Source organism: Dactylosporangium sp. CS-033363, from assembly GCF_050942475.1.
Taxonomy (GTDB): Bacteria; Actinomycetota; Actinomycetes; order Mycobacteriales; family Micromonosporaceae; genus Dactylosporangium.
Genome location: NZ_CP192032.1, coordinates 8,886,256 through 8,998,290 on the forward strand (window position 1 = coordinate 8,886,256; position 112,035 = coordinate 8,998,290).

Annotated in this window: 109 protein-coding genes, 3 tRNA genes and 1 pseudogene (1 of these 113 only partly in view); 62 read left to right on the forward strand and 51 right to left on the reverse strand. The window is 73.1% G+C overall.

Annotated elements, in window-relative coordinates; translation table 11 throughout:
• The 7 genes in view from ACQPZ4_RS40865 to ACQPZ4_RS40895 are tightly spaced (at most 35 nt apart) and all read right to left on the reverse strand, a layout consistent with a single transcriptional unit that may run on beyond the window.
• Positions 1–758 carry the 5' portion of a TAXI family TRAP transporter solute-binding subunit gene (locus ACQPZ4_RS40865; protein ID WP_433048649.1) on the reverse strand. It extends 163 nt beyond the left edge of the window, so 758 of the gene's 921 nt are visible here — the first part of the coding sequence; the start codon lies at positions 756–758; its stop codon lies beyond the left edge, outside the window.
• Complete coding sequence (locus tag ACQPZ4_RS40870) at positions 755–1,366, reverse strand: HAD family hydrolase (protein WP_433048652.1); 612 nt, start codon at positions 1,364–1,366, stop codon at positions 755–757. The genes ACQPZ4_RS40865 and ACQPZ4_RS40870 overlap by 4 nt, the downstream gene beginning before the upstream one ends.
• A gap of 13 nt (positions 1,367–1,379) precedes the next feature.
• Complete coding sequence (locus ACQPZ4_RS40875; RefSeq protein WP_433048655.1) at positions 1,380–2,474, reverse strand: carboxylate-amine ligase; 1,095 nt, start codon at positions 2,472–2,474, stop codon at positions 1,380–1,382.
• On the reverse strand, positions 2,471–3,457 hold the full coding sequence (locus tag ACQPZ4_RS40880) for an aldo/keto reductase (protein WP_433048658.1): 987 nt from the start codon (positions 3,455–3,457) through the stop codon (positions 2,471–2,473). Before ACQPZ4_RS40880 ends, ACQPZ4_RS40875 begins: the two co-directional genes overlap by 4 nt.
• Positions 3,458–3,492: 35 nt before the next feature.
• Positions 3,493–5,274 (reverse strand): bifunctional metallophosphatase/5'-nucleotidase, encoded by a 1,782-nt coding sequence (locus ACQPZ4_RS40885; RefSeq protein WP_433048661.1) that lies wholly within the window; start codon positions 5,272–5,274, stop codon positions 3,493–3,495.
• Between the two features lies 1 nt (position 5,275).
• Positions 5,276–5,914, reverse strand: coding sequence for a TetR/AcrR family transcriptional regulator (locus tag ACQPZ4_RS40890; RefSeq protein WP_433048664.1), 639 nt, complete (start codon positions 5,912–5,914; stop codon positions 5,276–5,278).
• Positions 5,915–5,943: 29 nt separating this feature from the next.
• A complete protein-coding gene (locus ACQPZ4_RS40895; protein WP_433048667.1) occupies positions 5,944–6,567 on the reverse strand; it encodes a TetR/AcrR family transcriptional regulator in 624 nt (207 codons plus the stop codon).
• A gap of 44 nt (positions 6,568–6,611) precedes the next feature.
• On the opposite strand from ACQPZ4_RS40895, the gene ACQPZ4_RS40900 reads away from it, so the two are divergent.
• The 3 genes from ACQPZ4_RS40900 to ACQPZ4_RS40910 are packed head-to-tail and all read left to right on the forward strand — an operon-like array spanning position 6,612 to position 10,202.
• Positions 6,612–7,763 carry an acyl-CoA dehydrogenase family protein gene (locus ACQPZ4_RS40900; protein WP_433048670.1) on the forward strand — a complete coding sequence of 384 codons (1,152 nt, stop codon included), beginning with the start codon at positions 6,612–6,614 and terminating at the stop codon, positions 7,761–7,763.
• 13 nt (positions 7,764–7,776) lie between these two features.
• Positions 7,777–9,126, forward strand: coding sequence for an aldehyde dehydrogenase family protein (locus ACQPZ4_RS40905; protein ID WP_433048672.1), 1,350 nt, complete (start codon positions 7,777–7,779; stop codon positions 9,124–9,126).
• Complete coding sequence (locus ACQPZ4_RS40910; RefSeq protein ID WP_433048675.1) at positions 9,123–10,202, forward strand: Zn-dependent alcohol dehydrogenase; 1,080 nt, start codon at positions 9,123–9,125, stop codon at positions 10,200–10,202. The genes ACQPZ4_RS40905 and ACQPZ4_RS40910 overlap by 4 nt, the downstream gene beginning before the upstream one ends.
• Here the strand turns inward: ACQPZ4_RS40910 and ACQPZ4_RS40915 are convergent.
• From ACQPZ4_RS40915 to ACQPZ4_RS40945, 7 genes are all read right to left on the reverse strand, one after another.
• Positions 10,150–10,986 (reverse strand): alpha/beta fold hydrolase, encoded by an 837-nt coding sequence (locus ACQPZ4_RS40915; protein WP_433048678.1) that lies wholly within the window; start codon positions 10,984–10,986, stop codon positions 10,150–10,152. The two genes, ACQPZ4_RS40910 and ACQPZ4_RS40915, sit on opposite strands and share 53 nt — an antisense overlap.
• The gene (locus ACQPZ4_RS40920; RefSeq protein WP_433048681.1) at positions 10,983–12,431 is read right to left on the reverse strand and encodes a flavin-containing monooxygenase; all 1,449 of its coding nucleotides are present in this window, start codon (positions 12,429–12,431) and stop codon (positions 10,983–10,985) included. Before ACQPZ4_RS40920 ends, ACQPZ4_RS40915 begins: the two co-directional genes overlap by 4 nt.
• A gap of 105 nt (positions 12,432–12,536) precedes the next feature.
• On the reverse strand, positions 12,537–13,625 hold the full coding sequence (locus ACQPZ4_RS40925; protein ID WP_433048684.1) for a hypothetical protein: 1,089 nt from the start codon (positions 13,623–13,625) through the stop codon (positions 12,537–12,539).
• Positions 13,626–13,647: 22 nt separating this feature from the next.
• Positions 13,648–14,547, reverse strand: a complete 900-nt coding sequence (locus tag ACQPZ4_RS40930) for a hypothetical protein (RefSeq protein ID WP_433048687.1) — start codon at positions 14,545–14,547, stop codon at positions 13,648–13,650.
• Positions 14,548–14,602: 55 nt separating this feature from the next.
• Positions 14,603–15,199: a hypothetical protein gene (locus ACQPZ4_RS40935; RefSeq protein ID WP_433048690.1), complete on the reverse strand. Its 597-nt coding sequence runs from the start codon at positions 15,197–15,199 to the stop codon at positions 14,603–14,605.
• 10 nt (positions 15,200–15,209) lie between these two features.
• Positions 15,210–15,683, reverse strand: a complete 474-nt coding sequence (locus ACQPZ4_RS40940) for a hypothetical protein (protein ID WP_433048693.1) — start codon at positions 15,681–15,683, stop codon at positions 15,210–15,212.
• Positions 15,684–15,894: 211 nt separating this feature from the next.
• Entirely contained in the window at positions 15,895–17,007 is a 1,113-nt protein-coding gene (locus tag ACQPZ4_RS40945; RefSeq protein ID WP_433048696.1) for a damage-control phosphatase ARMT1 family protein, read from the reverse strand.
• A gap of 29 nt (positions 17,008–17,036) precedes the next feature.
• Here ACQPZ4_RS40945 and ACQPZ4_RS40950 point away from each other — a divergent pair, with 29 nt between their 5' ends.
• Entirely contained in the window at positions 17,037–17,369 is a 333-nt protein-coding gene (locus ACQPZ4_RS40950; RefSeq protein WP_433048699.1) for a YkvA family protein, read from the forward strand.
• A gap of 18 nt (positions 17,370–17,387) precedes the next feature.
• On the opposite strand, the gene ACQPZ4_RS40955 is transcribed toward ACQPZ4_RS40950, so the two are convergent.
• Positions 17,388–18,242 carry a TlpA family protein disulfide reductase gene (locus tag ACQPZ4_RS40955; protein ID WP_433048701.1) on the reverse strand — a complete coding sequence of 285 codons (855 nt, stop codon included), beginning with the start codon at positions 18,240–18,242 and terminating at the stop codon, positions 17,388–17,390.
• Positions 18,243–18,280: 38 nt separating this feature from the next.
• Between ACQPZ4_RS40955 and ACQPZ4_RS40960 the strand changes: the two genes are divergently transcribed.
• Entirely contained in the window at positions 18,281–19,711 is a 1,431-nt protein-coding gene (locus tag ACQPZ4_RS40960; RefSeq protein WP_433048704.1) for a beta-N-acetylhexosaminidase, read from the forward strand.
• On the opposite strand, the gene ACQPZ4_RS40965 is transcribed toward ACQPZ4_RS40960, so the two are convergent.
• The gene (locus ACQPZ4_RS40965) at positions 19,708–20,748 is read right to left on the reverse strand and encodes a TRM11 family SAM-dependent methyltransferase (RefSeq protein WP_433048707.1); all 1,041 of its coding nucleotides are present in this window, start codon (positions 20,746–20,748) and stop codon (positions 19,708–19,710) included. The two genes, ACQPZ4_RS40960 and ACQPZ4_RS40965, sit on opposite strands and share 4 nt — an antisense overlap.
• Positions 20,749–20,823: 75 nt before the next feature.
• Here ACQPZ4_RS40965 and ACQPZ4_RS40970 point away from each other — a divergent pair.
• Both ACQPZ4_RS40970 and ACQPZ4_RS40975 read left to right on the forward strand, forming a co-directional pair.
• Positions 20,824–20,895, forward strand: a tRNA-Val gene (locus ACQPZ4_RS40970).
• Positions 20,896–21,029: 134 nt separating this feature from the next.
• Positions 21,030–21,155 (forward strand): hypothetical protein, encoded by a 126-nt coding sequence (locus ACQPZ4_RS40975; RefSeq protein ID WP_433048710.1) that lies wholly within the window; start codon positions 21,030–21,032, stop codon positions 21,153–21,155.
• Here the strand turns inward: ACQPZ4_RS40975 and ACQPZ4_RS40980 are convergent, their stop codons facing one another.
• From ACQPZ4_RS40980 to ACQPZ4_RS40990, 3 genes are all read right to left on the reverse strand, one after another.
• Positions 21,156–23,177, reverse strand: coding sequence for an acyltransferase family protein (locus ACQPZ4_RS40980; RefSeq protein ID WP_433048713.1), 2,022 nt, complete (start codon positions 23,175–23,177; stop codon positions 21,156–21,158).
• A gap of 88 nt (positions 23,178–23,265) precedes the next feature.
• Positions 23,266–24,156, reverse strand: coding sequence for an NAD(P)-dependent oxidoreductase (locus ACQPZ4_RS40985; protein WP_433048716.1), 891 nt, complete (start codon positions 24,154–24,156; stop codon positions 23,266–23,268).
• Positions 24,157–24,219: 63 nt separating this feature from the next.
• A complete protein-coding gene (locus ACQPZ4_RS40990; RefSeq protein ID WP_433048719.1) occupies positions 24,220–25,434 on the reverse strand; it encodes a mandelate racemase/muconate lactonizing enzyme family protein in 1,215 nt (404 codons plus the stop codon).
• An 85-nt stretch (positions 25,435–25,519) separates the two neighbouring features.
• Between ACQPZ4_RS40990 and ACQPZ4_RS40995 the strand changes: the two genes are divergently transcribed.
• On the forward strand, positions 25,520–27,742 hold the full coding sequence (locus tag ACQPZ4_RS40995; RefSeq protein ID WP_433048722.1) for an exo-alpha-sialidase: 2,223 nt from the start codon (positions 25,520–25,522) through the stop codon (positions 27,740–27,742).
• Here the strand turns inward: ACQPZ4_RS40995 and ACQPZ4_RS41000 are convergent.
• Positions 27,715–28,281, reverse strand: a complete 567-nt coding sequence (locus tag ACQPZ4_RS41000; RefSeq protein ID WP_433048725.1) for an alcohol dehydrogenase catalytic domain-containing protein — start codon at positions 28,279–28,281, stop codon at positions 27,715–27,717. The two genes, ACQPZ4_RS40995 and ACQPZ4_RS41000, sit on opposite strands and share 28 nt — an antisense overlap.
• A 49-nt stretch (positions 28,282–28,330) precedes the next feature.
• Between ACQPZ4_RS41000 and ACQPZ4_RS41005 the strand changes: the two genes are divergently transcribed.
• Together ACQPZ4_RS41005 and ACQPZ4_RS41010 are read left to right on the forward strand one after the other, a co-directional pair.
• Positions 28,331–28,846: a TetR/AcrR family transcriptional regulator gene (locus ACQPZ4_RS41005; protein ID WP_433048728.1), complete on the forward strand. Its 516-nt coding sequence runs from the start codon at positions 28,331–28,333 to the stop codon at positions 28,844–28,846.
• Entirely contained in the window at positions 28,846–29,205 is a 360-nt protein-coding gene (locus tag ACQPZ4_RS41010; protein WP_433048731.1) for a GntR family transcriptional regulator, read from the forward strand. The genes ACQPZ4_RS41005 and ACQPZ4_RS41010 overlap by 1 nt, the downstream gene beginning before the upstream one ends.
• Here ACQPZ4_RS41010 and ACQPZ4_RS41015 read toward each other — a convergent pair.
• Positions 29,202–30,101: a hypothetical protein gene (locus ACQPZ4_RS41015; protein WP_433048734.1), complete on the reverse strand. Its 900-nt coding sequence runs from the start codon at positions 30,099–30,101 to the stop codon at positions 29,202–29,204. The genes ACQPZ4_RS41010 and ACQPZ4_RS41015 overlap by 4 nt on opposite strands.
• Positions 30,102–30,208: 107 nt before the next feature.
• On the opposite strand from ACQPZ4_RS41015, the gene ACQPZ4_RS41020 reads away from it, so the two are divergent.
• The 4 genes and pseudogenes from ACQPZ4_RS41020 to ACQPZ4_RS41035 form a co-directional block, all read left to right on the forward strand.
• Complete coding sequence (locus ACQPZ4_RS41020) at positions 30,209–31,279, forward strand: GGDEF domain-containing protein (RefSeq protein WP_433048737.1); 1,071 nt, start codon at positions 30,209–30,211, stop codon at positions 31,277–31,279.
• A 42-nt stretch (positions 31,280–31,321) separates the two neighbouring features.
• The gene (locus ACQPZ4_RS41025) at positions 31,322–32,380 is read left to right on the forward strand and encodes a hypothetical protein (RefSeq protein WP_433048740.1); all 1,059 of its coding nucleotides are present in this window, start codon (positions 31,322–31,324) and stop codon (positions 32,378–32,380) included.
• Positions 32,381–32,538: 158 nt separating this feature from the next.
• Positions 32,539–34,311: a hypothetical protein gene (locus ACQPZ4_RS41030; protein ID WP_433048743.1), complete on the forward strand. Its 1,773-nt coding sequence runs from the start codon at positions 32,539–32,541 to the stop codon at positions 34,309–34,311.
• 157 nt (positions 34,312–34,468) lie between these two features.
• Positions 34,469–35,512: pseudogene (locus ACQPZ4_RS41035) on the forward strand (MFS transporter); the annotation flags it as partial.
• On the opposite strand, the gene ACQPZ4_RS41040 reads toward ACQPZ4_RS41035, so the two are convergent.
• Positions 35,503–36,156: a TetR/AcrR family transcriptional regulator C-terminal domain-containing protein gene (locus ACQPZ4_RS41040; RefSeq protein ID WP_433048745.1), complete on the reverse strand. Its 654-nt coding sequence runs from the start codon at positions 36,154–36,156 to the stop codon at positions 35,503–35,505. The pseudogene ACQPZ4_RS41035 and the gene ACQPZ4_RS41040 sit on opposite strands and share 10 nt — an antisense overlap.
• Before the next feature lie 71 nt (positions 36,157–36,227).
• Here ACQPZ4_RS41040 and ACQPZ4_RS41045 point away from each other — a divergent pair, with 71 nt between their 5' ends.
• Positions 36,228–37,139: an ATP-binding cassette domain-containing protein gene (locus ACQPZ4_RS41045; protein WP_433048748.1), complete on the forward strand. Its 912-nt coding sequence runs from the start codon at positions 36,228–36,230 to the stop codon at positions 37,137–37,139.
• Positions 37,136–37,924: an ABC transporter permease gene (locus tag ACQPZ4_RS41050; RefSeq protein WP_433048751.1), complete on the forward strand. Its 789-nt coding sequence runs from the start codon at positions 37,136–37,138 to the stop codon at positions 37,922–37,924. Before ACQPZ4_RS41045 ends, ACQPZ4_RS41050 begins: the two co-directional genes overlap by 4 nt.
• Here the strand turns inward: ACQPZ4_RS41050 and ACQPZ4_RS41055 are convergent.
• From ACQPZ4_RS41055 to ACQPZ4_RS41065, 3 genes are all read right to left on the reverse strand, one after another.
• Positions 37,921–38,871: a hypothetical protein gene (locus ACQPZ4_RS41055; protein ID WP_433048754.1), complete on the reverse strand. Its 951-nt coding sequence runs from the start codon at positions 38,869–38,871 to the stop codon at positions 37,921–37,923. The two genes, ACQPZ4_RS41050 and ACQPZ4_RS41055, sit on opposite strands and share 4 nt — an antisense overlap.
• Before the next feature lie 39 nt (positions 38,872–38,910).
• Complete coding sequence (locus ACQPZ4_RS41060) at positions 38,911–40,245, reverse strand: chitosanase (protein ID WP_433048757.1); 1,335 nt, start codon at positions 40,243–40,245, stop codon at positions 38,911–38,913.
• 124 nt (positions 40,246–40,369) lie between these two features.
• Positions 40,370–40,966, reverse strand: coding sequence for a TetR/AcrR family transcriptional regulator (locus tag ACQPZ4_RS41065; RefSeq protein ID WP_433048760.1), 597 nt, complete (start codon positions 40,964–40,966; stop codon positions 40,370–40,372).
• 121 nt (positions 40,967–41,087) lie between these two features.
• On the opposite strand from ACQPZ4_RS41065, the gene ACQPZ4_RS41070 reads away from it, so the two are divergent.
• The 5 genes from ACQPZ4_RS41070 (at position 41,088) to ACQPZ4_RS41090 (ending at position 45,721) form a co-directional block, all read left to right on the forward strand.
• A complete protein-coding gene (locus ACQPZ4_RS41070) occupies positions 41,088–42,209 on the forward strand; it encodes an FAD-dependent oxidoreductase (RefSeq protein WP_433048763.1) in 1,122 nt (373 codons plus the stop codon).
• A gap of 10 nt (positions 42,210–42,219) precedes the next feature.
• Complete coding sequence (locus ACQPZ4_RS41075) at positions 42,220–43,383, forward strand: DUF2786 domain-containing protein (protein ID WP_433048766.1); 1,164 nt, start codon at positions 42,220–42,222, stop codon at positions 43,381–43,383.
• Positions 43,384–43,430: 47 nt separating this feature from the next.
• On the forward strand, positions 43,431–43,919 hold the full coding sequence (locus ACQPZ4_RS41080) for a hypothetical protein (protein WP_433048769.1): 489 nt from the start codon (positions 43,431–43,433) through the stop codon (positions 43,917–43,919).
• 320 nt (positions 43,920–44,239) lie between these two features.
• Entirely contained in the window at positions 44,240–45,265 is a 1,026-nt protein-coding gene (locus ACQPZ4_RS41085; RefSeq protein WP_433048772.1) for a hypothetical protein, read from the forward strand.
• Between the two features lie 39 nt (positions 45,266–45,304).
• On the forward strand, positions 45,305–45,721 hold the full coding sequence (locus tag ACQPZ4_RS41090) for a hypothetical protein (RefSeq protein ID WP_433048775.1): 417 nt from the start codon (positions 45,305–45,307) through the stop codon (positions 45,719–45,721).
• A 1,434-nt stretch (positions 45,722–47,155) separates the two neighbouring features.
• Here ACQPZ4_RS41090 and ACQPZ4_RS41095 read toward each other — a convergent pair.
• Complete coding sequence (locus ACQPZ4_RS41095) at positions 47,156–50,356, reverse strand: hypothetical protein (protein WP_433048778.1); 3,201 nt, start codon at positions 50,354–50,356, stop codon at positions 47,156–47,158.
• A gap of 57 nt (positions 50,357–50,413) precedes the next feature.
• The gene (locus tag ACQPZ4_RS41100; protein WP_433048781.1) at positions 50,414–53,032 is read right to left on the reverse strand and encodes a CHAT domain-containing protein; all 2,619 of its coding nucleotides are present in this window, start codon (positions 53,030–53,032) and stop codon (positions 50,414–50,416) included.
• 96 nt (positions 53,033–53,128) lie between these two features.
• Between ACQPZ4_RS41100 and ACQPZ4_RS41105 the strand changes: the two genes are divergently transcribed.
• From ACQPZ4_RS41105 to ACQPZ4_RS41150, 10 genes are all read left to right on the forward strand, one after another.
• The gene (locus ACQPZ4_RS41105; protein ID WP_433048784.1) at positions 53,129–54,301 is read left to right on the forward strand and encodes a S8/S53 family peptidase; all 1,173 of its coding nucleotides are present in this window, start codon (positions 53,129–53,131) and stop codon (positions 54,299–54,301) included.
• An 88-nt stretch (positions 54,302–54,389) separates the two neighbouring features.
• Positions 54,390–55,934, forward strand: coding sequence for a Na+/H+ antiporter (locus ACQPZ4_RS41110; RefSeq protein ID WP_433048787.1), 1,545 nt, complete (start codon positions 54,390–54,392; stop codon positions 55,932–55,934).
• Positions 55,935–56,014: 80 nt separating this feature from the next.
• Positions 56,015–57,694 carry a serine/threonine-protein kinase gene (locus tag ACQPZ4_RS41115; protein WP_433048790.1) on the forward strand — a complete coding sequence of 560 codons (1,680 nt, stop codon included), beginning with the start codon at positions 56,015–56,017 and terminating at the stop codon, positions 57,692–57,694.
• A gap of 124 nt (positions 57,695–57,818) precedes the next feature.
• Positions 57,819–58,304, forward strand: coding sequence for a hypothetical protein (locus ACQPZ4_RS41120; protein ID WP_433048793.1), 486 nt, complete (start codon positions 57,819–57,821; stop codon positions 58,302–58,304).
• On the forward strand, positions 58,301–58,945 hold the full coding sequence (locus ACQPZ4_RS41125; RefSeq protein WP_433048796.1) for a hypothetical protein: 645 nt from the start codon (positions 58,301–58,303) through the stop codon (positions 58,943–58,945). Before ACQPZ4_RS41120 ends, ACQPZ4_RS41125 begins: the two co-directional genes overlap by 4 nt.
• A 65-nt stretch (positions 58,946–59,010) precedes the next feature.
• Positions 59,011–60,057, forward strand: a complete 1,047-nt coding sequence (locus tag ACQPZ4_RS41130; protein ID WP_433048799.1) for a hypothetical protein — start codon at positions 59,011–59,013, stop codon at positions 60,055–60,057.
• A gap of 14 nt (positions 60,058–60,071) precedes the next feature.
• Entirely contained in the window at positions 60,072–60,848 is a 777-nt protein-coding gene (locus tag ACQPZ4_RS41135; protein ID WP_433048802.1) for an ABC transporter permease, read from the forward strand.
• Positions 60,849–60,873: 25 nt separating this feature from the next.
• Positions 60,874–61,638, forward strand: a complete 765-nt coding sequence (locus ACQPZ4_RS41140) for an ABC transporter permease (RefSeq protein ID WP_433048806.1) — start codon at positions 60,874–60,876, stop codon at positions 61,636–61,638.
• A complete protein-coding gene (locus tag ACQPZ4_RS41145) occupies positions 61,635–62,537 on the forward strand; it encodes an ABC transporter ATP-binding protein (RefSeq protein WP_433048809.1) in 903 nt (300 codons plus the stop codon). The genes ACQPZ4_RS41140 and ACQPZ4_RS41145 overlap by 4 nt, the downstream gene beginning before the upstream one ends.
• 22 nt (positions 62,538–62,559) lie before the next feature.
• Positions 62,560–63,189: a maleylpyruvate isomerase N-terminal domain-containing protein gene (locus ACQPZ4_RS41150; RefSeq protein WP_433066896.1), complete on the forward strand. Its 630-nt coding sequence runs from the start codon at positions 62,560–62,562 to the stop codon at positions 63,187–63,189.
• On the opposite strand, the gene ACQPZ4_RS41155 is transcribed toward ACQPZ4_RS41150, so the two are convergent.
• The gene (locus ACQPZ4_RS41155) at positions 63,186–63,590 is read right to left on the reverse strand and encodes a VOC family protein (protein ID WP_433048811.1); all 405 of its coding nucleotides are present in this window, start codon (positions 63,588–63,590) and stop codon (positions 63,186–63,188) included. The two genes, ACQPZ4_RS41150 and ACQPZ4_RS41155, sit on opposite strands and share 4 nt — an antisense overlap.
• 19 nt (positions 63,591–63,609) lie before the next feature.
• Positions 63,610–64,596: a helix-turn-helix domain-containing protein gene (locus ACQPZ4_RS41160; protein ID WP_433048814.1), complete on the reverse strand. Its 987-nt coding sequence runs from the start codon at positions 64,594–64,596 to the stop codon at positions 63,610–63,612.
• Positions 64,597–64,668: 72 nt separating this feature from the next.
• Between ACQPZ4_RS41160 and ACQPZ4_RS41165 the strand changes: the two genes are divergently transcribed.
• Positions 64,669–65,082 carry a rhodanese-like domain-containing protein gene (locus tag ACQPZ4_RS41165; RefSeq protein ID WP_433048817.1) on the forward strand — a complete coding sequence of 138 codons (414 nt, stop codon included), beginning with the start codon at positions 64,669–64,671 and terminating at the stop codon, positions 65,080–65,082.
• A gap of 3 nt (positions 65,083–65,085) precedes the next feature.
• Here ACQPZ4_RS41165 and ACQPZ4_RS41170 read toward each other — a convergent pair whose 3' ends face one another.
• A complete protein-coding gene (locus ACQPZ4_RS41170) occupies positions 65,086–66,030 on the reverse strand; it encodes a zinc-binding dehydrogenase (protein ID WP_433048820.1) in 945 nt (314 codons plus the stop codon).
• Between the two features lie 54 nt (positions 66,031–66,084).
• On the opposite strand from ACQPZ4_RS41170, the gene ACQPZ4_RS41175 reads away from it, so the two are divergent.
• Genes ACQPZ4_RS41175 through ACQPZ4_RS41190 form a run of 4 tightly spaced genes read left to right on the forward strand, consistent with a single transcriptional unit; the run spans position 66,085 to position 70,244 of the window.
• Positions 66,085–66,570: a (2Fe-2S)-binding protein gene (locus ACQPZ4_RS41175; protein WP_433048823.1), complete on the forward strand. Its 486-nt coding sequence runs from the start codon at positions 66,085–66,087 to the stop codon at positions 66,568–66,570.
• On the forward strand, positions 66,567–67,553 hold the full coding sequence (locus tag ACQPZ4_RS41180) for an FAD binding domain-containing protein (protein ID WP_433048826.1): 987 nt from the start codon (positions 66,567–66,569) through the stop codon (positions 67,551–67,553). Before ACQPZ4_RS41175 ends, ACQPZ4_RS41180 begins: the two co-directional genes overlap by 4 nt.
• The gene (locus ACQPZ4_RS41185) at positions 67,550–69,679 is read left to right on the forward strand and encodes a xanthine dehydrogenase family protein molybdopterin-binding subunit (RefSeq protein ID WP_433048829.1); all 2,130 of its coding nucleotides are present in this window, start codon (positions 67,550–67,552) and stop codon (positions 69,677–69,679) included. The genes ACQPZ4_RS41180 and ACQPZ4_RS41185 overlap by 4 nt, the downstream gene beginning before the upstream one ends.
• 4 nt (positions 69,680–69,683) lie before the next feature.
• Positions 69,684–70,244 (forward strand): TIGR03086 family metal-binding protein, encoded by a 561-nt coding sequence (locus ACQPZ4_RS41190; protein WP_433048832.1) that lies wholly within the window; start codon positions 69,684–69,686, stop codon positions 70,242–70,244.
• On the opposite strand, the gene ACQPZ4_RS41195 is transcribed toward ACQPZ4_RS41190, so the two are convergent.
• Positions 70,218–71,105: a Dyp-type peroxidase gene (locus ACQPZ4_RS41195; RefSeq protein ID WP_433048835.1), complete on the reverse strand. Its 888-nt coding sequence runs from the start codon at positions 71,103–71,105 to the stop codon at positions 70,218–70,220. The two genes, ACQPZ4_RS41190 and ACQPZ4_RS41195, sit on opposite strands and share 27 nt — an antisense overlap.
• A 104-nt stretch (positions 71,106–71,209) precedes the next feature.
• On the opposite strand from ACQPZ4_RS41195, the gene ACQPZ4_RS41200 reads away from it, so the two are divergent.
• From ACQPZ4_RS41200 to ACQPZ4_RS41220, 5 genes are all read left to right on the forward strand, one after another.
• The gene (locus ACQPZ4_RS41200) at positions 71,210–72,082 is read left to right on the forward strand and encodes an ABC transporter ATP-binding protein (protein ID WP_433048838.1); all 873 of its coding nucleotides are present in this window, start codon (positions 71,210–71,212) and stop codon (positions 72,080–72,082) included.
• A 1-nt stretch (position 72,083) separates the two neighbouring features.
• Positions 72,084–72,821: an ABC transporter permease gene (locus ACQPZ4_RS41205; RefSeq protein ID WP_433048841.1), complete on the forward strand. Its 738-nt coding sequence runs from the start codon at positions 72,084–72,086 to the stop codon at positions 72,819–72,821.
• Between the two features lie 46 nt (positions 72,822–72,867).
• Positions 72,868–73,926, forward strand: a complete 1,059-nt coding sequence (locus ACQPZ4_RS41210; protein ID WP_433048844.1) for a sensor histidine kinase — start codon at positions 72,868–72,870, stop codon at positions 73,924–73,926.
• Between the two features lie 64 nt (positions 73,927–73,990).
• A complete protein-coding gene (locus ACQPZ4_RS41215) occupies positions 73,991–74,599 on the forward strand; it encodes a response regulator transcription factor (protein WP_433048847.1) in 609 nt (202 codons plus the stop codon).
• Positions 74,600–74,717: 118 nt separating this feature from the next.
• Entirely contained in the window at positions 74,718–75,158 is a 441-nt protein-coding gene (locus tag ACQPZ4_RS41220) for an Hsp20/alpha crystallin family protein (protein WP_433048850.1), read from the forward strand.
• A 488-nt stretch (positions 75,159–75,646) separates the two neighbouring features.
• Here the strand turns inward: ACQPZ4_RS41220 and ACQPZ4_RS41225 are convergent, their stop codons facing one another.
• On the reverse strand, positions 75,647–76,003 hold the full coding sequence (locus ACQPZ4_RS41225) for a histone-like nucleoid-structuring protein Lsr2 (protein ID WP_433048853.1): 357 nt from the start codon (positions 76,001–76,003) through the stop codon (positions 75,647–75,649).
• Positions 76,004–76,382: 379 nt separating this feature from the next.
• Complete coding sequence (locus ACQPZ4_RS41230; RefSeq protein ID WP_433048856.1) at positions 76,383–76,805, reverse strand: TIGR02611 family protein; 423 nt, start codon at positions 76,803–76,805, stop codon at positions 76,383–76,385.
• 489 nt (positions 76,806–77,294) lie between these two features.
• On the opposite strand from ACQPZ4_RS41230, the gene ACQPZ4_RS41235 reads away from it, so the two are divergent.
• Positions 77,295–77,726 (forward strand): SsgA family sporulation/cell division regulator, encoded by a 432-nt coding sequence (locus tag ACQPZ4_RS41235; protein WP_344503366.1) that lies wholly within the window; start codon positions 77,295–77,297, stop codon positions 77,724–77,726.
• 197 nt (positions 77,727–77,923) lie between these two features.
• Here the strand turns inward: ACQPZ4_RS41235 and ACQPZ4_RS41240 are convergent, their stop codons facing one another.
• Positions 77,924–78,187 carry a DUF4873 domain-containing protein gene (locus ACQPZ4_RS41240; protein ID WP_433048859.1) on the reverse strand — a complete coding sequence of 88 codons (264 nt, stop codon included), beginning with the start codon at positions 78,185–78,187 and terminating at the stop codon, positions 77,924–77,926.
• A gap of 48 nt (positions 78,188–78,235) precedes the next feature.
• On the opposite strand from ACQPZ4_RS41240, the gene ACQPZ4_RS41245 reads away from it, so the two are divergent.
• Entirely contained in the window at positions 78,236–79,114 is an 879-nt protein-coding gene (locus tag ACQPZ4_RS41245; protein ID WP_433048862.1) for an AurF N-oxygenase family protein, read from the forward strand.
• A 200-nt stretch (positions 79,115–79,314) separates the two neighbouring features.
• On the opposite strand, the gene ACQPZ4_RS41250 is transcribed toward ACQPZ4_RS41245, so the two are convergent.
• From ACQPZ4_RS41250 to ACQPZ4_RS41265, 4 genes are all read right to left on the reverse strand, one after another.
• Positions 79,315–79,968, reverse strand: coding sequence for a class F sortase (locus ACQPZ4_RS41250; RefSeq protein WP_433048865.1), 654 nt, complete (start codon positions 79,966–79,968; stop codon positions 79,315–79,317).
• 75 nt (positions 79,969–80,043) lie between these two features.
• Positions 80,044–80,907 carry a DUF4397 domain-containing protein gene (locus ACQPZ4_RS41255; protein WP_433048868.1) on the reverse strand — a complete coding sequence of 288 codons (864 nt, stop codon included), beginning with the start codon at positions 80,905–80,907 and terminating at the stop codon, positions 80,044–80,046.
• Positions 80,908–81,180: 273 nt separating this feature from the next.
• The gene (locus ACQPZ4_RS41260) at positions 81,181–82,206 is read right to left on the reverse strand and encodes a CAP domain-containing protein (RefSeq protein ID WP_433048871.1); all 1,026 of its coding nucleotides are present in this window, start codon (positions 82,204–82,206) and stop codon (positions 81,181–81,183) included.
• Between the two features lie 106 nt (positions 82,207–82,312).
• The gene (locus ACQPZ4_RS41265) at positions 82,313–82,924 is read right to left on the reverse strand and encodes a TetR/AcrR family transcriptional regulator (RefSeq protein WP_433048874.1); all 612 of its coding nucleotides are present in this window, start codon (positions 82,922–82,924) and stop codon (positions 82,313–82,315) included.
• A gap of 51 nt (positions 82,925–82,975) precedes the next feature.
• On the opposite strand from ACQPZ4_RS41265, the gene ACQPZ4_RS41270 reads away from it, so the two are divergent.
• A complete protein-coding gene (locus tag ACQPZ4_RS41270) occupies positions 82,976–83,644 on the forward strand; it encodes a pentapeptide repeat-containing protein (RefSeq protein ID WP_433048877.1) in 669 nt (222 codons plus the stop codon).
• A gap of 18 nt (positions 83,645–83,662) precedes the next feature.
• Here the strand turns inward: ACQPZ4_RS41270 and ACQPZ4_RS41275 are convergent, their stop codons facing one another.
• The gene (locus ACQPZ4_RS41275) at positions 83,663–84,145 is read right to left on the reverse strand and encodes an STAS domain-containing protein (RefSeq protein WP_433048880.1); all 483 of its coding nucleotides are present in this window, start codon (positions 84,143–84,145) and stop codon (positions 83,663–83,665) included.
• A 69-nt stretch (positions 84,146–84,214) separates the two neighbouring features.
• A complete protein-coding gene (locus tag ACQPZ4_RS41280) occupies positions 84,215–84,781 on the reverse strand; it encodes an O-methyltransferase (protein ID WP_433048883.1) in 567 nt (188 codons plus the stop codon).
• A gap of 51 nt (positions 84,782–84,832) precedes the next feature.
• On the opposite strand from ACQPZ4_RS41280, the gene ACQPZ4_RS41285 reads away from it, so the two are divergent.
• Entirely contained in the window at positions 84,833–85,540 is a 708-nt protein-coding gene (locus ACQPZ4_RS41285) for a DUF4097 family beta strand repeat-containing protein (protein ID WP_433048885.1), read from the forward strand.
• On the opposite strand, the gene ACQPZ4_RS41290 is transcribed toward ACQPZ4_RS41285, so the two are convergent.
• The 6 genes from ACQPZ4_RS41290 to ACQPZ4_RS41315 all read right to left on the reverse strand — a co-directional run bounded on the left by ACQPZ4_RS41290 (position 85,537) and on the right by ACQPZ4_RS41315 (position 93,599).
• On the reverse strand, positions 85,537–86,751 hold the full coding sequence (locus ACQPZ4_RS41290; RefSeq protein WP_433048888.1) for a serine hydrolase domain-containing protein: 1,215 nt from the start codon (positions 86,749–86,751) through the stop codon (positions 85,537–85,539). The genes ACQPZ4_RS41285 and ACQPZ4_RS41290 overlap by 4 nt on opposite strands.
• A gap of 16 nt (positions 86,752–86,767) precedes the next feature.
• Entirely contained in the window at positions 86,768–87,343 is a 576-nt protein-coding gene (locus ACQPZ4_RS41295) for an ATP-dependent Clp protease proteolytic subunit (protein WP_433048891.1), read from the reverse strand.
• Positions 87,344–87,415: 72 nt separating this feature from the next.
• Positions 87,416–89,281, reverse strand: coding sequence for an AMP-binding protein (locus ACQPZ4_RS41300; RefSeq protein WP_433048894.1), 1,866 nt, complete (start codon positions 89,279–89,281; stop codon positions 87,416–87,418).
• Positions 89,282–89,381: 100 nt separating this feature from the next.
• The gene (locus ACQPZ4_RS41305; protein WP_433048897.1) at positions 89,382–89,660 is read right to left on the reverse strand and encodes a DUF6295 family protein; all 279 of its coding nucleotides are present in this window, start codon (positions 89,658–89,660) and stop codon (positions 89,382–89,384) included.
• A gap of 6 nt (positions 89,661–89,666) precedes the next feature.
• Positions 89,667–90,401, reverse strand: coding sequence for a dienelactone hydrolase family protein (locus ACQPZ4_RS41310; RefSeq protein ID WP_433048900.1), 735 nt, complete (start codon positions 90,399–90,401; stop codon positions 89,667–89,669).
• A gap of 405 nt (positions 90,402–90,806) precedes the next feature.
• Positions 90,807–93,599, reverse strand: coding sequence for an ATP-binding cassette domain-containing protein (locus ACQPZ4_RS41315; protein ID WP_433048903.1), 2,793 nt, complete (start codon positions 93,597–93,599; stop codon positions 90,807–90,809).
• A 119-nt stretch (positions 93,600–93,718) separates the two neighbouring features.
• Here ACQPZ4_RS41315 and ACQPZ4_RS41320 point away from each other — a divergent pair, with 119 nt between their 5' ends.
• The 14 genes from ACQPZ4_RS41320 (at position 93,719) to ACQPZ4_RS41385 (ending at position 105,494) form a co-directional block, all read left to right on the forward strand.
• A complete protein-coding gene (locus tag ACQPZ4_RS41320) occupies positions 93,719–94,879 on the forward strand; it encodes a S8 family peptidase (protein ID WP_433048906.1) in 1,161 nt (386 codons plus the stop codon).
• A 97-nt stretch (positions 94,880–94,976) separates the two neighbouring features.
• Entirely contained in the window at positions 94,977–95,570 is a 594-nt protein-coding gene (locus tag ACQPZ4_RS41325; RefSeq protein ID WP_433048909.1) for an RNA polymerase sigma factor, read from the forward strand.
• Between the two features lie 28 nt (positions 95,571–95,598).
• Complete coding sequence (locus ACQPZ4_RS41330; RefSeq protein WP_433048912.1) at positions 95,599–96,060, forward strand: hypothetical protein; 462 nt, start codon at positions 95,599–95,601, stop codon at positions 96,058–96,060.
• 66 nt (positions 96,061–96,126) lie between these two features.
• The gene (locus tag ACQPZ4_RS41335) at positions 96,127–96,534 is read left to right on the forward strand and encodes a VOC family protein (protein WP_433048915.1); all 408 of its coding nucleotides are present in this window, start codon (positions 96,127–96,129) and stop codon (positions 96,532–96,534) included.
• Positions 96,525–96,597: transfer RNA gene (locus tag ACQPZ4_RS41340), tRNA-Asp, on the forward strand. Before ACQPZ4_RS41335 ends, ACQPZ4_RS41340 begins: the two co-directional genes overlap by 10 nt.
• Before the next feature lie 31 nt (positions 96,598–96,628).
• Positions 96,629–96,703, forward strand: a tRNA-Met gene (locus ACQPZ4_RS41345).
• Positions 96,704–96,726: 23 nt separating this feature from the next.
• On the forward strand, positions 96,727–98,106 hold the full coding sequence (locus tag ACQPZ4_RS41350; protein ID WP_433048918.1) for an SDR family NAD(P)-dependent oxidoreductase: 1,380 nt from the start codon (positions 96,727–96,729) through the stop codon (positions 98,104–98,106).
• 68 nt (positions 98,107–98,174) lie between these two features.
• A complete protein-coding gene (locus ACQPZ4_RS41355; protein ID WP_433048921.1) occupies positions 98,175–99,224 on the forward strand; it encodes a gala protein in 1,050 nt (349 codons plus the stop codon).
• Entirely contained in the window at positions 99,221–100,648 is a 1,428-nt protein-coding gene (locus ACQPZ4_RS41360; protein ID WP_433048924.1) for an ankyrin repeat domain-containing protein, read from the forward strand. The genes ACQPZ4_RS41355 and ACQPZ4_RS41360 overlap by 4 nt, the downstream gene beginning before the upstream one ends.
• A complete protein-coding gene (locus ACQPZ4_RS41365) occupies positions 100,645–101,826 on the forward strand; it encodes an AAA family ATPase (RefSeq protein WP_433048927.1) in 1,182 nt (393 codons plus the stop codon). Before ACQPZ4_RS41360 ends, ACQPZ4_RS41365 begins: the two co-directional genes overlap by 4 nt.
• On the forward strand, positions 101,823–102,998 hold the full coding sequence (locus ACQPZ4_RS41370; RefSeq protein WP_433048930.1) for a vWA domain-containing protein: 1,176 nt from the start codon (positions 101,823–101,825) through the stop codon (positions 102,996–102,998). Before ACQPZ4_RS41365 ends, ACQPZ4_RS41370 begins: the two co-directional genes overlap by 4 nt.
• Positions 102,999–103,048: 50 nt before the next feature.
• Complete coding sequence (locus ACQPZ4_RS41375) at positions 103,049–103,729, forward strand: YqeB family protein (protein ID WP_433048933.1); 681 nt, start codon at positions 103,049–103,051, stop codon at positions 103,727–103,729.
• The gene (locus ACQPZ4_RS41380; RefSeq protein ID WP_433048936.1) at positions 103,726–104,850 is read left to right on the forward strand and encodes a sensor histidine kinase; all 1,125 of its coding nucleotides are present in this window, start codon (positions 103,726–103,728) and stop codon (positions 104,848–104,850) included. The genes ACQPZ4_RS41375 and ACQPZ4_RS41380 overlap by 4 nt, the downstream gene beginning before the upstream one ends.
• On the forward strand, positions 104,829–105,494 hold the full coding sequence (locus tag ACQPZ4_RS41385) for a response regulator (RefSeq protein WP_433048939.1): 666 nt from the start codon (positions 104,829–104,831) through the stop codon (positions 105,492–105,494). The genes ACQPZ4_RS41380 and ACQPZ4_RS41385 overlap by 22 nt, the downstream gene beginning before the upstream one ends.
• Here the strand turns inward: ACQPZ4_RS41385 and ACQPZ4_RS41390 are convergent.
• Positions 105,480–106,199 carry a TetR/AcrR family transcriptional regulator gene (locus tag ACQPZ4_RS41390; RefSeq protein ID WP_433048941.1) on the reverse strand — a complete coding sequence of 240 codons (720 nt, stop codon included), beginning with the start codon at positions 106,197–106,199 and terminating at the stop codon, positions 105,480–105,482. The genes ACQPZ4_RS41385 and ACQPZ4_RS41390 overlap by 15 nt on opposite strands.
• Positions 106,200–106,207: 8 nt before the next feature.
• Positions 106,208–107,128: an SDR family oxidoreductase gene (locus tag ACQPZ4_RS41395; RefSeq protein WP_433048943.1), complete on the reverse strand. Its 921-nt coding sequence runs from the start codon at positions 107,126–107,128 to the stop codon at positions 106,208–106,210.
• 85 nt (positions 107,129–107,213) lie between these two features.
• Here ACQPZ4_RS41395 and ACQPZ4_RS41400 point away from each other — a divergent pair, with 85 nt between their 5' ends.
• Together ACQPZ4_RS41400 and ACQPZ4_RS41405 are read left to right on the forward strand one after the other, a co-directional pair.
• On the forward strand, positions 107,214–107,861 hold the full coding sequence (locus tag ACQPZ4_RS41400; protein ID WP_433048945.1) for a TetR/AcrR family transcriptional regulator: 648 nt from the start codon (positions 107,214–107,216) through the stop codon (positions 107,859–107,861).
• Between the two features lie 22 nt (positions 107,862–107,883).
• On the forward strand, positions 107,884–108,807 hold the full coding sequence (locus tag ACQPZ4_RS41405) for a proteasome assembly chaperone family protein (RefSeq protein ID WP_433048948.1): 924 nt from the start codon (positions 107,884–107,886) through the stop codon (positions 108,805–108,807).
• A 4-nt stretch (positions 108,808–108,811) separates the two neighbouring features.
• On the opposite strand, the gene ACQPZ4_RS41410 is transcribed toward ACQPZ4_RS41405, so the two are convergent.
• Entirely contained in the window at positions 108,812–109,642 is an 831-nt protein-coding gene (locus ACQPZ4_RS41410) for a phosphoribosylaminoimidazolesuccinocarboxamide synthase (RefSeq protein WP_433048951.1), read from the reverse strand.
• A gap of 101 nt (positions 109,643–109,743) precedes the next feature.
• Here ACQPZ4_RS41410 and ACQPZ4_RS41415 point away from each other — a divergent pair, with 101 nt between their 5' ends.
• Entirely contained in the window at positions 109,744–110,346 is a 603-nt protein-coding gene (locus tag ACQPZ4_RS41415) for a cysteine hydrolase (protein ID WP_433048954.1), read from the forward strand.
• Here ACQPZ4_RS41415 and ACQPZ4_RS41420 read toward each other — a convergent pair.
• Positions 110,343–111,083, reverse strand: a complete 741-nt coding sequence (locus ACQPZ4_RS41420; protein ID WP_433048957.1) for an ABC transporter permease — start codon at positions 111,081–111,083, stop codon at positions 110,343–110,345. The genes ACQPZ4_RS41415 and ACQPZ4_RS41420 overlap by 4 nt on opposite strands.
• Position 111,084: 1 nt before the next feature.
• Positions 111,085–111,984 carry an ABC transporter ATP-binding protein gene (locus ACQPZ4_RS41425; protein ID WP_433048960.1) on the reverse strand — a complete coding sequence of 300 codons (900 nt, stop codon included), beginning with the start codon at positions 111,982–111,984 and terminating at the stop codon, positions 111,085–111,087.
• Positions 111,985–112,035 lie beyond the last annotated feature (51 nt).

Here is a 112,035-nt window from a genome sequence, read left to right on the forward strand (position 1 = left end):
TCGCTCATCGACATGCGCACGACGAGGTAGTTGGCGATGCCGATCGCCACCGTGGCCGTGATGCCCGTGTACGTCGAGGCCGGCACCACCCGTTCCGCGTAGTAGTCGCCGTAGCGGGCGCGCAGCAGCTGGACCGACTCCTCCAGGGGGAGCAGCCGGATCGGGTACTCGCGGGCCAGGTCGGCGATGGCCGCGACCGGGAGGCCGCCGGAGAAGAAGAACGCCTCGATCGCGCCGTCGCGCAGGGCTTTCACCGAGTCGTCGAGGCCGAGCTGGACGCGGTCGATGGTGACCGCGGAGACCTCCAGGACGCGGTCGGCCGTCACCGCGGTGCCGGAGCCCACGCCGCCGACGGAGACCCGGCGGCCGTGCAGGTCGCGCAGGTGGGCGATGCCGCCGGCGGCCGCGACGACGACGTGGATGTGGTCGTCGTAGAGGCGGGCCAGGGCGGCGAGCTGCTTGCCCTCGCTGCCGGCGGCGATGTCGGCCTGGGTGAAGGCCACGTCGGCGGTACCGTCGAGCACGTTCTGCACGTTGATCTGCGAGGCGGCCGTGGTCAGGACGCTGGCGTGGACGTTCGGGAGGTACCGCTTGCACAGCTCGGCGATCGCGGTGCCGTAGCGGTAGTAGACGGCACCCGGGCTGCCGGTGGCGATGCGCAGGTCGCCGGTCGCCTCGGCGCCGTCCGACTCGCACGCGGCCAGCAGCGGCGCCGCGAACGGTACCGCCGCCAGCCCCAGCAGCGCCCGGCGTCTCACGCCGGGAGCCCCAGGAGCGGCCGGAGCGTGCGGATCGTCTCGGCCGCGCCCTTGTGGTGCAGGGTGAACATGCCCAGGGCCCGGGCGGGCTTGAGGTTGCCGGGCAGGTCGTCGACGTAGACGCAGTCGGCGGGCGGCAGGCCGACCGCCTCGGCGCCCAGCGCGTAGATCTCGGGGGCGGGCTTGCGCACGCCGACCTCGCCGGAGATGACGACGCCGTCGAAGAGCTCGGCGAGCAGGGCCCGGTCGTACCGGTCCACGCCCCACGAGTTCGAGATGAGCCCGGTGCGGATGCCGGCGGCGCGCGCGGCCCGCACGAAGTCGAGCATCGCCACGTCGTCGCCGGCCTCGCCCATGAGCCGCGGGACGAGGCCCTCGGCGGCGATGCCCGGGCCGAGCAGGGCCGCGAACCCGGCCTCGAACCCGGCCTCGGGCAGGGTGCCGTCCTCCAGGCCGGCCAGCAGCTCCCGGGCCCGGGGATCGGTGCGGAACAGCTCCCGGACGGTCCCGGGCGGCAGCCCCTCCCGCGCGCAGAACGCGTCGAAGGACGCGAACACGTCGGTGGTGAGCACGCCGCCCCAGTCCACCAGCAGACCCCTGTGCGTCATGCCCCGAGGGTAGTCACCCCTTGGCCGTCTCGGCGGCCAGGGCGAGGGCCACCTCGCGGTGCGACTCCTGCTTGCGCTGCCGGTGGGCCGAGGTGCCGCGGGCGCGCAGGGCGGCCAGCAGGTCCAGCGCGGTGTCCCACTCGTCGCGGGCCTCCAGCGCCGGGCGGACGTGGTGCATGAGCGCGTCGATGCGCACGCCGGCCGGGACCGCGCTGCGCGTCGACGGGTCCACGAGGTGCCCGCCGAGCCCGGACCGGGCGGCCCGCCAGGTGGCCGCGCGCAGCAGCACCTGGGGCGCCTCGGGCAGCGGCCGGCCCGCCGCGTCCTCCTCGGCCGCGATCGTGACCAGGCCGCGGGCCAGCGAGGCGAGCAGGATCACGTCGTCGAGGTCGGGGCAGGAGTCGGCCACCCGGACCTCGACGGTCGGGTAGCGGGCCGAGGGGCGGGCGTCGAAGTACACCATCCCGGCGTCGCTGATCACGCCGCTCTCCACGAGCGTCTCCACCACCCGGTCGTACTGCGCGGCCGAGTCCAGGTCCGGCGGCGGCCCGACGGTGGGCCAGCGCGAGGTGACGATGGTGCGGTAGGACGCGTAGCCGGTGTCCTGGCCGGCGAAGTACGGCGAGGACACGCTCAGCGCCAGCAGCGTCGGCAGCCACTCCCGGATCCGCCGGGTGATCCGCACGGCCAGGTCCTTGTCGGGCACCCCGACCTGCACCTGGCACGCGGCGACCTGCTGCTCGTCGACGAGCTGGCGATACTCCTGGGCCATCCGCTCGTACCGCTCGTTCGGGTACACCCGGCTGGGCGTGCTCCCGGAACCGGGCACGGTCCCGGCCGCGACGATGGCCAGCCCGTGGTGCCCGGCCGCGTCGACCAGCGAGCGGCGCTTCTCCAGCAGGTCGGCCCGCAGCGCGGTCAGGTCCGTCTGCACCGCGCTCGCGGTCTCCACCATCGAGCGGTGCAGCTCCGGCTCGGCGTCGGCGCGGCGCAGGACCCGGCGGGCGGCCGGCTCCAGGTTGCCGGTGTCGCCGTTGACGACGTGGAACTCCTCCTCCACGCCGATGGTGTCTCCGACACCGACCCCGGTGGTGTCCCCGTCGCTCACCACCGCTCGTGCACCGACTTCCGCACCAGCTCGTCGTAGACCTCGGCCACCGCGGCGTGGGTCTGCTCCGGCAGCGGCGCGAGCGCGGCCGCCTCGGCGTTGCCGCGGGCCTGCGCGCCGTTGCGGGCGCCGGGGATGACGACGGAGACGGCCGGGTGGTCGATGATCCAGCGCAGCGCGAACTGGCTCATCGTGGCGCCCGCGGGCTTGAGCGCGGCGAGCCGGCGCACCGCGGCGAGGCCGGTGCCGTAGTCGACGCCGGAGAACGTCTCGCCCTGGTCGAACGCCTCGCCGTGCCGGTTGTAGGTCCGGTGGTCGTCGGCGCCGAAGGTGGTGTGCTCGTCGTACCGCCCCGAGAGCAGCCCGCTGGCCAGCGGGACCCGGGCGATGATGCCGACCCCGGCCTTCTCGGCCGCCGGCAGCACCTCGTCGAGCGGCTTGAGCCGCAGCATGTTGAAGATGATCTGCACGCTGGCCACGTTGGGCCGGGCGATCGCGGCGAGGGCCTCGGCGGCGGTTTCGACGCTCACGCCGTACGAGCGGAACCGTCCTTCCTCGACCATCTCGTCGAGGGAGTCGAAGACGGCGTCGGAGTGGTAGACGGGGGTCGGCGGGCAGTGCAGCTGGACCAGGTCGAGGGTGTCGACGCCGAGGTTCTCCCGCGAGCGGTCGTTCCAGGCGCGGAAGTTGCCGGGGTTGTAGTTGGCCGGCTCCTGCGGCACCCGCCGGCCCATCTTGGTGGCCACGGTGACCGTGCGGCCCGCGGGCAGCGAGCGGACGAACTGCCCGACGATGCGCTCGCTGCGCCCGTCGCCGTAGACGTCGGCGGTGTCGATGAAGGTGACGCCGGCCTCGTGCGCGGCGGCCAGGGTCGCGAGCGCGTCGTCCTCGTCGACCTGGCCCCAGTCGGCGCCGAGCTGCCACGCGCCGAGTCCGACCACGCCGACGGGGACGCCGGTGCGCCCCAAAGTCCTCTCCTGCATGAGGAACAGCCTAAGGCGCACCGGATCAAGCCGCCCTACGGGAACACGGGAGTCCCCTCGCGAACCAGCCTCCAGTTGAGGCTGAAGAAGTCCGCGGGGTCGATCGCGCCCTTGGCCTGGGCCCAGTCGATGAGCAGCTGGCGGATCTCCTGCTGCGCGTTGTACACCTGCGTCTTGACGATCCCGGGGAAGTTCCCGCCGCCGGAGCGCCGGTAGTTGTTCACCGCGACGACGAACTGCTCGGCGGCGCCGACCGGGGTGTCGGTGCCGGGGTGCACGAGCCGCGTGATGCGCTGCCCGACCGGCTTCGAGATGTCGATGTCGTACTCCACGCCGGACATCGTGTCGTAGTTGTAGTCCGGCACGGCGGGGTCGGAGATGCTCGCCGGGTCGGCGGGCGCGCCCGGGGCGAGGGTGACGAAGTACTTCGCCGAGTACTCCAGGTAGGCGCGCACCTCGGCCCCGCTGAGCACGACCGCCTCGAGGGTGTTGTCGTAGATGTACAGGCCGGCGACGTCCTTGATCTTCACCTGGCCGGCCGGGAACAGCGCGGTCCGCGAGAACGGCGCGGCGATCGACAGCACCGGCAGCGCCGCGTACTGCCCACCGGCCAGGGCCGCGGCCACGGTGTCGGTCTGGACCTTGTTGATGTAGTCCAGGATCGGCGTGTCCCTGTACCGCGACTCGGCCGCCGACAGCTCCTGGGTCGACGTCGCCACCGCCTGGTTGACGTAGGCGACGGTCGTGTTGTGCTGCTCCTTCACCGCCGCCAGGACGACCGGGTCGGCCGCGTACGCGTTGGTGTTGATCGTGGTCGCCGCCTTGGTGGTGATCTGCCAGCAGCCCCGCTCGCGGGTGAGCGTGAAGTCCATCCGGGTGACCCGCTGGCCCCACTTCGACGGCTCCGACAGCAGCACCTGCGCGCCGGTGGCGGTGTTGGTGACGAACCGCTGCGGGATGTCGTTGTGGGCATGGCCGAACAGGATCGCGTCAATGCCCGGCACCTGCGCCGCGATCAGCGCCGACGGGTTCTCGTTGGGCAGTTCGGGGCCGTAGCTGGAGGTGCCGCTGTCGCCGCCGTGGGCGCTGATCAGCACGATGTCGGCCCCGCGGCGGCGCATCTCCGGCACGTACTTCGCGGCCGTCGCGACCATGTCCTCGAAGCGCAGCTTGCCCTCGACGTTGGCCCGGTCCCAGATGGCCACGCCGGGGTTGGTCAGGCCGAGGATGCCGACGCGCAGGTTCGGCGCGCCGCGGCCCAGGTCGACCTTCTTGATGACGTACGGCGTGAACGCCGGTCGCCCGCTCCTGGCGTTCACCGCGTTCGCGGCCAGGGCCGGGAAGCCGAGCTGGCGGATCCACAGGTCGAGCAGCGGCAGGCCGTAGTTGAACTCGTGGTTGCCCAGGGTCACCGCGTCGTACCGGATGACGTTCATCGCCCGGGCCATCGGGTGCCGCTCGTGGGTGGTGGTGATCGGCTCCTGCTTGGCGTAGTACGTCGCGAGCGGGGTGCCCTGGATGGTGTCGCCGGCGTCGAGCACGAGCGTCGCCTTGCCGCGGCGCTCGGCCCGGATGCCGTTGACGACGGTCGCCACCTTGGCCAGACCGACATCGTTGTGGGCGCTGTCGTCGTACTCCGCGTCGCGGTAGTAGTCCCAGTTGTAGACGTTCCCGTGGGTGTCGGAGGTGCCCAGCAGGGTCAGGTCCCAGGTCTTCGGCTGGTTCGGGTGCGCCTGCGCCGCCGAGCCGGCGACGAACGGCGCCGCCGCCGCGGCCGCCGCGGCCGCGAGGACCCCGCGCCGGGTGAGGTTGGTCATGTCACGCCTTCCATGGTGGTCGGTCCGCCTCGTGGGCGTCCCGAGCACCATAGTCCCCGATCAATGACCGGATGCCGGACAGATAGACCTCCTTGTCGACCCGCCCGGCCAGCACGCGTTGGATGACGTAGCCCTGGACGAGCCCGACCATGGCGGCGGCCACCGAGACCGGGTCGGTCTCCGGCGCGAGCATCCCGGCGTCGCGCACGCGCGTGACGAGGGCGGTGGCGCGGTCGCGGATGCTGCCGTAGATGTGCCCGACGAGGTCGGCGAACGCGGGGTCGTAGGCGGCCTCGCCCCAGACCTGCACCGCGATGCGGACCGGCCCGTCCGCCTCCAGGTTGCGGTCGACCTGGCCGATCAGCTGCTCGAACACCTCGGCCATGGCCGGCGGCGGCTCCTGCGCGAGCAGCTGCTCCAGGGTGGTGAGGATGCTGCCGACTTTTTCCTCGGCGATCGCGTGGATGAGTTCGGCCTTACTGTTGAAGTACCGGTAGAACGCCCCGACGCTGAGCCCGGCCTCCTTGATCACGTCCTGCATCGACGTCTGGTGGAACCCGTTGCGCAGGAAGCAGCGGGCGGCGGCCGCGAGGATCTGCTCGCGGCGGGCGGCGAGGTGGGCTTCCGAGACGCGGGGCATGCTCCGATAATAAAGCGAACGCTCGCTTTTTAAAACGCCTCGAACTTGCGCTCCAGCCCGTCCACGAGCGCGTTCAGGCCGAGCTCGAAGGCGCCGTCGTCGACCTCGGCGTGCCGCCCGGCCAGCCGGTGGGCGTCGCGCAGGTGCGGATAGTCGGCCGCGTACAGCGACGGGTCGTCCACGAACCCGAGCGCGAACGAGCCCAGGGCGGAGCCGGCCACGAAGTACCGCATGGCCGCCCCGATCCGGGTCGCCTGGGCCGGCGGCCAGCCCGCGTCGACCAGCGCCCCGTAGACCGCGTCGGCCAGCCGCAGCGACGCCGGGCGCCGGGCCGGGCCGCGGGCCAGGAACGGCACGACGTTCGGGTGCGCGCGGAACGCCGCCCGGTAGGCGCGGGCCCAGGACCGCAGCGCGGCCGGCCACGGGTCGCGGCCGAGCATCGACAGGTCGACACCAGCCACGATGGCGTCGCCGATCGCGTCGACGATCTCCTCCTTGGTGGAGAAGTGGTTGTACAGCGACGGCGCCTGCACGCCCAGCTCGCGGGCCAGGCGCCGGGTCGACAGGGCGTCGAGCCCCTCCGCGTCCACGATCGCGGTGGCGACCTCGACGATGCGGTCGCGGTTCAGCAGTGGCGTTCGGGGACGGACCATGAGTACGATCCTAGAAACTAACAGCGTTAGTTAAGGAATCAGGTATGGATCTGACCCTCAGCGACGAGCAGCTGGCCGTCCGGCGCATGGCCGCCGAGTTCACGGATCGCGAGATCGCGCCGCACGCGGCCGCCTGGGACCGGGCCGAGCAGGTCGACCTCCAGATCGTCAAGAAGATGGCCGGCCTGGGGATGTTCGGCATCACGATCCCCGAGGAGTACGGCGGCAGCGGCGGCGACCACCTGACCTACTGCCTGCTGCTGGAGGAGCTCGGCCGCGGCGACTCCTCGGTGCGCGGCATCGTCTCGGTCTCCCTCGGCCTGGTCGCCAAGACCATCAACACCTATGGCACCGAGGCGCAGAAGACCGAGTGGCTCCCCCGGCTGTGCTCGGGCGCCGACCTGGCCTGCTTCGCGCTGACCGAGCCCGACACCGGCTCCGACGCGGGCAACCTGGCCACCCGGGCCACCCCGGTGGACGGCGGCTGGCGGCTCGACGGGGCCAAGATGTTCATCACCAACGGCACCTGGGCCACGGTCGCCCTGGTCTTCGCGCGCACCGGCGGCCCCGGCCCCAAGGGCGTCTCGGCGTTCCTGGTCCCGCTGCCGGCCGAGGGCCTGCAGGTCACCGAGATCCACGGCAAGCTCGGCCTGCGCGGCCAGGCCACCGCGATGCTGAGCTTCGACGACGTCTTCGTCGGCCAGGACGCCATGCTGGGCGCCGAGGGCGAGGGCTTCAAGATCGCCATGGCCGCGCTGGCCAAGGGGCGGATGTCGCTCGCCGCCGGCTGCGTCGGGATCATCCAGGGCTGCCTGGACGCGGCGACCGGCTACGCGACCCAGCGCGAGCAGTTCGGCAGGAAGATCGCGGGCTTCCAGCTCGTGCAGCAGCTGCTGGCCGACATCTCGGTCGAGGCGGACGCGGCCCGGCTGCTGGTCTGGCGGGTCGCCGACCTGATCGACCGCGGGCAGCCGTTCGCGACCGAGTCCTCCACCGCGAAGCTCTTCGCCAGCGAGGCCGCGGTCCGCGCGGCCAACGCCGCGCTGCAGGTCTTCGGCGGCTACGGATACATCGACGAATACCCCGTTGGGAAGTACCTGCGCGACGCTCGGGTCACTACCGTGTACGAGGGCACCAGCCAGATCCAGAAGCTCATCATCGGCCGCGCTCTCACCGGTGTGAGCGCGTTCGCGTAAGGGGACGGAACTCGTGATCGACGTCGTCAATCCCGCCACCGAACAGGTCATCGGCTCGGTCGCGCCCGGCTCTCCCGACACCGTGTCGGGCGCCGTCGCGGCCGCCCGGGCCGCCCAGCCCGCCTGGGCCGCCCTCCCCCGCGCCGAGCGGGCCGACCATCTCCAGGCCCTGCTGCACGCCCTGACCGGCGCCGCGGCCGAGCTGGCCGAGCTGATCAGCGCCGAGATGGGCGCGCCGCTGCCGATCGCCCGCAAGGTCCAGGTCGGGCTGCCGCTGGCCACCCTCGGCTCGATGATCAGCCTGCTGAACAAGGCCGAGGAGCCCGAGCGGATCGGCAATTCCGAGGTGTACCGCGAACCGCTCGGCGTCGTCGGCGCGATCACGCCCTGGAACTATCCGCTGCACCAGACGATGGCCAAGGTCGCACCCGCGCTGGCGGCCGGCAACACCGTGGTGCACAAGCCGAGCGAGGTCGCCCCGCTCTCGGCCAACCGCCTCGCCGAGCTCGTGCGCGCGGCGGGCATCCCGGACGGCGTGTACAACGTGGTCCACGGCTACGGCGACCCGACGGGCGCGGCCCTGGCCGGGCACCCGGGCATCGACCTGATCTCGTTCACCGGCTCCACCGCGGCCGGCCGCGCGGTCGCCGCGCTCGCCGCCGCCAACGTGACCCGGGTGGCGCTGGAGCTCGGCGGCAAGTCGGCCAACGTGATCCTGCCCGACGCCGATCTCGCCGCCGCGGTGAAGGTCGGCCTCGGCAACTGCTACCTCAACTCCGGCCAGACCTGCACGGCGTGGACCCGGATGCTCGTGCCCGACAGCTTGTACGACGAGGCGGTCGAGCTCGCGGTGGCGGCCGCGGCCAAGTACACCGTCGGCGACCCGTCCGACCCGGCCACCCGCCTGGGCCCGCTCGCCTCGGCCGCCCAGCGCGACCGGGTGCTCGGCTACATCGAGCGAGGCAAGCACGACGGCGCGACCGTGGCCTTCGGCGGCGGCGAGGTGCCGTCGGTCGGCTACTACGTGGCACCCGTGGTCTTCGCCGACGTCGACCCCGGATCGGCCATCGCCCAGGAGGAGATCTTCGGGCCGGTGCTCTCCATCATCCGGTACCGCGACGAGGACGACGCCGTGCGCATCGCCAACGGCACCAGGTACGGCCTCGCCGGCGCCGTCTGGTCGGCCGACCGGGACCGGGCCGTGGCGTTCGCGCGGCGGATGCGCACCGGCCAGGTCGACATCAACGGCGGCGCCTTCAACCCGCAGGCCCCGTTCGGCGGCATCGGCCACTCGGGCTACGGGCGGGAGCTCGGGGTGCACGGGTACGAGGAGTTCACGGCCGTGAAGTCGGTGCAGCTGTGACCCTCGCCGCCGTCATGCGCGCGCTCGACGGCCCGCTCGCCGTCGAGGAGATCGAGCTCAACCCGACCGGCCCGGGCCAGGTGCGGGTGCGCCTGGCCGCGGCCGGGGTCTGCCACTCGGACCTGTCGCTGGCCAACGGCACGCTGCGCCAGCCGCTGCCCGCCGTGCTGGGCCACGAGGGCGCCGGCGTCGTCGTGGAGGTCGGCGCTGGGGTCACCGGCATCGCGCCCGGCGACCACGTGGTGCTGAACTGGTCGCCGCCGTGCCGGTCCTGCTGGTACTGCGAGCACGGCGAGCCCTACCTGTGCCTGCACGGCGACGACGCGGCCCGGGTCCCGTTCGCCACCAGCGGCGACGAGCCCGTCTACGCGGGGCTCGGCACCGGCGCCTTCGCGGCCGAGACGGTCGTCGGCGCGCACGCCTGCATCCCGGTCCCGGCCGACATCCCGCTCGCCGAGGCCGCGCTGCTCGGCTGCGCGGTGCTCACCGGCGTCGGCGCGGTCACCAACGCGGCGAAGGTCCAGCCCGGACAGTCGGTCGCGGTGATCGGGCTCGGCGGGGTCGGGCTGGCCGCGATCCAGGGCGCCCGGCTGGCCGGCGCGTCGGCGATCGTCGCGGTCGACCCGTCGCCGACCAAGGAGGAGCTGGCGCTGTCGCTGGGCGCCACGCACTTCATGGCCCCCGGCAACAAGCTGGCCCGGGAGATCCGCGGGCTGACCGGCGGGATCGGCGCCGACCACGCGATCGAGTGCGTGGGCCGCGGCGAGACGATCCGCTCCGCGTGGTCGGTGACCCGGCGCGGCGGCACCGCGACCGTGGTCGGGCTCGGCTCGGCGATGGATCCGGTGCAGTTCAACGCGCTCGAGGTGGCGTTCTTCGCCCGGACGATCGTCGGCTGCATGTACGGCAGCACCGATCCGGCCGTGGACGTGCCGATCCTGCTGGAGCACTACCGGGCCGGGCGGCTCAACCTCGCGGCGCTGGTCACCGACGAGGTTTCGCTGTCCGGGGTCGGCGAGGCGTTCAGCCGGATGCGGGACGGTCGGGGCGCGCGGACGCTGGTTCGCTTCGCCTGATCGTCTCTTCGCTTCGCTTGATCGTGTCGAGGATGACCCGGGCCACGAGGTCCGGGTCATCGCTCATCGGCACGTGGCCACAACGCCGCAACGCCTCGAAGTGCGCGCCTGGCAGGACTTCGTGCGCCTTTTTCGCCTGTACCGGCAGCAGAATCCGATCCCGGTCGCCCCACGCGATGGTGACCGGGACCGCGCCCGGGTCGCCCGAGAACGTGTAGGCCGCCCCGTGCCGGGCGACGGCCGCGAAGCCCCGCCCGCCGCGCAGCGCCAGGGTGTCGGCCAGGGCGCGCTCCGGGGTCAGCACCGCCGGGTCGACGACCAGCGTCCCGAACGAGAACCGGCGGCCGAACGCGGTGCGGTAGAACACCCGCAGGACCGGCGCCGGGGTGAACGCCCCGAACCGCAGGCTGCGCAGCACCCGCAGCGCCCGGCGCACCTGGTCCGGGGTGGCGAACCCGGCCGGGGACAGCGCGGTCGCCGAGCGGGCCAGCCCGGCCGCGGCCAGTTCGAGGGCGATCGCGCCGCCGAGGCTGTTGCCGGCCACGTGCGGGCGGTCCAGGCCGAGCTCGGCGAAGAACTCGCCCAGCGCCGCGACCGCGGTCGGCATGCCGAGGTTCACCGCGGGCGCGGGCGTGCGGCCGAAGCCGGGCAGGTCCAGCGCGATCACGTCGTGGTGCCGGGCCAGGGGCTCGATGACCGGCTCCCAGGCCCGCCAGTGGTGGCCGATGCCGTGGATCAGCACGAGCGGCTCGCCCTGCCCGCGCCGTACATAGTGGACGGTCACGCGCGCACCTCCCGGTAGGACCGCGGGTCGAAGCGGCGCATCCGGCGGCGGTAGCCCCACGTCGAGCCGGGATAGAGGGTCGAGTTGCGGCCGGTGGCGTCGATGTACCAGCTGCGGCACCCGGTCGCCCACACGGTCCCGGCCATGCGGCGGTCGACCCGCGCCACGAACCGCGCCTGCGCCTCGGGCTTCGGCTCCACCGCCCGGATGCCCTTGCGCTCCAGCGTGTCGAGGGCGTCGAGGAGGTACGAGAGCTGCGCCTCGATCATCAGCACGACCGAGTTGTGGCCGAGGCCGGTGTTCGGGCCGAGCAGCAGGAACAGGTTGGGGAAGCCGGCCACGGTGGTGCCCCGGAACGCCTGCGGGCTGCCCTGCCAGTGCTCGGCCAGGCTGCGCCCGTCGCGGCCCCGGATCCGCTCGGCGATCGGCAGGTCGGTGACCCGGAAGCCGGTGCCGAAGACGATGACGTCGGCCGGGTGCTCGGTGCCGTCCCGGGTGACCACGGCGTGCGGGCGGACCTCGGCGATCGCGTCGGTGACGACCTCGACGTTGTCGCGGGTGAGGGCCGGGTAGTAGTCGTCGGACTTGAGGACCCGCTTGCAGCCCATCCGGTAGGCGGGGGTGAGCTTCGCCCGCAGCCCCGGATCGCGCACGGCCTTGCGCAGGTTGGCCAGGGCCGCCCGCTGCGCGAGCCGCATGAGCGCGGGTCGCAGGAAGACCAGGACGGTCGCCTCGATCTGCCAGTACACGAGGGACCGCATGGCCCTCTGCGCGCCCGGGATCCGCTTGTACAGCCTGTGCTCCCACCCCCGCAGCGGGCGCTCGCGGCGCGGCATGACCCACGCCGGGGTGCGCTGGAAGAGCGTCACGTGCTCGGCCACGGGCTGGATCGCGGGGACGATCTGCACCGCGGAGGCGCCCGTGCCGATGACCGCCACCCGGCGCCCCTGGATCGGTGCCTCGTGGTTCCAGCGGGCGGAGTGGAACGCCTCGCCGCGGAACGTCTCCATTCCCGGCAGCTTGGGGACGACCGGCTCGTTCAGCGGCCCGCCGGCGCCGATGAGGACGTCCGCGGTCCAGGTTTTTTTTGTCGTCGCGATGCGCCAATGCTGTTCCGTGGCGTCCCAGTCGGCGCTCAGCACGTCGGTGCCGAACTCGATCTTCTCGCGGACGCCGAACCGGTCCGCGCACCGCTCCAGATACGCCCAGATCTCGGCCTGCGGGGAGTACGTGCTCGTCCACTCGGGGTTGAGGGCGAAGGAGTAGGAGTACACCTGGGAGGGCACGTCACACGCGCAGCCGGGATAGCTGTTGTCCCGCCAGGTGCCGCCGAGCTGGCCGGCCCGCTCGAACACCACGAAGTCGTCCCGGCCCCGCTGCTTGAGCCGGATGGCCGCGCCCAGGCCGCCGAAGCCGGCACCGATGATCGCGATCCGCGTGTGCATGTCGGCGGCCCCCTTGGTACTGGCTGGTACCACCGGACGTTACCACTGGGTAATGCGCAACAAAAGAGCCCGCCCCGGCGCGGGGCGGGCTCTTCGGTGTCTCGCTCACATGCCGAGCAGGCGGTCCAGGTAGTCCCGGTAGCCGCGCACGGCCGCGCGCAGGCGCTCGGTGTCGTCGCCCGGCTCGTTCTGCCAGTTGGCCAGCTCGGCCCGCTGGGCCTGCAGGGCGTTGGTGATGGTGTCGACGGCCTCGCCGACCAGGGTGTCGGCCTCGCCGGCGACCGCGCGGGGGTCGTCGATGAAGCGCAGCTGCAGCTCGCGCCAGCGGTCGCGCAGACCGTCGACGGCGCCGTCGGCCCAGACCGCCCCGATGGCCGTGACGTCCACGGACCCGGGCGTCGAGTCGGTGGTCGCCGGCGCTTCGTCTTCGGTGCTGTCGCCGGTGCTGTCGTCGACGGCCACGACGTTCGTCTCGTCGACGTCCGTGTCGTCGGCGACGTTCGTGTCATCGGCGACGTTGGTGTCGTCGACGGCGTACGTGTCGTCAACCGCGTTGGTGTCGTCGACGGAGGTCTCGTCGACGCGGGTGTCCGCGTCGAGGTTGGTCGACCCGGCGCGCAGTTCGGTGGCGTGCTCGGCCGCCCACTGCCGGTCCTCCTGGTCCTCCTCGGAGGCGACCTCTTCCTCGGCCGCATCGTCGTCGAGCCGCGCGTCTTCCTCGGCCGCGTCCTCGTCGAGCCGCGCGTCCTCGTCGGCCCGCGCGTCCTCGTCGGTCACCACGCGCTCGCCGGACTCGGCGTCGCGGACCTCGTTCTCCCGCACCGCGTTGTCGTACGCCGCGTCGACCTCGTCCTGCTCGAACGCCCGGGTCTCGCCGTCGTGGTCCTCGCGGTCCTCGGCCAGCGCGTCCTCGCGGTCGTCGTCGGCCAAGGCGTCCTCGCGGTCCTCGCGGTCCTCCTCGGCCAGCGCGTCCTCGCGGTCCACGACCTCGACGTCGTCGCGGTCGGCCACGTCGGCGTCGGCCGAGCCCGAGGCGTAGGTGGAGGCCGGGTAGCTCTCCGCCGCGCGCTCCTCGCCGGTGTCCTGCTCGTCGCGGGGGGCGTGCGCGGTGCCCACCGCCACGTCGTCGTCGTTGTCGTGGTCGCCGAAGCGCTGGCCGGGAACGTACCCCTCGTGCTGCTCCTGCTGCGTCATCGCAGACTGTCCTTCCCCGGCCCTACGACCGGCTGCGGGTGTTGTGCGGCGCGTCGCCGCCGGTGCGCTGGGCGGGTACGCCGTCGACCGCATCGTCGTCGGCCTGGTGGAGTTCGGCGTCGTGGCGGGCGGCCGGGTCGTCGAACCCGGTCACGTGCTCGGCGTCGTGCTCGGCCGCCGCGGCCGCGGCCTCGGCGTGGTCGGTCTCGTCGACCCGCTCGGCCCGGCGCGCGTCCGCGCGGTCGGCGGCCACGGTGTCGACGGGCTCGGTCACGGTGCCGACCGGCGCGGCCACTGCGGCGGGCTCCGCCACCACGGCGGGCTCGGCCACGTCAGCGGGCTCGGCCACGACGGCGTCGGCCGGCGCCGTGTTGGCGCGGCCGGTCGGGGTGACGTCGGTGCCGAGCAGCTCGGAGAAGAGCGTGCGGTAGTGGACCACGGCCTGGCGCAGCTGCTCCGTGGTGGCCTCGCCACGGTCGGAGAGCTGCGAGATCTCGTGGGCGTCGCGGTAGTGCCCGACGGTCCGGGCGTGCTCGACCGACAGGTGGGAGAGGTGCTCCTCGTAGTCGCCGGTGGGGTACCCGCGCTCGGTGACCAGCTCGGTCACCAGCGCGTCGGCGTCGCGGACGGCGCCGGCCGGGTCGTCCAGGAAGCGCGCCTGGATCTCCTCCCACTTGCCGGTGTATCGGGCCCGGGACTCCGGGGACAGGTCCTTGATCTGGAGCTCGGCGTGGCGGCGCTCGCGTTCACGCAGTTCACGCTCGGCGGCGAGGCGGCTGTCCCCCTCGGCCACGGCCCGGTCGTACTCGGGGCCGAACCGGTTCTGCAGGGCCCGCCGCCGGGTGACGAACCAGATGCCGTAGCCGAGCGCGGCGATCACGATCAAGACGATGACCGTAATCAATACTTGGGTGGCTGTCATGGCGGTCCTCCTTCAATGGAGGTATTCCCGCCTGACGCCCCGACTCAAACGAAGTTCACGCACCCACGAGATGGTTGAGGAAATCGCGGTAGCCGTGCACGGCCGCCCGCAGCTGCTCGGTGTCGTCCCGGCCGGACGCCCGCCAGCTGCTGAGCTGGTCCTTGCGCGCGTTGAGCGAGGCGGTCACCCCGGCCAGCGCGTCGTCGATCAGGCGCTCGGCCTCGCCGGCCGCCGTCTGCGGATCGTCGACGAAGCGCAGCTGCAGCTCCTGCCACCGGGTCCGCACCTCGTAGGCGTGCGCCTCGCTGGTGAGCGGGGCGGTGACGGCGTAGCCCCCGCCGTAGGGCACCGAGGACATCGGCGCGGCCGCCGGGACCGCCGCCGCCGGTGCGGGCGCGGCCGGTGCGGCCATGCCCATCGTGCCGGGCGCCTGTGGCGCGCCCATGGTGCCCGCCATCGGGACCGTGCCCGCCGTCGCCGCCGTCGTGGGCGGGCGGGGCTGGGCGACGGGCGCGGGGGTGCCGGCCGGAATGGTGCCGGCGCCGGCCTCCTCCAGCTCCTCGTCCTCCTCCTTGCCGCCGCGCAGCAGGATCCAGCCGCCCACCGCCAGGGCGAGCACCACCAGGCCGATCGTGATCGTCGTGGAGTTCACGGGGTACCCCCTAGAGTCCGAGGATGCGGTCGAGGAACTCGCGGTAGTCGCGCAGCGAGGCGCGCAGGTTCTCGGTGTCCAGCCCGCGGGCGGCCCGCTGCTGGTGCAGCTGGGTGCGCCGCTGGTCGAGCGACGCGTTCAGCGAAGTGACCGCCTCCTGCACGAGCCGCTCCGCCTCCCCCGCCACCAGGTGCGGATCGTCGATGAACCGCAGCTGGAGCTCCTGCCACCGCGACCGCAGCCGCTGCCGGTCGCCCTCGTTCCACAGCGCCGCCAGGGTGGCCGAGGCCGAATTGCCGACCGGCCGGTACGCCGAGCCGTTGACCGGCGCCGAGCTGCCGACGGGAGCCGGACCGCCGCCCACCGGCGCGGAGCCCACCGCGGGTGCCGCCGAGACGCTGTCGGGCGCGGCCGGGAAGGTCTCCGGCTCGGGCGGGACGTCCTCATCGACCTGGGGCGCCAGTTCGTCGCCTTCAGGTTGCATGCGCGCGTTCCTCTCCATCGGGAGGTGGCGCGATACCCCGGTACACCCGGACAAAAGCCACGGACGGGATGACCTATCGGGCTAGGCCCACGTGACCGCCGCCACGCTTGCGGCCGTTCGCAAGCCGACCGCAAGTGCTCGCCAAGTCAGGGGCGGCAGAGTGCTGAGCATGACGAACTCCTGCAAGTCCTGGGCCGGCCCGACCTTCTCCTCAACCGCGAACCTGGACAAGGGCAAAAGCGCCGCTGGTGCGCCATGACGCGGGCAGCCGCCCCTCGACCCCGGCGGCCAGTCCGGTCACCACGTCCGACTTCAGCGTACGCAGCGCCGCGACGGGCCCCGGGAAGTATCCGCTGACCTCCGCGAAGGGCGTGGTCACCGGCCACAGCCGATCCCCCACCAGGCGGCGGTAGTTGAGATCCCCCTTGAGGATCGTCAACTCCGCCTCCGCGAACCGAGCAGCAAGCTCCGCCGGCGCGTCGTGGAAGGTGAGCGGGGCGCAGTAGAAGCTCTGGGTGTACAGCCGCAGCCGTTCGCTCTTCAAGGCTTGTCTGAGTCGAGTGCCAACTTCGCTTCCGGCCGGGAAGCGCCCCAGCTCGTCGAGCACATCGGCCGTCATCGCGTCGGAGACGAAGTAGGGCGCCGGCTTGACGTGCAGCTCAACGGTGCCGGCGCGGCCGGTCCGCAGCAGAAAATCGATGAGCACCAGGTCCGGCAGCAGCTCCCGCCCCGCGTTGTCGGCGACCACGATCACCGTGCCGCCCCGGGCGAGCTCCCACAGCCGCGCGCTATCGTCGACGAGCAGCTCATCGACCTTGTCGTGGTGCGTCGCGACCAGCCCGAACCCGAGATCGGCCCGGTTGCCCCACACCGCCGCCCTGACGAGCCCGTCCGCCTGCCGCGCCTCGGGCAGCTGCTGCAGCGCGTCGAGCTCGGCGAGCTCCGCCGCGCCCGGCAGGTCGGCCCGCTTCTGCGGCCCGAACGGATCGATCCCCTGCCACGCCCCGGGCCCGTAGTAGTCCACGGCCTCGAGCAGCCGCCGATAGAAGAAGTTCTCGGCGAACAGAAACGGGACGTCGACCCAGCTCGCCCGCCCGATCATCCCGTCGCCCCACCCGGCCCACAACTCCCCGTCATGCGCCCCGGCTCGCAAAGGCTGGATGACATCCTCCTGCAAGAGCCTTCCAAGCCGCTCTCGTACCGCCGGTGCGTACGGATACCCCGCCAGCACCCGCTCCACGATCTTCGGATGCCGCTCCCTGATCACCGAATAGGGAAACGAACGCGGATCACTGCACACGATCACGGGCGGCTCGACGGGCATGGGGGCAGTATCACCCGTAAACTCGAACCATGTCGGACGAGTGGTTCTACGCCCTCTTCGTGATCGGCGGCCTCATCCTGGTGGGCCTGCTGATCGCGGCCATCGTCCTGGCCATCCGCGTCTGGAAGACCGGAAAGTACCTCCAGGCCATGGGCGTCGGCGGCAAATGGGTCCTGTGGGGCGCCATCATCTACACGATCTTCCCCATCGACCTGCTCCCCGACCCCATCTACCTGGACGACGTGGGCGTCCTGGGCGGCGCACTCATTTACCTGTCCCGCCTGGCGATGAAGGCGCGGCAGAACCGGCAGATCCCCCAGCAGCCGGGGCAGCCGAGCCAGTCCCCGCAGCGCACGCGCTGAGGGCCTGGCCGACCACCGTCACCTGGTTCGCGCCTTGCTCGCTCCGGCCGCCGCCGGCTCCGTGGCGGCTTGGCTCGTTCCGGCCGCGGCCGGCTCCGTGGCGGCCGGGCTTCCTCCGGCTTCCGCCCGTTCCGCGGCGGCCGGGCTCGCTCCGGCTGTCGCCCGTTCCGCGGTGGCCGGGGTCTCTCCGGCTTCCGCCCGTTCCGCGGCGGCCGGGCTCGCTCCGGCTGTCGCCCGTTCCGCGGTGGCCGGGGTCTCTCCGGCTTCCGCCGGCTCCGCGGTGGCCGGGCTTCCTCCGGCTTCCGCCTGTTCCGCGGCGAGTGTGCGGACGGCGGATTCGAGCTCGTCGCGGCCGATCTTCCGGCGGGCGACCATGGCCACCTTGCCGGTCCGGTCCACGATGACGGTGTTCGGCAGCGTGCGGGGCGAGATCGCCGGGAAGGCGAGCGGGATCTCGCCGGATGGGTCGAACACGTTCGGGTACGTCACGCCGTAGGTGGCGACGAACCGCCGGGCCGCGTCCCGGTCGTCGTTGACGTTCACGCCGAGGACGCGCACGCCGAGGGTCCCGGTGGCGACGGCGACGGCCTGCAGGTCCGCGGCCTCGTCGTTGCAGGGCGGGCACCAGGACGCCCAGAAGTTGACCACCACGATGGAGCCGCGCCAGTCGGCGAGGCGGAACGCGCTGTCGTCGAGAAGCCGCCCGGTCAGGTCCGGAACGGCCGGGCGCCCGTCCGGCGGGAAGCTCAGCGGCGCGGTGGCGGACGGGCGCGCGGCGCTGTCCTGCGGATCGTCGGTCTCCCGCAGGTACCAGGCCACCATCATGCTGGCGGCGACGATCGTGCCCGCGACGACGCGGCGGCGGGTGGACAAGGTCGATGCACCTCCCGGTTTCCTGCGATGATCTGGGCATGAACGACATTACGGTCGTGCCCGTCCCCGCCCGCGTCGAGCCCGCCGACGTTGTCTTCGCCTTGGGGCCCGACGCGGTGATCGCCTCGGATTCGCCGGGCGTCGGGGCGTTGCTCGCATCGGCGCTCCGGGCCGCCACCGGATTGGCGCTGCCCATTGTCGAGGGCGGTTCGGAAGCCGCGATCGCGCTGCGGCTCGGTGGCGATTTCGGTGGCGATTTCGGCGACGAGGGCTACGAACTCGTGGTCGGCGCGGAAGGGGTGGTCGTTCGGGCCCGTACCGAGGCCGGGCTTTTCTACGGCGTGCAGACCCTGCTGCAACTGCTGCCGGCCGCGAATGGGCCCTGGACGGTGCCGGGCGGGCGGATCGTCGATGCGCCGCGATTCGGGTACCGCGGGGCGATGCTCGACGTTTCCCGGCATTTCTTCGGCGTCGAGGTGGTGGAGCGGTTCATCGAGGCGATTTCACGGTACAAGATGAATGTCCTGCACCTGCACCTGAGCGACGACCAGGGCTGGCGGATCGCGATCGAGAAATGGCCGGAGCTGGCCACGGTCGGCGGGGCGTCGCAGGTCGGGGGCGGCGCCGGGGGCTGTTTCAGCCAGGCCGAATATACGCGGATCGTCGAGTTCGCGGCCGCGCGGTTCGTGACCGTGGTGCCGGAGATCGACATGCCGGGGCACACGAATGCGGCCCTGCACGCGTATCCGGAGCTCAATGCCGACGGGGTCGCGCCCGCCGCGTACACGGGCGTCGACGTCGGATTCAGCACGCTCGCCGTCGGCAAGGACGTCACCTACGACTTCGTGCGCGACGTGCTCACGGAGGTCGCCGCGCTCACCCCCGGTCCGTATCTGCACATTGGCGGCGATGAGGCCCAGAGCACGACCACCGAGGACTATCTGGCGTTCCTGGACCGGGTGCAGCCGATCGTCGGCGAACTCGGCAAGACCGTCGTCGGATGGCACCAGATCGGGCCCGCACGAACGGTTCCGGGGCGGGTCGCGCAGTACTGGGGACACGGCCCCGCGCCCGACGAGGATGTGCTCGCGGCGGTCGCGCAGGGGGACCGGATGCTGTTGTCACCGGCGGATCGGGTGTACCTCGACATGAAGTACACCCGCGAAACACCGATCGGATTGGACTGGGCGGGGCTCGTCACCACCCGCACCGCCTATGAATGGGATCCGGACCGGCTCATCCCCGGCGCCGCGGTGCTCGGCATCGAAGCTCCACTGTGGACCGAAACCGTCGCGACCACGGCCGACATCGATCTGCTGACGTTTCCCCGCCTCCCCGCGGTGGCCGAGTTGGCGTGGTCGCCACAGGCATCGCGGGAATGGGACGGATTCCGCACCCGGCTGGCCGCCCACGGTCCACGGTGGACGGCGCAGGGAATCGGATTCCACCCCGACCCCGAGGTCTTCTAGGCAGGCTTCCGCGCGACCAGGACATCGCGCATGATGGCCTGGTCGACGCGGTGCCGGAACGACCGGTACGGCTCGTCGTCGACAACCTCCAGCCCGGCCTCCTCCAACAGCCCGGCGGCAAGCTCCCGTTTGGCCACGAACGTGTTCCACGCGATGCCCATCGCGCCGCCCGGCCGCAGCAGCCGCGCCCAGATCGGCGCCGCCTCGGCGAGCAGATCCTCCGGACTGCGCACGAGCCCCTTGCCGGCCGTGCGACTGCCGTGCTGCACGCCATAGGGTGCATCGGTGACAATGAGGTCGAACGTGGAATCCTTGAAGAACTCCCGCGACCGCATGGTGTCGGCGTTCACGACGTCCAACAGCTGCGTGGCCCCCGACTTGTAGTCGTCCCGGTCGGCGGCCAGCTCGATCCGAAGCCGTTTCGCGACCACCTGCCGCTCGCGCCGCACCGGCCCGAATTCCGCCTTGTGCTTGACCCGCTTCCGCTTGAGCCACGTCTGGATGAAGGTCGCGTACGCCTCGAAATCCTTCTGATCCCGATCGATGCCGGCGCCGTCAAAGCCGTACATCAGCGCCTGATTGAGCGTCGTCCCCCGCCCACACAGCGGATCGAGCACCCGGAACCGCCGCTCGAGCAGCTCACCCGCCCAGTCGGACGCGAGCAGCGTGACGTTCAACAGCAGCTTCGTGAACTGCTCGTTGGTCTTCCCCTGGTACTTCTGAATGGTGATCAAATCATCGTCGAACCGGTCGAGCCGCCGCAGCTCCACCGGCCGGAGCAGATCCCCTTGGACAATCTCGAACAACGCATAGACCGACGACAGATTGCCCAGGACCGCAACGTCCCGCTCGGTGAGCTCGCCGGCCTCGAACGTCACGTACGGCACCCCGCCGACCTGCGCCTGCCGCACCTCGGCGAGCTTGTTCCCAAGCACCCCCCGGTCGAAGGCCAGGAGCTCGGCTTGAGTCAGCTCGACGGACGCCTCGGCGTAGACGCGGTTGGCGGAGGGCAGGATGAGCAGCGCATACAGGGTCATAGACCGCCCAGCCTACCGACACGGGGGTACCGGGATGCAGCGCCGCCCCCTGGTGATGTACAGTTCCACGAGCAGGGGCGATTGGCGCAGCGGGAGCGCGCTTCGTTCACACCGAAGAGGTCACTGGTTCGATCCCAGTATCGCCCACCGCGTTGTTGCACTTCAAGGCCGCTTTCCCACATCGGGAAGCGGCCTTCTCAGTGTCACGGCCATGATCCCAAGAATCGCGCGCAGCGAGAAACGCGTGGCCCGCGGCATTCCCGAGCTGCAATCCTCGCGCCATGGCGGTCTGGCTGCACGACGGCAAGCTGTACGAGGTCAACCAGTACTACTTCGGCGAAAGCGACTCGTGGTGCTACGAGGCTGCACGAGGTCAACGCGCGAAACCCGACATCGGGACGGAATGATCAAGGGCGGGGTACGGCACCGAGCGCCAAAGCCAGGCGGGGCGCCAGCGTCGCGGCGTACGTCGCCGTGAGGTGGCCGCTGTCGCGGTAGACGAGTGCGTCGCCGATGGCCGCGGCGCACGGGTCAGTCGGGCAGATCGCGTCGTTGAGATCGATCAGGGAAACGCCGGACAGGCCCGCCGCGGCCTGTTCCTGCAAGGTGCCCACGCCGGCCAGCGCGCCCGGGCGGGGGAAGGCGCACTTCGTGAGTTCCTCGCGGTGCTTCGTCACGCATTCGGCCATGTCCATGCGCGGTTGTGGCGTTTCGCGCAGTACCGCCACCGGTACGCCCGCGTTCGCGAAGTCTGACCAGGTGTGGCGCAGCGCGTCGACCTGGGCTGCGGCGCCCGCCTTGCCCACGAGGGGCTTGCCGTCGTGCATCGGCTGGTAGAGGGTGCCGCTCGTCAGGAGCAGGTCGGGGCGCGAAGAGCCGGTGAGGGCGGTGCGGAGGTCGCGGTTCCAGGCGGTACACCCGGCGAATGGCTGATCCGAGTGCGGAAGTGCGACCTCCACGTCCAGCATCGGGCAGGAGTTGCGCAGATAGACCACCAGCCGCCACCGCTTCTGGGTCGCGACCGCCTCCAGGGCGGGCAGCCAATGGCCGGCGTGGGAGTCGCCGGCCAGGACCACCGTGGTGGTGGCCTCCCGCACGCCGTACACGCAGGATTTCAGCTCCCCGCCGGTCCCGGTCGGCACGCAGCCGTCGCGGTAGGCATCCGGTAGGTCCTCGCGCACCGTGAACGGGTCGGGCCACAGTGCGGCCACGTGGTCGACCGCCGCGCCTGCCCGGTCGCCGCGCGGGTCCTGCTTGAGCGCCGTGGCGCCGGCTACGGTCGGACCGCCGCGCGCGAGGGGCGGAGCGGGCTGGGCGGCCGGCCAGACCGCGAAGTACAACAGCAGTCCGCCGAAAGCCGGGAGCGCCGTGGCGGCCGCGCCCAGCTGCAGGGCCCGCACCGGGTGCCGCGTCAGCGCCTTCGAGCGCCGCGCGGGATTTTCGATCCACTTGTACGTCACGATCGCCGGCCCCGCCGCCGCCAGCACCACCAGCACGCCCGCGAGGGGGCCGAGCGCTCCGAACCGCGCTTCGGCGGCGATGAGCAGCGGCCAGTGCCACAGGTACAGCGAGTACGACACCGCACCCACCGCCCGCACCGGCCGCAGGCTCAGCAACGCCGCCGGCCCGACTGAGTCAGGCCGGCACCCCGCCGCGATCAGCGCCACGCTTCCGAGCGTCGGCAGAAGAGCCAGCGTCCCTGGTACCGCACTCGCGGCGTCAAACGCCACCGCGCTCCCGACCACGGCGGCGAGCCCCAGCCAGCCCAGGACGACGGATGCCACCCGCGGCAGCGTGGCCGCCCGCGGCGCGAGGATGGCGAGCGCACCACCGAGCCCGAGCTCCCAGAGGCGGGTCGTCGACACGAAGTACGCCCGCCCCGGCTCGCTCGCGGTGAGCCAGACCGACCAGGCGAACGACGGCACGGCCACGACGGCCAGCCCGGCGAGCAGCAGCGGCCGCACGTGCCGGCGCCGGCCGATCCGCGCCAGGACGACGATCAGCAGCGGCCAGATCAGGTAGAACTGCTCCTCGACGGCGAGCGACCAGCAATGCTGCACGATGCTCGGCGCCTGATCGGCCGCGAAGTAGTCGACGGACCGCTCGGCCAGCCGCCAGTTGATCCCGTACACCCCGGCGGCCACGACGTCCCAGCCCGTCGCCGCCCACCGGATCCTGGGCAGGAACAGCACGGTGAGCACGAGCGACGCGGCGAGGACGACTCCCGCCGCCGGCAGGATGCGCTTGGCCCGCCGCCCGTAGAAATCGAGCAGCGAGACCCTGCCGGTGCGTTCCACCTCCGCGACGAGCAGCCCGGTGATGAGGAACCCGGAGATGACGAAGAAGACGTCGACGCCGACGAAGCCGCCCGAGAGCAACGGCACCCCGGCGTGTCCCAGGAGCACGAGCCCCACCGCGAGGGCGCGCATCCCTTCGATGTCACCGCGAAACCCGTGCCCGCCCACTCGCATGGAACCGACATTAGGTGCGAATCGCCAGCAATATCCAGCTAACCGGCTAAAACGGGCGAAGGTCTGACTGCGCGACGACGTTGAGCATCGGGGCGCCGGTGACGTAGTTGCGCAGGTTGGTCAGGAACAGGTCCCAGATCCGGTCCAGGTAGTGGGTGCTGCCGTTCGAGCCCGAGATGTGCGCCGTCACGATGGTGTTCGGCAGGTCCCAGAACGGGTCGTCCGGCGGCATCGGCTGGCGGTAGTGGTCGTCCAGCGCCGCCCCGCCCAGGTGGCCGCTGCGCAGCGCCGCCACCAGCGCCTGCTCGTCCACCACGCCGGCGCGGGCCGGGTTCAGCAGCAGGGCGCCGCGCGGGAGGAGGGCTAAGGCCTCCGCGTCGACCAGGCGCTTCGTCCCCGCGTTCATTGGTGTGGTCACGATCAGGGCGTCCAGGCCCGCGTAGAAGTCGCGGTACTCGCTCAGCTCGAACGTCCTGGCCGGCGTCAGCGGCTCGACCGCGTTGTAGCGCGGGCCGCGGTCCTTCACCCCGCCCCGCGACATGACCCAGATCTCCAGGCCGAGCGCGGCGCAGTGCCGGGCCACCTCGCGGCCGATGTTGCCGTACCCCAGCATGCCCACCCGGCGGCCGGAGAGCTCCGACTGGAAGACCGGGCTGCGGTCCCAATGACGCGAACGCTGCGCGGCCAGCATGCCGGGGAAGTTGCGGTACAGCGCCAGCAGCATCAGCACGCACCACTCGGCGATCGGTTTGTCCTGGACGCCGCTCGCGTTCGTGACCAGCGCCGAGACGCCCTCCGCCTGGGCGTAGCCGTGGGAGCCCAGCTGCAGCCATTCCAGCGCAGGCAACGGCGGGCAGCGGTCGGAGAACAGGACCGTGGCCGACGGCGGGACCGGGTCGTCCGGGCCCAGGCACGTCACCTCCGCGTCAGGGGCCACGGCGGACACCTGCGGGGCATGGCGAGCGGCAAGCGGTTGCGCCAGGACGATGTGCATCGCGGCCTAGCTTCGCATCAGCTTGCCGGGCACGCTCGAGAACTCCTCGGCGCCCGGGCGGAACGGGTAGCGATCGCGGACCGACTGCGGCAGGTGGACGCCCAGGCCCGGGGCGTCCGGACGCTGTACCACGCCGTCGCGCACCTCCAGGGTCCAGACCTCCGTGTGCAGGGGGCCGGCGGCCGGCGGGAGCTCGACGATCAGGGTGTTCGGGCAGGCGAAGGCGGCGTGGACGTTCTGCATGACGCCGATGCCCGCCGACCAGGCGTGCGGGGCGACCCGCGGGAACTGCGCCGCCACGCGGACGAAGGCGTCGATGCCGAGCCAGGCGGCGTCCGGCTGGGCCACGTCGAACGTGAAGCCGGTGAACTCGGCGACGCTGGTCAGCTGCTCGCCGCCCGCGATCGGGACCGGGCCGCCGCACAGCTCGGCGTAGCCCGCGAGGTCGTCGTAGGGCAGGGGTTCCTCGAAGAACACGAGACCGTACGGCGCCAACGCATCCATGACGCCGCGTGCGGTCGAGACATCCCAGCGCGCCTCACCTTCGCGGTGGCCCATATGGCCGTCCAGCAGGATGCCGAGGTCCGGGCCGAACGACGCGCGAAGCGCGGCGAGCTTCGAGACCTCCGCGTCGGCCGCGAACGAAAGTTCCGCACGGGTCGCGGAGTCCAGGTAGCCGGACGACAGCTTCACCGCCGAGAAACCCAGCGAGCGGTAGAACTCCACCTTCCGCAACAGGTCGTCCAGAGGCCATGGCGACGGCCCGCCGGTGGCGTAGGCGGGCAACGCGGCAGGCGCGGTGGCGGCCAGCAGCCGGTGGACCGGCAGCTGCAGCAGCTTGCCGGCCAGGTCCCACAGCGCGGCCTCGATCCCCGCGAGCACGGCGGCGCCCAGGCCCACCCGGCCCCAGAACTGGAAGCAGGTGCGCATCCGCGCGACCAGCGCGCGCACGTCCAGCGTGTCCGGCTCGAACGGCTCGGCGTGCAGCAGGATCGGCCGCAGGTAGTCGACGACCAGCGGGACGCTCTCCGGGAAGAAGTACCCCGCGTAGGTCTCGCCCAGGCCCGTCTCGCCCGTGTCGGTGACGAGCTCGATGAAGGCGGCGCTGCGGCTCTGTTTGAACACCGACAGCCAGGGGTCGTCCGTGCAGGGGCCCGTCAGCAGGACGGTTCGGACCTCGGTCAGGCGCACGTCGCCACGGTGCTTGGAACTGCGTTCCATGTCAAGCGGACCCTCGATTGACATGGAACGACAAGCGACCTAGCGTCCGCATGAAATGGCGTTCCATGTAGATGGGAGTCGCTCCATGCCACGTTCCGGGTTCATCGGTGGGGCCGCGGCCGGATTCGCGCTGGCGTTACTCGCGGTCGGGATGGCCGCCAATTCCAGCACCGTCGTCGTCACGCGGGCCGGCGGGTCGCTGCCATTGACCGGCGACGAACTCGTGCACGGGGACGGCGGCGCGCCGGATCAGTTCGCGGCCGGGAGCGGGTCGCACTGGAACGTGCTCAACTGGGGGCCCGGTCCGCTCGCCGCGGTGCCGGCGTCGTACGGGCTGGACGACGTGGACGGCACAGGCCGTACCGTCAAACGCCTTTTTGTTTCTTCGCAGGCGAATCCGGATGTGGGGACGGCCGCGAGCGTGGTGAACATGTCGACGTCCGACGATTCGGGACTGTCGTTCCCGGCGACCCGGCGGAACTTTCCGACCACCGCGCTGAACATGGTGCGGCTGCCGGACGGGTCGCTGCTCGGCATCGACTTCATTCCCGAATGGGCGGACGCCGCGCACACCCGCGTGAACCTCATCGTGCACACGTCCAAGGACGGCGCGAAATGGACGACGAAGAAGGCGCCGCTCACCATGCCGCCGGGGATGCCGCTCGGGCCGGTGTCCAACGGGCTGCGAGTCCACAGGGCGCCGCTCGTACTGCCCGACGGCACCATCCTCCAGCCCGCCTACACGGTGCTGGCCGGGACCAGCCGGCAGATCTCGATCGTCCTGCAGTCCACGGACAACGGGAAGTCGTGGACGTTCCGCTCGCAGATCAGGAGCGAGAACACGCCCGGCACGAACGAGGTCGGCTGGAGCCGGACCAGCGACGGGCGGCTGACCGCGGCGCTGCGCACCACCGACAACCCGGCGCGGCTCGTGCAGTCGTTCTCCGCCGACGACGGGCGCACCTGGAGCGAGCCGGTACCGCTGCGCGGCCCCGACGGCGCGCAGGTCGTCGGCATCTATCCGGACCTGGTGCTGCAGCCCAACGGGACGCTGCTGCTGTCGACCGGGCGGCCGGACGTTCGGGTCCTGACGAGCTTCGACGGGACCGGCGCGCGGTGGGATACTCAGGAGACGGTGTTCGCGAACTACCCGTCGACCGGCAACAACGGGCGATACGACGGCACCAGCGGCAACACGAGCCTCGAATCGGTCTCGGCCAGCCGATCCGTGCTCTTCTACGACCAGTGCGCCGTGTGGGGATGCGGCGCGTACGACGAACAGATGGGCATCAGCGCGCAGTACGTCGCGGCGGTCACCCCGGGCACGGGGCGCATCGACGTGATGAGCAAGCTGCTCGACGGCAGCGCGACCCTGACCGGAACCTTCGGGCGCACGGACAAGAACTTCCCGGAGCGAAGGCCGCAGGGCGCGTTCGACGGCAGCACCTCCCCCAGCGCCGCCGCGGTGCTCAGCAAGGACATGGTGCTGAAGCTCGACCGCGCGTACGCGGTGAACCGGATCGGGCTCATGCTCGGCACCGGGCAGCCGCAGACCGCCACGGTCCAGCTGTCCGCCGACGGTGAGCACTGGTCGGCGCCCGTCGTCGACGCGGCCGGGCGGCGCGACTGGGCGCTGCGCTACACCGACTTCCCGGTGCAGCAGGCGCAGTACGTCAAGGTCACCGGGGCCGGCGCCACCGTCACCGAGCTGGAGGTGTACGCCGCCGGCATCGACACGTTCGAGAACGAGAAGCCGTTCGCGGTCCCCCGCGGCTGGCGCGACGCCGAGCACGCCTGGGTGACCGACGTGGCGCCCAACGTGGCCTACGGCGAGTTCGGCGGCGCCCACAGCGCCACCGCCCTGCGCCTGTGGGACAAGTGGACCGACGACAACGCCCGCATCACCCGCTCCTTCCCCGCGGCCGCAAGCACGAGCGTGGCCATGCAATGGGGCTACGCCGACGGCCGGACGAAGTTCACCATCAATGTGAGCGGCGGCGGTACACCAGCATGGTCCTTCGCCATCGTCGCCGGCGCCACCGCGACCACGCCCCAGTCGGTGCAGGTCTTCGACGGCAAGGCCTGGACCAGCCTGGGCTCGCTGAGCGCCGTCGTGCCCGCCCGCACCTACGTCCCGGTCACCCTCGACGCCGACGCGACCACCGCCGCGCTCACCGTCAACGGCCAGCGGTTCACCACGACCGTCCGCTCCGGCCCGGCGGCCACGTTCGACGCGCTGACCCTCACGACCGGCGACCCGGCCGAGTACGGCGGCGCCTACTACGTCGACGACGTGTCCATCTCGTAGGCGATCTTCCCGCGCCGGGAGGTGGTCTCGAAGGCCCGATGAGCGTCGGCGGCGGCGCTCATCGGGTACGTCGCCACCCCACCGGAAGCCCCGGTCACGAGCAGCCGCATCCCGGGCGCGACGCCCAGCCGGTCCAAGGCACGGGTAGCCGTCTCCAGGCTCGTCCCGGCCGCCCCCGCCTCGGCCCACGGCATCGCGGGCGGGCGGCGGGCCCAGTGCCGCAGCACCGCCAGCGAGGCCGTCGCGCCCCCGAGCGCGGCGAGCGGCACGATCCCGAACACCTCGTCGCCGAGCGCCCACCCGGTCACCCCCGGACCGAGCTCGTCGATCACCCCGGCCGCGTCGACCCCGGGAATGTGCGGCAGCGCAATGCGAGCCGCCGCCGGAGAACGACCCGCCCGGAGGTTGACGTCGACCGGGGACACGCCCGCCGCGCGGACGCGGATGCGCACCTCGCCCGGCCCCGGGTGCGGGTCGGGCGCGGAGGCGAGCTGAAGGACATCGGGCGGCCCGAACCGCGCGAACTGTACGGCCTGCATGCGGGCTACCGTAGGCCGGGAAACCGCAAGCGCACCGGAAGTGAGAGCCGTGGACGCCGGATCGACTCGGAACCGCCGCAGCGACGCGCAGGACAACCGGGAGCGGATCGTGGCCGCCGCGCGGGCCGTCTTCGGCGCGGCACGAGACGCGCCGACCAGGGAAGTGGCGCGGGCGGCCGGGGTCGGGGTGGCGACGGTGTACCGGCACTTCCCGAGCCGCGAGGACCTCGTCGACGCCGTCCTGCGCGAGCTCGTCGACGGCTGCGAGCGCGACCTGCGCGCCGCGGTCGCGCACGAGGACCCGCGCGCCGGGCTGGAGATGGTCATCCGAGCGTTCGCCGCGCGACAGGCGGAGCATCGCGAGCTTGGGACCGTACTGCTGCGGCGTTTTCAAAAAGAGCGCGCCGAGCACTCGGCCCAGTTCGAGGCCCTCGTGGCCAGGGCCGCCCTGCGAGAAGGGCTGACGGTCCAGGACGTGCGCGCCGCGCTGATGGGCATCGCCGGGGTGAGCACAGCAGCGGTGCCGCGGCTGACCGACGTGGTGCTCGCCGGGATACTGGCGTGATGTTCGTCATCGACGCGGGCTCGGCGGTGCCGCCCTACGAGCAGCTCCGCCTGCAGGTCGCCGCCCGCATCCGGGACCGGTCGCTCGCCGTGGGGACCCGCCTGCCGACCATCCGCAGCCTCGCCGCCGAGCTCGGGCTGGCCGTGAACACCGTGGCCCGCACCTACCGCGAGCTGGAGGACGCCGGCCTGATCGAGACCCGCGGCCGGGCCGGGTCATACGTCACCGCGGCCGGCCAGGCGGCGCTGGAACGCGTGCGGCGGGCCGCCGAGGACTTCGCGGCGGTGGTCGCCGCCTCCGGAATCGAGGCCGAGGAGGGGCTGCGAATCGCGGAGGCGGCGCTGAACCGCAAGAACTAGGCCGGGACGGCCATCGAGGCGAGCAGCAGCTTGGCCTGGATCGCCGCGGCCGACGCCTCCATGCCGTTGAACATGAACGCGAGCAGCGCGTCGTTGCCCACCCACGCGCAGATCGACAGCGTCGCGCCGTTCGAGGACGTCTTCTGGCACTCGGAGCTGCCGCCCAGCTTGCCCGCGTCGAACGGGGTCGAGTCGGAGCCGGTGCTGTTGAGCGACTTGAACGCGCCCGTGAAGAAGTCCTTGAGCTGCTTGTCCGGGCCGCCGATGCTGAACGCCGAGCCGGTGCCGCCCCAGACCACGACGACGTGCGAGGTCTGCTTGGTGTCCTGATACTGCGCCGCGAACGGGTTCTCCACGCCGGCGTCGGCCATCTGCTGGCTCATGGTCTTGGCCTGGTCCTGGTTGGACTGCTTCTTCCAGTTGCCAACGGTGGCCGGCGCGGTGAGCGTGACCTTCGGGTTGGTCGGCGCGGTGGTCTTCGGCGCGCCGGTCGTCTTCGTCGCCCCGGCCGTCGCGGTCGCGGTCCCGGTCGGGCCGGCGGTGGTCGCGTTCGCGGTCGGGGTCGTGGGCTCGTCGGAGGAGCTGAGCTTGTACGCGACCGCGCCCACGCCGCCGATCAGCACGATGGCGATCGCGACGATGACGCCGATCATGAGGCCGTTGCTCCGCTTCGGCGGCGGCGGCGTGTAGAGCGGCGGCTGCTGGGGCTGGTTGTAGCCGTACCCCTGGTCGTACGCCGGCGGCTGCTGGTACGCGGGCGGCTGCTGGTACGCCGGGGGCTGCTGGTAGGCCGGCGGCTGCTGCGGCTGGCCGTAGCCCTGGCCGTACTGGGGCGGCTGCTGCGGCTGCTGACCGTACGGGTCGTAGTTCGGCGGCTGACCATATGGGTCGGACATGAAGACTCCTCGGCGCAGGTGAAGACCGCCGCAGCATAGTCGGCCCTCGCTACAACTGGTGTCGCATACAAGGCTCAGCTTCCGCCCCCGGCGGCCGATCGGCAGGCGTGTGGCGCGCGCCGGACCGGCCCCTGATCCACGCGCGCGACCGGGTGGCGGCGACGCGCTCGATCGCCTACTTCTTCATCGCCGGCGGGTCCGTCGTCGGCGCGTGTGCGCTGCTCGTGCCCGGTTTCGCCGGCGGCTCCACGGCGGGCGTGCTGACCACCGAGGCGGTCGCGGGATCGATGGTCTCGGCGGGCGCCCTGTGCCGGCTGACCCCGCAGCGGATTCCCGATGTGTTCTGGGTCATCGTGCCGTTCGTGGCGGTCGCGCTGATCGGTGCGCTCAACCTGGTGACGCACGATGTCAGTGTCAGTGCGCACTTGTACTTCCTGTGGCCCCTCCTCTACGCCGCCACCTTCGTCCGCCGGGATCTGCTGTATGCCCTGCTCGCCACGGCCAGCGCGACGGACGCGGCGGTCACGTTCTGGCTCAAGTCCGACGTCAGCGCGGCCACCGACATCGCCGCGCTGGTCACCGCCTACACCGTGTGCACGGTCGTGGTGTCGAAGCTGCGGGGCCGCTCGGAGGCGCTGGTGGCCCGCCTGGAGGAGCAGGCCCTGACCGACCCGCTGACGTGCCTGCCCAACCGGCGCGCCTTCGACCTGGAGCTGACCCGGGCGCTCGCTTCCGGCTCCGAGCGCTGCCTGCTCATCGTCGACGTCGACCACTTCAAGACGATCAACGACACCTGGGGCCACGGTACGGGCGACGCCGTCCTGACCCGCGTCGGCGCGGCGCTGCGCACGGCGACCGGACCCGGCGACGCCCCGGCCCGCCTCGGCGGCGACGAGTTCGCGGTCGTGGTGGAGGGCGGCGAGGAGCGCGCCCGCGCGGTGGCGGCCCAGGTCCGCGAGCTCGTCGCGCACTCCTCGGACCTGCCCGACGGGCTGCCCACGCTCAGCATCGGCCTGGCCTCGACCGCCGACCTGCCCGCGGCGGGCGCGGAGGCGCTGCTCGCGGCGGCCGACCGGGCGCTCTACGACGCCAAGTTGCGCGGCCGGAACCGGGTCGCCTCAACGCGAGAAAAGCCCGAAATTCCCCGTTTTTCGATTACGCGCAGTAGTGATGGGTAAGCATAGGGTGATCGCTGTCGAGACCAACGGGGGTTTCACTCAATGCCTGCCAGCAAAAGCAAGCGGCGTCTGCCGGTTGCCGTTGGGGCCGCTAGCTTCCTCGCCGTACTGACCGCGGGCGTGCTCAACCAGACCGGAGCCGGCGCGCAGACCGTGTCGCCCGGGGCGCGCGCGGCCGAGACGATGACGCCGGATCCCGGGCTCAGCGCCTGGACCACGGCCTATCCGGGTGCGCCGGGCAGTGCCACGCCGTGCCCGACCGACACGTTCGGCAATCCGCTGCCGACCGACACCGCGACGCCCACGCCGGGCGGATCGGTCGTCTACCCGCCGAGCCCGGTCGCGCCGAGCGCCTCGGTGATCATCCCGCCGGGCATGTTCCCGACGCAGGAGCCCAACCCGGGCTCGACGGTGCCGGGCACGGAACCGATGCCGGGCTCTTCGGTCGGTCCGGTGACCAACCCGATGCCGGGCGGCCCGGTCATCCCGGGCACCGAGGAGACGCCGCTGCCGGGTGCCACCGACATGCCGATGCCGGTGCCCATGCCGACCGACACCATGAACCCGGTGCCGCTGCCGACCGACACCTTCGGCAACCCGATGCCCACGGACACGGGGATGCCGACGCCGATGCCGACGGACACCATGAACCCGGTGCCGCTGCCGACGGACACCGCGACACCGGCGCCGACGCCGAGCTGCACCACCGCGGCGCCCACGCCGATGCCGATGCCGACGGACACCTTCGGCAACCCACTGCCCATGCCAACCGACACCATGAGCCCGACGCCGATGCCGATGCCGACCGACACGTTCGGCAACCCGGTGCCGCAGCCGACGGACACCATGAACCCGGTGCCCATGCCGACCGACACGTTCGGCAACCCGATGCCGATGCCGACCGACACCATGAACCCGGTGCCGCTGCCGACGGACATCAACGGCAACCCGATCCCGGCGCCGGTCCCGACCGACATCAACGGCAACCCGATCCCGGCCCCGACCGACACGTTCGGAGCCCCGCCGGCGCCCATGCCGACGGCCTCCGTGGTCGTGCCGGCACCCATCCCGAGCATCACGTACACCGAGCGCGCGCGCTGATCGCACGAACCGGGCACGGGGCGGATCCGCGAGGGTCCGCCCCGTGCTCTCATGCGTGAGCGAGGGCTGCCCGCTGGTATGGTCACGCGATGTTGACGGGTACGGCCGGCTTGGACGAGACGGGCGACACGACCGCACCTGCCACCGAGGGCAGGATCGTGAGACAGCGTCGCAGCGAGGAATCGGACGGCATCGCCGAGATCACCACGAACCGCACCGGCCGCCGGGCCGACCTGCTCGCGCTCGGCAGCTACCTGCTGGGCGCCCTGTTCGTGGTCGCGCCGATCCTCGCCCACTACGGCCGGCGGATGCCGATCAGCCCCGGTGACCGCGCCCAGGCCGAGTACTTCCTGGCCTGGTCGGCCCGGGTGGTCTCGCACGGCGAGAACCCGTTCCACATCACGCAGTACAACGCCCCCCTCGGCGTCAACGGCATGGCCAACACCACCGTGCTCGGCCTGGGGCTGCCCCTGTCGCCGATCACGCTGCTGTTCGGGGCCCAGGTCACCTTCGACATCCTCATCGTGCTGGGCATCGCCGGCACCGCCGCCGCCTGGTACTGGGTGCTCTCCCGGCACCTGGTGAGCAGCCGCACCGCCGCGTGGGTGGGCGGGCTGGTCGGCGGTTTCGCGCCGACCGTCACCTCGCACGCGTCGTACCACGTGAACCTCGTCGCGCAGTTCCTGGTACCGCTGCTGGCCTGGCGCACGTTCAAGCTGCTCGAGGGCCGCCCGGTGCGCAACGGGCTGATCCTCGCCGCGCTGGTCGTCTACCAGGTCTTCATCAACGAGGAGACGCTGTTCCTGGCCGCCCTGGCGATCGCGCTGGTGCTGCTGCTCTGGGCGGTGCAGCGCCGGGACCGGGTGCGGGCCGCGATCCGGCCGCTCGCCGCCGGGCTGGGCGTCACCGCGGGCGCGTCGCTGATCCTGCTGGCCTACCCGCTGTGGTTCCAGTTCTTCGGGCCGGGCGCGTACCACGGCGGCGAGAAGTACATGACCACGTTCCGCATGGACGTGCTCGGCATGACCTCCTACGGCAGCAACAGCGTGGCCGAGCGCCTGCGCCGCTTCGGCGAGCCGCCGCCGCCCCTGGGCGCCGAGGAGCACGGCTTCCTCGGCTGGACCCTGGTGCTGCTGCTGGTCGCGCTGATCGTCTGGCAGTGGCACGACGTGCTGATCCGCAGCCTGGCCATCACCGGCGTGGCGTTCCAGGTGCTGGCCTGGGGCTCGCCGCTGCAGTGGCAGGGCCGCGACACCGGCATCCCCGGGCCGTTCGCGCTGCTGCAGCACCTGCCGCTGTTCGACACGCTGCTGCCCACGCGCCTGGGCGAGGTGACGAACTGGGCGGTGGTACCCATCCTGGCGCTGGGCGTCCAGCGCCTGCTCGAGCTGGACGGGCTGCCGGCGCGCACCCGGCGGCTGTTCATCGCCACCGCGCTCGTGGCCGCCCTGCTGCCCGCCGCGCCGATGCCGATCAAGGTGGTGACCCGCCCCGCGATCCCGGCGTTCGTGTCGGCGGGGACCTGGAAGCAGTACGTCGGGCCGGACCAGACGGTGCTCATCGTGCCGCTGCCGCAGTGGGACTTCCCGACCGCGATCTGGTGGACCGGGTCGACCGACACGGACATGAAGGTGTCGCACGGCTACTTCCTCGGCCCCGCCGACGGCATCGACGGCCACCACGCCACCCCCGGCCCGGCCCAGCGCCCGACGGACAAGCTGTTCGCCGAGGCCATGTACAAGGGCACGGTCCCGCCGATCACCGACGCGGACCGGGCCGCGGCCCGGGACGACCTGCGGTACTGGCGGACCTCCCTCGTGCTGGCCCCGCAGGGCGCGCAGTGGGAGGCCGTGCGCACCACGCTGACCGGCCTGTTCGGCCCCGGCACGAACACCGGCGGCGTCTGGATGTGGGACGTTCGTCACTTGTAGCGGTTGACAGATCGCCCTCCGTGCGTGTTCATCGAGTGATGCCGATCGTGAACGCGTCCGGGTGAGGCGCCTGCTCGCCGTGCCGGCGGCGCGGACGTACCTGCTCGGGCAGGCCGTCTCGCTGCTCGGCGACTCGACCCTCTGGCTCGCCACGAGCGTGTGGGTCAAGACGCTCACCGGCAGCAATGCCGCAGCCGGGCTGGTGTTCTTCTGCTTCACCGCCCCGGCGCTGCTCGGACCGGTGGCCGGGGCGCTGGTCGACCGGTTCCGCCGGCGCACGCTGCTGATCTGGGCCAACGCCGGGGCCGCGCTCGCCGTCCTGCCGCTGCTGGCGGTCGACGGGCCGGGCCGGATCTGGCTCGTGTACTGCTCGATGGCCCTTTGCGGCGCCGCCTACACGCTGCTCACCCCGGCCCAGTCCGCCCTGCTGGTCTCGATCGTCCCCGGCGACCTGCTCGCCGACGCCAACGGCCTGCTGCGCACCGCCCAGGAGACGCTGCGCCTGATCGGGCCGCTGCTCGGGGCCGGGCTGTTCGTGCTGACCGGGCCGACCGCGGCGATCCTGGTCGGCGCGGTGAGCTACGCCGTGCCGATCGTGTCGCTGCTGCGGCTGAAGGTCGAGGAGCGCCGCCCGGAGCGGCTGGCCGGCGAGGGCGGCGGCCTGCGCTTCATCGCCCGCCAGCCCCGGCTGCGCCCGGTCGTGCTGGCCGCGGCGTGCGCGCTGTGCGTGTTCGGGTTCAGCGAGACCACCGTGTTCGCCGTGGCCGGCCAGGGCCTGCACCGCTCCCCCGCGTTCGTCGGGGTGCTCGCCGCCGTGCAGGGCGCGGGCGCGCTGATCGGCGGGCCGAGCGCGGCGCCGCTGGTCCGCCGCCTGGGCGAGGCCCGGCTGATGGCCGCCGGGATGGTGGCCGGGGCGGCCGGGGCGCTGTTCCAGGCGGTGCCGGTCGACGCCCTGGTGCTGCCCGGGGCCGCGCTGTTCGGCGTCAGCCTGCCCTGGCTCACGGTCGGCTTCATCACCCGGGTCCAGCTGGTGACCCCGCACCGGCTGCAGGGCCGGGTCTTCGCGGCGGCGACGATGGCGGTCACCGTGCCGCAGACCGTGTCCATCGCGCTGGGGGCGGCGCTGATCGCCTCGACCGGCTACCGGGCGCTGCTGGGCACGATCGCCGCGGTCCTCGTCCTGTGCGCGGTCTATCTGCTGCTGCTGCCGGAGGAGCGCCCCACCGCGGCCCGCACGCCGTCCAGCACGGTCTGCAGCCCGCGCTCGAAGCTCGCGTCGCTGTTCGGGTCGAGGATCGTGCGGAGACTTGCGCTCATCAGGGGGTACACCTCGAGGAACCGGAACACCTCGTCGACTCCCAGCCCGGCCTCGTCCCCGCCGCCGCCCCGCAGCCGGTCGGCCTGCTCGTCGAGCGTGAAGCCCGACACGTAGTTGCTCACCGCGATCAGCGCCGTCATCGCGTCGACCGGGGTCAGACCGGCCGCGCACAGCACTTCCAGCTGCCGTTCGATGTTCCGCAGTTGTACCGCCTGAGGCCGCGTCGACGCCGCCAGCATCGCCCCGTCGCGGTGCCGGTTGAGCCCGGCCCGCAGCTCCCGCGCGCGCTCGGCCAGCCAGTCGTCCCACGCCTCGCCGGGCGCGAGCGGCTCCGCGTGCTGCGTCCGGGCGGCGATCGTCTCGGCCAGCTGGTCGAGCAGCTCCTGCTTGTTCTTGAAGTGCCAGTAGAGGGCCGGGGCCTGCACGCCGAGCTCGCGGGCGAGCCGGCGCAGCGACAGCCCGTCCAGGCCGGCCTCGTCCAGCAGATCGATGGCGGCCGCGATCACCCGTTCCCGGTCCAGCGGCACGATTGACAGCTTAACAGTGTTCAGGCACCCTTAACACCGTTAAGGACTTAACGGTGTTAAGGAGTCCTGTCATGATCGAGACGCGCGGTTTGATCAAACGCTTCGGGGGCCGGCCCGCGCTGGACGGGGTCGATCTCGACGTCCCCGCCGGGACCGTGTGCGGCCTGCTCGGGCCGAACGGGGCCGGCAAGACCACGGTGGTGCGCATCCTGGCCACGCTGCTGCGCCCCGACGCCGGCACCGCCCGGGTGGCCGGCCACGACGTGGTGCGCGACGCCGCCCGGGCGCGGCTGCAACTGGGGCTGGCCGGGCAGTACGCGGCCGTCGACGAGGTGCTCACCGGCCGGACCAACCTGGTGCTGTTCGGCCGGCTGTACCACCTCCCGCCCCGAGCGGCCCGGCGGCGGGCCGACGAGCTGCTGGAGCGGTTCCGGCTCACCGCGGCCGCGAACCGGCCGGTGCGCACCTACTCGGGCGGCATGCGCCGCCGCCTCGACCTGGCGGCCAGCCTGATCATCGCCCCGGCCTGCCTGTTCCTGGACGAGCCGACCACCGGCATCGACCCCGGCACCCGGCTGGAGATCTGGGACATGATCGCCACGCTGGTCCGGGAGGGCACGACGGTGCTGCTCACCACGCAGTACCTGGACGAGGCCGACCGCCTGGCCGACCAGATCGTGGTGCTGGACCGGGGCCGGGTGGCCGCGGCCGGCCCGCCGCTGGAACTCAAGCGGGCCATCGGCGGGGCCCGGGTCGACGTCGTCGTGCGCGACCCGGCCCGGGCCGGCGCGGCCGCGGCGATCATGGGCGGCGACGTGACGGTCGCCGGCGCCCGGCTCTCGGTCACCTCCGACGAGCTGGTCCGCATCGCCACCGAGCTGGCCGCGGCCGGCGTCGAGGTCGACGACATCGCCCTGCGCCGCCCCACCCTCGACGAAGTGTTCCTGCACCTGACCGCACCGGCCGGCGGGGTGGCGGCATGATCGCGGACACCTGGGTGCTCGCGGGGCGCAGCTTCTCGCGGCTGCGGCGGGAGCCCGGCGAGCTGATCGGCTTCCTGGTCTTCCCGGTCATCATGATCGTGCTGTTCGCGTACGTCTTCGGCAGCGCGATCAGCCTGCCCGGCGGCGGCGACTACAGCGCGTTCCTCATGCCGGGCATCTTCATGCAGACCATGGCCCTGACCGCGGTCCAGGCCGCGACCCGCACGAACACCGACATGACCCAGGGCATCATCGACCGCTTCCGGTCCATGCCGATCGCCCGCGCGGCCGTGCTGACCGGGACGAACCTCGCCGAGCTGCTGCTGCGGCTGCTGGGCCTGGCCGCCATGGCGCTCTGCGCGCTGCTGCTGACCCACTGGGCGCCGCACCGCGGGGTGCTCGCCACGGCGGCCGGCTTCGGGCTGCTGGGCCTGTTCGGGCTGGCCATGATCTGGGTGGGCACCTGCATCGGCCTGGCCGTGGCCAGCCCGACGATCGCCGACCAGGCCACGTTCACGTGGCTGTTCCCGATGACCTTCCTGGCCAACACGTTCGTGCCGACCCAGGGCCTGCCGTTCTGGCTGCGCCCGCTGGCCGACTGGAACCCGATGAGCGCGACCGTCGCGGCCGTGCGGGCGCTGTTCGGCAACCCGTCCCCGGCGGCGGCGCACGCGGCCTGGCCGCTGCTGCACCCGGTCGCCACGTCGCTGGCCTGGTCGCTCGGGCTGCTGGCGGTGTTCGTGCCGTTGTCCGTGTGGCGGTACCGCAAGGCGGCGCCGCGCTAGCCCATGACCCGAGCGCCGTACATGGTGCCGACCGACAGCAGCGCCCGCGCGGTCCGGGCCCGCTTGAGGTCGGCCGCGCTCAGCGCCCGCCAGTCGGGCGGCAGGGCGTGCAGCTGGGCCAGGGTCATCGGCATCGCGGCCAGGCTCAGCCGGGTCAGGTCGCCGGCCAGCGGGGTGGCGACCCGCGCGGTCAGGCTGCGGACGAACCACATCCAGCGCCAGACCCACTCCTCGCGCGACCAGGCGCCCGCGTCCGACGCCTGGTCGAGCAGCCACAGCTCCAGCCCGGCCCAGCCGGCGGCGCGGTCCGGGTCGCCGAAGCGCAGCGAGGCCAGCGGGTGCACCAGGGAGGTCCACCACTCGGCGGCCTCGGACGTGTCGGGGACCCGGTCGGCGAGCCACTCGGCCCGCTCGATCCGGGTCAGCGGCAGCAGGTAGTCGAGGCTCTCGCAGACCGCCCGCCAGCGCGCCTCGGGCAGCGCCGGCTGCTCCGGGACCGGCCAGACCGGCGCGGCGATGGCGATCACGGTGCCGTCCCCGGTCGCGGTGACCGTCGAGCCGCTGAGCGGGGCCCGCAGGAGCACGTCGGTCGTGCCGGCCCGGCTCGGCGCGAGCGGGACCAGGACCTGGCCCACCCGGCGCAGCTGCTCCTGCAGGTCGTCCAGGCGGACCTCGGCCGGCAGGCGGTCGGCCCGGACCACCAGGAACCGGCCCTGCCACGGCTCGTTCGGGCCCAGCCGCTCGTAGTGGCACTCGACCGGGCCGAAGTCGCGGTACATGCCGTCCGGGTCCTGGTGCTCGGCGTAGTCGGCGCCGAGGGTCGAGGCCAGGGCGTGGATCGGGGCATCGGCGCTCAGCCCCTGCACGCGGGCGGTGGCGAGCGCCTCGAGACACAGCTCGAGCGGGTCGCTCACAGATTCATGCTGGTCGTTGATCGCCTGCGCCACGCCAGCGATCGTACGCACCCGTGCAAAGGGTGGCGCGGTTTATGAAATCTGGAAGCTCTCGCCGTACACCTTCCAGCTGAGTGGCGTGTGCAGATCCAGGTTGCCGGCCTTGAGGAACTGCCGCTGCGCGGTGTCGACCCGGCTGGTGTCGCTGTGCGCGGCCTCGGTGCGCATGGCCGTCGCCCGGGCGTCCAGGAAGGCGGTCAGGTAGGCCACCTCGCTGCCGCCCTGGGCCGGCGACTTGGCCTTGGTCAGCGCGGCCTTGCGGATGCCGCCGAAGCTGTCCGCGTCCGGGCCCGGGCCGTGCATGACCATGGCGTCGTAGTAGGCGAACTGGCCGAGCGCGCCGAGGCCGTCGGACCGGGCCTGGGCGACGGCGGGGTTGAAGTACACCCGGTCGCGCTCGTCGTCCTGGGCCTTCGTGAACTGCGGGTCGCCGGCGGCCGAGCGCCACGCCGCCTCGAAGCCGTCCAGGCCGGCGTGGGAGGCGCTGCCGTTGACCTTGCGCAGGGCCGGCAGGAACCTGGCCAGCGGGTTGGACGGCACGCGCTGCGTGTAGGCCTCGACGAGGTCGAGCATGTCGCCGGTACCCGAACAGAACCCGATGATCCCGCCCGTGAACCCGCGCCCGTCGCCGATGTCCTCGATGTACTTGTACTGCGCCTTCCAGTCCAGCGACGAGTTCTCGGCCGAGGAGACCAGCTGCATCGCGATCTCCTTCTTCGCCGGCTCGGCCAGCCCGGTGCCCGCGGCGGTGGCGGGCGGCGTGGTCTGGGTCGCGGTCGGCTTCGTCGGGCGGGGCGCGCCGGAGGTGATCACCGGCGCGGCCTGGGAGGCGCGGGCGGGGCGGCGCTGGGCCGGGGCGTCGCCGGACGGCTGGCCGGGGCCGTAGACCTCGAAGTCGTACAGCGAGTACCCCCACTTGGTCCCGCGGGCCGAGCCGAGCATGCGCACGTAGCGCCCCTGCCCCGACAGGCCGGTCAGGTCGTCGGTGCCGCCGTCGCCCGCCCTGGTGGCGAAGATCGTGGTCCAGGCGCCGCCGTCCGGCGAGGTCTGGATCTCGTACGCCTTGCCGTACGCGGTCTCCCAGCGCAGCCGGACCCGGCTCACCTGGTGCGCGGCGCCGAGGTCGACCGAGATCCACTGCGGGTCGGCGCCCTCCTCGCTGCCCCAGCGGCTGCGCCCGTCGCCGTCGACGGCGTTGCCGGGCCCGAGCTCCGGCACCTCCACCGACGACGCCTCGGCCGGCCGGCCCCGCGACAGCAGCGGGTCGGTGGCCGCCTCGGCCCCGACGTTGGCCCAGACCACCAGCGGCACCGCGACGAGCGCCCCGGCGGCGGCACACCACGCGACGAGCCTGCGAGACACCTGCATCGAACCCTCCCGGCGTACGGTTGCGACCTGGCCGATCGGACCATGTATCCGGGTGAGTGAGCAGCCTGCCAAAGGTGGATTTCAGAAAAGCCTCAGGCCGGCCGTCCCGTACGGGTGACGGCTCCTAAGAAAGTCCTTTGAGCAGAAGATCCGTAAAGGCGTCCACGACCTGCTCGTCGTCGTAGGCGCCGCCGGGCGGCAGGGAGTAGCTCACCAGGGCCAGCATCGCGCCCATGCCCGCGGCGATGAGCTCGGGCTCCCCCGGCAGCTCGTGGCCGCCCTCCCGGAGCCATTCGAGGTGGTCGCGCAGCACCGCGGTCTGCCCGGTCAGGTCCCGCCAGGCCCGGCCGGAGGCGGGGTCGTCGGCCACCATCGACTGGAACAGCGCCACCTGGATCGCCCGGTGCTGGCGCATCACGCCCCAGGCGATGGCCAGGTGCGCGCGCAGCTGCTCGCGGTCGGTCAGGTCGTGCTCGCGCGGGTGCGGGTCCGCGGACAGCCGCTCGTCGGCGGCGTCCTCGAGATCGCCCAGCAGCGCCCGCAGCAGCTCGTCCTTGTCCGCGAAGTGCTCGTAGAACGAGCCCGTGGAGCGGCCGGCGGCGGCGGTGATGTCGGTGATCTTGGTGTTGAGGTAGCCGCGCTCGCCGAACAGCGTGCGGGCCGCGTCGAGCAGCGCCGCCCGGGTCTGCGCGGCCCGCGCCTTGCGTACCCCCTGCGTCATGCCCCGTGATCCTTCCAGATCTGGCCGCCGTCCTGCCGGTTGACACAGCCCAGCTTACCGAACACACTTTCACTGAACACAGATTCGGCGAATTGCGATTCGGTCAACCAGGGAGGGTGACATGCGAGCGATCGTGATCGGGGGCGGGGTCGGCGGGGCCACGGCGGCGCTGGCGCTGCGGCGCATCGGGGCCGAGGTGACCGTCTACGAGGCGTACGCGGACCCGGCGGGCGACGTCGGCTCCTGGATCAGCCTGGCCGCGAACGGGCTGCGGGCCGTCGACGCGCTGGGTTGCCTGGAGGCGGTGCGGGCGGCCGGGTTCGAGATCGAGCGGCAGCGGATGTGGTCGGCGGGCGGCATGCTCATCGCCGACGTGGCCCGCGGCCGCCGGGAGAGCGACACCCTGCGCAGCGTGTCGCTGATGCGCGGCCGGCTCGTCGCCGCGCTGCGCGACGCCGCGGCCGAGGCGGGCGCGAAGATCGTCACCGGCGTGCGGCTGGCCGCGGCGGCCGAGACCGAGTCGGGCGTCGTCGCCACCTTGGAGGGCGGCGCGACCGACACGGCCGACGTGCTCGTGGCGGCCGACGGGATCTGGTCCACGGTCCGCGGCGCGCTCGACCCGGCGGCTCCGGTGCCGCAGTACGCCGGGCTGTACTCGATCTCCGGTGTGGCCCACCTCGACGGGGTCGACCCGGGCGTGTTCAACATGACCTTCGCCCGCAACGGCGCCTTCCTGCACGTGCGGGCGGGCGACGCGGTGTGGTGGTCGGCCCAGGTCAACGCTGCTCAATTTGTTGTCGAGGACCTCGCCGGGCTGTTCCGCGACGAGGCGGTGCCGTCCGCGATCATCGCGGCCACCGCCCAGGTGCACTCGGCGACGCCCATGCACGTGCTCGAACCGGTCAAGACCTGGCACAGCGACCGGATCGTGCTCATCGGCGACGCCGCGCACCCGGTCGGGGCCGGGCAGGGGGCGTCCATGGCGATCGAGGACGGCCTGGCGCTGGCCGTCTGCCTGCAGGCCGAGCCGACGGTCGCGCGGGCGCTGCGCCGCTACGACGGGGAGCGGCGGCCCCGGATCGTCAAGGTGCTGGGCACGGCCGAGGACAACCGCAACGCCAAGAAGGCCGGCCCGGTCAAGCGCCGGATGCAGGCGGCCATGATGCGGATCTTCGTGCCGATGTTCTACGAGAAGGCCACAGCGTGGTTGTACTCATACGAGCCCGCCAAACTCGCGAAGTAACCTTTGCGCGGTGAAGCAGATCGACGACCTCGTGCGCGGGGCGGTGGCCTACGAGGACGGCCTGGATCTCCTCGCCGTCGCCCCCGCCGCCGAGGTCGACCCGGCGCTGTTCGGCGCGCTCGCCGACGCCGTGGCCCGGCTCGTGCGCGGCGGGTGGCAGCCGGCCGAGCTGCACCGGGCCGTGGTCCGCCGCGGCGGGACCGACCGGCCGCTGCTCGCCGCCGCCCTGGTCGACGCGATCGCCGCCCTGCTTCGCGGGTACGCCCGCCGCTCCGTCGACGAGCGCTGGCTCGCCCAGGCCGACGAGCTGGGGGCGGCGGTGTGGTGGAGCGCCGACGCGTCCTACGTGTCCGAGCTCACCGCCCGCCGACGCCTGGACCGGATCTCCGTCGTCGACGATCTCCTGGGCCTGCTGGTCGTGCTGCGGGCGCTGCATCCGATCGAGGTGCTGGTACCGCCGCCGGGGTCTGCTCTTGTTCCTTCGACGAAGGCGAGCGCGGTCGACTCGCGGCTGCTGGACAAGGTCCGGGCGCTGCTGGCCAAGGCCGAGTCGACCGGCTATCCGGCCGAGGCGGAGACCTACACGGCCAAGGCGCAGGAGCTCATCGCCCGGCACGCGATCGACGAGGCGCTGCTGGCCGGGCGGGACGGGGCCGGCGCGGACGTGGTGCCCTTCGCGCGGCGGATCGGGGTGGACCACCCGTACGAGAATGAAAAGGCGTCCCTGCTCGACGCGGTGGCGGAGGCGAACCGCTGCCACACCGTGTGGTCGCCGGACTACGGCTTCGCCACGGTGTTTGGGTTCGACGCGGACATCGACGCGGTCGACCTGCTGTACACCTCGCTGCTCGTGCAGGCCGGACGGGCCATGGCGAAGGCCGAGCCGCCCGGGGGCAAGGCGGGGCGGGCCCGGCTCAAGACGTTCCGCCAGTCGTTCCTCGTCGCGTACGCGGTGCGCATCGGCGAACGCCTCGCCCGCGCGACCGAGCTGGCGATCGAGGAGGCGGCCGCGGCGAGCGACCTGCTGCCGGTGCTGCGCTCCCGCGACGAGCAGGTCCGCGAGACGATGGCCAAGATCTTCCCGCGCACCGTGCGCGGCCGCGGCAGCCGCGTCGACAGCCTGGAGGGCTGGGAATCCGGCCGCGAGGCGGCCGACCGGGCGATCTTGAACTAGTCGTTCGTCCGAGGCCCTTTGCCCGCGCGCATGGAATTCTCCCGCGCATGCTGAGACTCCCCGCCGGACAGGTCGCGGCCGGCCACCTGCCGCACGTGTGCCCCCGCCATGGCGAACCCGCCGTCGAGATGCGGCCGATGAAGTTCATCTCGAAGCCGCCGTCCTGGGCGCCGATCCTGATCCTGGCCGCCGTGATCGTGTACGTGATCGTGGTGACCGCCATGCGCAAGACCGTGCAGGCCGCGGCGTGGCCGTGGTGCGAGCAGTGCAAGGCGTCGCGCTCGAAGCTGATGGGCATCGGCTGGGGCACCCTCGGCGTCGGCGTGCTCCTGCTGATCGCCGGCTTCGCCACGATCAACGGCGACCTCGGGCCGGTGCTGGTCCTGGTCGGGATCTTCGGGCTGCTGGTCGGCCTGATCGTGGCGTCGCGGGCCGGGCACCAGATGGTGGCGCGCGCCTTCGTGTCGCAGGACGGGCAGTTCGTCGAGGTGGCCAAGCCCGATCCGCGGTTCATGCAGGCGTTGCAGTACCGCTGAGGCTTTCGCGGTTGTTGTCAAGGGTGGGCCCGGGCGCTCCGCCAACTGGTGCGCCCGGGCCCGCCTTTCCCCCGCCCTCAGGGGGTCTGCCGGCGCTCTCTTCGCCGCGTTCGCCGCATTGCTGAGAGAGCGCTCTCTGAAGAGAACTCCTTCTATGGCCCCGTTGTCAAGGGCTACCGGTGTTTGCGCTGGGAGAGCGCTCTCCGCACGAATCGCGCTGACGCCTTCCCGACACAGTTGAACCGCCGCCGCCCGGGATCCGTGAGCCCGGCATGCGCATCCTGTTCAGCGCGTGCCCGTTGTCCGGACATGTCGCGACAATGCTGCCCCTGGTACTGGCCGCCCGCACCGCCGGCCACACGGTCGCCCTGGCCACGGCCGCCCCGGTCGACGCCGCCCACGGCCTGGAAACCTGGCCGGTGGGCGGCGCGGCCCCGGGTTTCCGCGGCGGCGGCACCGCAGCGCAGCGGTCCGCCTACTTCGCCAGCTCAGCCGCCGCCCGAGCCGCCGACCTGATCCCCAGGGCCGACGCCTGGTCCCCGGATCTGATCATCTCCGACACCGCCGAGGTGGCCGGCCCGGTAGCGGCGGCGGTGACCGGCGCCAGACACGTGATCCACGGCCTGGGCGCGATGCCCCCGATGGTCGTCTGGCACGCCTACGCCGTCCACCTCGACACCCTCCTGTCCCGCTGGGGCACCGGCACGTCGGCCGACGACATCCGCGACACGCTGTACCTGGACGTCTGTCCCCCGGCCCTGCGCCGCCCCGGCGAGCCGATCTGGTCCCGCACCCTGGATCTGCGCCCGACCCCCGTCCCACCACCGGCCGGCGATGCGGTGCTGGGGCGGGTCGCGGGGATGCCGTACCGCGACACGGTCCTGGCCCGCCCCGCCTCGTTCGAGGACGCCCTGGCAATGCTGCGGGGCGTCCGCGACCTGCGGATCAACCTGCTGCTGTGCGCGGACCCGGCCGACTTCGGGCCGCAGCCGCCGAACGTGCTGATCGCCCGTACCGCCCTGCCCTCCGGTTGCTGCGCCCAGGTCTCCACGGGCGGCCCGGGCGTGCTGCTGCCGGCCCTGGGCCAGGGCCTGCCTCAGCTGATCCTGACCCAGGAGCAGACCGCTCCCGACGGCACCGTGACCCACGGCGGCGCCGCCCTGACCATCAACGCGGCCACCCCGTCGGCGGTGGAACGGGCCATGCACCTCCACCTGCCACGCCTGCTGGCGGACCCGGCCTTCGCGGCGGCGGCCGCCTGGTCCCAGGTCGAAATCGCCGCCATGTCCTCCCCGGCCGCGGTGGTAAGAACCCTGACGTCGCAGGGAGTGCCGGCCTTGCGCTGACAGGTTTGCCGCCGTCCTTCGACGGGTAGCGACGCGTGCATGTGGTTGATCGCGCGCGCCGCCCTCCTCGGCCTGTCGTCCGGCGGCCGCAGCGTCGCAGCCCCGGCGGCGGTGGCGTTCTCCAGCGGCTCCCGCCCGTGGCGCGCGGTCACGGCGGCGGCCGCGGTCGGCGAGTTCGTGGTGGACAAGCTGCCGAACGCCCCGAGCCGCCTCGCCCCCGCCCCGTTGGCGGGCCGCTTGGCCTTCGCCGGCCTCGCCGCCGGGTTCCTGGCCCGCCGCGAGGGCCGCAACCCGATCGCGCCGGCTTTGGTGGCCGCGGCGGCCGCGGTGGGCGGAAGCTACGCGGGCGCCCGGTGGCGCGCTTACGCCGCGGACCGGCACTGGGCGGCTTTGCCGGCCGCGCTGGCCGAGGACGCCGTGACCTGGGGCCTCGCCACGGCGGCCGCCCGCCGCTGACCCGCCCCACCCACGGCACAGCGACGCGCTGCATCGCGCCCGGCTCGCCCTCGTCTCACCGCGCACTCCACACGACGCGCCGACAATCCCAACTCACCGCACACGGCACAGCGACGCGCCGCACCGCGCCTGGCTCGCCCCCATCTCACCGCGCACTCCACACGAGGCGCCGACAATCCCAACTCACCGCACACAGCACAGCGACGCGCCGCATCGCACCCCCATCTCACCGCCCACTCCACACAAAGCGCCGACGACCCCAACTCGCCACAGTCGCATTCGTTGCGATCGCCGGGAACGCCTGGGCGCCGAGATCCCGCGATCGACGACGGCCTGATCGCGCGCCACGATACGCAGGGCCACGCTCAACGGCGCCGTCAGTTTCCGCCGCAGCCGCGATGGGGACCGACTCGCCCTCGCGCGAGCCCGTCACGTCGGGATGCGCGGGACTCGCTCGTGGCGGCGAGGTCGGGGCTTCCTCACGCGGACGGCTGCCACAAGCCCACGCCCGACAGCATGGCGGCGTCAGAAAGCGTTCCCGGTCGGGACAGAGCCGCGGCGCCAAGAAGGGGGCGGTGGCGTCAGAAGGCGTTCCCGCTCGGGACAGAGCCGCAGCGCCAGGAAGGGGCGGCGTCGACGGCGCGGGCGCGTCAGAGAGTCTTCCCCGGGCGAACGTGGCGGCGTCAGAAGCGTGGCGCAGGCGGACAACGCGGCGGACCGACGTCAGAGGGCGCGGTGCGGGCAGCGCGGCGGATCGGCGTGAGGGGGCGCGGTGCGGGCAGCGCGGCTGCCTCAAAGCACGCGCCGAGCGGGACAACACAGCGGCGGAGGTCGCAGGGTGCGCCGCGGCGGGCAAGACGGCGGCGTCAGGGAGCGCACCGCGGACTCGGAGCGGCGTCAGAGGCTGTCCTACGGACGGCGCGGCGGCGTCAGAAGACACGGCGCGGGCGGACGACACGGCGAATCGGGGCCAGAGAGCGGGGCCAGAGAGCGGGGCCAGAGAGCGGGGCCAGAGAGCGGGGCCAGAGAGCGGGGCCAGAGAGCGGGGCCAGAGAGCGGGGCCAGAGAGCGGGGCCAGAGAGCGGGGCCAGAGAGCGGGGCCAGAGAGCGGGGCCAGAGAGCGGGGCGCGGCAGACAGGACGGCGGCGACGTCGGACGGCGCGGACCGGGCGCCAACACGCTGGCGGCATCAGATGGCACGGACCAGGCGGGGGTAACGCGGTGGCGGCGTCGAAGGGCGCGGCGCGGGCAGTCCCGCCACACAAAAGCGCGCGATCAGTACGCCGCGGCGTCAATGTGCGCGCCGAGCCGGGCAACACAGCGGCAAGATCAGCATCCGCGCGGCGGGCAAAACGGCGGCAGAAGCACAGGATGCGGCGCGGCGGGCAAGACGGCGGCGGCGTCAAAGGGCGCGGGCCAGGGCGCCGCCAAGCGTTACTGGGCGTGGCGCGGGCGGTGTGGCGGCTGCTGCTCCGAAGACGGCGAGTCGTCGTCCGAAGCCGCCGCCCGAGGTGGCCGCGACGGCAAAGCGATCGCCCGCCGTGAAGGCAAAGCGGGCAAAGCGATCGGCACCACAGCCTCCTCGTCCAGCAGGTCCGGCCGAGCGTGGCGCGCCGAGGGACCAGGTGGCAGCGAAGGCGGCTCGCCAGGCAGCGGCAAGGGCGGCACGCGCCGCAGGGACAGCAGCGTGGCCAGCCCGACCAGTACGGCGCCCAGGATCACGGCGGCCAGCGGTAAGTAGGTCGGGATGCCCAAGTACACCGTGATGCCCAGAATGCGCGACAAGCCCCAAGGCAGCAGGGCCATCTGGTCGTTCCAGATGGTCAGCGAGCGCTCCAGCCCCAGCACCGCGACCAGCCCGCCCAGCACCAGCAAGGGCACGCCCGCGCCGGCCAGGGCGACCGCCAGGGCGCGGCGGCGGGGTAGGGAGTAGCGGTCCCGGGCCACGAAGGCGACCGCCGCGAAGAGCCAGGCGAAGGCGGCGAAGGCGATGCACACGTAGGCCGTGCGGCGCACGGGGTCGGTCCAGAAGGCGAACCAGTAGCCGCCCGGGCCGTGCAGGGTCAGGGCGGCCAGGAGGATCACGGTGCGCAGGAGGGCGACGCCGCCGATTGCGGCCCAGACGTGGAAGGGGTCGCGGCGGCCGATCAGGGCTCGGGCGGCCGCGGCGAACAGGAGCCAGCCGCCCAGGGAGACGACGAGGTGGGCCGGGGCGGCGAACCAGGTGTACACCAGGCGGGACAGGACCAGGGCCGCCGTCGGCAGGGCGATGACCAGGACGCGGTCGAGGCGGCTGGGCAGCGGGGAGAGGTCGGCCAGGCGCCAGGGGCGGGTCGCGCCGAGCCACAGGGCGCGCAGGCCCGTCGACCGGCCCACCGCGCCGACCAGCAGGAGGAGCACGATCAGGCCCAGCAGGACGCGGGCCCACACGGCCATCAGCGGGTCGCGGTCCGCGCGGAGAGCGCCCAGGTCGGCGGCGGTGAAGTTGTACGCCGGCAGGTCCACGTCGCCGCCGTAGCGGGCGATGTGCGCGTCGCGGGCCGCGCGGTACTGCCGTTCCGCCTCCTTCCACTGCGTGTGGGCCGTGGCGGAGCCGGTGTCGAGCCACTGGGCGTGGCGCAGGAACGTCGTGCGGTACGCCCCCAGCGTGCGGAACAGGTCGGTCTCGTACTCGAGCGTGTCGAGCAGCTTGGCCCGCAGGGTCGCGTCGCGCCACGTCGCCGGGTCGGTGGCGGCGATCGTCTCCTGCATCGAGGCGGCCAGGGCCACGGCGCGGTCGCCCTCGGCGATGGTCTGGTCGATGCGGTCCTTGGCGACGGCGTAGATGCTGTCCAGGGCCGCGGAGTCGCCGGTGACGATGTCCCACTCGAAGATCCACATCATCGGCGGGGGTTCCAGGCCCAGGGCGCGGACCTTGTCGTCGGCGTACGGGCCCAGGTAGAGGCCCTTGGTGATCGCCTCGCGGGACATGGCCATCATGCGGCAGACGGCGGTGACCGTGGCCGGGTCGTCGGAGAAGGTCTGCCGGGCCCAGTCGGCGGTGATCTGGACCGCCGGGGTGGCCGGGTCCCAGGCGAGCCGGCCGAGGGCGTAGGAGTTCAGGTCGTACAGCTGCCAGAACCCCGAGCGCAGCAGGAGCGTCATCGGCCCGGCGCGCAGCGGGCCCCCGTCCTGGGTCCAGGTCCAGATGCCCTCGACGTGCGGGTTGGCCGACAGGAAGCGCTGCAGGGCCTGCTGGTGCAGCCCGGTGAGGTCGTTGGGCAGCGAGCCGAAGGCCTCGAACTCGCGGCGGGACTGGAACTCCACGATCCGCCGCTGGGTGCCGACCTCCAGGGTCGAGTTGAACGGCAGGTGGCTGTAGAAGTCGCCGAGCGAGTACTTCGTCGACACGATCAGCCGGGTGTTGTCGATCCCGCCGAGGACCTGCTCGTAGGCGGCCGGGTCGGTGTGCAGGTCGCCGACCGCGCCGACGCCGACGGTCCAGGTGCGGAAGATGATGTCGCGGCCGGCCTCGGCGGCGGTCGTGAGCAGCGTCTCGAGCATCGTGCGGACGGCCTGCGGGGTGGTCACGGCGATCTTCGAGGAGTAGTCCCAGCCCGCCTGCTTGTAGACGTCGCCGCCCTCGCCGACGCGGATCATGAGGCCGCTGACGAAGGGCATGCGCTCGAACAGCTCGGCCAGGCCCAGGGAGTACACCTGCCAGAAATGCGGATCGTCGACCTTCAGGCCGCCGTAGGTCTTCTCGAGGTACCGCTGCAGCGGCGGCGACACGGCCAGCATGTCGGTGAGCAGGTAGACCTTCATGCCCATGTCGGACGCGTAGCGGAACACCGGCCCGAACGCGTCGGTGAGCGCCTCGGCCCGGGCGATGTGCGCGTCGCCGTCGGGGTAGATCGAGTGGCCGTCGCCGACCTTGCTGAACGCGATGTACTCCAGGAAGCCGGGCACCACCACGGCGTTGTAGCCCTGCGCGAGCGAGTGCTCGACGAACTGGTGGAACTGCCGCGTGATCCGCTCGACGGCGACCTGGTCGACCCACGGCGCCGAGGGCAGCAGCGCCCCGCCGACGACGTCGGTGTTGAGCGAGTAGTCGGTGCCGGCGGCGAACGCGGCCACGTCGGGCTCGCGGCCGACGGAGCCGGCGTCGGTGAGCCGCAGCCCGAGGCGGGCCTTGACGACCTGGCCCCGCTGCTCCTCCGGGATCAGCGGCCGGCCGGAGCGGATGCGGTCGGCCAGCGCATACAGCCCGGACGCGGCGCCGGTGTCGTCGCCGCCGGTGAGCACGAGCGGCTCGTCGAGGCGATACGACCCCGCCGGAAGGGACTGATCCAGGTGTACCGCCAGATCCGCCGCCCCGTCCGCCCCGATCACCGGCCGCGGCAGCCCGCGGCCGGCCAGGGCGTCGGCGACCGCGGTGGCGGCCAGGTTGAGCCGGGGCGAGGCCGGCACCGAGACCGAGGCGATCGCCACGGGCGCGGACGGCTCGACGTCGGCCACCGCGGAGCGCTCCACCGGGATCGCGGCCCGCTCGAACCGCAGGCCCAGCGCCCCGCCGACCCCGGCGGCGACGAGCGCGCCCAGCACCAGCAGCGCCACCAGGGTGGCGAGCGGGAGGCGAGCACGTCGTCGGGTCACGGCCGACATCGTAGGCCCGGGGTCCGACAATTCCGAGAGCGACGAGAAAACTCCAGCTCAGCCCGCCCCGAAGCAGACGAAGCTCGCGGCGCTGGCGCGATCCGGGTCGCTCGCGCGGGACTGCGCGGCCGCGAGCGCCGCCGCCGGGCCCAGACCGGTGGCGAGCGAGCCGTAGAAGTCCCGCATGAGCCGGCGGGTCGCCCCGTCGTCGACCGGCCCGGTGGAGGCGATCACGGTCGCCGTGCCCATGTTGAGCAGCGCCGCGACCAGCCCCATCAGCTCGTCGCCGGGGTGCACCGCGGTCAGCCCGGTGTCGCACCCCGACAGCACCAGCAGTGCGGGCGGGCGGCGCAGGGCCGTCAGGTCGTACACCGTGAGGGGCCCGTCGGCGAGCATCAGGAAGGAGAACAGCGGGTTGTCGACCCGGAACTCACCGTGCGCGGCGATGTGCCCTACCGCGGCCCCGTCCAGCGCCTGCAGCGCCGACTCCGAGCGCGCCCGGTCGCCGGCCAGCACCGTGGCCCCCGGCCGGTCCGCCGCGATCTCCCGCACCTCGTCGGCCGCCTGCTCGGCGGAGTGGGCCCCGACCAGCACCAGCTTGCCGTCCACAGTGGACGCCGTGGCGCACCGCAGCCACATCGAGGCGGACGGGGCGACGGTCAGCGAGCGGCCGCGCAGCCGGGGCAGGACCCGCCACGGCAGCGCGTGCAGGGCCCCGGTCGGCACCAGGACCAGCGGCCCGTCGCCGAGCAGGTCGGCGAGGGGGCCGAGGACGAGCCGGTCGAGCACCTCGGCCCGCCGCTCCAGCCGCTCGCCGCCGGCCGCGTGCCCGAGCACCTGGTTGTGCAGGGCGAAGCGCAGCGACTCCAGCTCGGCCCGGACCGCCTCGATCTCGCCGACGATCCGGTGGGTGACCCGGCGCCCGCGCACGACCAGGGCGTGCAGCCGCCCGTCGAGGTCGAGCAGCTCGACCAGCACCCGCTCCCCCAGCGCGTCGGCGAGGGCCGGGATGGACAGGTCGACGGCGTTGGGCGAGGACCCGGGGGCCCGCCACGAGCGGCGGCGGATCTCGGCCTCCAGCACGCGCTGGCGGCGCAGCAGCCGGCTGGTGCGCTGCGGCCCGGTCGGCGCCGCGGCCAGCTCGCCGTTGATCCGCCGCAGCTCGGTCAGGTGCCGGGCCACGACCGGGTCGGTGGACGGGTGGGTCGGCGGCAGCGAGAGCGCGGCCGCGCGGCAGCGCTGGGCCCAGGACAGCGCCGAGGCCGGGCCGCCGTACTGCAGGGCGAGGCGCAGCCGCAGGCCGGCCAGGGCCGCGGTCTCCGCGCTGCCGCGCACCCGCAGCTCGGTGGCGCCGAGGCTGGCCCGGTAGGAGTCGGCCTGGCGCAGGCCGGCGTTGGCCGCCCGGACCGACTCGGCGACGGCGCCCGAGGCCAGCTCGACCCGGGCCCGGATGTGCCACCAGCGCACCCGCAGCGGCGCCGGGCCCAGCTTGGCCGCGCCGCCCGCCTCGGTGAGCAGCTCGCGCGCCGTGTACAGCTCGCCGAGGTCGACCGCGAGCTGCGCGGCGTCCAGCAGCGCGTCCCAGCCGGGCTGCAGCCAGCCCGCCTCCAGCAGGTTCGCCGCGGCCGTGCGCAGGTCGCGCAGCGTGCCGCGGTTGGCCTTGCCGAGCGCGACGACGGCCGCGAGCTCGGTGACCCGGGCGCGGGCGCTCCACACGCTGCGGCCCTGCCGGTGGAAGACCCGGCGCGCGGCCGCGGCGGCGGTCTTGGACTCGGCCGGCGCGCCGGCGGCGAGCCCGTGCCGCGCGAGCGTGAGGTACGCCTGGCCGAGCACCGAGTCGAGGTGCCCGTCGGTGCAGGCGTCGATCGCGGCCCGGATGGCGGCGTCGGCCTCCGGCAGCAGCCGCACCGACAGCAGCAGGTCGGCCCGGTCGAGCAGGCTGACCGCGTCGACGCCGGTGCTCCACAGCCGGTCGTGGGCCCGGTCGTAGCGGGCCAGCGCGGTGGGCACGTCGCCGGCCTGGGCGGCCACGAAGCCGAGGTTGTGCTCGACCTGCGCGGCGGCGGTGTTCATGCCGAGCCGGTTGTACAGCGCCTGCGCGGCCCGCAGGTCGGCCTCGGCCTGCTTGAGGTTCCCCCGGAACCCGTGCAGCACGCCGCGGTTGGTCAGGGTGCGCGCCTCCCAGACCCGATCGCCGGACTCGCGGAACGCGCGCAGGGCCCAGCGGTACAGCTCCATGGCCTGCAGGTCGAAGCCCAGCCGCCACAGGATCAGCGCCCGCTGCATGATCGCCCGGGCCCGCCGGTGCCCGTGCAGCTCGGCGACGGCGCGGTCGATCTCCTTGAGTGCGGCGCTCGTACGGCCGAGATCGTCCAGGATCAGCGCGTGGCTCATCCGCGCCTCGGCCTCGTGGGTCTTGAGCCCGTGCCGGCGGGCCACGGTCATCGAGGCGCGCAGGTGCCGGGCGGCCCCACCGGCGTCGTGCCGCGCCCGGGCGACCAGGCCGAGTGCGCGCAGCGCGACCGCCTCGCTACCCGCGTCGCCGTCGCGGCGGGCGTCCTGCAACGCCGCCTCGGCGAGGTGCTTGGCCTTGCCCGGGTCGGCCATGACAATCGGGAGCAGCCGCTGCGCCAAGTCCTCGTCGGCGGTGGGAAGCACGGGTGCGGCCGTCGTCATGGTTGCATCCTGTCAAAGGCTCGGATGTGTATCAGGGAGTCCGGAACGCGACTCATGTCACCGGCCTCAACGTTGATCCTTCTTGGAGGAGCACTGATGTCCGTACCGATTGACCGTTACGCGCGGTGGGAGCAGGCCCGCACGAACAGCCTGTCCAATCTGCCCTGGCTGCGCAGCGAAGTACAGTCCGGCCGCCCCGTGCGCTACGTCGCCGACGAGATCCTCGTGGCCGACGCCGGCGTGGGGCTCGCCCGGCGCACCCTCAGCGGCCTGGGCCACAAGGCCGCCGACATCACCGAGGACGAGCCGCACCGCGGCCTGCGCCGGCTCAAGACCCGCAACCTCGACGTCGCGGCCGCGGTCCGCCAGTTGCGCGGGCAACTGCCGGGTGCGGTGGTCGGCCCCAACCACGTGTTCCTGTCGACCCCGCACACCCACGGCGGCCCGTTCGGCCCGCCCGTGTCGGCGGCGACTCCCCCGTCCAAGCTCGCCCCTTCGGCGGACGGCCCCTCGTCCGTCCGGGTCGTTGTTCTGGACACCGGGGTATACCTCGACAGCCCGCTGCCGACCGGCTGCTACTCGGCCACGGCGGAGAACGTCGAGACCGTGATCGACGGCGACAACAACGGCGAGCTCGACGCCGACGTCGGGCACGCGAACTTCATCGCCGGCGTGGTGGTGCAGTCCACCGACGCGGCGCAGATCCGCATCGTCAAGGTGCTCGACAGCTTCGGCGTGTGCACCGAGGCCGACCTGGCCGCGGCGATCAGCGGGCTCACCGACGTCGACGTGCTGAACCTGTCGCTGGGCGGGTTCTCGGTCGGCGACCAGCCGCCCGCGATCCTCGCCGCGGCCCTGTCGGCGTTCCTGGCCGGCGGCGACCGGGTCGTCGTCGCGGCGGCCGGCAACGACGGCATCCACGACCGGCCGTTCTGGCCGGCGGCGTTCTCGTCCACCGGCGCGGCGTGGTCGCCGAAGGTCCTCGCGGTGGCCGCGCACGACGGCACCGGCGTCTGCGACTGGAGCAACCGCGGCTCGTGGGTGAGCCTGGTCGCCCCCGGGGCCGACGTGGTCAGCACGTTCATCCGCCACACGCCGACGTTCGAGTCGGGCTGGGCGGCGTGGAGCGGCACGTCCTTCGCCGCCCCGCGGGTCGTGGCGGCGGTGGTCGAGCGCAAGGCGGCGGCCGGCTCCGTGGTCGCGGCCGCCGAGCAGGTCAAGGCCGAGGCCGCACAATCCCAACTGGGCGGATTCCCGGCGTTGCGCTAGAAAAGGCCCTTGGGGGGAGGGCGCTGCGGGCGGCGAACCGCAGCGCCCCGAACGCGAGGAGGCCGCCCTGGGAGCGCTCGAAGTCGTCGTGGCACTCGGTGTCGCCCTGCTGCTCGCGGGCCTGATCGCGAAGCGGCTGCGCGTCCCTCCGCCGGTACCGCTGCTGATCATCGGCACCGCGCTCGGCCTGGTCCCGCTGCTGTCGATGGCGAGACTGCCGCCCGAAGCGGTCCTGCTGCTGTTCCTCCCGGCCCTGCTGTACTGGGAGAGCCTCACCACCTCCCTGCGCGAGATCTACAGCAATCTGCGCGTGATCGTCCTGCTCTCCACCGTGCTGGTGATCGCCACCGCGGCCGCCGTGGCCACCGTCGCGCACCTGCTCGGCGTGGCCTGGGGCCCGGCCTGGGTGCTCGGGGCCGCCGTCGCCCCCACGGATGCCACCGCCGTCGCCGTCCTGGCCCGCGGCCTGCCCCGGCGCACGACCACGGTGCTGCGGGCGGAGAGCCTCGTCAACGACGGCACCGCCCTGGTGATCTTCGGCCTGGCGCTGGCCGTGACGGTCGACGGCGACGATCTCGCGGCCGGGCGGGTCGGGCTGCTGTTCCTGCTGGCCTACGCGGGCGGGCTGCTCGCCGGCCTGGTCACCGCGTGGCTGGCGATCGTCGCGCGGCGCGCCATCGGCGACGACCCGCTGCAGGCCAACACCGTGAGCATCCTGACGCCCTTCGTCGCGTTCCTGCTCGCCGAGGCCGTGCACGCCTCCGGGGTACTCGCCGTGGTCGCCTGCGGCCTGGTGCTGAGCCAGACCGGCCCGCGCACCGTCGGCGCCCGCACCCGCACGCAGGCGGTGTCGTTCTGGAGCCTCACGACGTACGTGCTGAACGGCGCCCTGTTCGTGCTCATCGGCATGCAGCTGCCGGACTCGGTGCGCGGGCTCACCGACGGCACCCTCGGGCACGCCGCGCTCGTGCTCGCCGCCGTGGCCGGCACCGTGATCGGCGGGCGGTTCGTGTGGACGTTCACGACGCCGTACCTCATCCGCGCCATCGACCGCCGCCCCCAGCAGCGCCTGCGGCGGGTCGGCGCGCGGGCGCGGGTCGTGAACGCGTTCGCCGGGTTCCGAGGGGCGGTGTCACTGGCCGCAGCGCTCGCCGTACCGTCCGCGGTCGCCGAGCGCGACCTGATCGTCTTCGTCACCTCCGGGGTCATCGTGGCCACCCTGGCCCTCGGCCTGACCATGCCCGCCGTCGTACGCTGGGCCCGGCTGCCCGAGGACGAGGGGCCGCGGCAGGAATTGCGGCTGGCCCAGACCACGGCGGCCGAGGAGGCCCTCGACGCGCTGCCGGAGATCGGGGCGCGGCTCGGGGCCGAGGAGCTGGTGGTGTCGCGGCTGCGGAAGGAGTATGAGCAGCACCTCGCCGCGCTGCACGCGGGCGACGAGGAGAACGACCGCGTGGAGCGGATCGAACACGAACAGTACACGGCGATGAAGCTCGAACTGCTCGCCCACAAACGGGCGACGGTCGTGCGGCTGCGGGATGAACGCCGGATCGACGACGTGGTGCTCCGGCAGGTGCAAGGAAAACTCGACATTGAAGAGGTTCGACTCACGGGCACCTATACGACAGAGTGAACCGACCGATTGCCCGACCTCCACGGCGGGCGCGGTCGTGCTGAGATGTCCTTGGACTCGAGCTTGGGCGGGAACTGATCTTGAAGACGCTGGCGGACCGGTACCGGCTGGACTACGCGATCGGCGCAGGCGGCATGGGCATCGTGTGGCGCGCCCGTGACCTGCGGCGACAGCAGATGGTGGCGATCAAGGAGGTGCGGCTGCCGGAGCTGATGACCACGGCCGAGCGCGACCGCGTGAACCGCGAGGCGCGCGCCGCCGGCCGCATCGAGCACCCGGCGATCGTCACCGTCCACGAGGTGGTCGTGACCGACGACGGCCCGTGGATCGTCATGGATCTCGTCGAGGGCCGCCCGCTCGGCGAACTCGTCACCACCAAGGGCCCGCTGCCACCCGTCCGCGCCGCCGACCTGGGCCTGGTGCTGCTGGGCGCGCTCGCGGCCGCGCACGCCGCCGGGATCACCCACGGTGACGTCAAGCCGGCCAACGTGCTGCTCCTGCCGGACGGGTCGGCCCAGCTCACCGACTTCGCGGTGGCCGCGATGCTGGACGGGCACCTGCCGCTGAGCGACCCCACGTTCGTCGCGCCCGAGCGCCGCACGACAGGCGAGGGCGGGCCGGAGGCCGACCTCTACTCGCTGGGCGCCACGCTCGCGTTCGCCTCCCCCGAGCTCGCGCCCGACCTGATCGCCGCCCTGCTGGCCGAGGACCCGCGCGAGCGCCCGAGCGTGCAGGAGGTCCACGCCGCACTCGCCAAAGCCACGGGCAAAGATCCCGCTTCGGTACCGCCTGTGCCTCCATCGAGTGCGCCCGAACCCGCCAAGCACGCAGCGGACCCCATCGCGGCGGTCATCGGCGGCGAACCGCGCGAACCGGACGACTCGGACGACCCCTCCCTCGACGCGGCGACCAAGGAACACCCGCTCGTCCCGCCGCCGGCGAAGCAGGCCGCCTCCCCGCCACCCGCGGCGTTCGCGGCGTCCACGGCACCCGCGGCGGCCGGGGCGTTCGCGCCACCCGCGGGACCCGCCGCGGTCACCCAGGACCTCGCCGCCCTGAGCGCGCAGGCCGGCTCGAACGCGCAGGCCGGCTCGAACGCCCAGGCCGAGTCACCGGCCGAGGTCGCGCGGAGCGAGGAGCCGATCGTCCCGGCCCGCCCGCCCGTGCCCGGCATCCGCTCCGAGCTCAAGGTCGCCGCGTTCATCGGCGCCGGCGTGCTCGCGTTCCTCGTCGCGGTCGGCGTCTTCCTGCGCGGCGGCGACGTGAACAACACCACCCAGGCCGCCGCCGGCCCGACCTCCTCGGCGACCGACGCCGCCCTGGTGGGCGTCGACCCCTCGCCGTCCCCGGCCGACTCGCCGACGCCGAGCGCCGGCACCTCCCCGTCCTCGGCCGCCCCGACCACCACCCGGCCGCGGACCACCAAGCCGGCGACCTCCTCGCCGAAGGCCGCCACGGTCACCTCGGCCAAGATCGGGCTGAACCCGGCGACGTACAGCGGCCCGTGCAACGGCAACGGCGTCGACGTCCAGGTGACCGTGACGATCACCACGAGCCAGCCCGGCACGAAGGTCACCTACGCGACCACGGGCAAGCCGGCCAAGACCGTCACCGCGGCCGACGGGAAGTACACCGAGACCTACCGGATCAAGGTCGACGGTGACCACCGATACACCTTCCCGATGACCTTGACCGTGACCAGCCCCGGAACGACAACGGACTCGCTCACGTTCACGAACAACTGCTCCGGCCCGAAATAAGCCTCACGTTTTCGTCTAGGATGTGGCGCCGAGCGGCAACGTAACACCACACGAGGTGCGTCCAGTGTGACGCGAGGCGAAGAACCCGCAGCACCGTGACCGTCACCTGCCGGAAGGTGGTCGAATGACCGACGACGACGCGACGCGCGACGGCCTGCCCAGGTTCATCTACGGGGAGTACACGGGCGAATTCAAGATGCCACCGCCGCCGGAGGAGGACGAGCCGGCGGACGGCAAGATGGACCGCAAGACCATGATCCTGGTCGGCAGCGGCGGGCTGGCCCTGCTGTTCATCATCGGGCTGGTGGTCGCGGCGCTGCAGACGGGCGGGCCGGACATCACGCCCGCGGCCGCGAACCCGGAGTCACCGGCGGCGAGCACGGCGGTGTCGGCGGCGCCGACGACGGCCGAGGCCGAGCCGACCCAGTCGTGGCCGAAGCTGACCGTCACCGAGATCCCGGGCGGCGGCGCGACGACCACCAAGCCGGGCGCGACCAAGACGGCGAACCCGGGCGGCACGACGAAGCCGCCGGTCGAGACGACGAAGCCGGACACCAAGCCGACCACGCGCAAGCCCCCGACGAAGCCGTCCATCCCGGGCCCCCGATGACCGATCCGCCCGGCTCAAAGGAGAGCGGGTTACCGGGGGAACCCGGTGGGTTTCCGGCACCCCCGCCGGAGGGTCTGTCGCGGCGCGCGGTCGCGCTGCTGGCGGGCGGCGGACTCGTGGTCGTGCTGGCCGTCGGCATCGCGCTGGTCGCGCTGACCACGGGCGAGACCGACCCGCCGCGGCCCGTCATCACGGTGCGGGACACCCCGCAGCCGGTCGTGCCCGAGGACACCAGCGTGACCCTCGCGCCGCCGGCGACCGCCCAGCGGACCACGGCGACGGTCAGGCCCTCGGCCGGCCCCACCTCGGCCAGGCCGAGCTCGGCGCCGCCCACCACGCCGAGCGGGCCGCGGGTGCTGACGGTCTCGGTGAGCGCCGACCCGGACCAGTTCGACAACTGCCGCGGCGCGCTCGTCACCCGGATCACGGTGCGGATGACCCTGAGCAAGCCGGGCCTGCCGGTGCGGTACACGATCAACGAGTCCCAGACGATCAGCCGCACGGCCTCGGGCACCACCTTCAGCGAGACGACCCGCGCGACCGTCAACGCGGTGCGGGGCGAGCACGAGGTGCGCATCGCCGTGGTGCAGCCGAGCGCCGCCAGTGCCACGACCGTCATCGACGTCGACTGTGGAAGATGAATGTTCGTGAATACCCATACGATTGGTTACGATCGATATACCCAACGTGATGGGATCGATCGGCCATGCTCGAAGCGCGGAGCCTGCTCGTGTACTGCACGACGAACCAGGCCCTGCGCTGTGCCCCGATCGCGGACCGGCCGCACGGCGGGCTGATCGCCGCACCGCACCTGGGCGACCTGCGCGGCCTGCTGGAGACCGCCGCCTACCTGCGCGGCCGGGCCGGCTTCGGCGCCCCGCTGCTGCTGGACGCGGCCCGCTACGCCGGACCCGACCGGCTGCCGGCCAGCGCCCCGTTCAACCCGCGGTGGCTTCGGCGGCAGCGGGAGCTCGGCCTGGCGGTGCTCACCGACTCCGGGTACGTCGACGCCGGCGACGAGTCCGGCCTGGCCAGCATCCTGCAGCGCACCACGGCCGTCCCGGACGGCATCGCGGTCCTGCCCCTGCACCCGGCCTGGCTGCGCGACCGGCTGCACCTGACGCTGCTCACCCGGCATGTGCGAGCGACCGGGGTGCCGGTCGCGCTCGCCCTGGAGGCGTGGGCGGACCCGTTCGGCCTGCCCGGGTGCGTGCCGGGGCTGCTCGAGCTGCTGCACTGCGGCGCACCCGTGATGCTGCTGCGCTGCGACCTGTCCTCGCTGGGCGCGCTGTGCCACGGGGCGGTCGCGGCCGCCGTCGGCACCGTCGCGCCGCTGCGGCACCTGGCGCCCCGCGAGGGCGACGCGGTCCGGCCACCGGCGACGATCTTCCGGCCGACGTTGTCGTACCGGCGGATCCGGTCCATCCAACGCGCCAAGCGGGCCCACCCCGACCCGCGCCTGTGGACCTGCGACTGCCCGGCGTGCGACGGCCGCGAGCTCGACTGGATGGCCGGCCTGGACGACCGCGAGCGCGAGGTCCCGGCGTTCGAGCACGCCGCCGCCATGCTCTACGCCCTACGCGAGGAGCTGCTCGGCGGCGACCTGCCGCTGCCCCGCGCGGCGCGCAGCTGGGCGGCCCGGTGCGCGGACGCGCTGTACCGGGAGCGTGAACTCGGCTGGGAAACCACCCCGATGCTGCGGCACTGGGCGGAGACCGGCCCGAATTCGGTCGATCTGCCGCTGGCGAGCTGACAGCATCCCCTGTCGTGTACCGAACCCTGTTCGTGCTGGGCTTCCGGCGCTGGTCCGCGTACGGCGCCGCCGCCCTCGGCGCCACGTTCACCAACTGCACGTTCGGGCTGATCCGCTCGGCCGTCATGCTCGCCGTCGTCGGCACCGCGGGCGGCACCCTCGCCGGCTACGACCGGGCCACCACCGCCACGTACGTGTGGCTGGGCCAGGCCCTCATCGGCCCCGTGCACGTCTTCGCCTGGAGCGAGCTGGCCCAGCGCATCCGCTCCGGGGACATCGCGGTCGACCTCGCCCGGCCGGTCGACCCGACGCTCGCCTACCTCGCCGCCGACCTGGGCCGGGCCGCGTTCTCGGTGCTGCCCCGGGGCGTGCCGCCGCTGCTGGCCGGGGCACTGATCACCGGGCTCGCCCTGCCGCACTCCCCCGCGCCCTATGCCCTCGGCGCGCTCAGCCTCGCGCTCGCCACCGCCGTGTCGTTCGCCTGCCGCTGGCTGGTCAACCTCAGCGCGTTCTGGCTGCTGGACCTGCGCGGGCCGATGACGCTGTACCTGGTCCTGTCGGGTGTCCTCTGTGGACTGGTGGTGCCGGTGCGCTGGTTCCCGCACTGGCTCGCCGTGGTCGCCGCCGCGACGCCGTTCCCCTCGCTGCTGCAGGCGCCGATCGACGTGCTGACGGGAAGGGCGGGGCTGCAGACGGTACTGACGCAGGCTCTTTGGCTCGTGCTCCTGCTCGTCCTCGGCCGGGCCGTCTTCGCGCTGGGTGCCCGGAAGCTGGTGGTGCAGGGTGGCTAGCGGCCCGTATCTGACGCTCGCGCGCATGCACGTCCGCGCCCAGACGGTCTATCGCGGCTCGTTCGCGATCGACCTCGTGGCGAGCGTCGGCGCGACGGTGAGCGGCCTGTGCGAGATGTACGTCGTGTTCGCCAACGTCCCCGCGCTCGGCGGGCTGACGTTCCGGGCCGCGCTGCTGGTCTTCGCGCTCGGGCACATCTCGATGAGCCTGGCCGACCTGTGCTTCGGCCACCTCGACGCGCTGCCCGGGTATCTGCGCACCGGCACCCTCGATGCGTTCCTGCTGCGCCCGCTGCCGGTCCTGGCCCAGCTCGTCACCGCCGAGCTCTCGCTGCGCCGGCTCGGCCGGACGGCGGCCGGAGGGGTGGTCGCGGCGCTGGTCGTGGCCCGGCTCGAGATCCGCTGGACGGCCGCGGACGTGGCGCTCGTCGCGCTCACCGTGGCCAGCGGCGCGGCCATCTTCGCCGCGCTGTTCACGGCGGCCGCGGCGGTGCAGTTCTGGCTCGTCGACGGGGCCGACGTCACCTCGTCGTTCGTCTACGGTGGACAGTACGCATCCCAGTTCCCGGCCACGATCTACCCGGACCCGGTGCGCGTGCTGTTCACGTTCGTGGTGCCCACGGCGTTCGTGGCGTACCTGCCGGCGCTGACCCTGCTGCGCCTGCCCCCGCCGCCCGGGCTGCCGCCGTGGATCGGCTGGTGCGCGCCCGCGGCCGCGCTGGCGCTGTGGGGCGTCGCGCTGCTGGGCTGGCGATCCGGGCTGCGGCACTACACGGGGGCGGGGTCATGATCATTGAGGTGGCCGGGCTGCGGCGGCACTTCGGCAAGGTGGTCGCCGTCGACGGCCTGACCTTCGCCGTCGAGCCGGGCGCGGCCGTCGGCTACATCGGGGCCAACGGCGCCGGCAAGTCCACGACCATCAAGATGCTCACCGGCATCCTGCGCCCGACGGCCGGCTCGGTGCGCACCTGCGGCCTGGACCCGATGCGCGCGCGGCGCCACCTGGCCCGGCGCATCGGCGTCGTCTTCGGGCAGCGCAGCCAGCTCTGGTGGGACCTTCCCCTCCGCGACTCGTACCGCGCCCTCGGCGCCATCCACCGCCTGGACCACCGGCCGCGGCTGGACGAGCTGACCGACCGCCTGGATCTGGCGTCCTTTCTGGACACCCCGGTGCGCAAGCTCTCCCTCGGCCAGCGCATCCGCGGCGAGGTGGCGGCGGCCCTGCTGCACTCGCCGGAGCTGCTCATCCTCGACGAGCCGACGATCGGGCTGGACGTGCTGAGCAAGGAGCGGCTGCGCGGCTTTCTCGTGGAGCAGCGCGCCCTCGGTACGACGCTGCTGCTCGCCACGCACGACATGGGCGACATCCGCCGGCTCACCGACCGGGTGCTGGTCGTGGACCACGGGCGGCTCGCGTTCGACGGCACCCTGGACGGGCTGGCCGGCTCGGTGGGCGCGAACCGGACGCTGGTGCTGGATCTCGTGGAGCCCGCGCCGCCGCTCACCGGCGTTCCCGGCACGGAGCTGGTGGGCGTGGAGGCGGGCGGGCTGCGCCAGCGCCTGTCGTTCGCCCCGGGGTCGACGACGGTGGCCGCGATCCTGGCCGCGGTCGCCGCCACGGCGCAGGTGCACGACCTCACCATCGAAGAGCCCGACATCGAGGCCGTGGTGCGTCGGTTGTACGCCTGACTCTGTTAGCTTTGCCCCCGTGATGACTGGCGCCGACGTGTTGCGGTCCGTGTCCCTGGCCCGCGCGGCCTTCGCCGGCGTGCCCGACGACGGGTGGGCCCGGCCCGCCGGGACGCTGTCGTGGACCTGCTGGGAGACCATGGAGCACATGGCGGACGACCTGTTCGCCTACGCCGGGCAGCTCGCCACCGAGTTCGCCGCGCGCGGCGACACCTACGTGCCGTTCGTGTGGCGGGCCCTGCGCGACGGCGGCCCGCAGAACACGATCTTCGTGGAGGAGGCGGCCGGGACCGCCGGGCTGCTGCGCGCCCTGGAGGCGTGCGGCGGCATGCTCGCCACGGTGGTCGACGCGGCCGGGGCCGAGCGGCGGGGCTGGCACCCGTACGGCGTGAGCGACGCGGACGGCTTCGCCGCGATGGGCGTGGTCGAGGTGCTGGTGCACGCCTGGGACGTGGCCGACACGGTGGGCGTGGTCTGGACCCCGCCGGCCGAGCTCTGCCAGGCCGTGCTGGACCGGCTCTTCGTCGACGTGCCGGCGCACGACGATCCGTGGAAGGTGCTGCTCTGGGCGACGGGCCGCGCCGACCTGCCGGGCTTCCCGGTGCGGGACAACTGGACCTGGGACGGGCGGCCGCACTCGGAGCGCGGCTAGCGGCGCGTCAGCGGGGACCTGTCCCCCACCGACCACCTGTGGCCGAACGGGTCGGTGAAGCCGCCCTGGCGGTGGGTGCCCCACGGCATCTCGTGGTCCTGGATCGGCGAGCCAGCGGCCGCACCGGCGGCGACCGCGCGCGCGATGACGGCGTCGGGATCGTCGGCGAACAGCTCGACGCGAACGCTCGTGACGCCCGCCTGGGCGGGGCTGACCTCGGCCGGGTTCTCCGGGTTGACCTCGTGGAGGAAGAACGCGGCGCCGCCGATCTCCAGCCCGGCGACGCCGCCGAGGTCCCACAGCTCCGTGGCGCCCAGCGCGGACCTGTACCAGGCGACCGCGGCGTCCGCGTCGGGGACGATCAGCATCACGGAGATCGCCGCGGGCGAATCGGTAGTCATGGACCCAGCATGCCGCACGTCAGGCGCGGGCCCGGAAGGCTTGCCGGTACGCCGAGGGTGAGGTCCGCATCGCGTTGGTGAAGTGGTGCCGGTAGGTCACCGCGGCATCGAAGCCCACCGCCGCCGCCACCTGCTCGATCGGCGCATCGGTGGTCTCCAGCAGCGGCAGGCTGGCCTGGACGCGCTGGCGCAGCAGCCAGCGGATCGGGCTCGTCCCGGTCGCGCGGGTGAAGTGCCGCAGGTACGTGCGCGGCGACATGTGCGCCTGCCGGGCCAGCTCGGCCAGGGTCAGCGGCTCGCGCAGCCGGGCGAGTGCCCATTCGAGGCTGGCCGCGATCCGGTCGTCGTCCGCGCCCGCGGGCATCGGGGCCTCGATGAACTGGGCCTGGCCGCCGTCGCGGTGGGGCTGCACGACGAGCCGGCGGGCCACCGCGTTCGCGACCGCGGCGCCGTGGTCGGTGCGCACGACGTGCAGGCACAGGTCGATGCCGGCCGCGCTGCCGGCGCTGGTCCACACGTCGCCGTCGGCGATGTAGAGCACGTCCGGGTCCAGGTCGAGGTGCGGGAACCGGGCCCGGAACACCTCCGCGTACCGCCAATGCGTCGTCGCCCGCCGCCCGTCGAGCAGGCCCGCGGCGGCCAGCGCGAACGCGCCCGAGCAGATCGACACGAGCCGCGCCCCGCGGGCGTGGGCCGCGCGCAGCGCCGCGAGCACCTCGGGCGGCGGGTCGGCGTGCACGTTCTCGACACCGGGGACGATCACCGTGTCGGCCGCCGCGAGGGCGCGCAGGCCCGCCGCCGGCTGGAGCGCCGCCCCGCCGAGGACCGGGACCGGTGCCCCCTCGCCGTCCGGCCCGCAGATGGTCAGCCGGTACCAGGGGACCTGCAACTCGGGCCGGGGCAGCCCGAACACCTCGGTCGCGATGCCCGTCTCGAACAGGGACATGCCGGCGAACGCCAGCACCGCCACCGTCCGGCCCGCCGGCTCGATCCGCACCTCCGCCATGGCGCGATGTTAGCGAACAGCGGCGATCGCGCCACTCACGCACCCCCGGGCGGCCCAGCCATGCTCATACGCATGAGCGACGCGATCGAGCACTTTGCCGCAAAACTCCGCTTCGAGACCGACGTCAGCGACGTGCACGCCGGAAAGGCGAGCCTCGTGGTCGTGGACTCGCGCGGCGCGCAGGCCTGGGCGCAGGGGCACATCCCCGGCGCCGTGCACCTGCCGACCGCCGACATCGCCGGCCGGGCCCGCGAGCTGGTCCCGTCCGGCGCGGACGTGGTCACCTACTGCTGGGGGCCCGGCTGCAACGGCGCGACCCGGGCCGCCCTGGAGTTCGCGCGGCTCGGGTACCGGGTGCGGGAGATGATCGGCGGGTTCGAGTACTGGGTGCGCGAGGGCCTGCCGTTCGAGACCGGCCACGGCCCGGACCGGCGCCCTGTGGACGACCTCACCGCGCCCCGCTCGGCCGTCACCTGCGACTGCTGAGGCCTACGGCAGGAACAGGGTCTTGCCGACCGCCGTCCGGTCCTCGATGCCGCGGTGCGCGGCCGGGGCCTCGTCCAGGCGGTACAGCTGACCGATGAGCGGCGAGATCCGCTTCTCCGCGACCGCGTCCAGCGCCGCCGACAGGTACGCGCGGTGGCGCTCCGGCGAGAGCTGCACCGCCCCGATCCCGGTGACCGTGACGCCGCGGGCCGGGGCGGGGGTCGCGAAGCCACCGGCCGGAGTGCCGTGGCCGGAGAAGCGACCACCGTCCCGTACCAGGGAGAAGGCCGCATCGCCGTAAGCGCCGCCGGCCCCGTCGAGCACGACGTCCACCGGGTCGACGGCGGCCGTCCAGTCCGCGGCCGAGTAGTCCACCACCTGGTGCGCGCCCAGCTCGCGCAGCCGGTCCAGCTTGGCCGGGCCCCGGGCCGCGGCGATCGCCGTCGCGCCCGCGGATCGCGCCAGCTGCACCAGCAGGGCGCCCATCCCGCCGGCGGCCGCGGTGATCAGCACCCGCTCCCCCGCCCGCAGCCCGACGACGTCCAGCAGCGCCAGGCCCGTCACGCCGTCGTGCAGGACCGCCGCCGCGTCCGGGTCCTCGACGGCGTCCGGGACCGGCACCAGCCCGGCGGCGGGCGCCAGGGCGAGCGTGGCGTAGCCGCCGCCCGTGTGGCCGAGGCGCGCGACGGCGCGGCGGCCGATCCACTGCGGGTCGACGCCGCTGCCGACGGTGGTCACCGTGCCGGCCACGCCGACACCGGGGCGGTACGGCAGCTCGGTGGGGAAGAACGGCCCGCCCCGGCCCGCCCGGACCTGGGTCTCCAGCCACAGGGTGTCCGCGGCGCCGACGGCCACGGCCACCTGACCGGGGCCCGGCAAGGGATCGGGGACATCGACGGGGACCAGCACCTCGGGGCCGCCGTAGCGGGCCACTTCGATCGCGCGCATGAAATCACCCTGGTACCTCAAGCACAGTTCAGGTCAAGTGGGTAGCTCCGCGCCGTGGGCACGACGACTGCGAAAGCGACCGAGACCGACGTGACGCTGCACGTCAACGGGCACGAGCACCAGATGCGGCTGGACAACCGCACCACGCTGCTGGACGCGCTGCGCGAGCACCTCGCGCTCACCGGGGCGAAGAAGGGCTGCGACCAGGGGCAGTGCGGCGCGTGCACGGTCCTGCTGGACGGCCGGCGGGTGGTCAGCTGCCTGGTGCTCGCCTGCTCGGTGGACGGCTCGTCGGTGACGACCGTCGAGGGCCTGAGCGCCGGGCGCGGGCTGCACCCGATCCAGGAGGCGTTCATCGCGCACGACGCGCTGCAGTGCGGGTTCTGCACGCCGGGCCAGATCTGCTCCGCCGTCGGGCTGACCGAGGTGGAGACGGAGTCGCCGGCCGCGATCCGCGAGGCGATGAGCGGCAACATCTGCCGCTGCGGGGCGTACACGCACATCGCCGCCGCCGTCTACGAGGTGGCGTCCGCCTCATGAGGCCGTTCGAGTACGAGCGGGCGGAGGATCCCGCGGGCGCGGTCGCGACGATGGTCAAGCCGGGCTCCACCTACCTGGCCGGCGGGACGAACCTCGTGGACCTCATGAAGCTCGGGGTGGTCGCGCCGGACCGGCTGGTGGACCTCGGCGGGCTGCCGTACCGCGACGTGGAGACCTTCGACGGCGGCGGGCTGCGCATCGGGGCGCTGGTGTCCAACACCGACCTGGCACGCCATCCGGTCGTCGCGGCGGCGTATCCGGCGGTGTCGGAGGCGGTCCTGGCCGGCGCGTCGGGGCAGCTGCGCAACCGCGCGACGGTGGGCGGGAACCTGCTGCAGCGCACCCGCTGCCGGTACTTCCAGGACGTCACCAAGGCGTGCAACAAGCGCGATCCCGGCTCGGGCTGCGACGCCCGCGACGGGGAGCACCACGACCTGGCCATCCTGGGCGCGTCCGCGCAGTGCATCGCCACGAACCCGTCGGACCTCGCGGTGGCACTGTCCATGGTGGACGCCTCGGTGCAGTATCTCGGCCCGCACGGCCAGGCCGCGATCAGCGTGCACGACCTCTACCGGCGGCCCGGCGACCGGCCGGACCTGGACACCAACCTGCCGCCCGGGTCGCTCATCACCGGGGTCGTCCTGCCCGACTGCCCGCTGGCCGCCGGCTCGCGGTACCGCAAGGTGCGCGACCGCGCGTCGTTCGCGTTCGCGGCCGGCTCGATCGCGGCCGCCCTGGACGTGCGCGACGGGACGGTGCACGACGTGCGGATCGCCTGGGGGGCGGTCGCGCACATGCCGTGGCGCGCGTGGGCGGCCGAGCGGGCCCTGCGCGGGGCGCCGGCGACGGCCGAGAGCTTCGCCGCCGCCGCCGACGCCGAACTGTCGGGCGCGAAACCGCTGCGCGACAACGGGTACAAGATCCCGCTGTTGCGCAATCTGACGGTCGAGCTGCTGCGCGAGATGACGGAGACGACGCCGTGACGTTTCAGGGGACGTTCCAGGGGGCGCGGCCGGCCCCGGTCCACATCGGACGGGCGGAGCCGCGGCTGGAGGCCCGGGACAAGGTGACCGGGCAGGCCCGCTACGCCGTGGACCACCCGCTGCCGGGCGCGGTCTACGCGTGGCCGGTGCAGGCGGCGTTCGCGCGCGGCCGGGTGAGCGATGTGGACACCGCGCAGGCGCTCGCCCTCGACGGCGTGCTGGCGGTGCTGTGGCACGGGAACGCGCCGCGGCTGGAGCCCGGCAGCGACCCGAACCTGCTGGTGTTGCAGTCGCCCGACGTGCGGTACTACGGCCAGGTCGTCGCGCTCGCGGTGGCCACGTCGCTGGAGCGGGCGCGGGCGGGCGCGGAGGCGGTGACGGTCCAGGCCGACGTCGAGGAGGCGGACACGGTCCTGCGGGCCGACCATCCCGGCCTCTACGAGCCGCCGGTGGTCAACGCGGGCCTGCCCGGGCGGGTCGACAACGGCGACTTCGAGACCGGGTTCGCCGCGGCCGACGTGCGCGTCGACGCCACGTACCGCACGCCGACCGAGCACCACATGGCGATGGAGCCGCACGCGACCACGGCGTTCTGGGAGCGCGGGCAGCTCAACGTCTTCGACGCGACGCAGGCGTCCTCGTCGGTCCGGGAGACCCTGGCCGCGCTGTTCGAGCTGCCGCCGCAGCTGGTGCGCGTGCAGAACGAGCACGTCGGCGGGGGCTTCGGGTCCAAGGGCGCGCCGTGGCCGAACGTGGTGCTGGCCGCGATGGCCGCCCGGTGCGTGGGCCGGCCGGTGAAGCTCGCGCTGCACCGCTCGATGCTCTTCTCCCTCGCGGGGTACCGCACCCCGACCATCCAGCGCGTCCGGCTCGGCGCGGACCGGCGGGGCCGGCTGGTCGCCCTGGGGCACGAGTCCATCAGCCAGTGCTCGCGGCTGGTGGAGTACACCGAGCAGAGCGCCGCGGTGGGCCGTGTCCACTATGGAGCGGTGCCGAACCTGACCACGAGCCACCGCGTCGTCGCGCTGGACGTGCCGCCGCCGACGTGGATGCGCGCGCCCGGCGAGTGCCCGGGCTCGTTCGCGCTGGAGTCGGCGATGGACGAGCTGGCCGCGGCGGGCAGCTGGGACCCGGTGCAGCTGCGCATCGACAACGACGCGGCGCACGACGCGGAGGGGCTGCCGTTCAGCAGCCGCCACCTCGTCGAGTGCCTGCGCGAGGGCGCGGAGCGGTTCGGCTGGGCGGCCCGCGATCCCCGCCCGGCCGGCCGCCGGGAGGGCCGCTGGCTGCTCGGGACCGGCGTCGCCGCCTCGTCGTTCCCGGCGATCACGTGGCCGTCCACCGCGACCGCGCGGGCGACCGCCGACGACCACTTCGAGGTGGCGGTGAACGCGGCCGACATCGGCACCGGCGCCCGCACCGTCATGCGCCAGATCGCCGCGGACGCGCTCGGGACCGCCGAGGCGTGCGTGGAGATCCGGGTCGGGGACAGCGCGATCGGCTACGCCACCGTCGCCGGCGGGTCGATGGGCACCTCGTCGTGGGGGTGGGCGGTGACCAAGGCCTGCCGGCTGCTGCGCGAGCGGATCGACAACGAGCACGGCGGCCGGGTCCCGCCCGAGGGGGTCTGCGTGTCCGCGGACACGACCGCCGACATCGCGGCCCGCGGGGAGTTCGCCCGGCACGCGTTCGGCGCCCAGTTCTGCGCGGTGCGGGTGGACCCGGCGACCGGCGAGGTGCGGCTGGACCGGATGCTCGGGGTGTTCGCGGTCGGCCGGGTCATCAACCCGACCACGGCGCGGTCGCAGATCATCGGCGGGATGACGATGGGCGCGGGCATGGCGCTCATGGAGCACACCGTGCTGGACGGGCGGCGGGGCGACTTCGTGACGTCGGACCTGGCCTCGTACCACGTGTGCGTGAACGCCGACGTCCCGCGCGTCGACGCCGTGTTCGTGCCCGAGGAGGACCCGCACCTCAACCCGATGGGGTCCAAGGGGCTCGGGGAGATCGGGATCGTGGGCGCGGCGGCGTCGGTGGCGAACGCGGTGTACCACGCGACCGGCCAGCGGGTCCGCTCGCTGCCGATCACGCCCGCGAGCCTGCTGCCGCCCGTGCCAGGATGAGCCCATGGCCATTCCCGACTTCCGCGCGGCGGACGCGACCGCCGTGCGGGCCAGCGTCGCGCTGCTCGACGGGCCGCTCGACCTGACCCTGCCCACCCCGTGCGCCGGCTGGAACCTGGCGGACCTGCTGGCCCACATGACCGTGCAGCACCTGGGCTTCGCCGCGGCCGCGCGCGGCGAGTCGTGGCCGCTGGACCGGTGGGCGCCGCGGCCGCTCGGCAGCGACCCGGCGGCGGACTACGCGGCGGCGGCCGACGAGGTGATCGCCGCGTTCGCCGCCGCCGGCCTCGAGACGCGGATCGCCCTGCCGGAGCTCGCGCCGGGGCCGATCCCGGCGTGGCGGGGCATGGGCGCGCACACCATCGACTACGTCGTGCACGGCTGGGACGTCGCGCAGACGCTGGGCCGCCGGCACGAGCTGCCGGAGGACGTGCTGCGGACGGCGCTGCCGATCGCCGAGGGGGTGCCGGACACGACGGCCGCGTTCGCGCCGGCGCTGCCGGTGCCCGCCACCGCGTCCACAATGGACCGGATCCTGCTACGCCTCGGGCGCGTACCGCGCTAACGCCTCGACGGGCGGGATGACGTAGTAGGCGCCGGTGAGCGGGGCCGTGTAGCGCGTGAGCGCGTCGCGGACCCCGTCGCCCACGCCGGCCATCCGGCGCAGCATCTCGTGCAGCGGGTGCTGGGTGGCGCAGAAGCCGACGAACATCGTGCCGTGGTCGCGCACGGTGCCGTACGCGGTGTTGCGGCGCAGGATCGCCAGCTCCTCGCCGTCCTCCTCGACGACGGTGCGCGCCACGTGCGAGGTCGGCGGCTTCACGTCGTCGTCGAGCTCGATCGAGTCGGCCTTGGTCCGGCCGATGACGTCCTCCTGCGCCGCGACGCTGAGCGCCTCCCACGCGCCGGTGTCGTGCCGCCACTGCTGGACAAGCGCCACGCTGCAGCCCGCCGCCGGTCCCTCGGCGATCGCCGCGACGGACGGGGCCTCGCTGCGGGTGGGGTTCTCGGTGCCGTCGATGAAGCCGGTCAGGTCGCGGTCGTGGTGGTACACCCAGCCGGACACCTCGGTGGCCGCGACCGCCACGGTCTCCAGGATGCCCAGCGCGGCCCGCGTGTAGTCGAACAGCGCGGTGCGGTCGGCCCCGGACAGCCACAGCCACGCGTCGTGCTGGGTGGCCGGCATCGCGAACCCGTCCGGGCCGGTGATCGGCTCCAGGAAGTCCGCGGCGACGACCGGCTCCCACAGCGACGGGCGGACGCCGACGACGACGTTGATCGCGCCGGTGGCCGGCATCGGCTCGCCGACCGCGGTCAGCGCCGTGAACAGCTCCCGCGGGGCGACGCCGGGGCGCAGATCGAACTCGAGGTACGCGTGCTCGGCCAGGGCCGCCGCGAAGATGCCGGGCTGCGGGGTCGGTGCCATGGCCGTGATCGTATTTGACGGTACGGTCGGCAGGACATTTGTCACCGCCGGATCGCTATCGACGAATCTGCCCGCCGCCCCGCCGGATCCCTACCGTCACATGCATGAACGCCGTCGAGCTCGAAAATCTGTCGTACCTGTATGGCAATGTGCGGGCCGTGGAGGACGTGACGCTCACGGTCGAGACCGGCGAGGTCGTCGCGGTGCTGGGGCCCAACGGGGCCGGCAAGTCGACGACCCTGCTGATGCTGCTCGGCCTGCTGCCGCCGAGGACCGGCAAGGTCGAACTGTTCGGGGGGACGCCGCAGGCCGCCTGCGCCGCGGGCCGGGTCGGCGCGATGCCGCAGTCCGGCGGGCTGGTGCCCCGCTCCACGGTCGGCGACCTGCTGCGGTTCCTGCATGACGTGTACCCCGATCCGATGCCGATCGAGGAGGCGCTCGAGCTCGCGGACCTGACCGGGCTGGCCGGGCGGACGGTGGAGAAGCTCTCGGGCGGCCAGGCCCAGCGGATGCGCTTCGCGATGGCCCTCGTCGGCCGGCCCGACCTGCTGGTGCTCGACGAGCCGACGGCCGCGCTGGACGTCGAGGCCCGGCGCGCCTTCTGGACCGCGATGCGCCGCTACGCCGGGCAGGCCCGCACGGTGCTGTTCTCCACCCACTACCTGGAGGAGGCCGACGCCAACGCGGACCGGATCGTGGTGCTCGACCGCGGCCGGGTCATCGCCGACGGCACGGCCGCCGAGGTCAAGCGGCGGGTCACCGTGCGCACGGTGAGTGTGACCCGGCGGGAGGCCGACTATTCGCTGCTGCCCGGGGTCGTCGCCTTCGCCGCGCACGCCGACCGGGCCGTGCTGACCAGCACCGACTCCGACGCGACCGTCCTCGCCCTGGCCGCCGCCGGGCTCCTGGCCGACCTCGAGGTCGCCGGGGCCGGGCTCGAAGAGGCCTATCTCGCACTGACCCGGCTGGAGGCCTGACATGCTGCCCTACATCCGCCTGGAGCTGCGCCGGCTCGGCCGCACCCCCGGCCTGCTGATCTTCACCGTCCTCATGCCGCTGGTGAGCTACGTGGTGTTCACCAACGTCAGCACCCTCACCGGGCAGGACAAGAGCGCCGCCGCGACCTACACGATGGTGTCGATGGCCGGCTACGGCGCGATCGGCGCCCTGCTCAACTACGCCGGCGGCCTGGTCACCGACCGCTCCGTCGGCTGGCTGCGGCAGCTGCGGCTGACCCCGCTCAAGCCGATCACGGTGGTGCTGGGCCGCGGGGTGGCCGCGATGGCCGCCGCGCTGGCCCCGGTGCTCGCGCTGTGCCTGGCCGCGGTGCTCATCAACGGGGTGCGCCTGGACACCTGGCAGTGGGCGGCGATCCTGCCGCTGCTGTGGGCCGGCGCGGTGCCGTTCGCGCTGCTGGGACTGGCGCTGGGCTATCTCGCCACCAGCCAGACCGCGCAGCCGCTCAACCTGCTCGTGTACCTCGGGATGTCCATCCTCGGCGGCCTGTGGCTGCCGCTGGACGTCATGCCCGGCTGGGTCGCCGCGATCGGCCGGCTGCTGCCCACCCACGCCTACGCGGACATGTCGTGGCGGGTCGCGTTCGGCGGCGCCCCGACCGCCGGCGACGTGGTGATCCTGGCCGTCTGGATGGCGCTGTTCGCGGCCCTGGCGAGCTGGGGCTTCCGGCGCTCCGTTCGCCGCATCACGGTGCTGTGACAGGGTGATGGCCATGGCACGCCTTCCGCGCCCTCCGATCGGGGGCATGATCTGGGTCGCGGTGTGGACGTTCGCCCTCGTCGACCCGCTGTCCACGATCACGACCCCCGCGGCGGCGATCGGGCTGGCGGCGTTCGAGGTGGCGTACGTGTACGTCGCGGCGATGGGCTTCGAGTCGCGGTGCGTCACGCGGGCCCATCACGTGCTGGTCGGGATCGTGGCGGCGCTCGGGGTCGGGCTGGCCCTGGCGTACGGCTCGCACTGGCTCATCCTGCTGCTGTACGTCTCGGTCGGCGGGGTCGCGGTCTACGCCTCGATGCCGCGCATGGTCCTGGCGATCTGGTGGTTCGCCGGCTGCCTCGCCGCGCTGATCGCCATCGGCCTGATCGTGGACGCGGACGCGTGGCAGACCGGCTCCGTCGCCGTCGGCATGACCCTGTCGTCGATGCTGGTCGCCTCGGTGCGCCAGCAGATCCGGCTGGTCAACGAGCTGAAGCACACCCGCGACGCCCTGGCCGAGTCGGCGGTGGCCGAGGAGCGGCTGCGCTTCTCCCGCGACCTGCACGACCTGCTCGGCCACACCCTGTCGGTCATCGTCGTGAAGGCCGAGGTCGTGCGGCGCATCGCCGAGCGCGACCCGGCCGCCGCGGCGGCCCAGGCGGCGGACATCGAGCAGGTCGGCCGGCGCGCGCTGGTCGAGATCCGCGAGGCGGTGACCGGCTACCGCGAGACGGGCCTGACCGCGGAGCTGGCCCGGGCCAAGGGGGCCCTGACGGCCGCCGGCATCACGGCCGACGTCCTGCGCACCGCCGACCCGCTGCCCGACACCGCGGACCGGCTGCTGGCCTGGGTGGTGCGCGAGGCCGCCACGAACGTCATCCGGCACAGCGGCGCCGCCCGCTGCGAGATCTCGCTGACCACAGTGGACGGCGCGGCGGTGCTGCGGGTCGCGGACGACGGCGACTTCGGCCCGTCCTCGCCGGGCGTGGACGCGGGCAACGGCCTGCGCGGCCTGCGCGAGCGGCTGAGCTCGGCGGGCGGGTCGCTGGAGACGGGGGCCCGGGCGGAGGGCGGCTTCGCGCTGACTGCGAGGCTTCCGCTGTGACGACGGGGATCTTGTCCGCTGTGACGACGCGGGTCTTGTCCGCTGTGACGATGGGGTTGGCGCGATGACGATCAGGGTGTTGCTCGCCGAGGACCAGGGCATGATGCGCGGCGCCCTGGCGCTGCTGCTCGACCTGGAGCCCGACCTGGAGGTGGTGGCCCAGGTCTCCAGCGGCGACGCGATCGTCCCGGCCGCCCTGGAGGCCCGGCCCGACGTGGCGCTGCTCGACATCGAGATGCCGGGCGGGGACGGCATCTCCGCCGCCGCCGAGCTGCGCCGCCGGCTGCCCGGCTGCCGGGTGCTGATCCTGACCACGTTCGGGCGCCCGGGGTACCTGCGCCGGGCCATGGAGGCGGGCGCGAGCGGTTTCCTGGTCAAGGACGGCCCGGTCGAGTCGCTGGCCGCCGCCGTGCGCCGGGTGCTGGCCGGGGAGCGCGTGGTCGACCCGGACCTGGCCGCGGCCGCCCTGGCCGCCGGGCCGGACCCGCTGACCGACCGGGAGCGCGACGTGCTGCGCGAGGCCGCCGACGGGTCCACGGTGGCGGACATCGCCAAGCGGCTGCACCTGTCGGAGAGCACGGTGCGCAACTACCTGTCGGCCGCCATCACCAAGACCGGCACGCGCAACCGGATCGAGGCCGTGGGTGTCGCCCAGTCCCGCGGCTGGCTCTGACCGGCCGCCGCAAAGTTGAGTCGAGGTGACTCAGGTCACGTCCCGGAACGGAAGACGCAGGGCGTGCCCCCGGTTGTAAGACTTGAGCGACACGGGCTCAACCTTGGAGGGACTCATCATGTTGCTGCGCACCGTTCCGTTCCGGTCCTTTGACGCCTTCGACCAGTTCTTCGCCCCGGCCACCAGGGCCACCGCCGCCGGCGGGCGAGGCAGTGCGGCGCCGCTGGACGCCTACCGCGACGGCGACGCGTTCTTCGTCGAGATCGACCTGCCCGGCGTGGACCCGGCCTCGATCGACGCCACCGTCGACCGCAACGTGCTCACCGTCAGCGCCGAGCGCACCCGCGCCGAGCGCGAGGGCGTGCGGCGGGTCATCAGCGAGCGCCCGTCCGGCACCGTCACCCGCCGCCTGGTCCTGGGCGACAGCCTCGACACCGAGCGGCTCGAGGCGAGCTACGACGCCGGCGTGCTGACCCTGCGCATCCCGGTGGCCGAGAAGGCCCAGCCCCGCAAGATCGAGATTGGCACCGCCGCGCGCGAGCTCAGCACCGCGCAGTAAAAGCAGAAGTGCAGGTAGACCGGCGACACGGCCGGAACGCGCGAACGAGCCGCGGCCCCTCGGGGTCGCGGCCGTTGCGTTTCCCGCAGCGGGCATTCGGAATCGATCGACGTCTGCACGGGCGGTTATTCCCGATGCGCTCCCGGTGATCATCGGGCGGAATTGCCCCGGGACGAAATGCCGGGGCCCCCGCGCCCGGAGTCCGGAGGGTGGGACGAGCCGGCGGCACCGGCGCCAAAGGCGACCGGCAACAGACGGCAAAGGCGACCGCGACCGGCACGGCGGCGGGCCAAAAGCCGGCGCGGCGGCGAGCCAAAAGTCCGGCGCGGCGGCGGACCAAAAGTGCGGGCAAACCATGTGGCCAAAACCACCGCAACCGAAAGCGGCCGACAAAGGCGACCGCGGCGGCGGGGAATCGGGCAATGCAAAGCGGGCCGGTCGCACGAATTCGTGCGACCGGCCCGCCGGTGTCTTCGTCAGGGAGACGGTCAGCGGCCCGCCTCGGCGTGATACCGGTCGACGATGTCCTGCTTGATGCGGCCCCGGTCGGACACGTCGATGCCCTTGGCCTGCGCCCACTCGCGGATCGCCCGGTTCTGGTCGCGATCGCCGCGGGTCACGCTGCGGCCGCGGACCTCGCGCCCGCGCGAGGTGGCAACGACGCCGCCCCGGCCGATCTTCGTCGCGGCGGCGACGAAGGGAGCCACCGCGTCGCGCAGCTTGGCCGCGTTGCCGGCGGACAGGTCGATCTCGTACTGCACGCCGTCGAGCGCGAACACGATGCTCTCGGCGGCGGGCTTGCCGTCGATGTCATCGATCAGCTCGTGGATGACGCGTTTTGCCATGAGTGGCCTTTCCTCGGTGGTACCCAGGTGTACAGAACCGCTGTGCAGAAGCTATGCGAGCCGAACCGATGCGGAGCTCGGCACTGAGCGCAACGCCCGTATCATTCGGACACAAACACAATAACTGGCGTCATGCTACGCCCGTTGCACGGGCGAGATTACCTCCACGGTAGCCCTTTCGCCCGCCCGCCACGGAAATCGGCACGTCACGAAACGCATACAACACGAAACGCACACGATCGGTAAAGCAGACACGGCGAATTGGGCGTGATCGGCGCGCTCCGATCACGCGGGCGAGTGTCGGAAGCGACGCGGAAGAGCCACCCCGGCAGGATGTCGAGAACTCACCCGCGCGATCCAGAAGATCGCGGATGTGGAGTCAGGCGAGGATCCGCAGCGACAGCAGCAATGCGCCACCGACCACGAGGAGCAGGCCGCCGACGGAGACGACCCGCACCAGCCAGGATCCCTCGCGGACCAGGCGGGTCCAGCGCAGCAGCTGCGCACGCGTGAACTGCAGCAGCCGGCGGGCCCAGGCGAACTCCATCGCCAGCAGCGCCAGGCCGCCCAGGATGATGAGCCAGCCGGGGCCGGGCAACGGCAGCAGGATCACGCCCACGGCGATGATGAGCGTGCCGAGCACGGCCACCACGATCTTCACGCCGAGGCGGCCGAGCGGGGTGGCGTACGCGCGCTCGCGCAGCCGCAGGAAGCCGTCCCGTATCCGGTCGGCCCGGGACCGCCAGGGTGCGGGCGCCGGCGGGTCGGTCACGGTCACGGGCTGGGGCGGCTGCTCAGACACCGTTCCATGGTCCACGAAGCGACGGGTTGCGGCCGAATTCGGCACCGAATCGGACTAATAGCGCAACTCACCGACATAGTGCCTGAGATCGGGCGAAGTTCGCATCCAGCGGACCGGTACAAGCGCGGCTGCGACACGCCGAAAGTCACCCTCGCGGGACCGCCGGCGCCCGGAATCAGGCGTAACGCCCGACCCGTCCACCTCACTGCCGCGCAATTCTCGTTCGCATCACGCAAACACCCGTCACTCCCATGGACCACGGGACGTTACCGGAATGAATTGACGTACGGCCCACACGTCACGTCAAGAGCCCCGACTGCGCCCAGAAAACCAGACATCGCACGCAAGATGTTCGGTTGACGGCAAATCGGGCCCAGAAACACTACAGAGTGAGATCGTAGAATCACTACGCGTAACACTGGGAATCGCCTCAACATAGGAGAGGCGGGGCACGGCATGCTCCGCAAGCGGTGCCGGGGGGAGTACGACATGAGCGCTATCCGACCATCGACCGTCGAGGTCGAGACATCCCTACGACTCGTCGCGCCCGACGCGACCGCGCTGCCGGTGCGAGCCAGCCTGCGCTATGACCCGAACGACCCGTACGCGGTTCACGTGCTCTTCCACGCCGAGTCGGCCGGGGGCGAGCCGGTGAGCTGGTCCTTCGCCCGCGAGCTGCTGTTCACGGGGCTGGACGAGCCCGCCGGGATCGGCGACGTGCGGGTCTGGCCGTGGAACGGGCCGCGGGGCGACTTCGTCGCGCTCGCGCTGTCCTCGCCGGACGGCAACGCGCTGTTCGAGGTGCCGCGCAGCGTGCTGGTGCGCTTCCTGCGCCGCACGTACAGCGTGGTCCCGCGCGGTCACGAGACCGACCACCTCGACGTCGACAACGCGGTGAGCCGGCTGCTCGCCGGCCGCTGAGTTCGACGCGCAACCCCTCACCGGCCCACCACCGCGGCACCACCCGCCCCGCCGGAGAGACCCGCGCTTCGCGCTCACGCGCAACGCGCTGACGCGCTTCACCAAGACGTGCGACACCGGGCGCCACGCGAGCCCCCGCCACCACCAGCAGCCGCCAGACGCTGGGACCGGGGCCTCGCGTGGCGCCCGACGCCGTCTCACCCCGGCGGGCGCCCGACTCCGGTCGCCCGGATCTCGCCCCACGGGTTCAGCTCGACCAGCCGGGCCGGCACCCCGCCGATCAGCACGTCCCGGCGCCCGGCCCGCAGCAGCGCCACCACCTCGGGCCCGGCCGCCATCCGCGCGCTCCAGTGGAACCGGCCGTCGATCGGCTGGAACTGCCCGGAGATGCGCAGCTCCACGGCGTAGGTGGACTCCCCCGCGACGAGCGAGGCCTTGACCGGCGACGATTCCTGGGGCATGGTACCGACTAGTACCAAGTACTGGCCGGTAACGTCAAGGGAGCCGCCATGCACCCGCGCGAGGCCACCGCCGCCCGCCTGCTCAAGATCTCGGCCGGCAACGCCTACGACCCCGACGTCGACATCGACTGGGACGCCCCGCAGCCGCCCGGCATCATGTACGCGCCGCAGGAGCGCCTGTCGCTGTTCGGCACGCCGCTGTGGGACGCCCTCACCCCCGACCAGCGCGTCGAGCTGTCCAAGCACGAGGTGGCCAGCATCGCGAGCATCGGCATCTGGTTCGAGGTCCTGCTCATGCGGATGCTGCTGCGGCACGTGACGGGCCTGGACCCGCGCAGCGCGCACGTGCAGTACGCGCTCACCGAGATCGGCGACGAGTGCCGGCACAGCATCATGTTCGGCCGGATGATCTCGGCCTTCGGCGCGCCCGCATACCAGCCGGCGGCGGTGCACCGTGCGCTCGGGCGCTACCTCGGCGCCACGGCCGGCGGCATCCAGACGTTCGCCGCCGCGCTCATCGCCGAGGAGATCCTCGACGCCCTCCAGCGCGAGGCGATGGCCGACGACAGTCTGCAACCGCTGGTCCGCATGGTCTCGCGGATCCACGTGGTCGAGGAGGCGCGGCACATCAAGTTCGCCCGCGACGAGCTGGCCCGCCAGGTCGCCGGAAGTTCCAAGCCCCGCCGCTTGTACTGCCAGATCGTCGTCGCCCGCGCCGCGTACACGGTCACCCACTCCCTGATCAACCCCCAGGCGTACGCCGCGGTCGGCCTGGACCCGGCGCGGGCGGGGGCGGCGGCCTGGGCGAATCCGCGCTTCCGCGAGACGCTGCGGTGGGCGGGCAGCCGGGTCACGACCTACCTGCAGGAACTCGGCCTGGTCGAGGGCCCGGCGCGGCCGGTCTGGCGCGCCGCGGCGCTGCTTTGAGCCTGTGAGATGGAGCATCGCCGGATCACGGGACGATGCCGATCTCGCGCGCTACTGTTCATGGAGTCGGTGTGCTGTGTGTCCCCGGGCCTCACCACACTGCCTTCACGGAATACCGTTCGGCTGGAGCCGTGTAGCGCCTATCGCCGCGAGGCGACCTGGCACACCGACCCTAAATCTTTCCCACACGCCGGCTGCTTTCAGGCGAGCACGGCGTAGACGACCAGGTTGTCGCGGTACGAGTGCTTCGACTGGTCGAAGCTCCCGCCGCAGGTGATCAGCCGCAGCTCCGGCACCGGCGTCGGCCCGTAGACCTTGGCGCTCGGGAACCGGTCCTTGGCGTAGTGCTCGCTCGCCGTCACCCGGAACGTCAGCCAGCCGTCGCCGCGCTGCACGTCCACCAGGTCGCCGGGGGCGAGCTCGTGGAGGCGGAAGAAGACCGCCGGGCCGGTCTTGGAGTCGACGTGCCCGGCCAGCACCGCGGGGCCCGCGTCGCCCGGGTACGTGCCGCCGGTGAACCAGCCCGCCTCGCCGTACGCCTTCGGGCTCTCCAACACCCCGGCCCCGTCCATCCGCAGATCCTCGAGCGGGGTGTCGACGCCGAGCTTGGAGATCTTGAGCCGGGTCGGGGGCGCGTCCGGGGACCCCGACGCCGCCGAGAGGTCGATGCTGTGCGGGACGATCCAGGTCGCGTCGCCCGCGTCGATGTCGACCCGGCGGCCGACCAGCGCGGCCGCGCCGACGATCATCGGCGCGGCGAGGGCCAGCACGCAGCCGATCAGCATCAGGGTCCGGCGGCGGGTCGCGGTCAGGTGCAGCCGCCGGCGCGACCGATGCCGGACGACCCTCGCCACCCTGATCACTTCCCCAACTGCGCCGTGCCCGAGCGGCGGCGGGCCGGGCCCGCCGCCGCTTCCGTACCAGCGAAGCTACGCCGCCACCGGCGGCTTCGCGCGCCGCCGCCAGACGAGGAACCCGCCCGCGGCCAGCAGGAGCACGACCGCGCCCGCACCGATCGGCAGCAACGGGCTCATGCCGTCGTTCGCCGTGCCGCCACCGCCGGTGTCCACGCCGCCCTCGGGCACGCCGCTGCTGGAGGCGTCCGTGCGCAGCTGCGCGGTGAGGCCGCCGCTGCCGTCGAGGATGATCAGCGAGTACACCGCGCCGGCCTTGAGCGGCGCCGTCACCGTCGTCGCGGCGCTCGTCGCGCTCGGCGCGGCCAGGCGCAGCGTCCAGCGGCCCGGCTCGACCGTCTGGTACGAGGTCGTCGTGGCGAACTGGACGTTGTCGGCGATCTTCGAGCCGCCGGAGACCGAGACGTCCAGGACCGGCTGCTTGACCGAGGCCTGGATGACCCGGACCTTGGCCTTGCCGGAGTCGGGCAGGCCCAGGTCGTCGGCGATGACGCGCAGGCCCAGATCGGCGAACTTGCCGGTGCCGGCGACCGTGTAGGCCTTGCCCTCCTCCACCGTCGCCTGGGTGCTCAGCACCGGCGCGGCCGAGGCCGGGTCGCCCTTCTTGCGCATCGCCACCGCGTAGGTCCCGGGCGGCAGCGGCAGGTACTTGGAGACGGTGCCATACGCGACAGCGTCGAACTTCTGCTGCGGGATGGCGCCGGAGACGGAGCTGAGATAGACGTCGACCGCCGGAGTGTCGGGCGACAGGTGGGCCAGGCGGACATACCCCACACCGGCCGCGGCGGCCGGCGAGGCTTCCACCATCGTCAGTCCCAGGCCGAGGAGCGCCGCGGCCGCGAAGGCCGCGAGCCTCCGCCGCTGGGGAGCAGCGAACACGTTGTACCCCCTGCTGTGTACACAGCGAATGCTTCAGATTCGGGTCGTACGCGCCCGCGGGGGTAGGTGACTGAGTAATCCGCACGGGCACCGTCAGCACAGATCGCGGTGAGTCTGGCACGTCGATGAGCAACGCGCCACCCATGCTGGGCAGGGATCATCGCCGCATGTGTACGGTGCCCGACGCTGCGCTGCGGCACCACATCCGGACGGACGAGGCAAATTACCTGTCGGTACCGCTCGATACGTCGATCGGCGGGGCCATGCCGGGACCTACATCTGGGTGCCGAAGTCCTGGGTCCAGATGGCCGTCTTGCCCTGGTAGGCAAGGCCGACGCCGAGGTCCTTCAGCTTGCAGTTGAGGATGTTGGCCCGGTGCCCGGAGCTGTTCATCCAGGCGTTCATGACCTCTTCCGGGGTGCGCTGGCCCTTGGCGATGTTCTCGGCCGCGCCCGACCAGCGGTATCCCTCGTTCGAGATCCGCGTGGCGAAGGACGTCCCGTCCTGGGAGTCGTGCGAGAAGTAGTTGTTGGCCGCCATGTCGGCCGAGTGCTTGTACGCGGCCGCGCGCAGCTTGGCGTTGAAGGCGAGCGGCGCGCAGCCGGCCTTGGCCCGCTCGGCGTTCGTGATCGCCAGGACCTGGGCCTCGTACGCGCTGTTGCTCGTCCCGCCCGGCGCGGCCGTCGTCTTCTTGGCCGTCGGCTGCGTGGTCTTCGGGGCGGCGGCGGTGGTCGGCGCCTTGGTGGTCGGGGCCGGCGCGGCGGACGTCGCCGCGTTCTCGGCCGCGCCGGTGGAGGCCGCGGGGTCACCGGAGGCATCGCCGAGCAGGTCACCGGCGGTGGTGCTGGTCCCGACGGCGGGCGCGGCGTTGGACTGCGGGGAGGCGTTGGAGGACTTGGACAGCAGCATCGAGCCGCCGAACGCGACCGCGCCGACGACCACGAGCGCGACCGCGCCGATGCCGGCGGCGAGCAGCATCCGGTTCCCGCGCCGGTTCTCCAGCTCGTCGGGGCCGGGCGCGCCCTGGTAGTCGCCGTACTCTTGATAGCCGCCGCGCTGGTCGCCGTCGTAGCCGCGGTCGTCGCGGTAGCCGCCCTGCTGGTAGCCGGCCTGGTTGCCCCAGTCGCCGTTGCCCTGGCCGGCGTTGCCCTGGTTGCCCCAGTCGCCGTTGCCGTTGCCCTGGCTGCCCTGCGCGGCCCAGTCGCCGTTGCCCTGGTTGCCCCAGTCGCCGTGCCCGCCGCGGTCGTCGTGGCGGCCGGGGTCGGCGCCGTACGAGTCGTGCCGGTCGAAGCGGTCCACCTGAGGCCTCCATGCGTGCCTGCCGTCAAAGCCGCAACAGACACTAGAAGGCCCGGAGCGCCGGATTCGCCCCCGGAAGCCGAATTAACGGCGGTCTAAGCGAAACTTATGCCGGGGCTGCGGCCGGTAGCAGGGCCGTCACCACGTGCCGCAGCACGGCCGTGGCGCCCGCCACATCGAGGTGCAGCTCATCGCGCCACATCGACCAGCCGGCGAACGTCGCCGCGACGGTCAGCGCATCGACGATCTCCGCGGCGCCGGGTCCGGCCGCGTCCAACTCCGGGGCGAAGAGGATCTGGATCTCTTCGCGGGCGATCGTGAGGTACCAGAGACGGTTCTTGCGCAGTTGAGCGGAGAACGGTTCGCGGATGCGCGCGGCGCGGGCGGCCGGGGCGATGAGCTCCAGCAGGCGGGCCCGTTGTTCGCAGTAGCGCTCGATGCGCTCGCCGAGGGGAAGCTCGGGCGGGATCGGGCGGTGCTCGGCCCGCTGCCGCTCCATGAGCCGCTCGCCGGCCGCGGCGAACAGGCCCTCCATGTCCTTGAAGTTCGTCCACAGTGCGCGCAGGGACACCCCGGCCCGCTCGGCGATCCGCTCGGCGGTGGGCCGCAGCTCACCCTCCTCGAGCAGCGCGAAGTGCGCGTCCGTGATCGCCCGCCGGGTGCGCTCGGCCCGTAATGTGCGCCCGTCGACCCGAGGGCGCACTCCCGCTTCGCTCATGACCTGACAGCCTACGTGCCACACGCTCGGGTCACCCTTTACGGTGAGGACGTGGCGACGCGCAGCGTGCACGACATCGAGATCGAGCTTCCGGCCTTCGACCCGGGCGAGCTGGAACCGGTCAGCGCGCCGTGGGGCGGCAACCTCAACGAGGCCCACGTGCAGACCGGGCGGGCCATCCGCAGCACCCTGATCGACGCCCGGCTGCGCCGCTCCCACCTGGAGAACCTCGACCTCAACGGGGTGATCTGGGAGGACGTGACGATCAGCGGCTGCCGGTTCGAGAAGGTCGACTTCACCGCGGCCCGGCTGACCGGGCTCACCCTCGATCGGGTGCACTTCGTCAACTGCAAGCTGACGTGGGCCAACCTGGCCGAGACGAAGCTGGCCGACGTGCTGTTCGAGGGGTGCCGGCTGGACGGGGCGTCGCTCGACGACGTGAACACCACCGGCCCGACCGGGTTCGTGGGGTGCGTGCTCGTCAACACCAACCTGCGCGACTGCGCCCTGCCGTTCGCGGCGATGCAGGGCTGCCGGCTGCGCCAGATGTCGTTCGAGAGCTGCGACCTGCGGGGGGCCGACCTGCGGGGCAATCAGCTCTCGGAGGTCAGCGGGATGAGCAGCCTGCGCGGGGTGACCATCGAGCCGGCCCAGCTGCCGGGCCTCACCGACGCGGTGATGCGGGACCTCGGCGTGATCGTGCGCGGTCCCAAGGGCTGAGCCCGCTGGGGTCCGGCCTCACCGGCGCGGTGATGCGGGACCTCGGCGTGATCGTGCGCGGCCCGAAGGGTTGACCCTCCACCGCGGCCGGCCGTGGGGAGCCGAGCGGTGCGGATCTGCGGTCAGGGGCGGCGGCGGGTCGTCGTCGACGCAGTCGGCCGGCGGCAGGACCGCCGGGCCGAGCAGGTCGCGCGGGTCGGCCTCCAGGGCGCCCTCGACGGTGGCGAACGCGGCGATCCCGCTCATCCCCGCGGCGATCCCGAGCCAGGAGCGGATCGCCGGCGACGGCGCGGCCAGGCGCAGCTCGCCGCCGCGGGCGCGGGCCATCCCGGCCACCCCCACGAGCAACTCGGCGCCGGTCGTGTCGCACACCGTGACCTGCGAGACGTCCAGCACCAGCCGCGGCTCGTCGGCGACCAGGAGCCCGGCCAGGACCGGCTCGATGGTCGCGACGGTGCCTTCCACCAGCAGCCCGTGCAGGGCCAGCACGACCGCACTCATCGGGTGTGACGGTACCGATCCGGCTCCCTGGCTGTCAGCGGCCGGGCGGCCGACCCCGCGTGGGGCCGTTCAGTCCGCCGGGTGTCGACGGACGCCGATGATCACGCCGGAGCCGCAGGCCAGCTCGGTCGCGACCAGCCGCGGATCGGTGAGCAGGGCCCGGCGCACCCCGTCCTGCTTGGCCCGGAAGTCCTCGGGCCATCCCTCGACCGGGGTCATGTCGTCGACGACGAGGGTCCCCCGTGGGTTGAGTTTCGCGAGGGTACGGTCCAGCCCCTCGATCTTCCCGCCGAAGGCATCGGCGAAGATCAGATCGAAGCCGCCGGATTCCGCCGCCAGGTATTCGAGGGCATCGGCCACCCGCAGGTGCACGAACGCCGGCCAGTCCCCGGTCGCGGCGAGGGCCGCCGTGGCCGGGTCGGACTCGATCGACACGACCGTGACATCGGTGCGGGGCCGCAGGCCGTCGGCGATCCAGGCGGTGCCGACCCCGGCGCCGGTGCCGATCTCCAGCACCCGGGCGCCGGATGGCAGGGCGGCGGCGAGCACGGCCAGGAGGCGGCCGACCTCCGGCTCGCAGGATTGACCGAAGCCGTTGGCCTCGGCGCGGGCGTGGGCGGTGTCGATGAGATGCACGGCGGCGACCCTAACGACAATCGTCGCGCTCCGCGTGCAAATATGTGCCCCGTGAAGTCACTGCCTCTGCGGGTCCTCACGCCCGCCGCCGCCGTCCTGCTGGCCCTCGGCGCCTGCAGCACGCCGTCGCAGCCGTCGAACACGCCGGCCAAGGACGGTCCCGAGCAGACCGCCACCAACGCGTTCGAGGTGAAGGACGCGGTCAGCGTCGTCGCGATCGACAGCGACGGCGGCGCGATCGCGGTCAAGGCCGGCAGCGGGGACACCATCAAGGTCACGGAGACCTACAAGTTCAAGAGCGACAAGCCGAACCGCAAGCAGGCCATCGACGGCGGCGAGCTGCAGCTCAGCTCGGCCGGCTGCCCGAAGCACGACTGCTCGATCTCCTACGTGGTGGAGATGCCCTCGACGCTGACCGTGCGCCTGGACAGCTCCGGCGGCCGGATCGACCTCACCGCCCTGACCGGCATCGTCGACGTCCAGACCGACGGCGGCGGCGTGAACGCGGAGGGCCTGGCCCCGCCGGAGTTCACCGCCCGCACCGGCGGCGGCCCGGTCGACCTCAAGGTCACCCAGGCCCCCGACCGCATCGACATCGACAGCGGCGGCGGCAACGTGAACCTGCGCCTGACCTCCGACGGCTACGCCCTGGACGCCCAGCTCGACGGCGGCACCCAGTCCGGCTCCATCAAGGCCGACGCCGCCTCCGTCCACAAAGTGAAGATCACCACCAGCGGCGGCGGCCTGACCTTCGTCTAGGCCGTCAGCGCGCTGTAGATCAGCTGCCGCAACTGCGGGCGCAGGGGGTACGTGCTCGACGGGACCAGCTGGGTGTAGAAGCCCACCGTCAGCCGCTCGACCGGGTCGATCCAGAAGGCCGTGCTCGCCGCGCCGCCCCAGTAGAAGGTGCCGGGGCTGCTGTACACGCGGGCCGGCACCGGGTCGCGGACCACGGCGAAGCCCAGGCCGAAGCCGACGCCCTCGAACGTGGTCTCGGCGAAGCCGCCGGTCTGCAGCTTGTCGAGGTCCACCCCGCCCGGCAGGTGGTTGGTGGTCATGAAGTCCACGGTGCGCGGCGCGAGCAGGCCGTCGCCCCGGCGCAGCAGCATGGTCATGAAGCGCTGGTAGTCGGCCGCGGTCGAGATCAGGCCGCCGCCGCCCGCCGGGGCCTTGGGCTCCTCGAAGGCCAGGTCACCCATGGCGTCGAAGCGCACGCGGCGGCCGCCGGGGCCCGGGACGTACAGGGCGGCCATGCGCTCGTCGCCGGGCGCCACCGACCAGGTCGTGTCGTGCATGCCCAGCGGCTCGAGGATCCGCTCGCGCACGAAGTCCATCAGCGGCATCCCGGCCACGACCTCGACCAGGCGGCCGAGGACGTCGGTGCTGACGCCGTAGCCCCAGGCCGTGCCCGGCTGGAACAGCAGCGGCAGGGCGGCGAAGTCGCGGGACACCTCGGCCAGGTCGGCGCCCGGCTTGGTGGTCATGTCGTAGCCGGCCTGGCGGTAGATCGCGTCGACGACCGAGGTGTTCAGGAAGCCGTACGTCAGCCCGGACGTGTGGGTGAGCAGGTGCCAGACCCGGATCGGCTCGGCCGCCGGCACCGTGTACGGCTGGGAGGCCGAGCCCTTGTCGTAGACCCGCATGTCCCGGTACTCGGGCAGCCAGCGGCTGATCGGGTCGGTGAGCTCGAGCAGGCCCTCCTCCCACAGCAGCATCGCCGCGACCGAGGTGACCGGCTTGGTCATCGAGAACAGCCGCCACCGGGTGTCCGGCTCGACGGGCGCGCCCGCCTCGGCGTCGCGGTGGCCGTACACGCTGGTGTGCACGACCTTGCCGTCCCGGGCGATCGCCAGCTGCCAGCCGGCCAGGCGGCCGTCGTCGACGTACCGCGCGAAGTGGGCGTCCAGGCGGGCCAGCCGCCGCTCGTCGAATCCGGCCTGCGCTGGCGCCACTTCGCGATCAATGCTCACGTCCGGGGACAATAGCTCAGGAAACTGCGAGCTGTTCCGCGCCCTCGACGACCCGGTCGACGAAGCCGTACTCCTGGGCCTCCGGCGCGGTGAACCAGCGGTCGCGGTCCGAGTCGGCCTCGATCTGCTCGTAGGTCTGCCCGGTGTGCTCGGCGATGAGCCGCTGCATGGTCTGCTTCGTGTACAGCATCTGCTCGGCCTGGATCGCGATGTCGGCCGCGGTGCCGCCGATGCCGCCGGAGGGCTGGTGCATCATGACCCGGGAGTGCGGCAGGGCGTAGCGCTTGCCGGGGGTGCCGGCGCTGAGCAGGAACTGCCCCATGGACGCGGCCATGCCCATGACCACCGTGGACACGTCGTTCTTGATGAACTTCATGGTGTCGTAGATCGCCATGCCGGCGGACACCGAGCCGCCCGGCGAGTTGATCCAGAACGCGATGTCGCGCTCGGAGTCCTCGGCGGCGAGCAGGATCAGCTGGCCGCAGATGCGGTTGGCGCTCTCGTCGTTCACCTCGGTCCCGAGCACGATGATGCGCTTGCTGAGCAGGCGCTCGAAGACGGCGCTGTCGAACGGAATCTCAATGTCGGCCATGCCCTCAACCGTATGACGTCGCGCCGCCGGTGAGATCCCCTGTTCGCCGTGAGCGTGTTCGCTCTCAGCGTTTCAGCTCTTCAGGATGGGTCTGAGCGTCTCCAGTACGGCCGGATCCTCGATCGTGGAGGGCACGGGCTCCTCGCGGCCGTCGGCGATCCCCCGCATGGTCCGCCGCAGGATCTTGCCCGAGCGGGTCTTGGGCAGCGCCGGCACCACCTGCACGCTGCGCAGGCTGGCGACGGCCCCGATCCGCTCCCGGACCAGCCGCACGAGCTCGCCGGCGACCGTCTCGGCCGGGGTGTCCACGCCGGCCTTGAGCACCACGAACCCGCGCGGGACCTGGCCCTTGAGCTCGTCGTCGACGCCGATCACGGCGCACTCGGCGACCGCCGGATGGGCCGCGAGCACCTCCTCCATCGCGCCCGTGGACAGCCGGTGCCCGGCGACGTTGATGACGTCGTCGGTGCGGCCCATGACGAAGAGGTACCCGTCCCCGTCGAACCGCCCCCCGTCGCCGGTGAGGTAGTGGCCGGGGTACGCGGAGAGGTAGGAGCGCACGTACCGCTCGTCGTCGCCCCACAGCGTCGGCAGGCACCCGGGCGGGAGCGGCAGCCGGATCGCGATGGCGCCGTCCGTGCCGGGGGCGGCGTCCTGCCCGTCGGGGGTGAGCACGCGGATGTCGTAGCCCGGCACCGGCACCGACGGGGAACCGGGCTTGGTCGGCAGCTCCTCCAGGCCGCGCGGGCTCGCCGCGATCGGCCACCCGGTCTCCGTCTGCCACCAGTTGTCGATCACCGGCACGCCGAGGCGCTGACCGGCCCACTCGTACGTCTGCGGGTCGAGCCGCTCCCCCGCCAGGAACAGCGCGCGCAGGCTCGGCAGCTCGAGCCGGTCGGTCGCCGGGTCCTCCTTGCGGATGGCGCGGATCGCGGTGGGGGCGGTGAACAGCACGTTGACGCCGTGGTCGGCGACGACCCGCCAGAACGCGCCGGCGTCCGGGGTGCCGACCGGTTTGCCCTCGTACAGCACGGTGGTCGCGCCCGCCAGCAGCGGCGCGTAGACGATGTAGGAGTGCCCGACGACCCACCCGACGTCGGACGCGGCCCAGAACACGTCGCCCGGCCCGCACGCGAAGATGTTCGCCATCGACCAGGTCAGCGCGACCGCGTGCCCGCCGTTGTCGCGCACGATGCCCTTGGGCCGGCCGGTCGTCCCCGACGTGTAGAGGACGTAGAGGGGGTCGGTGGCATCAACCGGTACGATATCCGCGGGTTTGGCGTTTGCCGTTGCCTGCTCCCAGGTCAGCTCGCCGTCGCGCAACGCGGCCGGGGCCTGCTCGCGCTGCAGGACCACGACGTGCTCGGGCCGGTGGGCCGCCTCGTCGAGGGCCGCGTCCAGCAGCGGCTTGTATTCGACCACCCGGCTCGGCTCGATGCCGCACGACGTGGCCACGACGACCTTGGGCTTGGCATCGTCGATGCGGGCGGCGAGCTCCTTCGGCCCGAAACCGCCGAACACCACCGAGTGGATCGCCCCGAGCCGCGCGCAGGCCAGCATGGCGACCACGGCCTCGGGCACCATCGCCATGTAGATCACCACGCGATCGCCCTTGGTCACGCCGAGCGCCCGCAGGGCACCCGCGAACAGGGCGACCTCGTCCCGCAGGGTTCCGAAGGTGTACCGCCTGATCGTGCCGGTGACCGGGCTGTCGTACACGAGCGCCAGGTCGTCGCCCCGCCCGCGCTCGATGTGCCGATCGAGCGCGTTGTGGCAGGTGTTGAGCTCGGCATCCGGGTACCAGCGGTAGAACGGCGGCCGGTCCCCGTCGAGGATCCGGATGGGCATCCGCGTCCACTCGACCCCGGCGGCGGCGTCGCGCCAGAACCACTCGGGATCGGCGAGGCTGCGCTGGTACGTGTCGCGATAGACGCCCATGCCTCCGATCCTGCTCCGCGATTTCGCGTTCCGGTAGGTCCACTTCGGACGCAGGCGGCGACGGATCCGGCTTTTTGCGGATCCGTCGCCTTTGCGGGTTTTACCCGAGTGCGTTCGCGCTGGCCATCCCGGCCGGGGCGTTGGCCAGGGCCTGCTGGATCGCGGCGACCAGGGCGAGCGCGGCCTCCTCGGTGAGCTCGACCGCGACCCGCGCCGACGGCCCGAGGGCGGGGTTGGCGAAGTCGATGTTCAGGGTGTGCGCGAACTGGGCGTGCACCGGGTGGTCGACGTACACCGCGGCCCGGGTCACGTCGAACCAGCCGTTCGCGCCCTTGCCGGCGCCCTCGATGTCGACCATCTCGGTCTCATAGGTGCACATGCTCGATCAGCCTCCGAGGTGCTGGTTGTAGAACGCGAAGATGCGCCGCCACCCGTCGACGGCCGCCTCGGGCCGGTACGCGGGCCGGTCGACGGAGAAGAACGCGTGCCCGGCACCCGCGTAGCTGTGCTGTTCGAAGCTCTTCCCGTGCTCGCTCATGAGCCCGGCGAGCCGAGCCACCTCCTCCGGCGCCGGGTACTTGTCGTCGTCCCCGAACAGCCCGAGCACCGGGCACCGCACGTCCCCGAGCCGATCCGCGATCGAGGTCGCCTTGAGCGGAAACCCGGTCGGCGGCGGCTCCAGCGCGAACGCCCCGTAGCAGTCCACGGCCGCGTCGAGGTCGACGGCGGTGGAGACGAGCAGCGCCTGCCGCCCGCCGGAGCAGTGCCCGATCACGCCGACCTTGCCGTTCGCGTTGTCCAGCCCGCGCAGCGCCGCGGCGGCGGTGGCCACGTCCTTGATGATCTGCTCGTCGGGAATCCCGCCCTGCCCGCGCACGAACGCCGAGGCATCGTCGGGCGACGCGTCGGGCGCCTCCCGCCAGTACAGGTTGGGGCAGATCGCGGAGTACCCGTTGACGGCGAACTTGCGCACCATCTCCTTGGTGGCCTCGTCGTACCCGGGCAGGTGGTGGATGACGACCACGCCGGGCACCGGGTTGTCGCCGATCGGCCGGGCCTGGTACGCCTGAATCTGCTCGTCGCCGATGAACACAGTCTCGGCACGGATCGCATCTGACATGGGTCTGCACTCCGTCGTTCGAGTTTTCCTTAGCCGGGCAAACGATATTCCCTGCCCGCGCAACGAACCCTGGCAGGGGGTGGCCGCCCGGACTCGCCGCACGCTCCCGCCGCCCGCTTTCCGGCGCGGCCGGCCCGATGACCGGCGCGACCGGTGGCTGAACGAAACTCAACGGTCCCCAGCCAGAGGCGCTCGAAACCCGGACGGTGGGCCGGATGCCAAGACCGCCGTCACGGGGCACGGCGACGCATCCACCGCGGGCCGCCGTCGGGCGCGACCGGCCGGACCACGCTCTCGGCGGCGGGCGTCGAGCGTGGCCGGGCCGGACTCCACGACGTGCGGCCGGCGTGATCCGGGCCGGACTCCGGCGGCGGGTCACGACCGGGCGGGTTACGAGCGGCCGGGTTACGAGCGGCCGGGCTCCGAGCGGCGCAGGGCCAGGCGGGCGAGGCCGATCAGGATGACGATCTGCAGGAGGAGGATCAGTACCGAGCGCCACCACGCACCGGCGGTGTGCTCCCACAGGCTGTCCTTGAACGGGATCATCGACTGCAGGTCCACGGTCGAGCCGCCGGCGGCCATGCCCCAGCGGGTGGGGAAGAGCCAGGAGATCTGCTCCAGGACCTTCTGGCCGCCGAGTTCGAACAGGCCGCCGGACAGGACCAGTTGGGCCATCACCGCGACGACCAGGACCGGGGTGGTCTGTTCCGTGGTCTTGACCAGGGCGCTGACCAGCAGGCCGAACGCCATCGAGGCCAGGGCGACCATGGCCACCGGGACGGTGATCTCGACGAGCCAGTGCTCCTTGAAGATCAGCGGGTCCTTCGGCGGGTTCTTGCCGAGCAGGGCCAGCCAGCTGAACAGGGCCGTCTGGACGATGATGATCAGGGAGAAGACGAAGACCTTCGACGCCAGGTACGCGCCCGCCGACAGCCCGACCGCCCGCTCGCGCTTGTAGATGGTCGACTCGTTGACCAGCTCGCGGATGGCGGCCGCCGTGCCGAGGAAGGCGGCGCCCACGGCCAGGACGACGAGCAGGCGCTGGGCCTCCAGGCTGTAGCGGGTCAGGCCGGGGGCGAGGCCGTTCTCCCCCGGCACGGTCCGGGTCAGCAGCGCCAGGGCCAGCGGCAGGCCGAGCAGGAAGACGCTCAGGCCGCGGTCGGCGCCGATCACCCACAGCATGCGCAGGCACAGGGTGAGGAACTGGCGGATCGGCGCCGCGGGGTGCACGACCCGGCTGCGCAGCGACGCCCCGCCCAGCTTGACCCGCGCCCGGCCGACCGCCTTCGACGCCGACGAAGACGAACCCGACGGGCCGGACGAGGGCGACGAAGCCGACGAGGAACCCGGCCGGTTCGGTGCGGGCGGCGGAACCGTCGCGGGCCGAGCCGGCATCCGCTGCTCCGCCGTGGACGAGTCGACCGAAGCCGCAGCACCCGCCGAACCTGAAGCACCCGCCGAACCGGAAGAACCCGCCGAACCGGAGGGGGCAGCCGGTCGCGCGGGCATCGCCTGCTCGGCGGTGGACTCCCCCACCGCCGTCCTGGCGCCAGGAGCGCCGCTCAACAATGACGTGCCCGAGGCCGCACCGCCCGAGGGGGCCGAGCCCGGGGCGGACGTGCCCGTCGCGGCGGAAGCGGCAGAAACACCGGCAGGAGCGGCGGCAGGAACGTGGGCGCTCGCCGAGGCGACCCGCTGCGCCGGCACCGGCACGTCCACGACCTCCGGCTTCGGCGGCGGGGCCTCCGCGATCTGCTCGGTCACGTAGCGCGTGTAGAGCTCCGACGACCGGTACTTCCGCGTCCAGTGCTCCGCGTTGTTCGTCACCTCGCGGAAGACCTCGGCGTAGTCCTCGGCGCCGAAGAAGTCGAGCACCTCGCCGGGCGGGCCGAAGTAGCCCATCCGGCCGCCGACCGTGAGCACGAGCACGCGGTCGGTGAGGTCGAGGTGCATCACGTTGTGCGTCACGACCGCCACCGTGCGGCCCTTGTCGGCCAGGTCGCGCAGCTCCTCCATGACCTCCTTGTCCAGGGCCGGGTCGAGGCCGGACGTGGGCTCGTCGAGGAAGAGCAGGCTCGGCTCGGTCAGCAGCTCCAGGGCGACCGAGACGCGCTTGCGCTGGCCGCCGGAGAGGCTGTCGATGCGCTGCTTGGCGCGCTCGGTGAGGTTCAGGGTCTTGAGCACCTCGGCGACCCGGGCCCGGCGCTCCTTGCGCGGGACGTCGTCGGCGAAGCGCAGGGCGGCCGCGAAGCGCAGGGCCCGGCGGACCGTGAGCTGGCGGTGCAGCACGTCGTCCTGCGGGACCATGCCGATGCGGTAGCGCAGCTCGGCGTAGTCGGCGTAGAGGTCGCGGCCGTCGTAGCGGACCGCGCCCTGGGTGGCCGGCCGCAGCCCGGCGACCGCCTTGACCAGGGTCGACTTGCCGCAGCCGGAGGGGCCGATGATGGCGAGCAGGCTGCCCTCGGCCAGGGCGAAGCTCACGTCGTCGAGCAGGATCGCGTCCTTGATCCGCACGGTGAGGTCGTCGGCGATGAGCGAGGAGGGGCCGGCGTCCTCGAACTCGTGCAGGCGGGCGCCGTCGAAGATGAACTCGTGCTTGCCGATGGAGATCATGTCGCCGGGGGTCATGTCCTGGCGGGTGATCTGCTTGCCGTTGTGGAAGGTGCCGTTGCGGCTGCCGAGGTCGACCACCTCGAAGCCGCCGGTCTGGGTGCGGCGCAGCTCGGCGTGGTTGCGTGAGCTGCGCAGGTCGCTGAGCACGATGTCGTTGTCGGCGCCGCGGCCGATGCGGATGCGGCCGGCGCCGAACTCGTGCTGGGTGGCCTCGCGCTGCTGCGGCGGGGAGGGCTGGACCGGCAGGCGCTCCGTGATGGTGACGACCTTGAACGTGACCGCGGGGCCATCGGCCGAGCCGAGGTGCACCTCGCCGCCGTCGGTCGCGGCGACGAAGGCCGCCTTCTCGCCGCCCGAGTAGACGCCGTTGCGGCTGCCCAGGTCGCGCAGGAACCAGCCGTCGTCGTTCCAGATCACCTCGGCGTGCCGCCGGGAGATCAGGGTGCCCTCGACCACCAGGTCGTTGGCGGCGTCGCGACCGATGGTCACGGTGTCGTCGGGACGGACCGTCGCCATCTTGTCGCCGCTGGTCACCTCGAGGACCTGAAGCTCCCGGATCACCGTCTGCTGATCGATGCTCGCCACGGGCCTCATCATGCCGTGGAGGTACGACAGAAAACACCCGGGGCCTATGTATCAGGAGCCCGCCGCCTCCCCTCACGTATGTCGAGAGCAAACAGCGACCTGGCGTGAGGGGGACAGGCATGGCTCCGGACGAGTGGCGCGCACGACGCGCCCGGCGACTCGCCGGCCTGCCATGGGTTCGCCGCGAGGACCGGGCCGACGGCACGCCGGTGCGCTTCGTCGCCGACGAGCTCGTCGTGCTCGCCGAGCACTTCGCCACCGCGCGCCAGGCGTTCGCCGAGCAGGGGCTGTCCGCACGGGACATCATCGAGGAGGGGGATGTCCCGGACGGGCTGCGGCGGGTCCGGATCGAGGGGCTGGACGTCGCGCGGGCCGCGCGGCGGGTCCGGGTGCAGGCGGAGGCGGCCGGGGACACCCGCGTCGCCGCCTCGCCCAACCACGTGTTCGTCGCGACGCCGTTCGCGCACGCCGGGGCCTACGGATCGCCGCGACCGGCCCCGCCCGGCGCGCTGACCCGGCCCGGGACCACCGGCGCGGACGGGGTGCGGGTCCTGGTGCTCGACACCGGGGTGTGGCTGAACAGCCCGCTGCCGAAGGAACGGTACGTCACCGAGGACTTCGAACCCGGTGACGACGACGGCGACGGGGTGCGCCAGGGCGACGCCGGTCACGCGAACTTCGTCGCCGGCGTGATGCTGGGCCGGTCCCAGCGGGTGCGGCCGAGAGTGGTGCGGATCGTCGACACGTTCGGGGTGTGCCGGGAGAGCGACCTGGTCGCGGCCCTCCGGCAGGCGGGCGACGACCCGATCGTCAATCTCTCGCTGGGGGGATACTCGCTGGACGACCGGCCTCCGGTCCTGCTCACAGCAGCGCTGGGGGGCCTGCTGACGAGCGGTGACCGGGTGGTCGTGGCGGCGGCCGGGAACGACGGCCGGCACGACCGGCCGTTCTGGCCGGCGGCCTATGCCGGGACGGGCGTGCCGTGGCGGCGGCGCGTGGTCGCGGTCGCCGCCCACGACGGCCGGCGCATCTGCGACTGGAGCAACACCGGGCCGTGGGTGACGCTGGCCGCGCCGGGGGCCGACGTGCTGAGCACGTACGTGCATCACGAGGGCTTCCCGGACGGCTGGGCCCGCTGGAGCGGCACGTCGTTCGCGGCCCCGTTCGTGGCCGCCGCGATCGCCGACGCGCTGCCGGAGGGCGGCTCGGCCGGGGTCGCGGCGCAGTCGGTCGTGGCGGGGGCGGGACTGCGCTACGGCCGGTACGCGGGGGTGGCGTAGAGCCATGCATCACACCAGGGGGAGGGGGGTGACGGGGTGCGGCACGCTGATCGCCGCACCCCGTCGCCCGGTGGCCGCGATGCTACCCTTCGGAGCCATGGCCGACCCCGAAAGTCCCGGTGAGCACGAGAATGCCGCACTTCTGCGGGCGGCCGCGAACGGCGACCAGAAGGCGTGGGAGTCCATTGTGGACAGATACGCCAACCTCGTCTGGTCGGTCGCGCGCAGCTTCCAGCTCGGCCAGTCCGACGCCGCCGACGTGAGCCAGGCGACCTGGCTGCGGCTGGTGGAGCACGTCGATGCGGTCCGCGAGGCCGACAAGCTCGGCTCGTGGCTGGCCACCACGGCCCGCCGCGAGGCGATCGCGCTGCTGCGCAAGAGCGGGCGCGACGTGCCGGCGGGCTCGGCCGGCGACTTCGTGGAGACCCTGGGCGGCGCGCCGGCGGGCGTCGACCCGGTCGAGGACGAGCCGGACGCCGGGGTCCTGCGCGACGAGCGCGACGCCCTGCTGTGGAACGAGTTCCGCACACTGTCCCGCCAGTGCCAGCAACTGCTGCGGGTGCTCATCGCCGATCCACCGCCGAGCTACGCCGAGGTCTCGGCCGCGCTCGACGTGCCGATCGGCAGTATCGGACCGACCCGCAAGCGCTGCCTGGGCACGCTGCGCCGACGATTGGCGACTTCGATATGACCGACCGCGGCTGGGCAGGGCCGACCCGATGATCGGGGAGGAAGAGGTGCTGAGCTCTTTGCGTGACATCGCCGGCCGGCGCGACCCGGTGCCGCCGAACGTCCTGGCGGCCGCGCGGGCGAGCCTCGCGTGGCGCGACCCGGACGCGGCGCTCGCCGCGCTGACCCGCGACTCGCTCGACCGGCTCATCGCCGTGCGGGGCGGGGTGCGCGGCGGCTCCCCCCGAGTGCTGACGTTCTTCAGTGGTGCCCTGACCATCGACGTCCAGGTGACCGCCCGCGCGGGCACCGTCGACGTGGTCGGCGAGCTGGCCCCGGTGGTCGCGGCCCGCGTGGTCGTGGAGTCGCCGGCCGGGTCGCACGAGACCGCCGCCGACGACGAGGGGCGCTTCCGGGTCGACGGGGTCGCGCCGGGGCCGGTGCGGCTGCGCTGCGAACCCGAGATCGAGGGGGCATTCGTGCCGGTCCGCACAGAATGGGTGCAATTGTAGGAATCCTCACAAAACCCCTGGCCGCCGGGGGTACCGTCGCGAAAAAGCGACTGCGAGGAGCCGGCCATGCCCATCGACCACGTGCAAATCGTGTCCATCCCCGTGACCGACCAGGACCGGGCCCGCGACTTCTACCTCAACGCGCTCGACTGGGAGCTCATCAGCGACAACGACGAGGGCGAGCGGCGCTGGGTCGAGGTCGCCCCGAAGCACGGCCAGACGTCGTTCGCGCTGGTCACCTGGTTCGACTCGATGCCGCCGGGGTCGCTCAAGGGCATCGTGCTGGACACCGACGACATCGAGCACACCTACGCGGAGCTCGCCGAGCGCGGGATCGTCTTCGAGTCGCCGATCGAGGAGGGCCCGTTCTCCCGGGTCACCAGCTTCGCCGACCCGGACGGCAACTGCTTCGTGCTGCACCAGCTCTACCAGCCCCGGGCCCGGACGGTAAGCTTCGCCGCGGCGAGGTCGTAGCGCAGAGGTCGTCGCGCCGGCGCATCAGGCTGGAGGACGCCGGTTCGATTCCGGCCGGCCTTGCCGCGTGCGAGGCCGAAGGCCGAGACGCGGATGGGCCGTAGCGCAGAGGTCGTCGCGCGCCGACTCATAATCGGTGAGGACGCCGGTTCGATTCCGGCCGGCCCAGCGGCGGTTGGTTACCATACGGCGGTGCTCGACCCGGACGACGTCGAGGCCTGCCTGCGGGTGCTGGCCGCGATGGACGACGCCGACGAGCGGGTCGTCGCGGCCGTCGACCGGGCCTACAAGGCGCAGAAGAAGCGGCGCAAGGTCGAGCGCCGGACCGCGGCCGGCGCGCACGACCGGCAGATTCTCACAGAACCCCAGGACCACAACCCTCCGCTCGTACGCGCACGCCGCTGCTACGTGTGCAAGTCCCCCTATCGCGAGGTCCGGCCGTCGTACCCGCAGCTGTGCGAGGACTGCGCCGCGGGCAACACCGCCCGCCGCCACGCCCGCTGCGACCTCACCGGACGGCGCGCCCTGCTCACCGGCGGCCGCATCAAGATCGGCTTCGAGACCGCCCTCAAGCTGCTGCGCGACGGCGCCGACGTCATCGTCACGACGCGCTTCCCGCGGGATGCCCACCGCCGCTTCGACGCGGTCCCGGACGCGGACCAGTGGCGGCACCGGCTCCACGTGCACGGCGTGGACTTCCTCGACCTGGCCGGGGTCGTCGGGCTGGCCGACGCCGTCGCCGCCCGCTGGGACCACCTCGACATCCTGGTCAACAACGCGGCCCAGACCATCGCCCGCCCGGCCGCCTACTACCGCGAGCTCGCCGCCGCCGAGAGCCGCCCCGAACTGCGCGAGACCGCCGCCGAGAGCCGCCCCGAACTGAGCGAGACCGCCGCCGAGAGCCGCCCCGAACTGAGCGAGACCGCCGCCGAGAGCCGCCGCCAACTGAGCGAGACCGCCGAGCGCCCGCACAACGGAACGGCCGAGCGCGCACGGAACGAGACCGCCGAGCGCGCACGAAACGAGATGGCCGAGCTGTTCTTCCCGGCCGGCGCCCTCGACGAGACCGGGCAGCCGCTCGACCTGCGCCCCGTCAACTCCTGGACCCTCGAGCTGCACCAGGTCACCCCGCGGGAGTGGATGGAGGTGCAGGTCGTCAACGCATTCGTGCCGTTCCTGCTGATCGGCCGCCTGCGCCCGCTGCTGGCCGCCTCGCCGTTCCCCGACCGGTACGTCGTGAACGTCTCCGCGATGGAGGGCAGTTTCAGCCGGGAGCGCAAGACGGCCGACCATCCGCACACGAACATGGCCAAGGCCGGCCTGAACATGCTGACCCGGACGATCGCCGAGCAGTACGCGGCCGACGGCATCCACGTGACCTCCGTCGACACCGGCTGGGTGACCGACGAGCGGCCGCACGCGACCCGCGGGCACCTGCGCGAGCGGGGCTTCCGGGTGCCGCTGGACGTGGTGGACGGGGCCGCGCGGGTGTACGACCCGATCGTCCGCGGCGTCCACGGCGACCCGGTGCACGGGGTCTTCCTCAAGGACTACCGGGAGGTGCAGTGGTAGACGACGGCGTCGAGATCGCCTGTCCCGTGATCGAGGCACCGGCAGTACCAGAGGCGGATCTTTCGCTCTTGGAACCGCTGCTGGCCCGGCTCGCGGACCCGTCGGACGTGGCCGCGACCGAGCGGTTCCCGCTCGGCACACTGCAGCCCGACGGCCGGCTCGACCTGTGCAAGCAGGGCCTCGGCGCGGACGGCGTGACCCGCGTGCTGGACCGCGTGGTCGGGTCGGGCCATGCGGTGCACCTGCTGCTCGGCACCAACGGCCTCGGGGCGCCCGGGACGGCCGCGCTGGCCGCCTCGCTCGCGCCCGGGCACGGCGTGCGGACGCTCTATCTGGGCTGCAACGCGATCGACGCGGGCGGCGCGGAACCGCTGTTCGAGCGGCTCGCCGACGACGACACGGTGACCGCGCTGTGGCTCAAGCGCAACCCGCTCGGCGACCACGGCGCGGCCGCGCTGGCCGCGATGCTGCGCACGAACACCGCGATCACCACGCTCGACCTGGTCAACACCGGGATCGGCGGGCACGGCCTGGGGCTGCTGGTCGACGCCCTCGCCGCGCGGGAGCGGCCCGTCGCGCGGGTCTTCCTCGGCGGCAACGGCCTGGGCCCGTCCGCCGCCCCGCTGCTGGCCCGCCTGCTCGCCGAGTGCGGCGTGTCAGGCCTGTTCCTGGCGGCCAACCGGCTGGGCGACGAGGGCGTCGCGCGGGTCTTGTCCGGCCTCTCCCGCGGCGGTACCACCCTGGGCCTCGGCGGCAACGGCCTGACCGACGTCGCGCCGCTCACCGCACGACTGTCCATGGTGGACGCCGTGGACCTCGGCCGCCCGCTCTCCCTGCGGGTGCTCGGGGCCAAGGACAACGCGATCGGCGACGCGGGCGCGTTCCTGCTCGCCGACGCCCTGCCCGGCAGCCCGGTGCGCCGCCTCGACCTGCGCCACACCGGGGTGCGCGGGCGCGGGGCCAAGCGGCTGCTCGCCGCGGTCGAGACCGGCCGCACCAGGCTGCGCCGGCTGACCCTCGGCCCGGACGTGCCGCGGCGCGTCAAGCGCGCCCTGGCCCAGCTCCTGCCGGGCGACGAGCCGTCCCTGGCCAGCGAGATCGTCAGCGTGTACCGGTGAGCGCCCTCATCCCCCGCGCCGCCCTCGGCGCCTGGGCGCGGGTGCGCCGCTACGCCGTGCCGCGGGCGATGATCGAGGAGGCGACCGCGGCCCGCCTGGCCGGCGACTGGCGCGCGGCGTGCGCGGCCGCGGGAGTGCTGATCGGCGCGGACGCGGCGGCCCTGGAGCCCTACGCCGACGACCTCCGCCACCTCGCGCCCGACCTGCTGCGCTGGCACCTGCCGCGGTACCCGGCCAGCGGCGAGACGACCCTCGAACCGCGGGCGCTCGTCGTGCTGGCCCGCCGCGCCGGGTCGCTGCTGGCCGTGGCGACGCCGCGGGTCGCGCTGTCGACGCAGCGGGTCACGCTCGTGGTCGCGGGAAGCGTCGACGAGGATCGCTACCACCGGACCTTCGACTGGACCGCCGCCCGCCACCTGTGGGACGCACGCGAGGCCGACCGGCTCCTCACGCGCACCCTCGGCCCGGACGCGGCCGCGACGCTCGCGCTCCAGGACGCCGGGCGGCCCCGCGAGGCCTGGGCGCTGGCCGGGGTCGACGTGCCCGAGCCGCCCGCCCGCGCCTGGGGCCTGGGCACGCTCGACGCCGACCCGGCCGTCCTGGTCGCCGCGGCGCGGGCCCTCGGCACCCCGTCGGCGCTGATCCCGCTCTCCTTCAGCGACCTGCGCCTGCACGTCCACAACGGCGGCCCCGCGCGCGCCGAGTGGGTCAACGCGCAGAGCCAGGGTTTGTACGCCCTGCCGCTCCCGCCCTTCCTGCGCCCGGTCGACCTGCACCTGGTGCGGCTCGGCCTGCTCTCCCCCGCCGACCTGCACCCGCTGATCGGCCCGCTCCTGGAGCCCTACGCCACGCCCGCCAAGGCGCCCCGCGCGGGCGCGGCCGTGCGCGTGCGGTGCGGCGGCGAGTGGCACGAGCTCGGCTGGGAGCACGGCCGGATGCGGATGCCGCACACCGACGCCGAGCGCCGCCGCGAGGAGGCGCTGCGGGCCCTCGGCGGCGAGGTCCACGGGTGCTTCGCGGCCGAGCAGGGCTGGACGGTCCGCTCGGTCCGGCTCCCTCGGCACCTCGACGAGCAGCGCCGGGACCTGCTGCTGCGCATGCTGCACGGCGACCTCGCGGGCGTGACCGCGCGGCTGGACGCGGGCCTGCACCCCGGCGTGCGCGACCCGCACGGCCGCTCCCTGCTGCACCTGCTCCCCTGCGTGGACTGGCGGCCCGGCTGGCCCGAACTCCTGCGAAGGCTCCTGGACGCCGGGCTGCCGATCGACGACCGCGACCACACCGGCCGCACCCCGCTGCACGCGGCCGTGCGCGACGACGGGTCGGCGGAGCTGATCCGGGCGCTGCTCGCGGCGGGCGCGGACCCGGCCGCCGAGGATAATCACGGCGACGGATTCGATCTTCCCGCTACTCTCCCCGCATGACGGAGGCACGCGAGCTGCTGGCGGCGGCGGACGAACTGCTCGCCGCGACCCGGGCCACCCGCGTCGAGCGGCGCGACAACGTGCAGCTGGAGGCGCTCGCCCTCGCGGTGTCGGCCAACCTGCCGGTGCTGCTGTGGGGCGAGCCCGGCATCGGCAAGTCCTCGGCGCTGCAGCAGCTGGCCGACCGGCTCGAGGTGCCGATGGAGACGGTCATCGCGAGCATCCACGAGCCCTCCGACTTCGCCGGCCTGCCCGTCGTCGGCGACGACCCGGCGACCCAGGGCGTGCCGATGGCCCCGCCGGACTGGGCGGTCCGGCTCACCCGCGGCGGCGTCGGGCTGGTCTTCTTCGACGAGCTGTCCTCGGCCCCGCCGGCCGTGCAGGCCGCCCTGCTGCGGGTGGTGCTGGAGCGGCGGGTCGGCAGCCTCGAACTGCCGCCGGGCATCCGGGTCGTGGCCGCGGCCAACCCGCCCGCCAGCGCCGCCGACGGCTGGCACCTGAGCCCGCCGCTGGCCAACCGGTTCGTGCACCTGCACTGGACGCACGACCCGGCCGTGGTGGCCCGCGGCCTGGCCGGGACGTGGCCGACCGCCGACATCCCGCGCGTCGACCCGCGCAAGGGCGCCTCCGCGCTGGCCCGCGCCCGGGGCACACTGTCGGGCTTCCTCACCGCGCGCCCGGGCCTGACCCACCACCTGCCGGCCGACGCCGAGGCCCGCGGCGGCGCCTGGCCGTCCCCGCGCACCTGGGAGATGGCCCTGCGGCTGCTCACCTTCGGGCTGGCCGGCGACGTCTCCCGGGAGGCCCTCGCGACCGCGCTGATCGGCGCGATCGGCGACGGCGCGGGGCTCGAGTTCATCACCTACCTCGACGAGCTCGACCTGCCCGACCCCAACCGGGTGCTGGCCAACCCGGACGCGTTCGCGCTGCCCGACCGGGGCGACCGCCAGCTCGCCTTCCTCACCGCGATCGTGTCGGCGGTGCAGTCGGAGCCGACGCGGGCGCGGTGGGAGGCCGCCTGGACCGTGCTCGCAAAAGCCGTGGACGCGGGTGTACCCGATGTGGCCGCGCGAGCCGCGCACGACCTCGCGGTGATGCGTGAGAAGAGCTGGCGGCTCCCGGCGACGATCGACGCGTTCATCGACATCCTCCAGCAGTCGGGCCTGATGAACCGGTGACCGCCCTCGACCGGACCAGGCTGCTGGCGGCGCGGCTGCGGGCGGCGAAGCTGCGGCCCTATCTCGCGACGGCGCTGTACGCGCTGTCGGTCGTGCCGTCCACGCACCTGGCGACGATGGGCGTGGACCGGCACTGGCGGCTGTACGTCAGCCCGGAGTTCGTCGCCGGCCACCCGGTCGAGGAGCTCGCCGCCGTCTGGGTGCACGAGGTCGCCCACCTGCTGCGCGACCACCACGGCCGGGCCGACCGGCTGCTGGACGCCGACCGCGCGGACCACCGGCGGGTCAACCTCGCCCAGGACTGCGAGATCAACGACGACCTGATCGCCGACGGGCTGCCGCTGCCGGAGAGCCGCGTCGAACCCGGGACCTTCGGGCTGGCACCCGGGCGGCTCTTCGAGGAGTACCTGGCCGGCATCCCCCGCACCCACATCGTGCACGTCCAGTGCGGCTCGGGCGCGCACGGCCTGCCGGTCGCGGGCGAGCTGGGGGCCGACGGCGCGCCGGCCGTGCCCGACGTCGAGGCGGCCGCCATCCGCCGGCAGACCGCCGACGCCATCCGCGCCCACGTGCGGGGCCGCGGCTCGGTTCCGGGCGGCTGGCTGCGCTGGGCCGAGGAGATCGCCGAGCCGACCGTGGACTGGCGGCGGCGGCTGACCGGCGCCGTGCGGCAGGCCGTGGTGTGGGCGAGCGGGGCGGTCGACTACACGTACGCGCGCCCGGGCCGGCGCAGTGCCGCGCTGCGCGGGGTCGTCCTGCCCAGCCTGCGCCAGCCGCTCCCGCGCGTCGCGATCGTCATCGACACCTCCGGCTCGATGGCCGACGAGCAGCTCTCCGCGTGCCTGGCCGAGGTGACCGGGGTGCTGCGCGCGGTCGGCATCCGCGGCAACCGGGTCACCGTGCTGGCCTGCGACGCCGACGTGCAGGCGGTGACCCGGGTGACCAAGGCCGAGCAGGTCCGCCTGGGCGGGGGCGGCGGGACCGACATGCGGGTCGGCATCGAGCGGGCCCGGCGCGGCCCCGAGCCGCCGAACATCGTCGTCGTGCTGACCGACGGCTTCACCCCGTGGCCCGGCGAGCCGTCCGGCTGCCGCGTGATCGCCGGGCTGATCGGGCCGAACCCGCCGGCCCCGCCGCCGTGGATCGAGGCGATCCACATCACCGGGCTTTGACAACCTTTGGCGACTGTCCCGGGTCCGGCCGCGCCGCCTAGCGTGGACTCATGGCCGATCACGAACTGGGGCTGACGCGCGGGGACCGGGCGCTGCTGTTCGGCGGGCTGCCCCTGCTGGGCGGGCTCGCCGGGTGGGGGCTGCCGGCCCTGGCGCGGTGGCTGCTGTCCCTGCCGTGGGTGCCGTTCGCGGGGCCGCTGCGGCTCGTGCGCGACCTCGACTCCGGATGGGGGCTCGCGGCGATCGTGGCCGCGGGCGTGTTGCTCGGGGGTGTCCTGGGGTTGGTGGCGGTGCACGAGTCGCTGCGGGTCACCGTGGCCGACGCGGCGCTGACGTTCGTGAAGGGCGAGCAGCGGCGGACCGTGACCCGCCACGACGTGCACGCCGTCTTCGTCGACGCCAAGGTGCTGGTGGTGCTCGACCGGCAGTCGCGCCAGGTGGTGCGCGACCGGCTGGAGAACGCCGGGAGCGCGCGGGTCGAGCAGGCCTTCCGCGCGCACGGGTACCCGTGGGTCGCCGACGACCCGTACGAGGCGCTCTACCGGCGGTGGGTGCCCGACCTGCCCGACCTGCCGGCCGCGGTCAACGCGGTGCTGGCCGCGCGGGCCAAGGCCCTGGAGGCCAAGAGCGCGACCGACGCCGACGAGCTGCGCGACGAGGTGCAGAAGCTGGGCTATACGGTGCGGGACGTGGGGACGACCCAGCACTGGCGGCCGCTGGTGCACACATGAGGGTGGTCCGCAACATCGCGGTCGACGTGACCTCCAGCGTCATCGCGCTGCTGGTCGCGCTCATGGCGGTGGCGGCCGGCCTCGACGGCGGCTACCTGGGCGACGAGCGGCTGTTCGTGTCGCTGCTGGTCACCGTGCCGGCGGTGGTGGCGCTGTGGTTCCGGCGGCGGTGGCCGGTCGGCGTCGCGCTCGCGCTGCTCGCGCCGGTCGCGATCACCGACCTGGCCGGGGGCGCCGCGCTCGTCGCCGTGTTCGGGGTCGCCGTGCACCGGCCGCTGCGCACCGCGCTCTGGGTCGGGCTGCTGCACCTGGTGGCCGGCATCCCGTTCAGCATCCGGTACCCCGACCCCGACCTGCAGGCCGTCGGGACCAACACGCTCGCGCTGCTGCTGCTCGCGATCGTCATCGGCTGGGGCACCGCGGTGCGGGCCCGGCGCGAGCTGATCGCCTCGCTGCGGGAGCGCGCGGCGCGGGCCGAGGACGAGGCGCGGCAGCGGGCCGAGATGCTGCGCGGGCTCGAACGGGAGCGGATCGCCCGCGAGATGCACGACGTGCTCGCGCACCGGATCTCGCTCATCAGCCTGCACGCCGGGGCCCTGGAGATCCGCGACGACCTGAGCCGGGAGCAGGTGGCCGACGCCGGGTCGACCATCCGGGCCAGCGCCCACCAGGCGATGGAGGAGCTGCGCGAGATTCTCGGGGTGCTGCGGGCCAGCGACCGGGACGAGCTGCGGCCGCGGCAGGGCCTGGCCGACCTCGACGAGCTGATCGGGGAGGCGCGGAAGGCCGGCATGACGGTACACCTGGAGCATCACCTCGACGGCGAACTGCCGGCCGCGGTGGACCGCACGGCGTTCCGGCTGGTGCAGGAGGGGCTGACGAACGCCCGCAAGCACGCGCCCGGAGCCGCGGTCGCGGTGCTGCTGGAGGGCGGGGACGAGGTGCGCGTGAGGGTCAGCAACCCGCTGCCCGCGCGGCCGGTCGCGCCGGCCCTGCCCGGCACCCGCTCGGGTCTGGAGGGGCTGGCGGAGCGGGTGGCGCTGGCCGGGGGCCGGTTCGCGCACGGCATCCGCGGCGACGGGACCTTCACCCTGGAGGCGTGGCTGCCGTGGGCGAAGTGACCGGCGGTCTGATCCGCGTTGTCGTGGCCGACGACGACGCACTGGTGCGGGCGGGCCTCGCCATGGTGCTCGGCGGCGGCACCGGGGTCGAGGTGGTCGCCGAGGCGGCCGACGGGGCGCAGGCGGTCCGCGCGGTACGGGCCACCCGGCCGGACGTGGTCCTGATGGACATCCGGATGCCGCGGATGGACGGGCTCGCGGCGCTCGAACAGCTGCAGCCGGACGGGGCCCGGGTGATCGTGCTCACCACGTTCGACACCGACGAGCACGTGCTGCGCGCGCTGCGGCTCGGCGCGCACGGGTTCCTGCTCAAGGACACCCCGCCGCTGGCGATCCTGGACGCGGTGCGGCGGGTCGCGGCCGGCGAGCAGTCCCTCTCGCCGTCGGTGGTGCGCCGGCTCATCGCGCACGTCGCCACCGACGACCGCGGCGAGGCGGCCCGGCGTACCCTGGCCGCCCTGACGCCCCGGGAACGCGACGTCGCCGCGGCGGTCGCGGAGGGCCGCTCCAACGCCGAGATCAGCGCGGCCGTGCACATGAGCGTGGCCACGGTGAAGACCTACGTCTCGCGGATCCTGGCCAAGCTCGGCTGTACCAACCGGGTCCAGGTGGCGATCCTGGTCCACGAGTCACGCCTGGATTAGCGTCCGGGCCAGGCCGTCGAGGACCGCTTCGAGGCCGCGCTCGAACTGGGCCGCCATGGCCTCCCTGGTCATGGCCGGGGCCGGGGCGTCGGGCGAGCCGGGCTCGTGGCCGCCCAGCAGCGCCGCCGTGTGCGGATAGCGGCCGGTGGCGAGCTGCCGCATCCCGTACTCCACGCTGGCCCGCACCACCTCCGGGTCCGTCTCGGCGCGGAACTCGGCGGCGCGCAGGGCACTGCCGTAGACGTACGCGTCGACCACCCCGATCACCTCGAACTTGCCGGCCGCGTCGAGCCCGGCCCCGTCCAGGGCGGCCAGGCTCTGCTCGAAGTGCAGCATCGCGTTCGGGCCGAGCGCCGGGCCGTGCCGCAGCGTGATCGCCCACGGGTGGCGGGCCAGCACGGCCCAGGTCCGCCGGGCCACCGCCGCCGTCGCCGCCCGCCAGCCGCTCGGCAGCTCGCCCGCGGGCAGCACGACCTCGGCCATGAGGGCGTCGTCCATGAGCGCGAACAGCTCGTCCTTGGTCTCGACGTAGTTGTACAGCGTCATCGTGCCCGCCCCGAGCCGCGCCGCCACGTTGCGCATGGACACGGCGTCGATGCCCTCGGCGTCGGCGATCTCCAGGGCGGTGGCGGCGATCCGCTCGCGGCTGAAGCGGGGCGCGCGGGCGCTGGGCTCCGGCCGCGCCCAGATCGGCGGTCCGGGCATGCCGTCAATTATCGGTGATAGCGGTTCGCGATGAACCCCGGCTCCGGTTCCGCCTGCGACGGCGCCGGTTTGAGCGCGGTGTGCGCCCCGAAGCCGCGCCCGAGCGTGCGGACCTGCTCCTCCATCAGCGGCACCGAGCGGCGGGCCTGCGACTCCAGGACCTTCTCGGCCAGGCGGCTGTTGAGCAGGGTGCGGAACCAGTACATGAGCATCACGCTGCGGGGCACGAAGACCTTCCGGCGGCGGCGCTCCAGCGCGTCGACGAACGCGGCCGCGCAGCGCTCCACGGACGTGGTCGAGCCCATCGGCGGGGGCAGCCGGCGCAGCGTCTCGCGGAACGAGGGCAGGTCGTCCTGGGCGTCGCGGACCAGGTCGGTGTCGATCCAGCTCGGGTGGGCGGTGCCGACGGCGACGCCGTGGTGGGCGACCTCCAGGCGCACCGCGTTGCCGAAGTGCTCGACGCCGGCCTTCGACGCGCAGTACGGCGCCATGCCCGGCAGCGCGGCGTACGCGGCGGCGGAGGCGACGATCAGCAGGTAGCCGCGGGCCGCGATCAGGTGCGGCAGGCAGGCGGCGGCCGTGCGCATGACGCCGACCAGGTTCACCTCGACCGTGCGGACCAGGGCCTCCACGTCGCCGGTGGCCATCGTGCCGCGGCTGGCCACGCCGGCGTTGGCCACGACGGCATCGATCCGGCCGTATGCGGCGAGCACCCCCTCGACGGCGGCGGCCATACTGGCCTGGTCGGTCACGTCGGCGGCGAACCAGACGGCGCCGAGCTCGTCGGCCAGCGGCTCCAGCCGATCGGGTTCGAGGCCGACCAGCGCGAGCCGGGCTCCGCGGGCGGCGGCCTGGCGTGCGGTGTGTTCTCCGATGCCCCGAGCGGCCCCCGTGACCAGGACCACCTGACCATCCAAGCTGCGCTTCACCGTTGGGCTCCTCCCATCGGCGGTACCGTTCAGTACCAGGCAAACTACACCCAGGGTTATTGTGGCGAAAGGTCGAGGACTGCGCATGACGAGCACCAGGACCGCCGAGGAGCTGCGCGCCGACCTCACCGGCGGGCTGGCCCAGGCGATCGCCGCGAAGGGCTACGCGGCCACCACGATCGCCGACGTCGTCATGCACGCGCGGGTCTCCAAGCGCACGTTCTACGAGCACTTCGCGGACAAGGAGGCCTGCCTGATGGCCCTCTACGAGCAGGGCTGCGGGCACCTGCTGGAGGTCGTGCGCAGTGCCGCCGGGCCGGGCGGGCGGCCCTGGAAAGAGATGATCAACTCCGGCGTGACGGCGTACCTGACCGCGCTGGAGAGCATGCCCGCCGTGACCCGCACGCTGCTGGTCGAGATCCAGGCGGCCGGGCCGAAGGCGTTCCGGCTGCGCCAGCAGACCCAGCGCGCCTTCGCCGACACGCTGGTCGAGGTGATCGAGCGGGCCCGGGCCGAGGACCCGGCCATCCCGCCGCTGTCCCCGCTGCTCGCGATCGCCCTGGTCGGCGGGGTGCACGAGATGATGCTGCAGGTCTGCGACCCGTACACCGGGGCCGGGCCGTCCTTCACCGAGCTCACGCCGGCCGTGGACGAACTGGTCTACGCCATCCTCACCAATCCCTGGGCGGCGGCGGATGGAATGATCGGCCGTACCGGCGAGTTGCACGGTTAAAAGACGAAGGGACGCGTTTGCGGTGCTGAACCCCAGCGAACTTTACGAGCTTGCCGAGGACTCCCCGGCGGCCGACCGGCCGGTGCTCGTGCACGCGCTGACGGGCTTCGTGGACGCCGGCAGCGCCGCCCGCCTGGCCCGTGAGCACCTGCTCAGCGTCGGCCAGCCGCGCACGATCGCCAGGTTCGACCTCGACCAGCTCTACGACTACCGCAGCCGGCGCCCGCCGATGCTGTTCGTCGAGGACCACTGGGAGCACTACGAGCAGCCGGAGCTGACCCTGCGGGCCCTGCGCGACGGCAGCGGCAGCGAGTTCCTGCTGCTCGACGGGCCGGAGCCGGACCTGCAGTGGGAGCGGTTCACCGCCGCCGTGCTGGAGCTCATCGAGCGCTTCGACGTGCGGGCCACGGTCGGGCTCACCGCGATCCCGATGGCCGTGCCGCACACCCGCCCGACCGGCGTCACCGCGCACGGCACGAGCCGGGACCTCATCGCCGGGTTCGAGCCGTGGCTGCAGCGGGTGCAGGTGCCGGGGGCGGTGGCGAACCTGCTGGAGTACCGGATCGGCCAGCAGGACCGCGACGCGTTCGGGTTCGCCGTACACGTGCCGCACTACGTGGCCCAGGCCGAGTTCCCGGCGGCGGCCGAGAAGCTGCTGACCTGCCTGGCCGACTCGACCGGCCTGCGGGTGCCGATGGAGGAGCTGCACACCGCGGCCGAGTCGGTGCGCGCGGAGATCGACGTGCAGATCGCCCAGGCCGACGAGGCGGCGTCGCTGGTGCGGGCGCTGGAGGAGCAGTACGACGCCTTCACCCGCGGCCGCAGCGGCAACAACAACCTGCTGGCCGACTCGCCGGCGCCGCTGCCGACGGCCGACGAGATCGGGGCCGAGCTGGAGCGCTTCCTGGCCGAGCAGACCAAGGGCGACGAGCCCCCGCTGGGCTGAGCTGTTACCAGCTGGTGCCGGTGAGCCGCTCGTACACCTCGATGTAGCGGGCCCGGGTCTGGGCGACGACGTCGTCCGGCACCTCGGGCCCCGGCGCGGTCTTGTTCCAGCCGGTGGACAGCGACCAGTCGCGGGTGGCCTGCTTGTCGAAGGAGAACTGGGTGCGGCCCGGCTCCCACTCGTCGAGCGGCCAGAAGCGCGACGAGTCCGGGGTGAGCACCTCGTCGGCCAGGATCACAGTGCCGTCGCGGTCGCGGCCGAACTCCAGCTTGGTGTCGGCCACGACGATCCCGCGCTCGGCGGCGAGGGCGGCGCCGCGGGAGTACACCCGCATGGTCAGGTCCTTGAGCTCCTCGGCGAGCTCCTTGCCGATGTCCTCGCGGACCTCGTCCAGGGTGATGAACTCGTCGTGCTCGCCCATCGGGGCCTTGGTGGTCGGGGTGAACACCGGCTCGGGGAGCTTCGAGCCCTCGACGAGCCCCGGCGGGAGCTGGACGCCGGCGATCTCGCCCTTGTCCCGGTACTCCGCGAGGCCCAGGCCGGCGAGGTAGCCGCGCGCGATGCACTCGACCTGCACGATCTCCAGCCGCCGGCAGCGGATCGCCCGGCCGGCGAACTCCGCGGGCACGTCGGTCGCCGAGATCACGTGGTTCGGGACGATGTCGGCGAGCTGGTCGAACCACCACAGCGACAGGCGGGTGAGCACGGCGCCCTTGTCCGGGATCGGCGTCGGCAGCACCACGTCGTAGACGGAGATGCGGTCGGAGGCGACCAGGATCAGATCGTCGCCGTCGGCGTAGACGTCACGGACCTTGCCCGAGTGCAGGAGTTCCACGGTTCTCAGCCTATCGGCCGAGGCCGTGAGAACGATCCGGGCCTCCGCCGCTCCGGAGTAGCGTGAACTGCGTCACGACGTCGTGAGTGGAGGTCCGCCCCATGCCTTTCGATCCCGCCAAGACCGCCATCGTCCTCATCGAGTACCAGAACGACTTCGTCTCCGAAGGCGGCGCGTTCCACGGCGCCGTGCAGGGCGTCATGGACAAGACCGACATGATGGCCAACACCCGCAAGGCCGTGGCCGCCGCCCGCGCCGCCGGGGTGACCATCATCCACGCCCCGATCACCTTCGCGCCCGGATACAACGAGATCACCTCCCACCCGTACGGGATTCTCAAGGGGGTCGTGGACGGCAACGCCTTCGTCAAGGGCGAGTGGGGCGCGCAGATCGTCGACGAGCTGGCGCCCCAGGCCGGGGACATCGTGGTCGAGGGCAAGCGCGGGCTGGACACCTTCGCCAGCACCAACCTCGACTTCATCCTGCGCAGCAAGGGCATCACCACGATCGCCATCGGCGGCTTCCTCACCAACTGCTGCGTGGAGTCGACGATGCGCACCGGCTACGAGAACGGCTACCAGGTGATCACCCTGCAGGACTGCCTCGCGGCGACCTCGCAGGAGGAGCACGACAACGCGATCAAGTACGACTTCCCGATGTTCTCCACGCCCATGTCCGCCGCGGATTTCGCCGGACAGCTCTAGGAGGCTTTGAAGGAGCGCACCGCCAGGCCTCCGGCCACCAGGAAGCTCACGCCCAGCACCACCAGGTGCAGCGGATTCGGGGCGTCGCCGACCCACGCGGCCTGGATGGCCTGGCGGAACGCGCCCAGCGGGGTGAAGTCCCCGATGCGGCGCAGCACGCGGGGCAGGTACTCCACCGGGACGTACAGCCCGGCGAAGAAGGCCGACGGGAACCACATCGCCAGGGCCCAGCCGGTGGCCGCCTTCGCGCTGCCCGCCACCGACGCGACGAGCAGGCCGATCGGGAAGAGCCCGAGCACGCCCAGCAGGAAGGTGGGCAGCACCAGCAGCAGGTTCGGCAGGTGCATGCCCAGCGCGGCGACGCCGATGACCAGGGTCAGCAGGGTCGAGAACAGCACCACGCCGCCGTTCATGACCAGCTGGGCGCCGAGCAGGACGGCCGGCTTCACCGGTGTCGTCGCGAACCGGCGCAGGATGCCCTTCTCGCGATAGGTGGCGAGGGCGACGGGGAGCATGAAGTACGCCACCATCGCCATCGACACCATGATGGACATCGACGGGATGACGGTGTCGATCCCGCGGTGGCCGCCGAGGGCCGGGTCGGCCTTGTACACGTCGCCGACGAAGCCGAAGATGACCAGCAGCGCGACCGGCAGCAGGACGGTGAACATCGGGCCGGCGATCTCGCGGAGCATGAGCCGGGTCTCGATCGCGGTCAGGCGGGTCAGGGCGCGCATGTCAGGACTCCTTGCCGGTCAGGGCGACGAAGGCCGACTCGAGATCGGCCTGGACGATGTTGAGCGACTGGGGCACCACGTCGTGGGCGGCCAGCGCCCGGGTCACCTCGTGGGCGAGGTTGCCGCGGCCGGTCACGTCCCAGATGCCGTCGTCGCCGACGGTGATCGCGTCGACCCCGGGCACCCCGGCGAGGTCGGCCGGCGCGAGCGGGGCGGACGGGCGGAACGTGACGGTGACGCCGGCGGCCACCTGCCGGATGAGCCCGGCGGGGCTGTCGACGGCCACCGTCCGGCCGCCGTCGATCACGGCGATCCGGTCGCACAGCCGCTCGGCCTCGTCCATGAAGTGGGTGACCAGCAGGATGGTGACGCCGTCCGCGCGGATGTCCTCGATCAGCTTCCAGGTCTCCCGCCGCGCCTGCGGGTCCAGCCCGGTCGTCAGCTCGTCCAGCACCGCCACCTCGGGCGAGCCGACCAGCGACAGGGCGATCGACAGGCGCTGCTTCTGCCCGCCGGAGAGCTTCTTGTACTGCTGCTCCCGGTGCTCCCCCAGCCCCAGCCGCTCCAGCAGCGGGGCGGTCGGAGCCGGCCGCTCGTAGAAGGACGCGAACAGCTCCATCGCCTCGCGGACCCGGATCCGGTCGGGCAGCTGCGACTCCTGCAGCTGCACGCCGAGGAGCTGGCGGAGCTCGGGGTCGCCGGGTTCCCGGCCGAGCACCCGCACCGCGCCGCCGTCGGCCGCGCGCAGCCCCTCGACGCACTCGACCGTCGTGGTCTTGCCGGCGCCGTTGGGGCCGATGATGCCGAAGATCTCGCCCGGCTCGACGGCGAAGGTCACGTCCCGGACGACCTCGCGGCCGCCGTACCGCTTCTGCAGGTGCTGCACATCGATGACTGCCATGCCGATCACTCTCCCGACTTCCGCGACCGGGCAGAATGACGCTGGATGCCG

Coding starts and splice junctions, on each gene's coding strand:
- ACQPZ4_RS41190 (WP_433048832.1), top strand. CDS start 69,684: ATGGCCATTCCCGACTTCCGCGCGGCGGACGCGACCGCCGTGCGGGCC.
- ACQPZ4_RS41235 (WP_344503366.1), top strand. CDS start 77,295: ATGAGCGCTATCCGACCATCGACCGTCGAGGTCGAGACATCCCTACGA.
- ACQPZ4_RS41125 (WP_433048796.1), top strand. CDS start 58,301: ATGACCGATCCGCCCGGCTCAAAGGAGAGCGGGTTACCGGGGGAACCC.
- ACQPZ4_RS41400 (WP_433048945.1), top strand. CDS start 107,214: ATGACGAGCACCAGGACCGCCGAGGAGCTGCGCGCCGACCTCACCGGC.
- ACQPZ4_RS41090 (WP_433048775.1), top strand. CDS start 45,305: ATGTGGTTGATCGCGCGCGCCGCCCTCCTCGGCCTGTCGTCCGGCGGC.
- ACQPZ4_RS40965 (WP_433048707.1), bottom strand. CDS start 20,748: ATGACCCTGTATGCGCTGCTCATCCTGCCCTCCGCCAACCGCGTCTAC.
- ACQPZ4_RS41245 (WP_433048862.1), top strand. CDS start 78,236: ATGCACCCGCGCGAGGCCACCGCCGCCCGCCTGCTCAAGATCTCGGCC.
- ACQPZ4_RS41215 (WP_433048847.1), top strand. CDS start 73,991: ATGACGATCAGGGTGTTGCTCGCCGAGGACCAGGGCATGATGCGCGGC.
- ACQPZ4_RS40920 (WP_433048681.1), bottom strand. CDS start 12,431: ATGCACACGCGGATCGCGATCATCGGTGCCGGCTTCGGCGGCCTGGGC.
- ACQPZ4_RS41015 (WP_433048734.1), bottom strand. CDS start 30,101: ATGTCCGACCCATATGGTCAGCCGCCGAACTACGACCCGTACGGTCAG.
- ACQPZ4_RS41180 (WP_433048826.1), top strand. CDS start 66,567: ATGAGGCCGTTCGAGTACGAGCGGGCGGAGGATCCCGCGGGCGCGGTC.
- ACQPZ4_RS40995 (WP_433048722.1), top strand. CDS start 25,520: ATGCCACGTTCCGGGTTCATCGGTGGGGCCGCGGCCGGATTCGCGCTG.
- ACQPZ4_RS40975 (WP_433048710.1), top strand. CDS start 21,030: ATGGCGGTCTGGCTGCACGACGGCAAGCTGTACGAGGTCAACCAGTAC.
- ACQPZ4_RS41225 (WP_433048853.1), bottom strand. CDS start 76,003: ATGGCAAAACGCGTCATCCACGAGCTGATCGATGACATCGACGGCAAG.
- ACQPZ4_RS41160 (WP_433048814.1), bottom strand. CDS start 64,596: ATGGCGGAGGTGCGGATCGAGCCGGCGGGCCGGACGGTGGCGGTGCTG.
- ACQPZ4_RS41150 (WP_433066896.1), top strand. CDS start 62,560: ATGACTGGCGCCGACGTGTTGCGGTCCGTGTCCCTGGCCCGCGCGGCC.
- ACQPZ4_RS41140 (WP_433048806.1), top strand. CDS start 60,874: ATGCACGTCCGCGCCCAGACGGTCTATCGCGGCTCGTTCGCGATCGAC.
- ACQPZ4_RS41415 (WP_433048954.1), top strand. CDS start 109,744: ATGCCTTTCGATCCCGCCAAGACCGCCATCGTCCTCATCGAGTACCAG.
- ACQPZ4_RS41105 (WP_433048784.1), top strand. CDS start 53,129: ATGTCCGTACCGATTGACCGTTACGCGCGGTGGGAGCAGGCCCGCACG.
- ACQPZ4_RS41200 (WP_433048838.1), top strand. CDS start 71,210: ATGAACGCCGTCGAGCTCGAAAATCTGTCGTACCTGTATGGCAATGTG.
- ACQPZ4_RS41220 (WP_433048850.1), top strand. CDS start 74,718: ATGTTGCTGCGCACCGTTCCGTTCCGGTCCTTTGACGCCTTCGACCAG.
- ACQPZ4_RS41100 (WP_433048781.1), bottom strand. CDS start 53,032: ATGACGACGGCCGCACCCGTGCTTCCCACCGCCGACGAGGACTTGGCG.
- ACQPZ4_RS41085 (WP_433048772.1), top strand. CDS start 44,240: ATGCTGCCCCTGGTACTGGCCGCCCGCACCGCCGGCCACACGGTCGCC.
- ACQPZ4_RS41330 (WP_433048912.1), top strand. CDS start 95,599: ATGATCGGGGAGGAAGAGGTGCTGAGCTCTTTGCGTGACATCGCCGGC.
- ACQPZ4_RS40960 (WP_433048704.1), top strand. CDS start 18,281: ATGAACGACATTACGGTCGTGCCCGTCCCCGCCCGCGTCGAGCCCGCC.
- ACQPZ4_RS40980 (WP_433048713.1), bottom strand. CDS start 23,177: ATGCGCGCCCTCGCGGTGGGGCTCGTGCTCCTGGGACACGCCGGGGTG.
- ACQPZ4_RS40950 (WP_433048699.1), top strand. CDS start 17,037: ATGTCGGACGAGTGGTTCTACGCCCTCTTCGTGATCGGCGGCCTCATC.
- ACQPZ4_RS41305 (WP_433048897.1), bottom strand. CDS start 89,660: ATGTGCACCTATGAGACCGAGATGGTCGACATCGAGGGCGCCGGCAAG.
- ACQPZ4_RS41195 (WP_433048835.1), bottom strand. CDS start 71,105: ATGGCACCGACCCCGCAGCCCGGCATCTTCGCGGCGGCCCTGGCCGAG.
- ACQPZ4_RS41390 (WP_433048941.1), bottom strand. CDS start 106,199: ATGCCCGGACCGCCGATCTGGGCGCGGCCGGAGCCCAGCGCCCGCGCG.
- ACQPZ4_RS41335 (WP_433048915.1), top strand. CDS start 96,127: ATGCCCATCGACCACGTGCAAATCGTGTCCATCCCCGTGACCGACCAG.
- ACQPZ4_RS41045 (WP_433048748.1), top strand. CDS start 36,228: ATGATCGAGACGCGCGGTTTGATCAAACGCTTCGGGGGCCGGCCCGCG.
- ACQPZ4_RS41050 (WP_433048751.1), top strand. CDS start 37,136: ATGATCGCGGACACCTGGGTGCTCGCGGGGCGCAGCTTCTCGCGGCTG.
- ACQPZ4_RS40940 (WP_433048693.1), bottom strand. CDS start 15,683: ATGCAACCTGAAGGCGACGAACTGGCGCCCCAGGTCGATGAGGACGTC.
- ACQPZ4_RS40930 (WP_433048687.1), bottom strand. CDS start 14,547: ATGACAGCCACCCAAGTATTGATTACGGTCATCGTCTTGATCGTGATC.
- ACQPZ4_RS41375 (WP_433048933.1), top strand. CDS start 103,049: ATGGCCGATCACGAACTGGGGCTGACGCGCGGGGACCGGGCGCTGCTG.
- ACQPZ4_RS40900 (WP_433048670.1), top strand. CDS start 6,612: ATGGATCTGACCCTCAGCGACGAGCAGCTGGCCGTCCGGCGCATGGCC.
- ACQPZ4_RS41295 (WP_433048891.1), bottom strand. CDS start 87,343: ATGGCCGACATTGAGATTCCGTTCGACAGCGCCGTCTTCGAGCGCCTG.
- ACQPZ4_RS40990 (WP_433048719.1), bottom strand. CDS start 25,434: ATGGAACGCAGTTCCAAGCACCGTGGCGACGTGCGCCTGACCGAGGTC.
- ACQPZ4_RS41210 (WP_433048844.1), top strand. CDS start 72,868: ATGATCTGGGTCGCGGTGTGGACGTTCGCCCTCGTCGACCCGCTGTCC.
- ACQPZ4_RS41130 (WP_433048799.1), top strand. CDS start 59,011: ATGCTCGAAGCGCGGAGCCTGCTCGTGTACTGCACGACGAACCAGGCC.
- ACQPZ4_RS40885 (WP_433048661.1), bottom strand. CDS start 5,274: ATGACCAACCTCACCCGGCGCGGGGTCCTCGCGGCCGCGGCGGCCGCG.
- ACQPZ4_RS41070 (WP_433048763.1), top strand. CDS start 41,088: ATGCGAGCGATCGTGATCGGGGGCGGGGTCGGCGGGGCCACGGCGGCG.
- ACQPZ4_RS41380 (WP_433048936.1), top strand. CDS start 103,726: ATGAGGGTGGTCCGCAACATCGCGGTCGACGTGACCTCCAGCGTCATC.
- ACQPZ4_RS41065 (WP_433048760.1), bottom strand. CDS start 40,966: ATGACGCAGGGGGTACGCAAGGCGCGGGCCGCGCAGACCCGGGCGGCG.
- ACQPZ4_RS41205 (WP_433048841.1), top strand. CDS start 72,084: ATGCTGCCCTACATCCGCCTGGAGCTGCGCCGGCTCGGCCGCACCCCC.
- ACQPZ4_RS41275 (WP_433048880.1), bottom strand. CDS start 84,145: ATGAGTGCGGTCGTGCTGGCCCTGCACGGGCTGCTGGTGGAAGGCACC.
- ACQPZ4_RS40870 (WP_433048652.1), bottom strand. CDS start 1,366: ATGACGCACAGGGGTCTGCTGGTGGACTGGGGCGGCGTGCTCACCACC.
- ACQPZ4_RS40925 (WP_433048684.1), bottom strand. CDS start 13,625: ATGACGCAGCAGGAGCAGCACGAGGGGTACGTTCCCGGCCAGCGCTTC.
- ACQPZ4_RS41010 (WP_433048731.1), top strand. CDS start 28,846: ATGTTCGTCATCGACGCGGGCTCGGCGGTGCCGCCCTACGAGCAGCTC.
- ACQPZ4_RS41120 (WP_433048793.1), top strand. CDS start 57,819: ATGACCGACGACGACGCGACGCGCGACGGCCTGCCCAGGTTCATCTAC.
- ACQPZ4_RS41310 (WP_433048900.1), bottom strand. CDS start 90,401: ATGTCAGATGCGATCCGTGCCGAGACTGTGTTCATCGGCGACGAGCAG.
- ACQPZ4_RS40945 (WP_433048696.1), bottom strand. CDS start 17,007: ATGCCCGTCGAGCCGCCCGTGATCGTGTGCAGTGATCCGCGTTCGTTT.
- ACQPZ4_RS41325 (WP_433048909.1), top strand. CDS start 94,977: ATGGCCGACCCCGAAAGTCCCGGTGAGCACGAGAATGCCGCACTTCTG.
- ACQPZ4_RS41240 (WP_433048859.1), bottom strand. CDS start 78,187: ATGCCCCAGGAATCGTCGCCGGTCAAGGCCTCGCTCGTCGCGGGGGAG.
- ACQPZ4_RS41155 (WP_433048811.1), bottom strand. CDS start 63,590: ATGACTACCGATTCGCCCGCGGCGATCTCCGTGATGCTGATCGTCCCC.
- ACQPZ4_RS40895 (WP_433048667.1), bottom strand. CDS start 6,567: ATGGTCCGTCCCCGAACGCCACTGCTGAACCGCGACCGCATCGTCGAG.
- ACQPZ4_RS40890 (WP_433048664.1), bottom strand. CDS start 5,914: ATGCCCCGCGTCTCGGAAGCCCACCTCGCCGCCCGCCGCGAGCAGATC.
- ACQPZ4_RS41170 (WP_433048820.1), bottom strand. CDS start 66,030: ATGCGCGCGATCGAAGTGGCCCGCTACGGCGGCCCCGAGGTGCTGGTC.
- ACQPZ4_RS41265 (WP_433048874.1), bottom strand. CDS start 82,924: ATGAGCGAAGCGGGAGTGCGCCCTCGGGTCGACGGGCGCACATTACGG.
- ACQPZ4_RS41080 (WP_433048769.1), top strand. CDS start 43,431: ATGCTGAGACTCCCCGCCGGACAGGTCGCGGCCGGCCACCTGCCGCAC.
- ACQPZ4_RS41000 (WP_433048725.1), bottom strand. CDS start 28,281: ATGCAGGCCGTACAGTTCGCGCGGTTCGGGCCGCCCGATGTCCTTCAG.
- ACQPZ4_RS41165 (WP_433048817.1), top strand. CDS start 64,669: ATGAGCGACGCGATCGAGCACTTTGCCGCAAAACTCCGCTTCGAGACC.
- ACQPZ4_RS41145 (WP_433048809.1), top strand. CDS start 61,635: ATGATCATTGAGGTGGCCGGGCTGCGGCGGCACTTCGGCAAGGTGGTC.
- ACQPZ4_RS41025 (WP_433048740.1), top strand. CDS start 31,322: ATGCCTGCCAGCAAAAGCAAGCGGCGTCTGCCGGTTGCCGTTGGGGCC.
- ACQPZ4_RS41060 (WP_433048757.1), bottom strand. CDS start 40,245: ATGCAGGTGTCTCGCAGGCTCGTCGCGTGGTGTGCCGCCGCCGGGGCG.
- ACQPZ4_RS41425 (WP_433048960.1), bottom strand. CDS start 111,984: ATGGCAGTCATCGATGTGCAGCACCTGCAGAAGCGGTACGGCGGCCGC.
- ACQPZ4_RS41300 (WP_433048894.1), bottom strand. CDS start 89,281: ATGGGCGTCTATCGCGACACGTACCAGCGCAGCCTCGCCGATCCCGAG.
- ACQPZ4_RS41320 (WP_433048906.1), top strand. CDS start 93,719: ATGGCTCCGGACGAGTGGCGCGCACGACGCGCCCGGCGACTCGCCGGC.
- ACQPZ4_RS41365 (WP_433048927.1), top strand. CDS start 100,645: ATGACGGAGGCACGCGAGCTGCTGGCGGCGGCGGACGAACTGCTCGCC.
- ACQPZ4_RS40880 (WP_433048658.1), bottom strand. CDS start 3,457: ATGCAGGAGAGGACTTTGGGGCGCACCGGCGTCCCCGTCGGCGTGGTC.
- ACQPZ4_RS41420 (WP_433048957.1), bottom strand. CDS start 111,083: ATGCGCGCCCTGACCCGCCTGACCGCGATCGAGACCCGGCTCATGCTC.